The organism is Streptomyces sp. NBC_00316 (genome assembly GCF_036158715.1).
Lineage (GTDB): Bacteria > Actinomycetota > Actinomycetes > Streptomycetales > Streptomycetaceae > Streptomyces.
Window position 1 is genome coordinate 4989231 of the sequence record NZ_CP108023.1, and the last position, 114681, is coordinate 5103911.

General features: G+C 69.9%; 103 protein-coding genes and 3 rRNA genes (1 of these 106 cut by a window edge). 66 read left to right on the forward strand and 40 right to left on the reverse strand.

Going from position 1 to position 114681, the window contains the following annotated elements; genetic code table 11:
- Positions 1-1045, reverse strand: the 5' portion of a protein-coding gene (locus OG878_RS22195) for a bifunctional 3'-5' exonuclease/DNA polymerase (RefSeq protein WP_328888396.1). 650 nt of this gene lie to the left of the window's left edge; 1045 of the gene's 1695 nt are visible here — the first part of the coding sequence; the start codon lies at positions 1043-1045; its stop codon lies off the left edge, out of view.
- Positions 1046-1531: 486 nt separating this feature from the next.
- Between OG878_RS22195 and OG878_RS22200 the strand changes: the two genes are divergently transcribed.
- Together OG878_RS22200 and OG878_RS22205 are read left to right on the forward strand one after the other, a co-directional pair.
- Positions 1532-2695, forward strand: a complete 1164-nt coding sequence (locus OG878_RS22200; protein WP_328888397.1) for a DUF2786 domain-containing protein — start codon at positions 1532-1534, stop codon at positions 2693-2695.
- A 74-nt stretch (positions 2696-2769) separates the two neighbouring features.
- Positions 2770-4899 (forward strand): FUSC family protein, encoded by a 2130-nt coding sequence (locus OG878_RS22205; protein WP_328888398.1) that lies wholly within the window; start codon positions 2770-2772, stop codon positions 4897-4899.
- Between the two features lie 8 nt (positions 4900-4907).
- Here the strand turns inward: OG878_RS22205 and OG878_RS22210 are convergent, their stop codons facing one another.
- Positions 4908-5402, reverse strand: a complete 495-nt coding sequence (locus OG878_RS22210) for a hypothetical protein (protein ID WP_328888399.1) — start codon at positions 5400-5402, stop codon at positions 4908-4910.
- A 281-nt stretch (positions 5403-5683) separates the two neighbouring features.
- Here OG878_RS22210 and OG878_RS22215 point away from each other — a divergent pair, with 281 nt between their 5' ends.
- Positions 5684-5926 (forward strand): DUF397 domain-containing protein, encoded by a 243-nt coding sequence (locus tag OG878_RS22215; protein ID WP_037690973.1) that lies wholly within the window; start codon positions 5684-5686, stop codon positions 5924-5926.
- 88 nt (positions 5927-6014) lie between these two features.
- Here OG878_RS22215 and OG878_RS22220 read toward each other — a convergent pair whose 3' ends face one another.
- Complete coding sequence (locus OG878_RS22220; RefSeq protein ID WP_328888400.1) at positions 6015-6518, reverse strand: ATP-binding protein; 504 nt, start codon at positions 6516-6518, stop codon at positions 6015-6017.
- Positions 6519-6849: 331 nt separating this feature from the next.
- Between OG878_RS22220 and OG878_RS22225 the strand changes: the two genes are divergently transcribed.
- From OG878_RS22225 to OG878_RS22240, 4 genes are all read left to right on the forward strand, one after another.
- Complete coding sequence (locus OG878_RS22225) at positions 6850-7731, forward strand: helix-turn-helix domain-containing protein (RefSeq protein WP_277326860.1); 882 nt, start codon at positions 6850-6852, stop codon at positions 7729-7731.
- A gap of 54 nt (positions 7732-7785) precedes the next feature.
- The gene (locus OG878_RS22230; RefSeq protein WP_328888401.1) at positions 7786-9243 is read left to right on the forward strand and encodes an aldehyde dehydrogenase family protein; all 1458 of its coding nucleotides are present in this window, start codon (positions 7786-7788) and stop codon (positions 9241-9243) included.
- 103 nt (positions 9244-9346) lie between these two features.
- Positions 9347-9898 carry a DinB family protein gene (locus tag OG878_RS22235; RefSeq protein WP_328888402.1) on the forward strand — a complete coding sequence of 184 codons (552 nt, stop codon included), beginning with the start codon at positions 9347-9349 and terminating at the stop codon, positions 9896-9898.
- A 17-nt stretch (positions 9899-9915) separates the two neighbouring features.
- Positions 9916-10557, forward strand: coding sequence for a PadR family transcriptional regulator (locus OG878_RS22240; RefSeq protein WP_328888403.1), 642 nt, complete (start codon positions 9916-9918; stop codon positions 10555-10557).
- 21 nt (positions 10558-10578) lie between these two features.
- Here OG878_RS22240 and OG878_RS22245 read toward each other — a convergent pair whose 3' ends face one another.
- The 3 genes from OG878_RS22245 to OG878_RS22255 all read right to left on the reverse strand — a co-directional run bounded on the left by OG878_RS22245 (position 10579) and on the right by OG878_RS22255 (position 13713).
- Positions 10579-12003, reverse strand: a complete 1425-nt coding sequence (locus OG878_RS22245) for a glutamate decarboxylase (RefSeq protein WP_328888404.1) — start codon at positions 12001-12003, stop codon at positions 10579-10581.
- Between the two features lie 16 nt (positions 12004-12019).
- Positions 12020-12283: a hypothetical protein gene (locus OG878_RS22250; protein WP_328888405.1), complete on the reverse strand. Its 264-nt coding sequence runs from the start codon at positions 12281-12283 to the stop codon at positions 12020-12022.
- Positions 12284-12435: 152 nt separating this feature from the next.
- Positions 12436-13713 (reverse strand): ion channel protein, encoded by a 1278-nt coding sequence (locus OG878_RS22255; protein WP_328888406.1) that lies wholly within the window; start codon positions 13711-13713, stop codon positions 12436-12438.
- Positions 13714-13882: 169 nt separating this feature from the next.
- On the opposite strand from OG878_RS22255, the gene OG878_RS22260 reads away from it, so the two are divergent.
- A complete protein-coding gene (locus OG878_RS22260) occupies positions 13883-14641 on the forward strand; it encodes a MerR family transcriptional regulator (protein WP_328888407.1) in 759 nt (252 codons plus the stop codon).
- Positions 14642-14709: 68 nt separating this feature from the next.
- Here OG878_RS22260 and OG878_RS22265 read toward each other — a convergent pair whose 3' ends face one another.
- Positions 14710-15075, reverse strand: a complete 366-nt coding sequence (locus OG878_RS22265) for a YbjQ family protein (protein WP_328888408.1) — start codon at positions 15073-15075, stop codon at positions 14710-14712.
- A gap of 146 nt (positions 15076-15221) precedes the next feature.
- Between OG878_RS22265 and OG878_RS22270 the strand changes: the two genes are divergently transcribed.
- The gene (locus OG878_RS22270; protein WP_328888409.1) at positions 15222-15941 is read left to right on the forward strand and encodes a DedA family protein; all 720 of its coding nucleotides are present in this window, start codon (positions 15222-15224) and stop codon (positions 15939-15941) included.
- Between the two features lie 29 nt (positions 15942-15970).
- On the opposite strand, the gene OG878_RS22275 is transcribed toward OG878_RS22270, so the two are convergent.
- Entirely contained in the window at positions 15971-17683 is a 1713-nt protein-coding gene (locus tag OG878_RS22275) for a threonine/serine ThrE exporter family protein (RefSeq protein WP_328888410.1), read from the reverse strand.
- 168 nt (positions 17684-17851) lie between these two features.
- A complete protein-coding gene (locus OG878_RS22280) occupies positions 17852-18346 on the reverse strand; it encodes an inorganic diphosphatase (protein WP_003968257.1) in 495 nt (164 codons plus the stop codon).
- 86 nt (positions 18347-18432) lie between these two features.
- Here OG878_RS22280 and dacB point away from each other — a divergent pair, with 86 nt between their 5' ends.
- From dacB to folE, 6 genes are all read left to right on the forward strand, one after another.
- Complete coding sequence (gene dacB, locus OG878_RS22285; RefSeq protein ID WP_328888411.1) at positions 18433-19938, forward strand: D-alanyl-D-alanine carboxypeptidase/D-alanyl-D-alanine endopeptidase; 1506 nt, start codon at positions 18433-18435, stop codon at positions 19936-19938.
- A 49-nt stretch (positions 19939-19987) separates the two neighbouring features.
- Positions 19988-21124 carry a zinc-dependent metalloprotease gene (locus tag OG878_RS22290; RefSeq protein ID WP_328888412.1) on the forward strand — a complete coding sequence of 379 codons (1137 nt, stop codon included), beginning with the start codon at positions 19988-19990 and terminating at the stop codon, positions 21122-21124.
- 198 nt (positions 21125-21322) lie between these two features.
- Positions 21323-22426, forward strand: a complete 1104-nt coding sequence (gene tilS, locus OG878_RS22295; RefSeq protein WP_328888413.1) for a tRNA lysidine(34) synthetase TilS — start codon at positions 21323-21325, stop codon at positions 22424-22426.
- A 98-nt stretch (positions 22427-22524) separates the two neighbouring features.
- The gene (gene hpt, locus OG878_RS22300; RefSeq protein ID WP_030972308.1) at positions 22525-23064 is read left to right on the forward strand and encodes a hypoxanthine phosphoribosyltransferase; all 540 of its coding nucleotides are present in this window, start codon (positions 22525-22527) and stop codon (positions 23062-23064) included.
- Between the two features lie 218 nt (positions 23065-23282).
- Complete coding sequence (gene ftsH / locus OG878_RS22305; RefSeq protein ID WP_328888414.1) at positions 23283-25310, forward strand: ATP-dependent zinc metalloprotease FtsH; 2028 nt, start codon at positions 23283-23285, stop codon at positions 25308-25310.
- A gap of 154 nt (positions 25311-25464) precedes the next feature.
- Positions 25465-26070 carry a GTP cyclohydrolase I FolE gene (gene folE, locus OG878_RS22310; protein ID WP_328888415.1) on the forward strand — a complete coding sequence of 202 codons (606 nt, stop codon included), beginning with the start codon at positions 25465-25467 and terminating at the stop codon, positions 26068-26070.
- A gap of 64 nt (positions 26071-26134) precedes the next feature.
- Here the strand turns inward: folE and OG878_RS22315 are convergent, their stop codons facing one another.
- The 6 genes from OG878_RS22315 to OG878_RS22340 form a co-directional block, all read right to left on the reverse strand.
- Positions 26135-26617 (reverse strand): DUF3180 domain-containing protein, encoded by a 483-nt coding sequence (locus OG878_RS22315; protein ID WP_328891329.1) that lies wholly within the window; start codon positions 26615-26617, stop codon positions 26135-26137.
- 112 nt (positions 26618-26729) lie between these two features.
- Positions 26730-27341, reverse strand: a complete 612-nt coding sequence (gene folK, locus OG878_RS22320) for a 2-amino-4-hydroxy-6-hydroxymethyldihydropteridine diphosphokinase (protein WP_328888416.1) — start codon at positions 27339-27341, stop codon at positions 26730-26732.
- Positions 27338-27697 (reverse strand): dihydroneopterin aldolase, encoded by a 360-nt coding sequence (gene folB, locus OG878_RS22325; protein WP_328888417.1) that lies wholly within the window; start codon positions 27695-27697, stop codon positions 27338-27340. The genes folK and folB overlap by 4 nt, the downstream gene beginning before the upstream one ends.
- Positions 27698-27892: 195 nt before the next feature.
- Positions 27893-28375: a nuclear transport factor 2 family protein gene (locus OG878_RS22330; RefSeq protein ID WP_328888418.1), complete on the reverse strand. Its 483-nt coding sequence runs from the start codon at positions 28373-28375 to the stop codon at positions 27893-27895.
- On the reverse strand, positions 28372-29232 hold the full coding sequence (folP, locus tag OG878_RS22335) for a dihydropteroate synthase (protein WP_443049145.1): 861 nt from the start codon (positions 29230-29232) through the stop codon (positions 28372-28374). The genes OG878_RS22330 and folP overlap by 4 nt, the downstream gene beginning before the upstream one ends.
- 30 nt (positions 29233-29262) lie before the next feature.
- A complete protein-coding gene (locus tag OG878_RS22340; RefSeq protein WP_328888419.1) occupies positions 29263-31104 on the reverse strand; it encodes a phosphatidylglycerol lysyltransferase domain-containing protein in 1842 nt (613 codons plus the stop codon).
- 138 nt (positions 31105-31242) lie between these two features.
- On the opposite strand from OG878_RS22340, the gene OG878_RS22345 reads away from it, so the two are divergent.
- On the forward strand, positions 31243-32358 hold the full coding sequence (locus OG878_RS22345; protein WP_328888420.1) for an alpha/beta hydrolase: 1116 nt from the start codon (positions 31243-31245) through the stop codon (positions 32356-32358).
- Here OG878_RS22345 and OG878_RS22350 read toward each other — a convergent pair.
- Positions 32345-33523: an ABC transporter ATP-binding protein gene (locus OG878_RS22350; protein ID WP_328888421.1), complete on the reverse strand. Its 1179-nt coding sequence runs from the start codon at positions 33521-33523 to the stop codon at positions 32345-32347. The genes OG878_RS22345 and OG878_RS22350 overlap by 14 nt on opposite strands.
- 130 nt (positions 33524-33653) lie before the next feature.
- On the opposite strand from OG878_RS22350, the gene OG878_RS22355 reads away from it, so the two are divergent.
- From OG878_RS22355 to OG878_RS22370, 4 genes are all read left to right on the forward strand, one after another.
- Positions 33654-34367 (forward strand): ABC transporter permease, encoded by a 714-nt coding sequence (locus tag OG878_RS22355; protein ID WP_328888422.1) that lies wholly within the window; start codon positions 33654-33656, stop codon positions 34365-34367.
- A gap of 3 nt (positions 34368-34370) precedes the next feature.
- Entirely contained in the window at positions 34371-35045 is a 675-nt protein-coding gene (locus OG878_RS22360; protein ID WP_328888423.1) for an ABC transporter permease, read from the forward strand.
- Between the two features lie 88 nt (positions 35046-35133).
- Entirely contained in the window at positions 35134-36111 is a 978-nt protein-coding gene (locus OG878_RS22365) for an ABC transporter substrate-binding protein (RefSeq protein WP_328888424.1), read from the forward strand.
- Between the two features lie 106 nt (positions 36112-36217).
- Entirely contained in the window at positions 36218-37231 is a 1014-nt protein-coding gene (locus OG878_RS22370; RefSeq protein WP_328888425.1) for a hypothetical protein, read from the forward strand.
- Between the two features lie 20 nt (positions 37232-37251).
- Here the strand turns inward: OG878_RS22370 and OG878_RS22375 are convergent, their stop codons facing one another.
- Positions 37252-38394, reverse strand: coding sequence for an NADH-quinone oxidoreductase subunit D (locus tag OG878_RS22375; protein ID WP_328888426.1), 1143 nt, complete (start codon positions 38392-38394; stop codon positions 37252-37254).
- A gap of 115 nt (positions 38395-38509) precedes the next feature.
- Positions 38510-39538, reverse strand: coding sequence for an SAM-dependent methyltransferase (locus OG878_RS22380; protein ID WP_328888427.1), 1029 nt, complete (start codon positions 39536-39538; stop codon positions 38510-38512).
- Between the two features lie 96 nt (positions 39539-39634).
- Between OG878_RS22380 and OG878_RS22385 the strand changes: the two genes are divergently transcribed.
- Together OG878_RS22385 and OG878_RS22390 are read left to right on the forward strand one after the other, a co-directional pair.
- On the forward strand, positions 39635-40834 hold the full coding sequence (locus tag OG878_RS22385; protein ID WP_328888428.1) for a sensor histidine kinase: 1200 nt from the start codon (positions 39635-39637) through the stop codon (positions 40832-40834).
- A gap of 37 nt (positions 40835-40871) precedes the next feature.
- Positions 40872-41549, forward strand: a complete 678-nt coding sequence (locus OG878_RS22390) for a response regulator transcription factor (RefSeq protein WP_328888429.1) — start codon at positions 40872-40874, stop codon at positions 41547-41549.
- 23 nt (positions 41550-41572) lie between these two features.
- On the opposite strand, the gene OG878_RS22395 is transcribed toward OG878_RS22390, so the two are convergent.
- Entirely contained in the window at positions 41573-42685 is a 1113-nt protein-coding gene (locus OG878_RS22395; RefSeq protein WP_328891331.1) for a DUF5937 family protein, read from the reverse strand.
- Positions 42686-42788: 103 nt separating this feature from the next.
- Between OG878_RS22395 and OG878_RS22400 the strand changes: the two genes are divergently transcribed.
- Positions 42789-42995, forward strand: a complete 207-nt coding sequence (locus tag OG878_RS22400; RefSeq protein ID WP_328888430.1) for a hypothetical protein — start codon at positions 42789-42791, stop codon at positions 42993-42995.
- 238 nt (positions 42996-43233) lie between these two features.
- On the opposite strand, the gene OG878_RS22405 is transcribed toward OG878_RS22400, so the two are convergent.
- The gene (locus tag OG878_RS22405) at positions 43234-44439 is read right to left on the reverse strand and encodes a threonine aldolase family protein (RefSeq protein WP_328888431.1); all 1206 of its coding nucleotides are present in this window, start codon (positions 44437-44439) and stop codon (positions 43234-43236) included.
- 181 nt (positions 44440-44620) lie between these two features.
- On the opposite strand from OG878_RS22405, the gene OG878_RS22410 reads away from it, so the two are divergent.
- From OG878_RS22410 to OG878_RS22455, 10 genes are all read left to right on the forward strand, one after another.
- Positions 44621-45580: a Rossmann-like and DUF2520 domain-containing protein gene (locus OG878_RS22410; protein ID WP_328888432.1), complete on the forward strand. Its 960-nt coding sequence runs from the start codon at positions 44621-44623 to the stop codon at positions 45578-45580.
- Positions 45577-46587 (forward strand): pantoate--beta-alanine ligase, encoded by a 1011-nt coding sequence (panC, locus tag OG878_RS22415; RefSeq protein ID WP_328888433.1) that lies wholly within the window; start codon positions 45577-45579, stop codon positions 46585-46587. The genes OG878_RS22410 and panC overlap by 4 nt, the downstream gene beginning before the upstream one ends.
- Positions 46584-48335 carry an L-aspartate oxidase gene (locus OG878_RS22420; protein WP_328888434.1) on the forward strand — a complete coding sequence of 584 codons (1752 nt, stop codon included), beginning with the start codon at positions 46584-46586 and terminating at the stop codon, positions 48333-48335. The genes panC and OG878_RS22420 overlap by 4 nt, the downstream gene beginning before the upstream one ends.
- 2 nt (positions 48336-48337) lie before the next feature.
- On the forward strand, positions 48338-49381 hold the full coding sequence (nadC, locus tag OG878_RS22425; protein ID WP_328888435.1) for a carboxylating nicotinate-nucleotide diphosphorylase: 1044 nt from the start codon (positions 48338-48340) through the stop codon (positions 49379-49381).
- The gene (locus OG878_RS22430; RefSeq protein ID WP_277326824.1) at positions 49381-50178 is read left to right on the forward strand and encodes a type III pantothenate kinase; all 798 of its coding nucleotides are present in this window, start codon (positions 49381-49383) and stop codon (positions 50176-50178) included. Before nadC ends, OG878_RS22430 begins: the two co-directional genes overlap by 1 nt.
- 138 nt (positions 50179-50316) lie before the next feature.
- On the forward strand, positions 50317-50898 hold the full coding sequence (locus OG878_RS22435; RefSeq protein ID WP_328891332.1) for a hypothetical protein: 582 nt from the start codon (positions 50317-50319) through the stop codon (positions 50896-50898).
- A 60-nt stretch (positions 50899-50958) separates the two neighbouring features.
- Positions 50959-51138, forward strand: coding sequence for a hypothetical protein (locus OG878_RS22440; protein WP_328888436.1), 180 nt, complete (start codon positions 50959-50961; stop codon positions 51136-51138).
- Positions 51139-51316: 178 nt separating this feature from the next.
- Complete coding sequence (locus OG878_RS22445) at positions 51317-51733, forward strand: BlaI/MecI/CopY family transcriptional regulator (protein ID WP_328888437.1); 417 nt, start codon at positions 51317-51319, stop codon at positions 51731-51733.
- 9 nt (positions 51734-51742) lie between these two features.
- Positions 51743-52300, forward strand: a complete 558-nt coding sequence (locus tag OG878_RS22450; protein WP_328888438.1) for an amino-acid N-acetyltransferase — start codon at positions 51743-51745, stop codon at positions 52298-52300.
- 145 nt (positions 52301-52445) lie between these two features.
- Positions 52446-52781: a histone-like nucleoid-structuring protein Lsr2 gene (locus OG878_RS22455; RefSeq protein WP_328888439.1), complete on the forward strand. Its 336-nt coding sequence runs from the start codon at positions 52446-52448 to the stop codon at positions 52779-52781.
- Here the strand turns inward: OG878_RS22455 and OG878_RS22460 are convergent.
- Positions 52760-53380: an SCO3374 family protein gene (locus tag OG878_RS22460; RefSeq protein ID WP_328888440.1), complete on the reverse strand. Its 621-nt coding sequence runs from the start codon at positions 53378-53380 to the stop codon at positions 52760-52762. The genes OG878_RS22455 and OG878_RS22460 overlap by 22 nt on opposite strands.
- A 429-nt stretch (positions 53381-53809) precedes the next feature.
- Here OG878_RS22460 and OG878_RS22465 point away from each other — a divergent pair, with 429 nt between their 5' ends.
- Together OG878_RS22465 and OG878_RS22470 are read left to right on the forward strand one after the other, a co-directional pair.
- Entirely contained in the window at positions 53810-56338 is a 2529-nt protein-coding gene (locus OG878_RS22465) for an ATP-dependent Clp protease ATP-binding subunit (protein ID WP_277326818.1), read from the forward strand.
- A 666-nt stretch (positions 56339-57004) separates the two neighbouring features.
- Positions 57005-57712: a M23 family metallopeptidase gene (locus OG878_RS22470; protein WP_328888441.1), complete on the forward strand. Its 708-nt coding sequence runs from the start codon at positions 57005-57007 to the stop codon at positions 57710-57712.
- A gap of 35 nt (positions 57713-57747) precedes the next feature.
- On the opposite strand, the gene OG878_RS22475 is transcribed toward OG878_RS22470, so the two are convergent.
- Entirely contained in the window at positions 57748-58332 is a 585-nt protein-coding gene (locus OG878_RS22475) for a TetR/AcrR family transcriptional regulator (protein ID WP_328888442.1), read from the reverse strand.
- Positions 58333-58450: 118 nt separating this feature from the next.
- Between OG878_RS22475 and OG878_RS22480 the strand changes: the two genes are divergently transcribed.
- The gene (locus tag OG878_RS22480; RefSeq protein ID WP_328888443.1) at positions 58451-60079 is read left to right on the forward strand and encodes an MDR family MFS transporter; all 1629 of its coding nucleotides are present in this window, start codon (positions 58451-58453) and stop codon (positions 60077-60079) included.
- Between the two features lie 91 nt (positions 60080-60170).
- On the opposite strand, the gene cseC is transcribed toward OG878_RS22480, so the two are convergent.
- The 5 genes from cseC to OG878_RS22505 all read right to left on the reverse strand — a co-directional run bounded on the left by cseC (position 60171) and on the right by OG878_RS22505 (position 64751).
- Entirely contained in the window at positions 60171-61574 is a 1404-nt protein-coding gene (cseC, locus tag OG878_RS22485; protein WP_328888444.1) for a two-component system sensor histidine kinase CseC, read from the reverse strand.
- Positions 61571-62275 (reverse strand): two-component system response regulator CseB, encoded by a 705-nt coding sequence (gene cseB, locus OG878_RS22490; RefSeq protein ID WP_328888445.1) that lies wholly within the window; start codon positions 62273-62275, stop codon positions 61571-61573. Before cseB ends, cseC begins: the two co-directional genes overlap by 4 nt.
- 54 nt (positions 62276-62329) lie before the next feature.
- Positions 62330-63022: a hypothetical protein gene (locus OG878_RS22495; protein ID WP_443049146.1), complete on the reverse strand. Its 693-nt coding sequence runs from the start codon at positions 63020-63022 to the stop codon at positions 62330-62332.
- Complete coding sequence (locus tag OG878_RS22500; protein WP_328888446.1) at positions 63010-63660, reverse strand: SigE family RNA polymerase sigma factor; 651 nt, start codon at positions 63658-63660, stop codon at positions 63010-63012. The genes OG878_RS22495 and OG878_RS22500 overlap by 13 nt, the downstream gene beginning before the upstream one ends.
- A 188-nt stretch (positions 63661-63848) precedes the next feature.
- Positions 63849-64751, reverse strand: coding sequence for an A/G-specific adenine glycosylase (locus OG878_RS22505; protein ID WP_328888447.1), 903 nt, complete (start codon positions 64749-64751; stop codon positions 63849-63851).
- 347 nt (positions 64752-65098) lie between these two features.
- Between OG878_RS22505 and OG878_RS22510 the strand changes: the two genes are divergently transcribed.
- Positions 65099-65899, forward strand: a complete 801-nt coding sequence (locus OG878_RS22510) for a hypothetical protein (RefSeq protein ID WP_328888448.1) — start codon at positions 65099-65101, stop codon at positions 65897-65899.
- Between the two features lie 117 nt (positions 65900-66016).
- Here OG878_RS22510 and disA read toward each other — a convergent pair whose 3' ends face one another.
- On the reverse strand, positions 66017-67141 hold the full coding sequence (disA, locus tag OG878_RS22515) for a DNA integrity scanning diadenylate cyclase DisA (protein ID WP_277326809.1): 1125 nt from the start codon (positions 67139-67141) through the stop codon (positions 66017-66019).
- 79 nt (positions 67142-67220) lie between these two features.
- A complete protein-coding gene (radA, locus tag OG878_RS22520; RefSeq protein WP_277326808.1) occupies positions 67221-68633 on the reverse strand; it encodes a DNA repair protein RadA in 1413 nt (470 codons plus the stop codon).
- 219 nt (positions 68634-68852) lie between these two features.
- Here radA and OG878_RS22525 point away from each other — a divergent pair, with 219 nt between their 5' ends.
- A complete protein-coding gene (locus OG878_RS22525; protein WP_443049147.1) occupies positions 68853-70625 on the forward strand; it encodes a BACON domain-containing protein in 1773 nt (590 codons plus the stop codon).
- A 43-nt stretch (positions 70626-70668) separates the two neighbouring features.
- Here OG878_RS22525 and OG878_RS22530 read toward each other — a convergent pair whose 3' ends face one another.
- Positions 70669-71517 (reverse strand): hypothetical protein, encoded by an 849-nt coding sequence (locus OG878_RS22530; protein WP_328888450.1) that lies wholly within the window; start codon positions 71515-71517, stop codon positions 70669-70671.
- A gap of 40 nt (positions 71518-71557) precedes the next feature.
- On the opposite strand from OG878_RS22530, the gene OG878_RS22535 reads away from it, so the two are divergent.
- The 9 genes from OG878_RS22535 (at position 71558) to proC (ending at position 81010) form a co-directional block, all read left to right on the forward strand.
- Entirely contained in the window at positions 71558-72505 is a 948-nt protein-coding gene (locus tag OG878_RS22535; protein WP_328888451.1) for a Ppx/GppA phosphatase family protein, read from the forward strand.
- 182 nt (positions 72506-72687) lie between these two features.
- Positions 72688-73515 carry a sugar phosphate isomerase/epimerase family protein gene (locus OG878_RS22540; protein ID WP_328888452.1) on the forward strand — a complete coding sequence of 276 codons (828 nt, stop codon included), beginning with the start codon at positions 72688-72690 and terminating at the stop codon, positions 73513-73515.
- The gene (locus tag OG878_RS22545) at positions 73512-74153 is read left to right on the forward strand and encodes a TetR/AcrR family transcriptional regulator (RefSeq protein ID WP_328888453.1); all 642 of its coding nucleotides are present in this window, start codon (positions 73512-73514) and stop codon (positions 74151-74153) included. Before OG878_RS22540 ends, OG878_RS22545 begins: the two co-directional genes overlap by 4 nt.
- Before the next feature lie 217 nt (positions 74154-74370).
- Entirely contained in the window at positions 74371-76221 is a 1851-nt protein-coding gene (gene ilvD, locus OG878_RS22550; protein WP_328888454.1) for a dihydroxy-acid dehydratase, read from the forward strand.
- A 97-nt stretch (positions 76222-76318) separates the two neighbouring features.
- Positions 76319-76855, forward strand: coding sequence for a hypothetical protein (locus OG878_RS22555; RefSeq protein ID WP_328888455.1), 537 nt, complete (start codon positions 76319-76321; stop codon positions 76853-76855).
- 24 nt (positions 76856-76879) lie between these two features.
- Positions 76880-77677, forward strand: coding sequence for a class I SAM-dependent methyltransferase (locus OG878_RS22560; RefSeq protein WP_328888456.1), 798 nt, complete (start codon positions 76880-76882; stop codon positions 77675-77677).
- Positions 77678-77870: 193 nt separating this feature from the next.
- Positions 77871-78638 (forward strand): ABC transporter ATP-binding protein, encoded by a 768-nt coding sequence (locus tag OG878_RS22565; protein WP_328888457.1) that lies wholly within the window; start codon positions 77871-77873, stop codon positions 78636-78638.
- The gene (locus OG878_RS22570) at positions 78635-79456 is read left to right on the forward strand and encodes an ABC transporter permease (RefSeq protein ID WP_328888458.1); all 822 of its coding nucleotides are present in this window, start codon (positions 78635-78637) and stop codon (positions 79454-79456) included. The genes OG878_RS22565 and OG878_RS22570 overlap by 4 nt, the downstream gene beginning before the upstream one ends.
- A 744-nt stretch (positions 79457-80200) precedes the next feature.
- Positions 80201-81010 (forward strand): pyrroline-5-carboxylate reductase, encoded by an 810-nt coding sequence (gene proC, locus OG878_RS22575; RefSeq protein ID WP_328888459.1) that lies wholly within the window; start codon positions 80201-80203, stop codon positions 81008-81010.
- A gap of 3 nt (positions 81011-81013) precedes the next feature.
- On the opposite strand, the gene OG878_RS22580 is transcribed toward proC, so the two are convergent.
- The gene (locus OG878_RS22580; protein ID WP_328888460.1) at positions 81014-81601 is read right to left on the reverse strand and encodes a cysteine hydrolase family protein; all 588 of its coding nucleotides are present in this window, start codon (positions 81599-81601) and stop codon (positions 81014-81016) included.
- A gap of 74 nt (positions 81602-81675) precedes the next feature.
- Between OG878_RS22580 and OG878_RS22585 the strand changes: the two genes are divergently transcribed.
- The 12 genes from OG878_RS22585 to OG878_RS22640 all read left to right on the forward strand — a co-directional run bounded on the left by OG878_RS22585 (position 81676) and on the right by OG878_RS22640 (position 95416).
- Positions 81676-82692, forward strand: a complete 1017-nt coding sequence (locus tag OG878_RS22585; protein ID WP_328888461.1) for a GlxA family transcriptional regulator — start codon at positions 81676-81678, stop codon at positions 82690-82692.
- A gap of 632 nt (positions 82693-83324) precedes the next feature.
- Positions 83325-84850: ribosomal RNA gene (locus OG878_RS22590) — 16S ribosomal RNA — on the forward strand.
- A gap of 304 nt (positions 84851-85154) precedes the next feature.
- Positions 85155-88277 (forward strand): 23S ribosomal RNA (locus tag OG878_RS22595).
- Positions 88278-88356: 79 nt separating this feature from the next.
- Positions 88357-88473, forward strand: a 5S ribosomal RNA gene (gene rrf, locus OG878_RS22600).
- The 16S, 23S and 5S rRNA genes sit together here, the layout of an rRNA operon.
- Positions 88474-88545: 72 nt before the next feature.
- Complete coding sequence (locus OG878_RS22605) at positions 88546-89190, forward strand: HAD family hydrolase (RefSeq protein WP_328888462.1); 645 nt, start codon at positions 88546-88548, stop codon at positions 89188-89190.
- Between the two features lie 43 nt (positions 89191-89233).
- Positions 89234-90433, forward strand: coding sequence for an MFS transporter (locus OG878_RS22610; protein ID WP_328888463.1), 1200 nt, complete (start codon positions 89234-89236; stop codon positions 90431-90433).
- Positions 90402-91574: an acetoin utilization protein AcuC gene (locus tag OG878_RS22615; protein ID WP_328888464.1), complete on the forward strand. Its 1173-nt coding sequence runs from the start codon at positions 90402-90404 to the stop codon at positions 91572-91574. Before OG878_RS22610 ends, OG878_RS22615 begins: the two co-directional genes overlap by 32 nt.
- A 121-nt stretch (positions 91575-91695) precedes the next feature.
- Complete coding sequence (locus tag OG878_RS22620; RefSeq protein WP_328888465.1) at positions 91696-92511, forward strand: phosphatase; 816 nt, start codon at positions 91696-91698, stop codon at positions 92509-92511.
- Between the two features lie 128 nt (positions 92512-92639).
- Positions 92640-92852 (forward strand): helix-turn-helix domain-containing protein, encoded by a 213-nt coding sequence (locus tag OG878_RS22625; RefSeq protein ID WP_277326791.1) that lies wholly within the window; start codon positions 92640-92642, stop codon positions 92850-92852.
- 109 nt (positions 92853-92961) lie between these two features.
- A complete protein-coding gene (locus OG878_RS22630) occupies positions 92962-93060 on the forward strand; it encodes a 30S ribosomal protein bS22 (protein ID WP_003948845.1) in 99 nt (32 codons plus the stop codon).
- 208 nt (positions 93061-93268) lie between these two features.
- Entirely contained in the window at positions 93269-94351 is a 1083-nt protein-coding gene (locus OG878_RS22635) for an NAD-dependent epimerase/dehydratase family protein (protein WP_328888466.1), read from the forward strand.
- 15 nt (positions 94352-94366) lie between these two features.
- Positions 94367-95416, forward strand: a complete 1050-nt coding sequence (locus OG878_RS22640) for a lysophospholipid acyltransferase family protein (RefSeq protein ID WP_277326789.1) — start codon at positions 94367-94369, stop codon at positions 95414-95416.
- Between the two features lie 125 nt (positions 95417-95541).
- Here OG878_RS22640 and OG878_RS22645 read toward each other — a convergent pair whose 3' ends face one another.
- From OG878_RS22645 to OG878_RS22655, 3 genes are all read right to left on the reverse strand, one after another.
- Positions 95542-96738, reverse strand: coding sequence for a DUF5667 domain-containing protein (locus OG878_RS22645; protein WP_328888467.1), 1197 nt, complete (start codon positions 96736-96738; stop codon positions 95542-95544).
- 210 nt (positions 96739-96948) lie between these two features.
- Complete coding sequence (locus tag OG878_RS22650) at positions 96949-97725, reverse strand: ECF subfamily RNA polymerase sigma factor, BldN family (protein ID WP_266417839.1); 777 nt, start codon at positions 97723-97725, stop codon at positions 96949-96951.
- A gap of 381 nt (positions 97726-98106) precedes the next feature.
- Positions 98107-99060, reverse strand: coding sequence for an HAD family hydrolase (locus OG878_RS22655; RefSeq protein ID WP_328888468.1), 954 nt, complete (start codon positions 99058-99060; stop codon positions 98107-98109).
- Positions 99061-99241: 181 nt separating this feature from the next.
- Here OG878_RS22655 and OG878_RS22660 point away from each other — a divergent pair, with 181 nt between their 5' ends.
- From OG878_RS22660 to hemB, 6 genes are all read left to right on the forward strand, one after another.
- Complete coding sequence (locus OG878_RS22660; protein ID WP_328888469.1) at positions 99242-99517, forward strand: glutaredoxin family protein; 276 nt, start codon at positions 99242-99244, stop codon at positions 99515-99517.
- Positions 99518-99789: 272 nt separating this feature from the next.
- On the forward strand, positions 99790-100560 hold the full coding sequence (locus OG878_RS22665) for a redox-sensing transcriptional repressor Rex (protein ID WP_328888470.1): 771 nt from the start codon (positions 99790-99792) through the stop codon (positions 100558-100560).
- Complete coding sequence (locus OG878_RS22670) at positions 100557-102053, forward strand: glutamyl-tRNA reductase (RefSeq protein WP_328888471.1); 1497 nt, start codon at positions 100557-100559, stop codon at positions 102051-102053. Before OG878_RS22665 ends, OG878_RS22670 begins: the two co-directional genes overlap by 4 nt.
- Positions 102050-103036: a hydroxymethylbilane synthase gene (hemC, locus tag OG878_RS22675; RefSeq protein WP_328888472.1), complete on the forward strand. Its 987-nt coding sequence runs from the start codon at positions 102050-102052 to the stop codon at positions 103034-103036. The genes OG878_RS22670 and hemC overlap by 4 nt, the downstream gene beginning before the upstream one ends.
- Positions 103033-104700, forward strand: a complete 1668-nt coding sequence (locus tag OG878_RS22680) for a bifunctional uroporphyrinogen-III C-methyltransferase/uroporphyrinogen-III synthase (protein ID WP_328888473.1) — start codon at positions 103033-103035, stop codon at positions 104698-104700. Before hemC ends, OG878_RS22680 begins: the two co-directional genes overlap by 4 nt.
- Positions 104701-104838: 138 nt before the next feature.
- On the forward strand, positions 104839-105837 hold the full coding sequence (hemB, locus tag OG878_RS22685) for a porphobilinogen synthase (protein ID WP_328888474.1): 999 nt from the start codon (positions 104839-104841) through the stop codon (positions 105835-105837).
- Between the two features lie 27 nt (positions 105838-105864).
- On the opposite strand, the gene OG878_RS22690 is transcribed toward hemB, so the two are convergent.
- From OG878_RS22690 to argS, 3 genes are all read right to left on the reverse strand, one after another.
- Positions 105865-106407: a HEAT repeat domain-containing protein gene (locus OG878_RS22690; RefSeq protein WP_328888475.1), complete on the reverse strand. Its 543-nt coding sequence runs from the start codon at positions 106405-106407 to the stop codon at positions 105865-105867.
- A gap of 94 nt (positions 106408-106501) precedes the next feature.
- Positions 106502-107308, reverse strand: coding sequence for a DUF4253 domain-containing protein (locus OG878_RS22695; RefSeq protein WP_328888476.1), 807 nt, complete (start codon positions 107306-107308; stop codon positions 106502-106504).
- Between the two features lie 127 nt (positions 107309-107435).
- Positions 107436-109211, reverse strand: a complete 1776-nt coding sequence (argS, locus tag OG878_RS22700; RefSeq protein WP_328888477.1) for an arginine--tRNA ligase — start codon at positions 109209-109211, stop codon at positions 107436-107438.
- 134 nt (positions 109212-109345) lie between these two features.
- On the opposite strand from argS, the gene lysS reads away from it, so the two are divergent.
- Positions 109346-111106 (forward strand): lysine--tRNA ligase, encoded by a 1761-nt coding sequence (gene lysS, locus OG878_RS22705; protein ID WP_328888478.1) that lies wholly within the window; start codon positions 109346-109348, stop codon positions 111104-111106.
- A gap of 120 nt (positions 111107-111226) precedes the next feature.
- Here lysS and OG878_RS22710 read toward each other — a convergent pair whose 3' ends face one another.
- The 3 genes from OG878_RS22710 to OG878_RS22720 form a co-directional block, all read right to left on the reverse strand.
- The gene (locus OG878_RS22710) at positions 111227-112573 is read right to left on the reverse strand and encodes a DUF2637 domain-containing protein (RefSeq protein ID WP_443049148.1); all 1347 of its coding nucleotides are present in this window, start codon (positions 112571-112573) and stop codon (positions 111227-111229) included.
- Positions 112574-112771: 198 nt separating this feature from the next.
- Complete coding sequence (locus tag OG878_RS22715) at positions 112772-113548, reverse strand: DUF3558 domain-containing protein (protein ID WP_328888480.1); 777 nt, start codon at positions 113546-113548, stop codon at positions 112772-112774.
- 179 nt (positions 113549-113727) lie between these two features.
- A complete protein-coding gene (locus OG878_RS22720) occupies positions 113728-114528 on the reverse strand; it encodes a DUF3558 domain-containing protein (protein WP_328888481.1) in 801 nt (266 codons plus the stop codon).
- Positions 114529-114681: the final 153 nt, after the last annotated feature.

Consider the following 114681-nt stretch of genomic DNA (forward strand, 5'->3'; position numbering starts at 1 on the left):
GGCCGGCGTCGCGGGAGATCGCGGCCAGGACTCTCGGCTCCATCTGGTCGGCGTCCGCGACGACCAGCCGCCACCCGTCATCGGCGACAACCGACTGCCGTATCACCTTGGGGATCTGCAGCGCCCCGCCGCCGTTGGTCGTCCAGCGGCCGCTGACCGTGCCGCCCGGCTGGTACTCGGGGCGGAACCGGCCGTCGCGCACCCAGTCCTGGAGCCAGCTCCAGCCGTGCGCCGTCCAGATCCGGTACAGCTTCTTGTACTGGATCAGCGGCTGCACGGCGGGGTGGTCCAGCTCCTCCAGCTCCCAGCGGCGGGTCGACTTCACCTTGATGCCGGCCTGCGCGAATGCCTTCACCACGTCCGCGGGAAGGTCCGGGCGGACGCGGCGGCCGAACGCCGCGGACACCTCGTCCGCGAGCTCGGCCAGTCTGCGGGGCTCACCGCCGCCCGCGTAGCGCTCGCCCAGCAGCTCGTGCAGGACGTCTCGGTGCACATCGGCCCGCCAGGGCAGGCCCGACCGGTTCATCTCCGCGGCGATCAGCATGCCGGCCGACTCGGCGGCCGTCAGGAGGCGCATTCTGCCGGGGTGGGCGGTGGCGTCGTGGCGGCGCAGCTGTTCCGCGTACACCTGGAGGAGCGCCTCGAACGGGATGTCCGTGCCGGACGGCGGCTCGAAGAGGGAGGACTGCGAGCCGGGCTCCGCGGCGCGGGACGGGGGGTCCGGGGGGACGGGGGCGTTGTGGAGGCGGGCGTAGGCGGCCGCGGCGGAGCGGGGTTCGCCGAGCCGGCCCTCATGGGCGAGGAGGAGTGATTCGGCAGCCTCGATGTCGTAGCAGCGGCTGACCCGGACGCCCGCTGCGAGCAGGCGTGGGTAGATCTCGGCGGTCGACCGCCACACCCAGCGCGTGACGTGCGGGCGGGAACGGACGGCCTCCACCAGGTCGGGTTCGGTGAGGGCCGGGGCGGTGGGCGTGCCGATGGGGGCCAGCGGGGCGAGGTGGGCTCCGCCGGCCTCTGTGGCGGTCAGAGCCCAGCGCTCGGTCATGTGGTGAGTCTGGCAGGTGGGACTGACAGCGGGCGCGCTGCGCGCGGGGCGGTGGGGTGGGGATGGGCCGGGCTGCGGGACCACGGGGGACTCGCGGCATCCCGCCGCTTCCCGAAGCCGGGGCTCCGCCCCGGACCCCGGTCCTCGATCTCCCCCATGGCCTCAAAGGTGCCTCGAAGGCAGGCGAGGCCCCCGCGACGGGCTGGGGGTGTCCGGCCGTCTGTGAATCGGTGGGCCGGAAGCGCTGGTTCGCAGGTGAGGTGCGGCCATCGCGATCCGGCCGGGACGGCGCTCGTCGTGCTCGTGCCGGTTGCCGTGGTCGTCGGGATGTCGTGCCGTTCCACGCACGGGCCCGCGCCGGCGCACCGGACGCCGGTGCCCGTTTGGATATCCACAGGGTGTGGATGAATGTCGCGCATGGCCGCCGGCGTCGCGACCGGGGAGGGCCAGGCCTCCCCGCCGTCCGGTCCTGCCTACCCTGACCTCATGGAATCGGTGATCGACCAGGCATTCGCGGCAGCCCTCTACTCGGACGGCGACACCGGGCTCGACACCGGCGCTTCCCGCCTCGCCGCCGATCCCTCGGCCGACGCGGAACTGTTCCGGCGCGGCGAGGAGTTCGTCCGCCGGGCCTGGGAACGCGGCTGGCAGCCCGCCGATGTCGTACGGATCGTCCGCCGCGAACTCGACGAGACCGCGGTCGGCCTGGCCGCTGACCTGATCGCCACGGAGACCGGGCGGTACGAGCAGCTGCCGTACCGCTGGCGGTCCCAGCTCGCCGAGCTTCCCGCGCCGCCGCCCCGGAACCGGCCCGACCGGTTCTCGTACGCCTCCGCTCTGCTCGGTCTCTACAGGCTGCTGCTCCGGCTTCCCGCGATCGAGCCGGTCAGTCCGCCGCCCGGCGCCCCCGGTGACCGGCTGCACCTGCCGCCCGCGCACGACGAACCACGCATGCTGACCCGGATCCGCGCCCTGCTCGCGAAGGCGGAGGCGACCGGCTTCCCGGAGGAGGCGGAGGCCCTCACCACCAAAGCGCAGGAACTGATGGCCCGGCACTCCATCGACGAGGCCCTCCTCGCCGCCCGTACGCACAGCAAGGAGGCGCCGGGCGCCTGCCGGATCGGGGTCGATGCCCCGTACGAGACGGCAAAGGCGATCCTGCTCGACGCCGTCGCCTCGGCAAACCGCTGCCGCGCCGTGTGGAACAGCGATTTCGGCTTCTCGACGGTCGTCGGCTTCGAGCCGGACCTGGAGGCCGTGGAACTGCTCCACACCTCCCTGCTGGTCCAGGGCACGGCGGCGATGACGAAGGCCGAGGCGGGCCAGCGGGCCGGCGGCCGCAAGCGGACCAAGACGTTCCGCCAGTCCTTCCTGATGGCGTACGTCCAGCGGCTGGGTGCCCGCCTCGCGGCCGACACCGCCCGGGTGACGGCAGCCTCGGTGGTGGAGGGGGCGGCGGCCGAAGGGGATCTGCTCCCGGTCCTGGCGGCGCGGGACGTGGCGGTCGCGGATGCCGCGGACCGGATGTTCCCGAGGACGACGAGCACCCGGGTGCGCGGAGCGACGGACGGCGAGGGCTGGGCGCACGGCACGGCCGCCGCCGATCGCGCCCGGATGGGCGAGCGAAGGCCCGGCATCGACCGCTCCTGACCGTTCGATATCAGCCGTATCGGTAGGAATACCAGATAGATCCGAATTGCGGTCATTCCGGCTAGGCTCTGGGCATGAGCTGGCTCCGGGCGCTGAAGGAGACCGCCCGCTCGGGGCTGAAGATCGAGCGGCGGCGCCTCGAACCGCTCATCGCGATCCGTGGTGCGGCCGGGCTCGCCCTGGTCATCGGGGTCGGTCTCGCCGTGTTCGGGCCGCTGGTCGCCGCCAGCTCCGCCTTCGGCGCCTTCCAGGCGGCCATCGCCACGTTCCAGCGCAGTTGGCGCCCCAGGCCCGTTCTCGCCCTGGTCTCCGGCGCGAGTCTCGCCGTATCGACGTTCCTCGGCTACGTCACCGGTCCCCGCCTCCTGCTGTTCATGGCCCTGCTGGTGCTCTGGACCTTCGCGGCCGGACTTGCCTGGGCGGCGGGGCCGACGGGCGGCATCATCGCGTCGTCCAACGTCGCGATCATGCTGGTCACGATCACCCTCCCCACCTCGGTCGCGGAGGCGGCCGTGCACAGCGCGATGATCGCGTTCGGCGGGGTGGTCCAGGCGGCGCTGATCGTCCTCTTCCCGGTACGCAGGTGGGGTGCCCAGCGCGACGCCCTCGCCGACGCGCTGGCGGCCGAGGCCGACTACGCCCGCAGACTGCGCCACGACCCGGCCGCGGAGTTCGATCCGGTCCCGCTGATGACGGCCCGCAGCGCCGCCGCCGTCACCCCGCGCCAGGCCCGTCACCGCCCGGCCGAACTGCGCGGCTCCCGCGGCGTCGCCGAACGGATCAGGCCGGTGCTCGCCTCCCTCGCGGACCCGGCGATGGGTGTCCCGGACGAGGGCCCCGAACGAGACAGGGTCCGCGAACTCCTGGCCGCCGCCGGATCCGTACTGGACGCGGCGGCCCGCGCGATCCGCCACGGTGACCCGGTACGCCTCGCCCCTCCCGCCGTCGCCACCCTGAAGACCCCCGACACGGCTGTGCTCCTGACCGGCCCCGCCCGCCGGGCCGCAGCCCGCCTCGGCGCGCTGCTCGCCGACGTCATCGAGACGGCCGAGGGCGAGGGCACGAAGGAGGAGCAGGCGGAGGCCACCGAAACCGCCGACGCCCTTGCCCCGCACCGTCGCCGTCCCACCCTGCTGCGGCTGGTCCCCGTCGTCGTGGGAGCGATGCGGGCCGAGCTGCGCTCCGGTTCACCGATTCTCCGGCACGCCCTCCGGGTCTCCGTCGTCGTCGGCGTCGGCTATCTCATCGGCACCGCGCTGCCGTTCGGCCACGGCTACTGGGCGCCGATGGCGGCCGTCATGGCGATGCGTCCCGAGTTCTCCCAGACGTACGCACGTTCCGTGGCCCGGTTCGGCGGGACGATCGTCGGGGTCGCCCTCGCCACCGCGGTCGTCCAGGCCGCCCACCCCGGTGTGCGTCTCTCCGCCGTCCTCGCCGTGCTGTGCGCCCTGCTGATGTACCTGCTGATGCGCACCGGTTACGCGGTCGCCCAGGCCTGCGTCTCCGCGTACGTCGTCTTTCTGCTCGGCATGGCGGGCGGTGACTGGTCGCAGACCGTACTCGAGCGCGTCGTCCTGACCCTTGCGGGCGGCCTGCTCGCGATGGTCTCGTACGCCGTCTATCCGGCCTGGGAGACGCCACGGCTCCGCCACCGGCTCGGCGACTGGCTGGCCTCGGACGGGCGCTACGCCGCCGCCGTCGTCGACCAGTACGCCGCCCCGGCGGAAGAGGGCCGGGACGACGTCCGGGCCGCGCTCCTCGCCACCCGTGAGTGCCGCGTGGCCTATCAGGAGGCGGTGGCGACCGCCCAGCACGAACCGGTGCGCAACCGCGGCCTCTCCCGCACCGCCGCCGACGACGCCCAGCACGCCCTCGCCCAGTTCGGCCGCGCCGCGATGCTGCTGGAGGCCCACCTTCCGATGGTCGGCGCCACCCCCGTACCCGCCGCCGCGTTCCTTGCCGACGCGCTGCGCCGCGACACCGAGAAGGGTGCGAAGGACGTGCGGGAGCGGCGCGCACCGCGCTGGGATGCGGTCCGTGCGGCGCTCGCGCGGTGGGACGAGGAGACCCGTCCGCACGGGCAGGTGCCCACCCCGGTCGTGCGGAGCGGGGGCGACCTGCTGCTCGAAACCCTGGAGGAGTTCTCGCGGGGCCTGGACGACGGCTCGGCCGGCCCGGAAGGATCCGGCCGAGCCGTCCCGTAGAAGGGCACTCAGGGAGTGGGCAGGCCCGGCAGTGCCGTCGGCAGCGAACCCGGCTTGGTCTTGGCCAGGGTGTCCTTCCCGCCGGCGTCCCACGACACGGTGATCGTCTTGCCGTCGTTGGACTCGATGGATCCCATGGTCCGGTCGGTGTTGCCGTCGGTGCACTTCAGCACCAGCATCACCTTGCCCATCTCCTTCACCTCGCCCGAGCAGACGTGTGCGTCTGCGACGAGAGCGGCCTTCCCGGAGGCGACGGACAGGGCGACTGCCTTGCCGTCGGTCAACCCGGCCCAGGTGCCTTCCAGTGCCGATGCGTCGCCGGCGGAACCGCTGTCCCCGGAGTCGCTGCCGCCGGAGCCGCTGCCACCGGTGGCCGAGGCCTGTCCGCCGGTGCTGCCCTTGCCCGAATCGTTCTTCCCGCCGTCACTGCCACAACCGGTCAGTGCGACAGCGGCGACCAGACCCGCTGTGACGACGGCTCCGGTGCGTACGAGTTTGTGCACGTGAATTTCCCCCTTGTCGACGAAAGACCGCGCAAAACTACCAGGGTGCACGGATCGGCTCACGGGGGAACGGCAGGGCGGAACCGCAGCAACTCCCGGGAACGGGAGCCAAATAGACGCTCCGTTCGTCTATCTCCTGGGGGGCGGGGCGGACGGGGACGGCAAAGCTGTAATCAAAGGACCACCGCGCGTGCACGTGCATCTGCTCATGCATGCGCATATGAACAGAGCTATGATCCGAGACAGTTGACACTTGCACCTTGCAACTCGGGGAGCGTCCTGTGCACCACGTGTACAACGGCATGGCGGCCACAGAGCTTCGCGGAGTCGTCTGGCAGAAGAGCAGGCACAGCAACTCCCAGGGATCTTGTGTGGAGTTCGCCAAACTGCCCGACGGTGATGTGGCGATGCGGAATTCACGCCACCCCGACGGGCCGGCCCTGGTCTATACGCCGGCCGAGATAGAGGCGTTGCTGCTCGGTGTGAAGGACGGGGAGTTCGATCACCTGATAGCGGGCGGCTGACACACGCGCGCCCGTGAACGGTCGCGCGTGGGCGCCCGCGGCCGGTCCTGCTCGAGGTGCATGCGTACAGGTCGCAGGCCCGTACGTGTCACACGTCGTCGGACAGCCGGAACAGTGCCCAGACGACCTTGCCGCGTGGAGCCGGCGCCTCCGTCGGCAGGTTCTCCGTACCCAGTACAGGGGATGTGTGCCAGCCCCAGGAGTCGCTGAACGACTCCACCAGGAACAAGCCACGGCCCGATTCCGCCGACTCGGCCGCCTCGGCCGCGACCGGGCTCTCCTGGCTGGGGTCGCGCACCGCGCACACCAGCCGCGAGGTCCAGCGCATGAGGTGCAGCCGCACAGGGGCGTCCTGGGGGTCCCTCGGGGCGTCCGCCGGCAGTGCGTGCCGCAGTGCGTTGGTCACGAGTTCGGACACGACCAGTGCGACATCGTCGAAGCGGTCGCTCAGCTCCCACCGGTTCAGCGTCGCCCTGGTGAACTGCCTGGCCCCGCCGACGGCTTCGTAGCGGGCCGGAAGAGTGCAGGTGGCCGACCCGGAGACGGCTGAGGGATCGATGGGGGGAAGCCCCTGCCGTAACGGCTCGAGCATCGTCGATCCATTCGTCCCCATGCGAGGCACTCCCGTCCCGGGATTCGCGGCTGTAGCAGTACTGCGGTGGTACAGCGGCACAACACGAACGAGCACGCAGGTGCGCGGGGTCCATGGTTCCGAATGCGCTGGGCAGATGCAAGGGCAGATGCACGTGCACGCGCCTGACCTGTCCGATCCCGTACCGGTTCTTGCTCATTTCTTCCTGCAGGCAGTTCCGCAGCTTTCTGAAAGTCTTCCATTTCCGTAATCGAATGAGTACGGGCTGAAGCGTTTTGATGGCAGAATCCGGCTCTTGGGGTTCAGGGGGAGCCCCGATGCCCAGGAAGCGATGGGGAGGGTTGGACCGGTGGCGGCAGGCGAGTCGAGTGGATCCGTGGTGCGGCGCATCCTGCTGGGGTCTCAGCTCAGGCGGCTGCGCGACTCGCGCGGCATCACCCGCGAGGCGGCCGGCTACTCCATCCGGGCTTCCGAGTCGAAGATCAGCCGCATGGAGTTGGGACGGGTGAGCTTCAAGGCAAGGGACGTCGAGGACCTGCTCACGCTCTACGGTGTCACGGACGAGGTGGAGCGCGACTCCTTGCTCGGTCTGGCCCGTGAGGCGAACGTGGCGGGTTGGTGGCACAGTTACGGAGACGTGCTGCCCGGCTGGTTCCAGACGTACATCGGTCTGGAGGGGGCTGCCTCACTCATCCGGATCTACGAAGTCCAGTTCGTCCATGGGCTGTTGCAGACCGAGGCCTACGCCCACGCCGTCGTCTCCCGAGGCATGCGCGGCGCCCCCGCCGCCGAGATCGACCGCAGGGTCGCGCTCCGGCTGGAGCGGCAGAAGGTGCTGGTATCCGAGCGGGCGCCGCGCTTCCACGCCGTACTGGACGAGGCGGCGCTGCGCCGTCCCTACGGTGAACGCGAAGTGATGCGCGCACAATTGCGGCATCTGATCGAAATGTCGGAGCAGCCGAACATCACGCTCCAAGTGATGCCCTTCAGTTTTGGCGGGCACGCGGGCGAGAGCGGTTCCTTTACGATGCTGAGTTTCCCGGAATCCGATCTGTCGGACATTGTCTATTTGGAGCAGCTGACAAGTGCGCTCTATCTGGACAAGCGCGAGGAAGTCGCCCAGTACGAAAAGGCCATGGTGCGGCTCCATCACGACAGTCCGGGCCCCGAGGAGAGCCGCGATCTGCTTCGCGGCCTGCTCCAACTGTCCTGATACATCAGTACGATGACGTCTCAACGGGAGTCTGCACCTGCAGTAAGGGATCGCATGTCCTTCTTCAATGAGCTGGCCAACCAGTACATCGACGGTGAGTGGCGGACCGGTACCGGCTCCTGGGACATCATCGATTTCAATCCGTACAATGGCGAAAAGCTCGCGGCGATCACCGTCGCCACCGCGCACGAGGTCGACGAGGCATATCGCGCGGCCGAGCGCGCCCAGCGCATCTGGGCCGGCACCAATCCGTACGATCGCCGCCTCGTCCTCGAACGCGCCCTGCGCATCACGGACGAACTCACCGAGGACATCATCGGCGCGATCACCGACGAGCTGGGCGGCACCCGGCCCAAGGCGGAGTACGAGGTCGCCTGCGCCAAGGACTTCCTGCGCGAGGCGATCCAGCAGGCGCTGCGCCCCGAGGGCAGGATCCTGCCGTCCCCGGTGGAGGGCAAGGAGAACCGCGTCTACCGGGTGCCCGTCGGCGTCATAGGCGTGATCAGCCCTTTCAACTTCCCCTTCCTGGTGACGATGAAGTCGGTCGCGCCGGCCCTGGCGCTCGGCAACGCGGTCGTCATCAAGCCCAACCAGAACGCGCCCGTCGTCGGCGGCGGACTGATCGCCAGGATCTTCGAGGAGGCCGGGCTGCCCGCCGGGCTGCTCAACGTCCTGGTCACCGACATCGCCGAGATCGGCGACGCGCTCATAGCGCACCCCGTACCCAAGGTGATCTCCTTCGCCGGCTCGGACCGGGTGGGCCGCCATGTCGGCGCGACCGCCGGTGGACTCTTCAAGCGGGCCGTCCTCGAACTCAGCGGCAACAGCGCTCTGGTGGTGCTGGACGACGCGGACATCGACTACGCGGTCGACGCGGCGGTGTTCAGCCGCTTCGTCTACCAGGGGCAGGTCTGCATGGCCGCCAACCGCATCCTGGTGGACCGCTCCATCGCGCCGGAGTTCACCGAGAAGTTCACCGCCAAGGTGGCCGCACTCAGGACCGGCGACCCGCGGGATCCGGCCACCCAGATCGGCCCCGTCATCAACACCTTCCAGGCCGATGCGCTGACCGCCCTGGTCGACCAGGCGGTCGCGGAAGGCGCCACGGCGCTCGTACGGGGCCGCACCCGCGGCAATCTCGTCGAGCCGACCGTGCTCGCCGGGCTGCCGGAGGACTCCCCGCTGCTGGCCCAGGAGATCTTCGGCCCGGTGGCGCTGCTGATGACGTTCGACGGCGAGGAGGACGCCGTACGGATCGCCAACGACTCCCCGTACGGGCTGAGCGGCGCCGTGCACACGGCCGACGCCGAACGCGGGGTGCGGTTCGCGCAGCGCATCGTCACCGGGATGTTCCACGTGAACGACTCCACCATCCAGGACGACCCGCTGGTGGCCTTCGGCGGCGAGAAGTTCTCCGGATCGGGGCGGCTGAACGGCGATGCCACCGTGGAGGCGTTCACCACCCAGAAGTGGATCTCGATCCAGCACGGCCGGACCGAATTCTCGCTCTGATGCCCGCCTGTTGAGGACTGAAGCTGTCCGCAAGGGTCCGTAGCTTGGTCGGTGTCAGGAAGACACCGGGCGCAAGCCCGAACGGTTCCGAAAGGCGGACACCATGGTCACTCACGTTCCCGCAGAGGCCCACGGAGACGAGCGCGGGGCGCTCCTCTCCTTCGTCGAGGCGCAGCGCGGCGCGATCCGGCGCTCGCTGATCGGGCTGACCGAGGAGCAGGCGGCGAGCCGGCCGAGCGCCGGCGAGCTCTCTCTTTCCGGGCTGCTCAAGCATGTCGCGGAGACCGAGCTGAACTGGCTGCGCCTCGCCCAGCAGCGTCCCAACGAGCAGGCCCGCACCGAGGAGACCTGGGCGGACAGCTTCCGGCTCGTCGGGGACGAGACCGTCCCGCAGATGCTGGAGCTCTGGGCGAAGGTCGCCGCGGAGACCGAGGAGTTCATCCACGCGGTGGGCAGCATGAACGACACGTTCCCGCTGCCCGAGGCGCCCTGGTTCCCGAAGGACGAGAAATGCTCGATGCGCTGGCTGCTGGTCCATCTCGTCGAGGAGATCGCCCGGCACGCCGGGCATGCGGACATCATCCGGGAGTCTCTGGACGGCCGTACCGCGTTCGAGCTGATCGCGCAGGAGGCGGACTACCCTAGTCAAAGTTGAATAGGAAGGGTGAGTGGATGTCCGCGATCCGGCTGCTGGTCCTCGGCGCCGTGCGGCAGCACGGCCGGGCGCACGGCTATCAGGTCCGCAACGACCTGGAGTACTGGGGCGCCCACGAGTGGTCCAACGCCAAGCCGGGCTCGGTCTACCACGCCCTGAAACAGATGGCGAAGCAGGGGCTGCTGGTCGCCCATGAGATCGCTCCGAGTACCGCAGGGGGGCCGCCCCGCACCGAGTACGAGATCACGGGGCGGGGCACCGAGGAGTACTTTGCGCTGCTGCGCGCGGCGCTGACCTCGTACGACCAGAAGATGGACGTGCTGTCGGCGGGCATCGGCTTCATCGTCGACCTGGAGAGGTCCGAGGCGGTCGCGCTGCTGAAGGAGCGGGTGGCGGGGCTGGCGGCCTGGCGGGCCTCGGTCACCGAGTACTACACGCCGGAGGAGGGGCCCGAGTCGCTGGGCCACATCGGCGAGATCATGAACATGTGGGTCCATTCGGCGGACGCGGGGGCCGCGTGGACGCGGGGGCTGATCGCGCGGATCGAGGGCGGTGCGTACACCTTCGCGGGTGAGGGTGATCCGTTCGTCGGTGTACTCGCCGAGGGTGAGGAGAACCCGTACGCGACCGGTGCCCCGGCTCCCCGGCCGGGGCGGTAGAGCGCAGGCGTCGCCATCCGCTCAGTGGTGGAAGGCCGTCGCGACGTCCCTGTCATGACTCAACGGATGCCGCTGGCCGCGCAGTTCGGGCAGCAGCTGACGCAGGTCCTCCAGGAGCAGTTCCGCGAGGTCCGAGGAGAAGCCATTGCGGCACACCACCCGGAGCACCGACAGATCCTGCCGGTTGGCGGGGAAGGTGTACGCGGGCACCAGCCAGCCGTGCTCACGCAGCCGCCGCGACACGTCGAAGACGTCGTACGCCTGCACTTCGGGGGTGGTCGTCAGGGCGAAGACGGGCAACTCATCACCCCGGGTGAGGAGGTGGAAGTCGCCCAGCTCCTCGATCTGGGTGGCGAGCCCGCTCGCCACGTCGCGGGCGGCCTGCTGAACGGCGCGATAGCCGTCGCGGCCCAGCCGCAGGAAGGTGTAGTACTGCGCCACCACCTGCGCACCGGGGCGGGAGAAGTTCAGCGCGAAGGTCGGCATGTCGCCGCCCAGGTAGTTGACCCGGAAGACGAGCTCCTCGGGGAGATCCGAGGGCGAGCGCCACAGGACCCAGCCGACGCCCGGGTAGACCAGTCCGTATTTGTGCCCGGAGGTGTTGATGGACGACACCCGGGGGAGCCGGAAGTCCCACACCAGGTCCTCGTCCAGGAACGGTGCCACCATCCCGCCGGACGCGCCGTCGACATGGACGGGGATGTTGAGGCCGGTGTGCTCCTGGAGATTGTCCAGGGCTGCGCAGAGGTCGGCGATGGGCTCGTACGAGCCGTCGAAGGTGGAGCCGAGGATCCCGACCACGCCGATGGTGTTCTCGTCGCAGAGCTCTGCGGCGGCCTGCGGGTCGAGATGGAATCGGCCGCCCTCCATCGGGACCTGCCGGGCCTCGACCTCCCAGAAATTGCAGAACTTCTCCCAGCAGACCTGCACATTGATGCCCATGACCAGATTGGGCTTGGCGGTCGCCGGGTAGCGGTCGGCGTTCCTGGTCGCCCAGCGGCGTTTGAGCGCCAGGCCGGCGAGCATGCAGGCCTCGCTGGAGCCGGTGGTCGAACAGCCCACAGTCGTTGCGGGGTCGGGGGCGTTCCACAGGTCGGCGAGCATCGCCACGCAGCGGCGTTCCAGCTCGGCGGTGCGCGGGTACTCGTCCTTGTCGATCATGTTCTTGTCCCGGCACTCGCCCATCAGCACCCCGGCCTCGGGCTCCATCCAGGTGGTGACGAAGGTGGCGAGATTGAGCCGGGAGTTTCCGTCGAGCATCAGCTCGTCATGGACCAGGCCGTATGCGGTCGAGGGCGGCAGCGGTCCGTCGGGCAGCCGGTGCCGCGGCGGCGCGGACGTCATCCCGGCCGTCGGATCCGCCTCGCCGAAGAACGGGTTCAAGGCGCGCCTGCGCCGCTCTTTGGACGGTTCCTTGTCGCGATTCGAACCTTTGTGGAGAGGCATCGGCGGACAGCCCTTCTCAGTTCTCGGCGGCGAAGCCGGTCTTGGCCGCCCGGGTGGACTTCACGGCCCGCTCGGCCTGCACCCGGGCGGCTGTCGCCCTCGTGCTCGCGGCCCGGCCCGGGTGGGAGCCGATGACCGTCTGCGGCGCGTGTCCGGCCGCCTTGCGCAGCCGTACCTCCGCACCTGCCTTCCCGGTGCTCTCGGCGATGACCTCGGCCGTGGTGGCAACGGTGCCGGCGGGGGAGCAGTGAAGGACGGCGACGTCGACAGACGTGGGCATTGCGGGAAACCTCCGACGGGCATACCGGGATGTGATCGTTCGAATGCGACGATACGGATAAGTGGCGCAACCGGCTCGTCGGACGGGGCGGTTGCGGGACCCCGACGGGTCGCCCCGGCAGATCACCCCGGCGGATCCTGACGGGCTCCGGTTCACCGCAGTGGTGTGCCGTCCTCGTGGAGCTGCATCTGCGGCCGCCCGGTCACCAGCAGCCAGCCCGGCAGCGAGGCGACGCACAGCAGCGGCAGTACGGTCGCGTCGCCGACCAGCACCGCCGCCGTGAACAGGCTCAGCCAGCCCTGCCGGGTGATGGCCAGCAGTACCCCCAGCACCCCGCACGGGACCGCCAGCGCCAGAGGTACCGCGCCGACCAGGGCATGGGCACACATCCCGAGCGCGACCCCGGCGAACACGGCCGGGAAGATCCGGCCGCCCCGGAAGCCGCAGGTTGCGGCGATCACCAGAGCGGCCGTCTTCACCACCGCCATGACGGCGAACTGCCCGGCCGACCAGCCGCCCGGGTCGGCGCTGAGCTGCTTCACCTCGTCCAGCCCCTTGAAGAGGGTGAGATGCCCGCCGAGCGCGCCGAGCAGACCGAGCAGCAGGCCGCCGCAGGTCAGCATCAGGACGGGGTGGCGGAGCGTGCGGAAGGCGCGGTGCGCCCGCGGGAACGCGTACACCGCCGCGAGTCCCAGCAACGCCCCCGCGGATGTGATCACGACCGAGGAGAGCAGATCGCCCCAGTGCGGGCCGGGGTACGGCGGAAGCGACAGGTCGAAGCTGGGGTGGGCCAGCAGGGTCATGGTGAGAGCCCCCGCGGTGCCCGCCGCGAGCGGGCCGAAGAGCCGGTCCCAGAGGGCGCCCGGCTCACCCCTGCCGGTCGCGAGCAACTCGGAGAGGATCAGGGCCGCGGCGACGGGGGTGCCGAACAGTGCGCCGATGGTGCCGGCCGAGGCGAAGGCGATCCAGAGGGTGGCCGGAGTCCGCGGGGCGGCCCGGCGGCCCAGCCAGAAGGCGAGCGCGATATTGGCAGCGGTGATCGGGTTCTCGGGCCCCAGGCTGACCCCGCCCGCCAGCGCCAGGACGGTCACGGCCAGCAGTCCGGGGATGACGTCCGGCGGCAGGGGTGCGTCGACCAGTCCGGTGGTGGCCGGATCGGGTCCGGCGTGACCGTGCACCGTACGGACGGCCAGGCCGACGGCAAGCCCGGTCGCGGTCAGCATGATGATCATCCACAGCGAGGAGTACCTGCCGAGGGAGAGCGCGTCGGGAAGCGTCTCCCAGAGCACGTCCTGCAGCTCTTCCGCGAGCAGGCTGATGCCGAGCAGGACGAGTGCCGAGGCCACGCCGACGATCAGGGCGGGCACGATGAGATGCAGCAGCCGGCGCGCGGACGCGGGCTCGACGAGCGCGGGCGAGTCGGAGGCCATCGGCTCACGATAGCCATGCAAAAGCGGCATAACGCCCCTATTGCCGGCGGGTGTGAGGCAATTCGGGCTTGCACCTCACGTCACGTCAGGGCTCAGGCTCGGACACGTACCGACGCACCGACGCGCAGAGCGAAGAGAGGGAAGGGGGCGGGTGGCGGTGGATCACGCCGTGGATCACTCCGTGGGACAGGTCGCCGGTTTCGCCGGGGTCACGGTGCGCACCCTGCACCACTACGACGCCATCGGCCTGCTCTCGCCCAGCGGGCGCAGCCACGCGGGTCACCGGCGCTACGACGACGGCGACCTCGACCGGCTGCAGCAGATCCTGTTCTACCGGGAGCTGGGCTTCCCGCTCGAAGAGATCGCGGTGCTGCTCGACGACCCGGACGCGGATCCGCAGGACCATCTGCGCCGCCAGCACGCCTTGCTGTCCGGCCGGATCGCCGAGCTCCAGAAGATGGCCGCCGCCGTCGAGACAGCCATGGAGGCACGGAAGATGGGCATCAATCTCACGCCCGAGGAGAAATTCGAGGTCTTCGGGGCCAAGGACCCGGAGCAGCACGCGGAGGAGGTCGAGCGCCGCTGGGGCGGGACGGCCACGTACGCCGAGTCGCAGCGCCGGGTGGCCCGCTACACCAAGGACGACTGGAAGCGGATGCAGGCCGAGGTCGCCGAGTGGAGCGAGGCGTACACCGCAGTGATGGAAGCGGGCGAACCGGCCACCGGCGAGGCTGCGACGGAGCTGGCCGAGGCGCACCGGCTCCACATCACCAAGTGGTTCTACGACTGCACCTACGAGATCCACCGCGGGCTCGGCGAGATGTATGTGAGCGACCCGCAGTTCCACGCGTACTACGCCTCGATCAGGCCCGGCCTGGCCGAGCATCTGCGGGACGCGATCAACGCCAATGCCGAGCGCCGGGCGTAACCGGCTGCAGGGGTGCGGTACGGGGCCGAGGGCGCGAGTCCGCGGCCCCGTACCGGCGTATGCGCATGTCAGGCCTTGTTGATCACGGCTGCCGTGCCGTAGGCGCAGACCTCCGTACCCACGTCCGCCGCTTCCGTCACATCGAAGCGCATCATCAGCACCGCATTGGCGCCGCGGGCCATGGCCTGCTCGACGAGCCGCTCCATGGCCTGGTTGCGGGTTGCGACGAGGGTCTTGGTCAGCCCCTTCAGCTCACCGCCGATCATCGACTTCAGCCCGGCACCGATCTGGCTGCCGAGGTGACGTGAGCGCACCGTCAGACCGAACACCTCACCGATCACCTGGGTCACCTGGTACCCGGGGACGTCATTGGTGGTGACGACCAGAACCTCGGAATGTGCGGTCTGGCCGCCGCCGTAATCTTCCATGCCCATCGTGTGGCACCTCCTGGAGACAGCTTTGTCCCGGTTCACCCCCTGTGCATCCGCGCGTGGGCCACTGGAACCCGGAGGCGCCCCGTGGCGTTGATAGCTTTGGGCGGCCACGCAGCCGCCATCGACCGATCCTGGAGCCCGGACCCTTGAATACGCTTGCGCTCGGACCGAGCTGGCTGGACCCGGACTACCTCATCGGGCAGTTCGGGCTGCTCGGCGTTCTGGTCATCGTCTTCGCCGAGTCGGGACTGCTGATCGGTTTCTTTCTGCCCGGCGATTCGCTGCTGTTCACCACGGGTCTGCTGGTGACGACGGGCAAGCTGCACACCCCGCTGTGGCTGGTCTGCATCCTGGTGGCGCTGGCGGCGGTCATCGGCGACCAGGTGGGCTATCTCTTCGGCCGCAAGGTCGGCCCGTCGCTGTTCAAGCGGCCGGACTCCCGCCTCTTCAAGCAGGAGAACGTCGAGAAGGCGCACGACTTCTTCGAGAAGTACGGTCCGAAGTCGCTGATCCTGGCCCGCTTCGTGCCCGTCGTGCGTACGTTCACGCCGATCATCGCCGGTGTGAGCCGGATGAACTACCGCTCGTTCATCACGTACAACATCATCGGCGGCGTGCTCTGGGGAGTCGGCGTCACGCTGCTCGGCGCCGGGCTCGGCCGGATCGAATTCGTCCACGAGAACATCGAGGCGATGCTGGTCCTGATCGTGCTGATCTCGGTGGTGCCGATCGCGATCGAGTTCCTGCGCGCCCGCAGCAAGTCGAAGAAGGAAGCGGCCGCGCAGGGCGGCGAGGGGCAGGGGCACGGCCCGGTCGCCGGAGGCGGCAGCTCGCCCGCGGGCCGCGGCCGACACGCCAAGCGCTGATCACGGGGCGATCGGGTCCGTACCCGCCGTCAGAAGCCGCGCGTCCGCTTGGCCGCGCGGCGGTTCGCCCCGCCGACCGCCCCCGGCACCCGCATGAACAGCCGCGAGATCTCGCTCCCCAGGTTCACCCCGATCGCGATGGCCAGCGCCGTCGCCACCGCGGTCGACAGAGCGGCGAGTCCCCGGTCCAGCTCGTTCTGTGCGATACCGAGCAGGGCGAAATACGTGGCCGAACCCGGCAGCAGCGGACCGATCGCCGCCGTGACGAACGGCAGCGACGAGGTGTGCCGGTACCGCGAGAACAGCTGCCCGAACAGCCCCACCAGGCCCGCCGCCACCGCCGTGGCCGCCACCGGCGAGATACCCGCGGTCCGGGCCATCGCCCCGTAGATCACCCAGGCCACGCCGCCGTTGAGGGTCACCGCGAGCACCGTGGACCGCTCCTGCTGAAGCAGGATCGCGAAGGCGAAACAGAGCGCCATCGACGCCAGGATCTGCACCACGGGCCGGTCGTGGAGCACGAATCCCGCTTCCGGATTCAGCTGGGCACCCAGCTGCAGCCCCAGATACAGGACCAGCAGCACACCGGTGATGATGCCGATGAACAGGTACATGACTTCGAGGAGCCGGGCCGCCGCGGTGATGTAGAAGCCGGTCAGGCCGTCCTGGACGCCCGCCACCAGAGCCCGCCCCGGCAGCAGGGCGAACAGCCCACCGGTGATGACGGCGGACGGCGGGATGTCCGTCGGGTGGGCCAGGGTCAGCAGGACGCCCATCGCTGCCGGGGGCATCGCCGCCGCCACGAACTGGTAGAACTCCGGCAGCCCGCGCCCCGCGAAGAGCCAGGCGAGCCGGTCGCCGAGCATCGCGCCGACCGCCGCCACCACGAAGACCAGCGCGTTGCCGCCGACCAGCACCGACGCCGCCCCGGCCAGTCCGCCGCCGGCCAGCGTCAGCACCCAGCCGGGGTACGGGTGCCGGTTGCGCCGGATCTCGGCGAGCCGCCGGTACGCCTCCTCCAGGGAGACCTCGACGTCCTCGGTGGTGATGTCGTCGACGAGCCGGAAGACGGCCGCCAGCCGGGTGTAGTCGGTGCCGCGGCGGCGTACGGTGCGGCTCGCCGTCACCGGGTCGTCGACCAGCGACGGCTGGTGCGAGATCGACAGCAGCGTGAAGGTGACGGTCGGCTCGCTGCGGTCGAGACCGTAGCTGCGGGTCACCGCGAACATCGCGGCCTCGACGTCCTCCGCGCCCTCGCCGCCCGCGAGCAGCAACTCCCCGATACGCAGGGTCAGGTCGAGCACGCGCGGCACCGCGGGCCCCGCTTCGTCCGGCTTCTGCACCGGCTCGGGCGCCGGCCGCTCGGCGACCGGCATCCGCAGCATCGTGCGCATCCGGTCCTGCCAGGGGGCCTCCTTGGTCAGCAGGACCATGGGAATGCCGTGCGCCGGGGTGAAGGCGGGCAGCGGCTCCTTGGCGCCGCGGGTGCGCGGCGGGGCGAACGCCGAACCCGCCGTCTCCGATCCGGAGCCCGAAGCGGAATCGGACCCGGAGGCCGGTGCCGGGCCGGAGCCGGGCCCCGGCAGCTCGGCCAGGGAGGCCGGGACGGCAAACTCCGAACTGGGATGGTCGTCCTCCGGCGCGGCTGCGGGCCTGCCCACCCCGGCCGGCGGGACGAAGGCGCTGTGCGCCTCGTCGGACTGGGGCTTCTGGTCCTCCGGACCACCCGGTTCCGCCACCACTCGACCCTGCTCCTTCTCGGCTGCGCGTCTTCGGCTGCGCCTGTGCCCAGTATGGGCGCCCATACGAAACGGGCGGCACACCGGTGAGGGTGTACCGCCCGTTCCCTGGCCGGAACCGCAAGCGGAACCGGAATCAAGCCTGTCCTGCGACTGCGGGGACCGCAGACGTCAGTGCGCGCCGCCCTGCGCCTCGAGGCGCTTGTAGGAGGCCTCGATCTCGGCCTCGGCCTCGGCGCGGCCGACCCAGTCGGCGCCCTCGACGGACTTGCCGGGCTCCAGGTCCTTGTAGACCTCGAAGAAGTGCTGGATCTCCAGGCGGTCGAACTCCGACACGTGGTGGATGTCGCGCAGGTGCTCCACCCGGGGGTCGGAGGCCGGGACGCACAGCAGCTTGTCGTCGCCGCCGGCCTCGTCCGTCATGCGGAACATGCCGATGGCGCGGCACTTGATGAGGCAGCCGGGGAAGGTCGGCTCGTCCAGGATGACCAGCGCGTCCAGCGGGTCACCGTCCTCGCCGAGAGTGTTCTCGACGAAGCCGTAGTCCGCCGGGTAGCTGGTCGAGGTGAAGAGTCGACGGTCCAGGCGGATCCGACCGGTCTCGTGGTCCACCTCGTACTTGTTCCGCGAACCCTTCGGGATCTCGATGGTGACGTCGAACTCCACGGGTGGCTCCTCCATGATCAACACATACGACTGGTGATTAAGTGTCCCCCACGGAGATGTGTGCTCGCGAAAGGGGCTGGTCAACGGTGGCCGAGCCGGTGAAAAGACCATCGATCAATCCGTTGAAGAAGCTCGGCGGGCGTGCCGGAGCAAGCCGGCCGAGCACATGGAACGGACTGAGCAACTGGCAGTTCACGGCAGGCTCCGCCGTCCTCGGCCTGGCGCTCGCAGCCGGCGCCGTCCTCGCCGCCGGCCCCTGGGACTCGGGTCAGCGTAAGGCCGAGCAGGAGTGGGCCGCCGCGCAGGACCGCACAGGTGTCGCACATCACGAGCCCGCCGCACCGTCCGGACCGGCCCCCGCCCCCAGTGCCCCGGCGGTCCTCGCGGGCCTGAGCAGCGGGATCAACAAGTCCGCACCGGACGTACCCGGCACCCCGGACGGGGCAACGGCCGACCTTCGCGCGACCCTCACCCCGCTGCTGAACTCCTCCGCGCTCGGCACCGTCCGCAGCGCCGTCGTCATCGACACCGCCACCGGCAAGCGGCTGTACGGCAAGCGCGCCGACACGGCCATGACGCCCGCCTCCACCGTCAAGATCGCCACCACCGTTGCCGCGCTCTCCGCCCTCGGCCCCGGACACCGCATCGCCACGACGGTCCAGGCGTCCCCGGACTCCCGCGCGCTCACCCTCGTCGGCGGCGGCGACCCCACGCTCGACAAGGCGGCGCTGCGTGAGCTGGCCGCCGACACCGTGCGCGTGCTGCGCGACCGCGGGATCGACACCGTCCGGCTCGCGTACGACACGTCCCGGTACTCCGGCCCCGCACTGCACCCGATCGGCCCCAATGAGAACATTGCCCCGGTCAGTGCCCTGATGGTGGATGAGGGGCGGCTCGACCGTTCGGACAGCGGCCCCGCCCCGCGCAGCGGCGACCCGGCCGGTGACGCCGCCCGCGCCTTCGCCGGACTGCTCCACGACGCGGGCATCGGCACCGGGTCCGGCCCGGCGCCCGGCCGCCCCGCCGCGAAGTCCCGTCCCGTCGCCGAGCACCTCTCCATCCCGCTGTCCGGCCTCGTCGAACGGGCCCTGACCAACAGCGACAACGACATCGCCGAGGCGCTGGCCCGGCAGACCGCCCTGGCCTCGGGCGAACCGGCCGACTTCGCGGGCGGCCGACGGGCCGTCACCGCCCAGCTGAAGAAACTGCATCTGCCGCTGGCCGGCGCCGAGTTCGCCGACGGCAGCGGACTGAACCGGCAGGACAAGGTCACCGCCGGGCTGCTGGCCGGTCTGCTGGCGCGAGCCGCCGACCCGGCCCACCCCGAACTGCGCCCCGTCCTCACCGGCCTCCCGGTGGCCGGCTTCAGCGGCACGCTCAAGAGCCGGTACGCGCCGAAATCGACCGGCACCGGCCTGATCCGCGCCAAGACGGGCACACTCACCGGGGTGAACACCCTCGCCGGAACGGTCGTCGACAGTCAGGGGCGGCTGCTCGCCTTCGCCTTCCTGGCGTCCGGTACGACCTCACCGGCCGAGGCCCAGTCCGCTCTCGACGCCCTCGCCGCGAGCCTCGCCGGCCGCACCCGATGAGCCGGTCAACAGCTCACCGCGGAGCGATCCGAACACGTACGGTTGACGCATGACGAGCATCGGTGGTGCCGAGATGGTCGACTGGAATCTGGCGGTCGCGACCGCGACCCGGCTTGTGCGGCCGGGTCCCGAGATCAGCCGTGAGGAGGCCCGCGAAGTCGTCGCGGAGCTCCGCCGGCATGCCAAGTCCGCGGAGGAGCACGTCCGCTCGTTCACCCGGATGATCCCCGAGGGGACCGAACCGGAGGACACCCCTGTTCTGGTCGTCGACCGGTCCGGCTGGATCAAGGCGAACGTCGCGGGCTTCCGCGAACTGCTCCGACCCCTCCTGGAGAAGATGCAGGACCGGCGCGGCAGCAGCCCGGGCGGCGCGGTGCTCGGCGCGGTCGGCGGCAAGGTCACCGGCGTCGAACTGGGGATGCTGCTGTCGTTCCTGGCGTCCCGGGTGCTCGGCCAGTACGAGACGTTCGCCCCGGCCGGCCGCGACCTCCCGGCCTCCGCCGGCGGCGGAGGAGGCAGGCTGCTGCTCGTCGCCCCGAACATCGTCCACGTCGAGCGTGAACTGGAGGTCGACCCGCACGACTTCCGGCTCTGGGTGGCGCTCCACGAGGAGACCCACCGCACCCAGTTCACCGGGGTGCCATGGCTCCGCGACCATCTGCAGGGCGAGATCCAGTCGTTCCTCGACGAGACCGACATCGACCCGATGACCGTGCTGGAGCGGCTCCGTGAGGCCGCCCAGTCGCTCGCCGGAGGCCGGCCCGAGGGCGAGGAGGGCGAGGACGACGGCCGCAGCCTCGTCGAGATCGTCCAGACCCCGGCCCAGCGCGAGATCCTCGGCCGGCTCACCGCGGTGATGTCCCTGCTCGAAGGGCACGCCGACTACGTGATGGACGGTGTCGGCCCCGAGGTCGTGTCCTCCGTCGGAGAGATCCGGGAGAAGTTCCAGCAGCGCAGGGCGCGCGGGGCGTCCCGTCTCGACCAGGCGCTGCGCAAGCTCCTGGGTCTCGATGCCAAACTGCGCCAGTACCGGGACGGCGAACGGTTCGTGCGCGCGGTGGTCGAGGAGGTCGGCATGGACGGCTTCAACCGGGTCTGGACGTCGCCGAACACCCTCCCCACCAAGGCCGAGATCGCTTCCCCCGCGGACTGGATCGCGAGGGTGCACCGTAAGGCAGAGTCGTGATCATGGCGCGGCCGACGGAGGAAGACGACAGAAGTACGCGCCGGTAATCACCCATCCGAGGGACCGTTGTGGCATGGAAAGGCGTGCAATGCTCGATGGACGGCCTGGCTCTGTCACCATCGACGCACTCTGAGTGACGGCACTCCTCCGTCCCGACGCTCCGAGGCACCTCCCGAAACTTCACGAAGGGCACCGGACATGGGTCCCCATCCTGCGGTCGCGGCGATACGCCTGGCGGTCCGCCGCGTACTCCACGACGTACTCAACGAACATGCCGAACACGCCGGGCGCATCCAGCGCCGCGCCGCGCGCCCCGAGCTCGCCGAAGCCGGCTCCGGCAGGCGGAGCGCCACACTCCCCGATCGCCCCGCACGCCTCGACCGGCCCGGCACCCCGCTGGTGCTGGTCGCCTGCTCGGGCGGCGCCGACTCCATGGCACTCGCCTCCGCCCTCGCCTTCGAGGCCCGCAAACTCGCCGTCCGGGCCGGCGGCATCACCGTCGACCACAACCTTCAGCACGGGTCCGACGTCCGCGCCGCCGAGGTCGTCGCCCGGCTCAGGTCCATGCACCTCGACCCGGTCGAGGCCGTAGCCGTGCACGTCGGCCGCGACGGCGGGCCCGAAGCGGCCGCCCGGGATGCCCGCTACGCCGCCCTGGACGCGGCGGCGGAACGGCACGGCGCCGCCGCCGTGCTGCTCGGGCACACCCGCGACGACCAGGCGGAGACGGTCCTGCTCGGCCTCGCCCGCGGCTCCGGCATCCGCTCGCTCTCCGGCATGGCCGCCGCATCCGGCCCGGCCGGCCGCTACCGCCGTCCCTTCCTCCAGCTCGACCGGCAGACCGCCCGCAAGGCCTGCCTCGTCCAGTCCCTGCCCGTCTGGGACGACCCGCACAACATCGACCCCGCCTACACCCGTTCCCGGCTGCGCCACGAGGGCCTGCCCGCCCTCGAGAAGGCCCTCGGCAAGGGCGTCGTCGAGGCCCTGGCCCGTACCGCGCAGCTCTCTCGCGACGACGCCGACGCCCTGGACACCTGGGCCGCCGAGGCGGACTCCGCCGTACGTGACGACGCCGGGCAGTTGGAGTGCGCCAAGCTGTACGCGCTGCCGCCCGCCGTCCGTCGCCGGGTGCTGCGCCGGGCGGCCGTGGAGGCCGGCGCTCCGGCAGGTTCGCTGTTCGCCCGGCACATCGAAGAAGTCGACCGGTTGATCACCGGCTGGCGCGGCCAGCAGGCCATCAACCTCCCCGGCCGAGTCGAAGCCCGGCGCCAGGGTGGCAGACTGGTGATTCGGCAGAGCTGACGCACAGCGGCTGACATGCAGGCGAGCAGCCGCGCAGGTCCGGGGCACCACCCCGGACCGGGCAGGCAGAGAAAGAGACGCGGGTGAACGAGAAGGACATGGGCACCGACCTTCAGGCGGTGCTCCTCACCAAGGAAGAGATCGACGCGAAGCTCGTCGAGTTGGCCGCGAAGATCGACGCGGAGTACGCGGGCAAGGACCTGCTCATCGTCGGTGTCCTCAAGGGCGCAGTGATGGTGATGGCGGACCTGGCGCGCGCGCTGTCCACCCCCGTCACCATGGACTGGATGGCCGTCTCGTCGTACGGCGCGGGCACCCAGTCCTCCGGTGTCGTCCGGATCCTCAAGGACCTGGACACCGACATCAAGGGCAAGCACGTCCTGATCGTCGAGGACATCATTGACTCGGGCCTGACGCTGTCCTGGCTGATGTCGAACCTTGGCTCGCGTGAGCCGGCCAGCCTGGAGATCTGCACCCTGCTGCGCAAGCCGGATGCGGCGAAGGTCGCGCTCGACTGCAAGTGGGTCGGTTTCGACATCCCCAACGAGTTCGTCGTCGGATACGGGCTGGACTACGCGGAGAAGTACCGCAACCTGCCCTTCGTCGGGACGCTCGCCCCGCACGTCTACGGCGGCTGACCGGCCCGCACCCCCGTCCCCGGCGCCTGCCCGACCTGGGTGGGTCCCGTGGGGAACCCTTGACCGTCGCCCGCCGTTGGACCATTCGAAGGCGGGTTTGACAGACGTCCCCGGCGGTCGCGGGTGACAATGCTGGGGTACCGTCCGAAGAACAGTCTTTATCTCACAGCAGCATTTACCTACGGGCAGGAGGGACGGGGCGACTTCGCTCCGTATGGATGGACGTGAAGCGATACTTCCGTGGGCCGGTCATGTGGATCGTGCTGGCCGTCCTCGCCGTGGTCGTGTTGATGCAGGTCGTCGGCTCGTCGGGCGGCTACAAGACGGTGGACACCGGCAAGGTGATCCAGGCGATCAGCAAGGACCAGGTGGAGCAGGCCAAGCTGACCACCGGTGACGAACAGATTCTCAAGATTGAGCTGAAGGACGGCCAGAAACTCTCGGGCGAGTCCGGCAGCAAGTTCCAGGCGAGCTACATCGGTGACCAGGGCGTCCAGCTCGCCGACACGCTGCAGAAGAAGTTCGAGAGCGGTGACATCGAGAAGGGTTACACCGTCTCGCCGTCGAAGCAGTCCCCGTTCATCTCGATCCTCCTCTCGCTGCTGCCCTTCGTCCTGATCGTGGTCGTCTTCCTGTTCCTGATGAATCAGATGCAGGGCGGCGGCTCCAAGGTCATGCAGTTCGGCAAGTCCAAGGCAAAGCTGATCACCAAGGACACCCCGAAGACGACCTTCGCCGATGTGGCGGGGTCCGACGAGGCCGTCGAGGAACTCCACGAGATCAAGGAGTTCCTCCAGGAGCCGGCGAAGTTCCAGGCCGTCGGCGCCAAGATCCCCAAGGGTGTCCTGCTGTACGGGCCTCCCGGTACGGGCAAGACGCTGCTCGCGCGTGCCGTCGCCGGTGAGGCGGGCGTCCCGTTCTACTCGATCTCCGGTTCCGACTTCGTCGAGATGTTCGTCGGTGTCGGTGCCTCCCGGGTCCGTGACCTGTTCGAGCAAGCCAAGGCGAACGCCCCGGCGATCGTCTTCGTCGACGAGATCGACGCCGTCGGCCGGCACCGCGGTGCGGGTCTCGGCGGTGGTCACGACGAGCGCGAGCAGACCCTGAACCAGCTGCTCGTCGAGATGGACGGCTTCGACGTGAAGGGCGGCGTCATCCTGATCGCCGCCACGAACCGGCCGGACATCCTCGACCCGGCGCTGCTGCGCCCGGGCCGCTTCGACCGGCAGATCGCGGTCGACCGGCCGGACATGCAGGGCCGCCTCGAGATCCTCAAGGTGCACCAGAAGGGCAAGCCGGTCGCCCCGGACGTCGATCTCGGCGCCGTGGCCCGTCGGACCCCGGGCTTCACCGGTGCCGACCTGTCGAACGTGCTGAACGAAGCGGCGCTCCTCACGGCGCGCAGCAACCAGAAGCTGATCGACAACGTGATGCTGGACGAGGCGATCGACCGTGTCGTGGCGGGCCCGCAGAAGCGGACCCGGATCATGTCCGACAAGGAGAAGAAGATCACCGCGTACCACGAGGGCGGACACGCCCTGGTCGCGGCGGCTTCGCCCAACTCCGACCCGGTCCACAAGATCACGATCCTCTCCCGCGGCCGCGCCCTCGGTTACACGATGGTGCTGCCCGAGGAGGACAAGTACTCCACGACGCGCAACGAGATGCTCGACCAGCTGGCGTACATGCTGGGTGGGCGCGCGGCCGAGGAGCTGGTCTTCCACGACCCGACCACCGGCGCTGCGAACGACATCGAGAAGGCCAGTGCCACGGCCCGCGCGATGGTCACGCAGTACGGCATGACGGAGCGGCTCGGCGCGATCAAGTTCGGCGGTGACAACACCGAGCCCTTCCTGGGCCGTGAGATGGGTCACCAGCGCGACTACTCGGAAGAGGTCGCGGCGCTCGTCGACGAAGAGGTCAAGAAGCTCATCGAGACCGCGCACAACGAGGCCTGGGAGATCCTCGTCGAGAACCGCGACGTTCTCGACAACCTGGTCCTCCAGCTGCTGGAGAAGGAGACCCTCGGCAAGGAGGAGATCGCCGAGATCTTCGCCGGAATCGTGAAGCGTCCGGCCCGTCCGGCGTGGACCGGCTCCGCACGGCGTACGCCGTCGACGAGGCCTCCGGTGCTCTCGCCGAAGGAGCTGGCTCTGACCAACGGTGTCACCACCGCCAACGGCTCGACGCAGACGGACACCGCGCCGGCCACCGAGGCGGTCCCGGAAGACCGTCCCGAGAGCTAGTACCGACGCCGGTGTGACCCCCGCCACGGGGGTCGGACCGACCCGGAATGGATGCCGCGTCCCCCAGGTTTTAGCCTGTGGGGGCGCGGCTTTCTGTTATGTCTGCGCGAGGTCCGCGCAGGTGACAGTTGAGGGAACAAGGAACGAGGCACAGATGACCGACCCGGTGACGCTGGACGGCCAGAGTTCGATCGGTGAGTTCGACGAGAAGCGGGCCGAGGCCGCGGTGCGCGAGCTGCTCCTGGCCGTCGGGGAGGACCCGGACCGGGAAGGGCTGCGCGAGACCCCTGGACGGGTGGCGCGGGCGTACAAGGAGATATTCGCGGGCCTGTCCCAGGAGCCCGAGGACGTCCTGACGACGACGTTCGACCTGGGCCACGACGAGATGGTGCTGGTCAAGGACATCGAGGTGTTCTCGACCTGCGAGCACCACCTGGTGCCGTTCCGGGGGGTCGCGCACGTCGGGTACATCCCGGCGACCAGTGGAAAGATCACCGGTCTGTCGAAGCTGGCACGCCTGGTCGACGTGTACGCCCGGCGGCCTCAGGTCCAGGAGCGGCTGACCACGCAGATCGCCGATTCGCTGATGAGGATCCTGGAGCCGCGTGGGGCCATCGTCGTCGTCGAGTGCGAGCACATGTGCATGTCGATGCGCGGGATCCGCAAGCCGGGGGCGAAGACGCTGACCTCGGCGGTACGCGGTCAGCTCCGTGACCCGGCGACGCGCGCCGAGGCGATGAGCCTGATCATGGCGAGCTGACGCCGGAGTCTGCGCCGGAAGCGGTGCCGGTGCCGAAGGCCGGGGCGGTGCCGGAGCCCGTCCGTCAGGCGGAGGTGGCGCTCTTGTCGTCGTCCTTGTCGTCCGGGAGCTTGCAGACCCGCTCCAGGAACAGGGCGGCGGCAATCACCCCTGCGCCGGCCAGCACCGCGAGGCCGGCGTAGATCGCCTGGTCGCGACGGGCCGGGATGTCGAGCGAGCCGAGCAGGAAGACCCCCGTGCCGCCGTACATGCCGGCGACCAGCGCGACGACGAGGGCGCTGGCCTGGCCGAACACCACCGCGCGGGCGGCCATCAGTGGCTCGACGCCCTTCGCGCCCGGCCGGCGCTCACGCTGGGCGCGCAGCCGGGAACGGATGGAGAGCGCCGTCGCCAGCAGGATGACGGCGATCACCGCGAGCACGACGGGTGCGGCGAGTGGCACGCTCGGCAAGGTGGCGAGCGAGTCCCAGAGGCGGGCGCCGCCCCAGGACAGCACGCCGGCCGCGAGGAAGAGTCCGGCCAGTACCCCGAGCCGTAGTTGCTTCACCGCGAGAGCCGCCCTTCGCAGACGGTCCACGGGACCCTCTGCCCTGTCCGTCCGTCTGTTGTGTCTGTCCGTTGCGAACCGTGCCGTTTCCGGCCCGCCCTGAGCCTAACGACTACTCGGGCAGGCGGAGTTCCAGATCGACGCGCGGCTGTATGCCGTCGCGGCCGACGCCGGCCAGCAGGTCGGCGACCCGGCCGCGGCCGGCCAGCTTGGCCTCGGGATCGATGTCGTACCACGGGGCGAGGACGAAGGCGCGCTCATGGGCCCGGGGGTGGGGGAGGGTGAGAGCCGGGTCGTCGGAGACGACGTCCGCGTACGCCACGATGTCGACGTCGAGGGTGCGCGGTCCCCAGCGCTCCTCACGGACCCGCTCGAAGGCCTCCTCCACGGCCTGGCCGCGCTCCAGCAGGGAGGACGGCGGGAGCGTCGTCTTCACGACGATCACCGCGTTGAAGTACGACGGCTGGGAGCCGGGCGCGACGCCCCAGGGCTCCGTCTCGTACACCGGGGAGACCGCCTTGACCCGGAGGCCGGGCGTGTCCTCCAGGGCGTCGATGGCGCCCTGCAGGGTCTCCATGCGGTTGCCGAGGTTGGAGCCGAGGGAGATGACGGCTTGCTTGGGGTTGGACAGCGTGACGTCCGCGGCGTCCACCTGCTCGACCACGGAGGCGGGAACCGGCTGTACGGTCGGGTCGCTCTGCCCTTCGACGGAAAATGCAGTCATGCTCGGCTCCGGGTGATGGTGACGGTCACATCGTCGAACGGAACGGTGATCGGCGCATCAGGCTTGTGGACGACGACCTCCACTTCCTCGACGCCTTCGTGCCCCAGGCACTTCTGCGCGATGCGTTCGGCGAGCGTTTCGATCAGATCGACCGGGTCTCCCTGCACGATCTCGACGACTTCCTCCGCGACCACGCCGTAGTGCACGGTCTTCGTCAGGTCGTCGGAGGCTGCCGCGGGGCGGGTGTCGAGGCCGAGAACCAGATCCACGATGAAGGTCTGGCCCTCTTCCCGCTCCCGGGGAAAGACGCCATGGTTCCCACGGGCCCTGAGGCCGCGCAGCGCGACACGATCCACGCGAATCACTCCTGCTGTCGTTGGTCGTAGGGCACAGGGCCGCGTGCGGGCGGCGAGGTGTCCTCATTCGAATCTACCTGCGAGCACCGACAGTGCTCGCCTGCGGGGCCGGGGAACAGGACCGTGGCAGGGGCCGGTAGCCGCCTCACCTACCCCGCGCCCCGGAGTCCAATCGCTCCTCGCGGAGATACCTGCTCAGGAGGACGCGTCGTCCTCGTCCTCGTCGTCGGAATCGCCGAGTACCGGTGACCCGTGGTGGGACCAGAGCTTCCAGCCGTCCGAGGTGCGGCGGAACACATTGGTGGCGACGACGAGCTGGCCGACCAGCGGTCCGAGCTCGCCGCCGTCCTCCGCGGGGCCGCCACTGAGAATGTTTTCGGTGCAGGTCACAAGGGCCGTGTCGCCGGTCATCGAGACACCGACATCGGTCAGGAAGAACTGGATGTACTCGGTGTTCGCCATGATCAGCGCATAGCTGCGCAGCACCTCGCCGCGGCCGCTGAGCACCGGCCAGCCGGGGTGGACGCAGGAGACGGTGAGGTCCTCGCCCGGCAGCCACACCGCGGAGAGCGCGTCGAAGTCGCCGCGTTCCATCGCCTCGTAGAAGGCCGTGTTCGCCTGCTCGACCGCCGCGATGTCGGCGGCGATCTCCGCCTGGTCGTCGGGGGGCTCGCTCACGCGGCTCCCTCGACCGCGCGGGCGACCCGTACGGCATCGGCGGTGGCCCGGACCTCGTGGACCCGGACCGCCCAGGCGCCCGCCCGGGCGGACAGGGCGGAGATCGCGGCGGTGGCCGCGTCACGCTCGCGGGCGGGCGGCGGGGCGGAGCCCTCGCGGGCCAGCACATGGCCGAGGAACCGCTTGCGGGAGGCGGCGACCAGCAGCGGGCGGCCCAGGGCGCGCAACTCGTCGAGGTGGGCGACGAGAGCGAGGTCGTGGGTGGCTTCCTTGGCGAAGCCGAGGCCGGGGTCGACCACGATCCGTTCGGGGTCGACCCCGCCCGCGACCACGGCGTCCATCCGCATCCGCAGCTCCGCGACGACCTCGGTGACGACGTCCTCGTACACCGCGCGGCTGTTCATGGACTCGCTGAAGCCGCGCCAGTGCATGACGACGAACGGTGCGTCGGACGCGGCGACGACCGGGATCATGTCCGGATCGGCGAGCCCGCCGCTCACGTCGTTCACGAGGGCCGCGCCGGCCGCGACGGCCTGTTCGGCGACGCGGGCCCGCATGGTGTCCACGGAGATCGTGATGCCCTCCTGGGCCAGCCCCCGGACGACCGGGACCACGCGGCGCAACTCCTCGGCCTCGTCCACCCGGCTGGCGCCGGGGCGGGTCGACTCGCCGCCGACATCGATCAGGTCGGCGCCCTCGGCGACCAGCTCGAGGCCGTGCTTGATCGCGGCCGTGGTGTCGAACCAGCGGCCCCCGTCCGAGAAGGAGTCCGGGGTCACATTGACGACACCCATGACCGCGCAGCGGTCCCACTCCGGAAGGCCTCGGACCGTGCCTCGTCCACGCAACGTACTCATGCGACCAGCGTAGGCCCGTACGGAGCCGTGCTACGCCGGGTGTGCACCGTGCTCCTGGCCGCGGACCGCCGCGTGGGCGCAGGGGCGGGGCCCGGCGGCCGGGAACCGGCGGGCGAACGGACGCGGCAGACCGACGTTGACGAAGCCCTCGGCCTGCATTGCGGCGAACGAGATCCGGGGCAGGTCGCGGCTGGTGCGGTAGACGACGAAGCGGGGCTCCCAGCGGGGCCGGAACTTGGCGTTGAACTTGTACAGCGACTCGATCTGGAACCAGCGCGACAGGAAGATCAGCAGGCCGCGCCAGACCCGCAGCACCGGGCCGGCGCCCAGTTTCTCGCCGCGGGCGAGTGCCGAGCGGAACATCGCGAAGTTCAGCGAGACGCGCTCGATGCCGAGCCGTGGCGATTCCTGGAGGGAGGCGACGATCAGCAGCTCGTTCATGCCGGGGTCGGCGGAGCGGTCGCGGCGCATGAGCTCCAGGGACATGCCGTCCGTGCCCCACGGGACGAAGTGGATGACGGCCTTCAGGTCGCCGTACGGGGAGTCGGCGGTGTGCTCGCCGGACCTGTGGGCGGTGGCGATGACGCAGTCGCCGTCGGCCGCGTCGCCGATCCGGCCGAGCGCCATGGAGAAGCCGCGCTCGGTGTCGGTACCGCGCCAGTCGGCGGCTGCCCGCCGGATGCGGTCCAATTCGGCCCCGTCGAGGTCGCGGACGCGCCGGACGCGGGTCTCGTAACCGCCCCGCTCAATGCGCTTCACCATCTGGCGCACGTTGCGCATCGCGCGTCCGGCGAGCGAGAAATCCGCGACGTCGACCACCGCCTCGTCGCCGAGCTCCAGCGCGTCGAGTCCGGTCTCGCGGGTCCAGACCTCGCCGCCGGTCTCGCTGCAGCCCATCACCGCGGGCGTCCAGGAGTGCGCCTTGGCCTCGTCCATGAAGCGTTCGATGGCGCCCGGCCAGGCCTCCACGTCGCCGATCGGGTCGCCGCTGGCCAGCATCACCCCGGACACCACGCGGTAGCAGACGGCGGCCTTGCCGCTGGGGGAGAAGACGACACCCTTGTCGCGGCGGAGCGCGAAGTGGCCGAGGGAGTCGCGGCCGCCGTGCCTGCCGAGGAGGGCGCGCAGCCTGACCTCGTCCTCCTCGGTGAGACGTGCGGCCGGGTGTTCGGGGCGCAGCGCGAAGTAGATGGTGGTGACGGCGGTCAGCAGTCCGAGTGCGCCGAGCGAGTACGCCACGGTCCACGAGGTCACTCCGGCGTACTCGACGGGGCCCTCGAAGCCGAGCATCCCGTACAGGACGTGCTGGAGCCGGTCGGCGATGGAGGGGTTCCCGACGACGTGGCCGGGGTGGACGGAGACGATGACCAGCCCCAGACCGAGCGAACCCGCCCCGAGCAGCACGAAGTTGGCCAGGGCCCGCCAGCGGCTCCGCGGGTCGGGGAGTGCGGCGAATTCACTCCGATGGTGTATCAGCAGGTGGCACAGCGTCAGCGAGACGACGGCGCCGATGACCGAGTGGCGGTAGACGAACTGCGCTGCCGCACCGGCCGGCAGCAGGACCACAGCGGCGCGCCAGGCCCGCCGCTTGTGCCGCTTGAGGCCGTGGGCGAGGAGGAGCAGCAGGACTCCGGCGCTCAGCGACAGTGCGGCGGCGAAGGGGCCGAGGGCTCCGGGGAGAACCTCGGCGAGGGTGTGCATCCTGCTGTGCCTGAAGCGGGGGAACACGCCCGCGGCGATGTCGATCAGCCCGACGACGGCGCAGGCGGTACCGACGAGCGCCGGTACGGCCTCCGGACGCGGCCCGCGCACGACCCTGCGCACCGCATGCGGAACCGATCCTGACTTATCCCCATCTTGCGTGACAGACATCGCTTCCCGTGGTTCCGCGAGAGATTGTTGAGTCCGTCGGCCGAAGCGCTCCGGACGATGTGCGCTCTCTAGGACGGGGCTTCCGGGCGGCAGGTTCACCCGTCCTGCGGAAAATTCCCGACAGAAAGCACACCCATCATGGGGCTCACCAGCAAGACAGTTCTGGCCCTGGCCATGGCGTCGGCCGTCATTCTGTTCGCCGCCACGGTCCGGCTCTGGCCGCGGCTGGCGCGACCCGGCGTGGCCGCGGTGTCCGGCCGGGGCGGTCTGCTGCTGGCGACCCAGGTGACGCTCCTCGCCGCGGTCGGCCTGATGGCCAACAACTCCTTCCTGTTCTACGGCTCCTGGGCCGATCTCCTGGGCCGGGAGCAGGCGCCGGGTGTGGTGACGGACCATGTGGCCGGGGCGGCGGCTTCCCGGCATGTGGTCCGGGTCGGGACGGAACATGTCCCGGGCGGATCCCGGTCCACGGTGGGCGGCCGGATCGACAAGGTCGTCGTCGCGGGACGGCGGTCGGGAATCAGGAGTCCGGCGTACGTGTACCTGCCGCCGGAGTACTTCCGGCCCGCGTACGCCCGCCGGAAGTTTCCCGCGGTCGTCGTCCTCACCGGCTATCCGGGCACGGCGGAAAACCTTCTGACGGGCCTTCAGTACCCGCGCACGGCACTCGGCCAAGTGGAAGCCGGACGGGCGCAGCCGATGATCCTGGTGATGCTGAGGCCCACGGTCGCGCCGCCGCGGGACACCGAGTGCGTGGACATAAAGGGCGGCCCGCAGACGGAGACGTTCCTCTCCGAGGACCTGCCGCAGGCGGTGTCGGAGGCGTACCGGGTCGGGAAGCGGGCGCGCAACTGGGGCATCATCGGGAATTCGACCGGTGGCTACTGCGCACTGAAGATCGGACTGCACCACCCCGGCAGGTTCGCGGCGAGCGCGGGGCTGTCCGCGTACTACAGGGCGGCCGAGGACCTGACGACCGGCGATCTCTTCCACGGGAGCAGGCGGGCCCGCGAGCGCGCCGATCTGCTGTGGAGCCTGGACCATCTGCCGCAGCCCGGCTCGTCCTTCCTGGTGACCACATCGCGGGAGGGGGAGGGGAACTACTGGGGTACGCGCCAGTTCGTGGGCAAGGTGAAGGCGCCCGCGCAGGTGTCGTCGATCGTGCTGGACAGCGGCGGGCACAACTTCAACACGTGGCGGCGGGAGATCCCTTCGGCGCTGGTATGGATGAGCACCCGGCTCAGCGAGAGCTGAAGGTCTCCACGGTCTCGACGGCGACTTCGGCGCGCGGCACGTCCTGGGCGTCCGCGTCGATCGAGCGGCGCAGCGCCTCATGGAGGCGGGCCGGGGTGAGCACCCCGAGGAACCGGCCGGTGCTCTCCTTGTCGATCACCGCGATCCAGCCCGCGTCGTGCTGGAGCATGGTGGCGAACGCCTGCTTGAGCGGGGCGCCGACGGGGAGCCAGGCGTCCATGCGGCGGGCGTGCTCCCGGACCGTGCCCGTGGCCCCGTCAAGGGCGATGGCGGCCGGGATCCAGCCGTGCAGACGGTCGTCGCGGTCCAGGACGACGGCCCAGCGCGCTCCTTCGGCGCGCAGCCGGCCGGTCGCGACGGAGAGCGGGTCGTCCAGGTGGACGACGGGCGGCTGGTCGAGGTCGCTCTCCTCGATGGGGGTGACGGAGAGCCGCTTGAGACCGCGGTCGGCGCCGACGAAGTCCGCGACGTACGGGGTGGCGGGTGCGCCGAGCACGGTCGCCGGGGAGTCGAACTGCTCGATGGAGCCCTGCCCGTAGACGGCGATACGGTCGCCGAGCCGGACGGCCTCCTCGATGTCATGGGTGACGAACAGCACCGTCTTGCGGACCTGTTCCTGGAGTCTGAGGAATTCGTTCTGCAGGCGTTCCCGGACGACCGGGTCGACCGCGCCGAAGGGCTCATCCATCAGCAGCACCGGCGGATCCGCCGCCAATGCCCGGGCCACCCCGACACGTTGGCGCTGGCCGCCGGAGAGCTGCTCCGGATAGCGGTCGCCGTAAACGGACGGATCGAGCCCGACGAGGTCGAGAAGTTCGGCGGCGCGCTCGCGGCCCTTTTGCTTTTTCCAGCCCAGGAGATGGGGAACGGTCGCGGTGTTCTCCATCACCGTCCGGTGCGGGAAGAGACCGACCTGCTGGATCACGTAGCCGATTCGGCGGCGCAACCGGACGGGGTCGATGGCGGATATGTCGTCCCCGTCGAGGAATATCCGGCCCTCGGTCGGTTCGATCAGCCGGTTCACCATCTTCATGGTGGTCGTCTTGCCGCAGCCCGACGGGCCGACGAGCGTGACCAGTTCACCCTCGGCCACGTCGAAGGAGAGATCGTCGACGGCGGTCGTGCCGTCCGCGTACCGCTTGGTGACGTGCTCGAAACGGATCATGGTTCCCCATTGTGGCGGGTGTTCTGTGAAGGACATGTTGCTGGAATACAACGGCCCCGGCGATTGTCAGTGGTCGAGGATATGGTCACCGGACATCGGTGCGACACGGTGATCGGGAGGTGGGGGACGGGTGGCCGGACAGAACTGCCTGGTGGCGAACGACTGGATCTGCGGGGAGTATCTGCGGTCCCGCAGCCAGGAGTTGACCGATGCGACCGTCCAGCACATCTGGATCACCGCGGTCTCGGTGGCGATCGGTCTCCTGGTGGCATTTCCGCTGGCGCTCCTCGCGCGCCGCAGCCGGCGGCTGGCGGGACCGGTGCTCGGACTGACGACGGTGCTGTACACCGTGCCGTCGCTGGCGATGTTCTCGCTCCTGCTTCCGCTGTTCGGACTTTCCGCCGCGCTGGTGGTCACCGGCCTTGTGCTGTATTCGCTGACCATTCTCGTACGGAACATCCTGGCCGGGCTCGAAGCGGTGCCGCAGGAGGCCAAGGACGCTGCGAGAGGCATGGGATACGGACCGGGCAGGCTGCTGTGGGAGGTCGAACTCCCGCTGGCGCTGCCCGCGGTGATGGCCGGGATCCGGATCGCCACGGTCTCCACGATCGCCCTGACGACCGTCGGCTCGATCGTCGGCCGGGGAGGTCTCGGCAACCTCATCGAGGACGCCCTGCCGAGCTTCTTCAAAGCGCAGGTGCTCACCGCTTCGGTGCTCTGCGTACTGCTCGCGACAGTCGCCGACGTGCTGCTGCTCGGGGTGCAGCGGCTGCTGACGCCCTGGACCCGCATCCGCGCGACCCACGACGCCGTGGGCACGGCCGCCACGGCAGAGGGGGCCTGACCCATGGGAGTTCTCGGAGAGGCCTGGACCTGGCTGACGACCGGGGCCAACTGGTCGGGGGAGAGCGGGGCGGGCCACCGGCTCGCCGAGCATCTGTACGTCAGCGGGGTGTCACTCGCGCTGGCCTGCGTCATCGCGCTGCCGGTGGCCCTGTATCTGGGGCACATCGGGAAGGGGGGCGCGCTGGCCGTCAACATCTCCAATGCGGGGCGGGCGATTCCGGTCTTCGCGGTGCTGGCCCTGTTCATGGTGTCGCCGTTGCGCAACGCCGGATACGTGCCGACGGTCATTGCGCTGGTGCTGTTCGCCGTGCCGCCGCTGCTGACCAACGCCCATGTCGGGATGACGGAGGTGGACTCGTCGGTGGCGGAGGCGGCGCGGGGCATGGGGATGTCCGGCGCTCAGCTCTTCGTCCGGGTCGAACTCCCGCTGGCCTACCCGATGATCATGACCGGTCTGCGCTCGGCGGCGGTCCAGGTGATCGCCACGGCCACGATCGCCGCGATGGTCGGTCAGGGTGGTCTCGGCCGGATCATCACCGCCGGGTTCAACACGTACAACACGCCCCAGGTGGTGGCGGGCGCGCTGCTCGTCGCCGTGCTCGCACTGCTGGTGGAGGCGGTGCTGGTGGGTGTGGACCGGGCCCTGTCGCCGCTGCGCCGCCGCCGGGCGGCGTGACCGGCATCCACCACCCCATCGCCCCGCCACTCGCCCCATTGCCCATCTCGCCTTGTGAACAGCCCTGTTGCTGTGGACGGAGAACAACATGAGCAAGACCTCGCGCATAGCGGGCGCGGTCATCGGCATGATCGCGCTGGCCGGCTCGCTCGCCGCCTGCGGCGGCGACAGCCTCGAAAAGGACAAGGGAGGCTCCGCCGCGCCCGGCGACTCCGGGAAGAAGGGCTCGCTCGTCGTCGGCGCCGCCGCCTTCACCGAGTCCAAGGTGCTCGCCGAGCTGTACGCGCAGATTCTCGCCGACGCCGGATACAGCACCTCGGTCACCACGGTGAAGAACCGGGAACTGTACGAACCGTCCTTGGAGAAGGGCGAGATCGACGTCGTACCGGAATATGCCGCGACGATCACCGAATTCCTCAATGCCAAGGTGAACGGGGCCAAGGCGGCCGAGGAGAAGCCGGTCGCCTCCGGGGATGCGACGGCCACCGTCGCCGCTCTGGAGAAGCTCGCCACCCCGCGTGGACTGAAGGTGCTTCCGGCCGGTGACGCCGTCGATCAGAACGCCTTCGCGGTCACCAAGGAATTCGCCGACAAGAACAAGCTCACGAGCCTTTCGGATCTCGGCGCGTCCAAGCTGAAGGTGAAGATCGCGGCGGGTGACGAGTGCGAGGTGCGGCCCTTCTGCGCACCGGGGCTGAAGAAGACGTACGGCATTGATGTCACCGGGATCGACCCCAAGGGAGTCGGCACCCCGCAGTCCAAGCAGGCCGTGAAGGACGGCAAGGACCAGCTGGTCCTGACCACCACCACGGACGCGGTGCTGGACAGCTACGGCCTGGTGTTCCTGGACGACGACAAGAAGCTCCAGAACGCGGACAACGTCCTTCCGGTTCTCAATGCCAAGGACGCCGGCGCACCGGACATTGCCGAGGCACTCGGCAAGCTCACCCAGGCCCTCACCACGGAGGACCTCGCGGAACTGAACCGCAAGGTCGACGCCGAGCGTGCCAAGCCCGCCGATGTGGCCAAGGCCTATCTGCAGTCGAAAGGCCTGATCAAGAAGTAGCAGGTGACGGCTTGGGAGGCCGCCGGTAAGCCCGTCAGGTAACTGCCGGGGAACAGATTGCCGGGCGGCCTCCCAAGAGACCCCTACGCACGGTAAATTTCAGGCCATGCCACGTGGACGTCATCGCCATTCGCCACCTCTGCACAGAATCCTTCCTCCTTCGGTCGTCGCCGGAGCGGCAGTCGTCTGTGCGGCGGGCGCCTGGCTGCTCTCCGAACCTCTGGTCCTGCGCGGACTGGTCGCCGCCACGGCGGCCGCCGCTGTCACCGGCGCGTATCTGATGCGCGCCTGGGACCGGGAAGCGGGCCTCCGCGTCGCGGAGCTGATGCGCGCCCGCGCCAGCGACGAATGGAAGACCGAGGAGCGCGTAGCGGAGCTCGAGGCCGACCTCGACGAGTCGCGCGCGCTGCGCGTCCGGCTGGAGACGAAGCTGCGCCGCAAGCGCGTGGAGCTCGCCGGCCTGCGCGGTGAGCACGCCGCACTGCTGCGCCGGTACGCCAACGCCGAGACCGAGCGGGCCAGCGCACTGGAGGGCCGCAGGCAGCTCGCGATCGAAGCGGCCGCGGCTCCCAAGGAGCTGCCCACCGCCCGTTCCACGCCGACACCGGCCGCGTATCTGCGCGCCGCCCAGGCCCTGCAGGACCTGACCCGCAACGCCGCGCTCCAGGAGGCCCGCCGCACCGCCGAGCAGGCCAGGAAGCGTGATCTCGAGGAGCGCGCCCGGGAGGCCGAGGAGCCGCAGGGGAAGCACGCGGCGGCCGTGGAACAGGGCGCGGAGCAGCACCGCCGCCCGCAGGCCGCCCTGCCCCCGGTCCGCCCCTCGACGGTGCTTCCCGCGCCGCGCACGGTCCCGGTCGCCAGCGCGGTCGCCCCGTACAGCGCGTCCCGCCGGCACACGGTGCCGCAGGGCAGCTTCGACTTCTTCGGTACGCAGAAGGCGCACGCCTCGATCGAGTCCGTCCAGAACGAGGACCTCGCGGACGTGGTGGGGGAGGAGGCGCTGGCCGCGCACCGTACGGGAACCGTCGAGAACCGTGCCGTCGGCAAGGTCATCGACCTGACCGTGCACGACGAGACCGAGCAGCTGGACGTAGCCGAGCTGCGCAGCGCGATCTCGTAGCGGTCCGGGCGCCCTGCGGGCTACTTGTCGATGTCGCCGACGACGAAGAACAGCGAGCCCAGGATCGCCACCATGTCGGCGACGAGCGTGCCCGGCAGCAGCTCGGTGAGCGCCTGGATGTTGTTGTACGAGGCGGAGCGGAGCTTCAGCCGGTACGGAGTCTTCTCGCCCTTGGAGACCAGGTAGTAGCCGTTGATGCCGAGCGGGTTCTCGGTCCAGGCGTAGGTGTGGCCCTCGGGGGCCTTGAGCACCTTCGGTAGCCGCTGGTTGATCGGCCCGGGCGCCAGCGCGGCCATCCGGTCCAGGCAGGCGTCCGCCAGGTCCAGTGCGTTGTGGGTCTGCTCCAGCAGGCACTCGAACCGGGCCAGGCAGTCGCCCTCGGTGCGGGTGACGACCTTGAGCGTGTCCTGCAGCTCCCCGTACGCGAGGTACGGCTCGTCGCGCCGCAGATCGAAGTCGACCCCGGAGGCGCGCGCGATCGGACCGGACACCCCGTAGGCGTGCACGGTCTCGGCGGACAGCACGCCGACACCGCGGGTACGGCCCCGGAAGATCTCGTTGCCGAGCACCAGCCTGTCGTAGACGTCCATCCGCGAGCGGACCGACGCGACGGCGTCCCGGGCGCGGCCGAGCCAGCCCGCCGGGAGGTCCTCCTTGAGGCCGCCGACCCGGTTGAACATGTAGTGCATCCGGCCGCCGGAGACCTCCTCCATCACGGCCTGGAGCTCCTCGCGCTCCCGGAAGGCGTAGAACACCGGGGTGATACCGCCCAGTTCGAGCGGGTACGAGCCGAGGAACATCAGATGGTTGAGCACCCGGTTCAGCTCGGCGAGCAGCGTCCGGGTCCAGACCGCGCGCTCCGGGACCTCCATGCCGAGCATCCGCTCGACGGCCATCACGACACCCAGCTCGTTGGAGAACGCCGACAGCCAGTCGTGGCGGTTGGCGAGCATCACGATCTGCCGGTAGTCACGGGCCTCGAAGAGCTTCTCCGCGCCGCGGTGCATATAGCCGATGACCGGTTCGGCGTGCTGGATCCGCTCACCGTCGAGGACGATCCGCAGACGGAGCACGCCGTGGGTCGAGGGGTGCTGCGGCCCGATATTGAGCACCATGTCGGTGCTCTCCGCCGCGCCGCCGATGCCGACTGTCGTCTCCGTCATACGGCCAGTATTCCCTGCGTGCCGTCCGGCGTGCTCCGGGCCCCGGGCTTTCGGGCCCGTCCGCCCGGCACCCCGGGCCGGGTTCCTTCCGGGGCGTCGCCCCGGAACCCGCTCCTCAATCGCCGGAGGGACTCGAGAGGCCGCCGGACGGGCCCGGTGCGTCCGTGTCCACCCTCTGCATCAGCCAGCCGAAGTCGCCCAGCCCGCCCCGCGCGGTCAGCTCCGCCGCCTCTCCCGCCCCGGCCAGCGCCCGGACGTACCCCGCCGGGTCGGTCGAGGCCAGGGCGAGCGGCGGCCGCTCCCCGCTGACCCCCAGCCCTCGCAATGCCTCCCGCTGATCCACCACCCCGGGCACCGCACCGCCCCCAGCCCCGGCCGCCGCACACGCGTCCAGCGCCACATGCGAGGTGAGGTCGCAGCTGCCGTCCGGCACCGGCCGCACCTCGCGCCCTGCCCGGAAGCCGGTCAGCGTGCCGAACGGCGGCCGTGCCTCCCGTACGTGGGCGTAGTCGACGGCCACCGCGAGCCCCGCGGACAGGGTGGAGACCGCCCGTGTCCACGCCTCGTCGCGCGGCCGGCCGATCTCCGCGCGGCTGCCCGGCCCGGCCGACGGCCACCAGCGCCGCAGCCACGCGGCGTCCGCCCCGGTCACGGGTGCACCCAGCCGTTCCGAACCGTCCGCCGTCCGGACCAGGACGTACCGTTCGACGCCGTCCGCGTCGGTCTCCGCCACCGGCGTCGGTACGTTGTCCAGCCACTCGTTGGCGAACAGCAGCCCGCGCACCTCCTGCGGGGGCTCGGAGCACCACTCGATCCGGGGGTCCAGACGCTCCGGCCGGCCGGAGATCTCCACCGCGTACGCCCGTACCGAGAGCCCTGCCGGGGCGATGCCCGGCAGCGCCGCAAGCACCCCGGTCACCAGCTCGCCCCGCCCGGCCCCCACATCCACCAGGTCGACCGTGTCCGTCCCCAGCTCCCGGGCCGTCCTGACCAGCAGCCGGGCCACGGCGGCGGCGAACAGCGGGGAGGCGTGCACGGACGTACGGAAATGCCCGGCCGGCCCTTCGGGGCTCCGGTAGAACCCCCCGTCCCCGTACAAAGCGGTCTCGGCCGCCTCCTGCCACCCACGCCACTCATCCGTCACGGGGCCAAGTCTCCACCTTGGGGAGTACGGTCCCAGGAACCGGATCGCCCCTCCGGCTGACCCCTGCACCTTCCGGCTGTCCCTACGCTGGGTCACGTGCAGCGTCTCTACGACTTCATCCGCAGACACCCGACGGGCGTCGACATCTTCTGGGCTGTCGTCCTCCTCGGGCTCTCCGGCGTGTCTGTCGTGGCCGACCAGAGCCGTGGTCCGCACCGGCTCGCCGACGTGCCGGTCATCATCTGCCTCTGCCTGGTCGTGGCACTGCGCCGGAGGGCGCCGGAGAAGATGCTGCTGCTCGCCGTCGCGACGGGCGTTGCACAGCTGGTGCTCGGCGTCAGGCCGAGCGTGGCGAACTTCGCCCTGCTGGTGATCACCTACACGGTGGCGACGGTCGGCGAGCGCTGGGCCTCACGGCTCGCACTGGTCTGCAGTCTCGGCGCGGCCGGTCTCTCGCAGCTGCGCTGGCCGGAGGAGCCGACGGGCGGCTGGGCGCAGCGCGTCTTCGTCGTCGTCGTCATGACCGTGCCGTTCGTGCTCGCCTGGGTGCTCGGCGACTCGCTGCGGACCCGGCGGGCGTACTTCGACCAGCTGGAGGAGCGGGCCGCCCGGCTGGAGCGGGAACGCGAGGCGCAGTCGAAGGTCGCGGTCGCCGCGGAGCGGGCCCGTATCGCCCGCGAACTGCACGATGTCGTCGCGCACAACGTCTCGGTGATGGTGGTGCAGGCCGACGGTGCGGCGTACGTGATGGATGCGGCACCCGACCAGGCCCGGCAGGCCCTGGAGACCATCTCCAGCACCGGCAGGCAGGCCCTCGCCGAGATGCGCCGGCTGCTCGGCGTGCTGCGGACCGGCGACGGCCGGGACAGCGGGGAGTACGTCCCGCAGCCTGATGTGCAGCAGATCGAGGACCTGATCGAGCAGGTCAGGCAGACCGGCCTGGCGGTCGACTTCAAGATCGAGGGCACCCCGCGCCCGCTGCCCAGCGGGGTCGAGCTGACCGCGTACCGCATCGTGCAGGAGGCCCTGACCAACACGCGCAAGCACGGCGGCCCGGACGCCGGGGCCAGCGTGCGGCTCGTCTACTTCGACGACGGGCTCGGGCTGCTGGTCGAGGACGACGGCCGGGGCGCCGCGCACGAGCTGTACGAGGACGGCGGGGCCGACGGCGCGGGCCACGGGATGATCGGTATGCGCGAGCGGGTCGGCATGGTCGGCGGCACGCTGGACGCCGGGCCGCGGCCCGGCGGCGGGTTCCGGATCAGCGCCTTGCTGCCGCTCAAACCCGCCCACTAGCCCCCCGCTGGACAGGAAACAGGAGACAAGGACCCTCATGGCGATCCGCGTGATGCTCGTCGACGACCAGGTGCTGTTGCGCACCGGCTTCCGGATGGTGCTCGCAGCCCAGCCGGACATGGAGGTCGTCGCCGAGGCCGGCGACGGCGCGGAGGCGATCGAGAACCTTCGCTCCACCGCCGTCGACGTGGTGCTGATGGACGTACGCATGCCGAGACTGGACGGCGTCGAGGCGACCCGGCGCATCTGCGCCCGGCCGGATGCGCCCAAGGTGCTCATCCTGACCACGTTCGACCTCGACGAGTACGCCTTCTCCGGTCTGAAGGCGGGGGCGAGCGGCTTCATGCTCAAGGACGTGCCGCCGGGCGAACTGCTCGGTGCGATCCGCTCGGTGCACAGCGGCGACGCGGTCGTCGCCCCGTCCACCACCCGGCGGCTGCTCGACCGCTTCTCGTCGATGCTGCCGAGCACCGCCGACGAACCCCAGCACAAGGACATCGGCAAGCTCACCGACCGCGAACGCGAAGTGATGCTGCTGGTCGCCCAGGGCCTGTCGAACGGCGAGATCGCGGCGCGGCTGGTGCTCTCCGAGGCGACGGTGAAGACGCACGTCGGCCGCATCCTCACCAAGCTGAACCTGCGCGACCGGGTGCAGGTCGTCGTGCTGGCGTACGAGACGGGGCTGGTGCGGGCCGGCGGGGGCGCGGCGGGCTGACGCGGGCGGGCGCACCGGTCACCTCACCGCAGCACGCCCTCCAGGAAGTCGCTGCCGAGCCGCGCCACCACCGTCAGGTCCAGCTGGTGGAGTACGTACCTGCCGCGCCGCCGCGTGGTGACCAGACCGGCCTTCTTCAGTACCGAAAGGTGCCGGGAGACCTCGGGTGCCGTAATGCTGTGCGAGTCGGCGAGTTCACCGGTCGTGTACGGGGAACGGGCGAGATTGCGGCACAGGCGCATGCGCATGGGGTGGGCGAGCGCCTCCATCCGCAGCCGGAGCAGTTCGACCGGGGCGGGGGAGGGCACCTCCGGCCGGTGCACCGGGTAGTGGATCACCGGGCGCCAGCCCGGTGCGTGCAGCACCATCAGATGCGGCCAGCCGAAGCTGGTCGGTATGAGCGTGAGCCCGGCGCCGACGGCCGGATCGGTCGCGGTGGTCGACCCCTCCGTCATCTTGTCGGCGCTGATCCTGCTCGTGTCCTCGTCGAGCGAGAGCGCGGCGGACACCGCGCCCAGTGCCTCACCGGCCCCCTTGCGGCGCAGCAGATCGGTCTTGTGCCGGGCGTCGGCGACCAGCTGGACCTGCACCCGGCGCCAGGTGTCCGCGAAGAACGCCTGGTCGCAGTCCTCGAAAAGCCGCCGGACCCAGCGGCGTACGGGGGCGGGGTCGCCCAGCAGCTGCCGGGTGAACTCCAGCTGCCGCGGGCCGCGCGCCGCCGCCATGTCCAGGGCGCGGGCGCGCATCGTCGGATCGCTGAGCGGGGAGGGTGCGCCGATCCCGTACAGGCTGGCGCAGGTGAACTCCAGGGCGGAGGCTACGAACCGTTCGTCGTCCAGCCGGTCGAGGATGTCCAGATCCTCGGCGAGCGTCGCCCCGGTCCGGCCGTCACCGCCGCGCACCCCGGCGAACGGCATGAAGACGTCGGAGAACGTGTTGCGCCACAGGAAGTCGGCCTCGTGCAGCCGGTCCGCCAGATCGGCCTCCAGCGAGGCGGCGGTGGCCGTCGCCCAGCCGTGCAGGCCGGGATGGTGCCCCGGCTCGGAAAGCGCATGCAGGGCCAGCCCCAGCTCGGCGAGGGGCGAGGTCTCGAAGACGATGCGCTCGGGCGGCAGCCCCGCGATGTCGATGTTCACGCTCACCCCTCCATAGTGCGGGGTGCGGGGAAAGTGACATCGCCATTTGACGGTGGCCGTCAATCGGCGCGCGGGACCGTCGGGACCGGCTCACGCTGAGGTCATGGACGCCATTCAGCAGCACATGATCGACAGCAGTCGCGCGGCCCGGCACGGGGAACCGCCACCGCCGCTGCCGGGGCGGTACGACTGGGCGGTGGTGCGGGAGGCGCGCGACCGGCGCCGCTTCGACGCGGTGACGGCGGGCCGCCCGGCCAAGCGCCGCTGGCGCGCGGCACTACGGGAACGTTTCACCCGCGAAAGCGCGTGACACGGCACGCTGCCGCAGCGGCAGCGTGCCCGGGAGACCCTCCGTGGGTTCGGCTCGGGCGGGCGGGCGCGCTGCGGGCGGTGCGGTGGCCGAGGACGGACCGGTGATCGGACGGGCCCGGTGTGCTCGCGTCGCCGCGAGGGCGCCCGTGCCCGGGCACGGCCCCGGTCGGCGGCCGCCCGCCGGTCCGGCGCTTGAGGACGGTGCGGGCACCGGACGGCCGGTGCCCGCACCCCCGCTACGCCAACCGCTGCACGAACTCCTCCACGGCAGCCCGCACATCCCGGGCCGTCCACTCCAGCCCCGCCTCCGACACCGTGACCTCCGTGTACGAGAGCCCGGGCGGCCCCGCCGAAGCCGGGTGCCACCTGCGGAAGAGCGCCACGCCCGTCTCCTCCGCCTGCCGCACCGCCGCCTCCGTCAGGACGTCCGCCCCGTACGGCAGCCACACCTGGAACTGGTGCGTGTGCGGCGGCTCGGGATGCACCCGGAACCACGGAACGGCCGACTCGGTGAAGCCCTCGGCCAGCGCCCCGGCCACCACCTTCGCCTGCGCCACGTACGACGACAGCTTCGGCAGCTCCCGGTCCAGGCCGATGAGCGCGGCGAGCGCCGCCGGGAACTGCTGGAAGAGCAGGCCGCCGTACCGGTGGCGCCAGGTGCGGGCCTCCTCGATCAAGGACTCCGGACCGGCGAGCGCGGCCCCGGAAAGCCCGCCCAGGGTCTTGTAGAACGACACGTAGACGCTGTCCGCGAGCGCCGCGATCTCCGGCAGGCCGCGCCCGAAGCGGGGGGCGCACTCCCACAGCCGTGCGCCGTCGAGGTGCACCACTGCATCGCGTTCACGGGCGGCCGCCACGACGGACTCCAGCTCCTCCCACTCCGGCAGCACGAACCCCGCGTCCCGCAGCGGCAGTTCCAGCATCAGCGTGCCGAACGGTTCGGCGAAGTCTCGGATCTCCTGCGCGGTGGGCAGCCGTGGTTCGGACGTCGGGTGGACGGTACGCAGCCCGCTCACCGACCCCAGCGCCCCGCGCTCGTGCACCTCCGGGTGGGCGAGCGGGTGCAGCGCCACGGTCGCGTTGCCGGTGCGCCCCGCCCAGCAGCGCAGGGCGACCTGCTGCGCCATCGTTCCGGTCGGGAAGAAGGCCGCGGCCTCCATGCCGAGCAGACCGGCGATCCGCTCCTCCAGTACGCCGACGATCCCGTCGCCGTAGATGTCCGCGGGCTGTTCCAGATCGGCGACGGAACCGGCGTACGCGGTCAGGTCGGCCAGCTGCTCGCCGAGGGTGCGGTCGACGGGCGGCCGCGCCAGAATGCGCTCGGCCCGGCGCCAGGCCGCGATCCGCCTCAGGCGCTCGGCCTGCTCGTCGTCCGGGGCTCCGCCCCGTACTCCGTACTGCGCCCGCACCTGCGGCTGTACCTGATCGTCCGTGTCCGTCATGGGACGATCATTACTCAGAAGGCGGCCGCCGCCCACATCGCGGCCCGGTCCCCGCCCCGGCGGCCCTCCACGCGTTCGTCCACAGCCTGTGGACGGCCCGGGGTCCGGACGAAACGCTGGCGTAGCATGCAGAGAAATCGTCCGGTACCCCCCGCGGACTGGAACGGAAGGCCATCGCCGCGTGAACGCATCACCATTCAAGGAGCCCCTCGACGCGAGGGACCGCCCCGCCCGTCTGACCGTGGGCGTCGTGGGCGCGGGCAGGGTCGGCCCTGCCCTCGCCGCGTCTCTGCAGCTCGCAGGGCACCGCCCGGTCGCCGTGTCGGGTGTCTCCGACGCGTCGGTGCGCCGCGCGGCCGCGCTCCTGCCCGACGTGCCCCTCGTGCCGCCCGCCGAGGTCCTCGCGCGGGCCGAGCTGGTCCTGCTGACCGTGCCCGACGACGCCCTGCCCGGTCTCGTCGAGGGCCTTGCCGGGACGGGTGCGGTCCGCCCGGGACAGCTGATCGTGCATACCTCGGGGAGGTACGGGACACGGGTCCTGGACCCCGCCCTGCGAGCCGGCGCCCTCCCGCTCGCCCTGCACCCCGCGATGACGTTCACCGGCACCGCCGTCGATGTCCAGCGGCTGGCCGGCTGCTCCTTCGGCGTCACCGCCCCGGACGAGCTGCGGCTCGCCGCCGAGGCGCTCGTCATCGAGATGGGCGGCGAGCCCGAATGGATCGCGGAGGAGTCCCGTCCGCTGTACCACGCGGCGCTCGCCCTCGGCGCGAACCACCTGGTCACGCTGGTCGCCGAGTCGATGGACCTGCTGCGTACGGCAGGGGTCGCGGCCCCCGACCGGATGCTCGGTCCGCTCCTCGGCGCCGCGCTCGACAACGCCCTGCGTTCCGGTGACGGCGCGCTGACCGGTCCGGTCGCCCGCGGCGACGCGGGCACGGTCGCCGCGCACATCGGCGAGCTGCGCAAGCACGCCCCGCAGACCGTGCCCGGCTACCTCGCGATGGCCCGCGCCACCGCCGACCGCGCGCTCGCCCACGGCCTGCTCAAGCCGGAGCTGGCGGAGGACCTGCTGGGCGTCCTGGCCGACGGGGCCGCGGGCACGGGCACGACAGGCAGCACAGGACCGGGAGAGACCCGATGACCGAGACCTCCAGCACGCTGCTCCGTACGGCCGCCGAGCTCGCCGCGTTCGGCGCGGGCAAGGGACCGCGGGCCGTCGTCATGACCATGGGCGCCCTGCACGAGGGCCACGCCGGCTTGATCCGGGCGGCCCGCGCCGCCGCCGGCCCGGACGGACAGGTCGTCGTCACCGTCTTCGTCAACCCGCTGCAGTTCGGGGAGGCGGCGGACCTCGAGCGCTACCCGCGCACGCTCGACGCCGATCTCGCCGTGGCGGGCGCGGCAGGCGCCGACGCGGTCTTCGCCCCGTCCGTCGACGAGGTCTACCCCGGCGGCGAACCGCAGGTCAGGATTTCCGCGGGCCCGATGGGCGAGCGACTGGAAGGGGCGTTCCGCCCGGGGCACTTCGACGGGATGCTGACCGTCGTCGCCAAGATGCTGCACCTCACCCGGCCCGATACCGCGTTCTTCGGGCAGAAGGACGCTCAGCAGCTGGCGCTGATCCACCGCATGGTGCGCGACCTGAACTTCCCGGTGGAGATCGTCGGCGTGGAGACGGTCCGCGAGCCGGACGGCCTCGCGCTCTCCAGCCGCAACCGGTTCCTCGACGCCGAGGAGCGCCGCACCGCCCTCGCGCTGTCCCGAGCGCTGTTCGCGGCCCGTGACAGGCTCGCCGCCCAGCAGGCGCTGCACGCCCGTGCGCAGACCACCCCGGCGACGGTGGGCCGGGCCGCGGCCCTCACCCGGCTCGGCGAGGCGCGGGCGGCCGCCGACACCCAGGCGGTGGCCCGGGCCAGGCCGGACGACGGACCCGCGGCGGTACGCGCCGCCGCGCGCATGATCCTGGACGATGCGGCTGCCGAGCAGCCCCCGCTCGCGCTCGACTACCTGGCGCTCGTGGACCCGGCGGACTTCACCGAGATCCCCGACGACCGGACCACCGGTGACGCGATCCTCGCCGTCGCCGCCCGGGTGGGTGCCACCCGCCTGATCGACAACATCCCGCTGACCTTCGGAGCCGACACGTGACCGGAATACGGCTGACCGCCCCCGCCCCCGGCTGGGCCATCGACGCGGATGTCGTCGTGGTCGGCTCCGGCGTCGCCGGCCTCACCACCGCGCTGCGCTGCGCGGCCGCGGGTCTCGCCACCGTCGTCGTCACCAAGGCCCGCCTCGACGACGGCTCCACCCGCTGGGCGCAGGGCGGTATCGCGGCGGCCCTCGGCGAGGGCGACACCCCCGAACAGCATCTGGCCGACACCCTCGTCGCGGGCGCGGGCCTGTGCGACGAGTCGGCGGTACGGACCCTGGTCACCGAGGGCCCGGACGCCGTACGCCGCCTGATCGAGACCGGCGCGCAGTTCGACACCACCGCGGCCGGCGACATCGCGCTCACCCGCGAGGGCGGCCATCACCGCCGTCGTATCGCGCACGCGGGCGGGGACGCGACAGGAGCCGAGATCTCCCGGGCCCTGGTCGAGGCAGTCCGTGCCGCCGCCCTCCACACCGTGGAGAACGCCCTGGTCCTCGACCTGCTGACGGACGCCGAAGGCCGGACCGCGGGCGTCACCCTGCACGTCATGGGCGAGGGCCAGCACGACGGCGTCGGCGCCGTCCGGGCCCCCGCGGTGGTCCTCGCCACCGGCGGCATGGGCCAGGTCTTCTCCGCCACCACCAACCCGGCGGTCTCCACCGGCGACGGTGTCGCTCTCGCGCTGCGGGCCGGCGCGGAGGTCTCGGACCTCGAGTTCGTCCAGTTCCACCCGACGGTCCTGTTCCTCGGCGCCGACTCCGAGGGCCAGCAGCCCCTCGTCTCGGAAGCGGTGCGGGGTGAGGGCGCCCATCTCGTCGATGCGTCCGGTACCCGCTTCATGCTCGGGCAGCACGAACTGGCCGAGCTCGCCCCGCGCGACATCGTCGCCAAGGCCATCACCCGCCAGATGCAGCTGCACGGCACCGAGCACATGTACCTCGACGCCCGGCACTTCGGCGCCGAGATGTGGGAGAAGCGCTTCCCCACGATCCTGGCGGCCTGCCGCGCCCACGGCATCGACCCGATCACCGAGCCGATCCCGGTCGCCCCCGCCGCGCACTACGCCTCCGGCGGCATCCGTACGGATCTGCGCGGACGGACGACGGTCCCGGGGCTGTACGCGTGCGGCGAGGTCGCCTGCACGGGCGTGCACGGGGCGAACCGGCTGGCGTCCAACTCGCTCCTGGAAGGCCTGGTCTTCGCCGAACGCATCGCGGCCGACATCGTCGAGGACCGCCCGCTCCCGACGGCCGTGGTCCCCGAAACGGACCGCGCCGCCGGTCTCCCCGCCCCCTCGCCGCTGCTCGCGCCCGAGGTGCGGACCACGATCCAGCGGATCATGACCCAGGGCGCCGGAGTCCTGCGCTCCGCCACCAGCCTCGCCACCGCCGCCGACCGGCTGGAGGCCCTGCACGACAGTGCGGCTGCCGACGCCCGGGCGGCCGAGCCGAAGGTCGCCGTGCCCGGCGTCGAGTCGTGGGAGGCCACCAACCTGCTCCTCGTCTCGCGCGTCCTGGTCGCCGCCGCCCGGCAGCGCGAGGAGACCCGCGGCTGCCACTGGCGCGAGGACCGGCCCGAGCGCGACGACGAGACCTGGCGCTGCCACCTCGTCGTCCGGCTCACCCCGGACCGCCGGCTGGTCCTCAGCCGGACGGAGTCCGAGGGATTTCCTCCCGTACGCCCGTCAGGGGCACCAGACTGCGCAGCAGCACCCATGAACCACCCCACCCCCGAGGAGCCGTAACCGTGAGCACGCCCGAAGAGAATCCGCGCCCCACACCCGTGGACGTACCGCTGATCCAGATCGGCGCGCCCGCACCGTCCGCGGGCGGCTGCGGGGACGCCTGCGGCTGCGGCGGGGAGGACGGCTACGAGCTGGACCCCCTGGAGTGCGGCCTCGACCCCGACCTCGCCCAGCTCCTCGCCGACGCGGGCCTCGACCCGGTCCAGGTCGAGGACGTCGCGCACGTCGCCATCGAGGAGGACCTCGACAACGGCGTGGACGTCACGACCGTCGCGACGGTCTCCGAGGAGGCCATGGCCATCGGTGACTTCACCGCCCGTGAGGCCGGTGTCGTCGCCGGCCTGCGCGTCGCCGAGGCCGTCCTGTCCATCGTCTGCACGGCCGAGTTCGAGGTGGAGCGCCATGTCGAGGACGGCGACCGCGTCGCCCCCGGCCAGAAGCTGCTGACCGTCACCACCCGCACCCGCGACCTGCTCACCGGCGAGCGCAGCGCGCTCAACCTGCTCTGCAGGCTCTCCGGTATCGCGACCGCGACCCGTGCCTGGGCCGACGTGCTCGAAGGCACGAAGACCAAGGTGCGCGACACCCGCAAGACCACCCCGGGGCTGCGCGCCCTGGAGAAGTACGCGGTGCGCTGCGGCGGCGGCGTCAACCACCGGATGTCGCTCTCCGACGCCGCGCTCGTCAAGGACAACCACGTCATCGCGGCGGGCGGCGTCGCCCAGGCGTTCAAGCGGGTCCGCGACGAGTTCCCGGACGTACCCATCGAGGTCGAGGTCGACACCCTGGACCAGGTCCACGAGGTGCTGGCAGCGGGCGCCGACCTGATCCTGCTGGACAACTTCACGCCGACGCAGACCGAGGAGGCCGTCGCGGTCGTCGGCGGCCGCGCGGTCCTGGAGTCGTCCGGCCGTCTCACCCTCGACACCGCCCGTGCCTACGCCGAGACGGGCGTCGACTACCTCGCCGTCGGCGCGCTCACGCACTCCTCGCCGATCCTCGACATCGGCCTGGACTTCCGCGACACCCATGGAGCCGGCGTCTGATGCTGCTCACCATCGATGTCGGCAACACCCACACCGTCCTGGGCCTGTTCGACGGTGAGGAGATCGTCGAGCACTGGCGGATCTCCACCGACGCCCGGCGTACCGCGGACGAGCTCGCCGTGCTGCTCAACGGCCTGATGGGCATGCACCCGCTGCTCGGCATGGAGCTGGGCGACGGCATCGAGGGCATCGCGATCTGTGCCACCGTCCCGGCGGTGCTCCACGAGCTGCGCGAGGTCACCCGCCGCTACTACGGCGACGTTCCCGCCGTGCTCGTGGAGCCCGGCATCAAGACGGGTGTGCCGATCCTGGTGGACAACCCTAAGGAGGTCGGCGCGGACCGCATCATCAATTCGGTCGCCGCAGTTGATCTCTACGGCGGCCCGGCGATCGTCGTCGACTTCGGCACGGCCACCACCTTCGACGCGGTCTCCGCCCGTGGTGAGTACGTGGGCGGGGTCATCGCCCCCGGCATCGAGATCTCGGTCGAGGCGCTCGGCGTCAAGGGCGCCCAGCTCCGCAAGATCGAGCTGGCCCGGCCGCGCAGCGTGATCGGCAAGAACACGGTCGAGGCCATGCAGGCGGGCATCGTGTACGGCTTCGCGGGCCAGGTCGACGGCGTCGTCGAGCGCATGAAGCGGGAGCTGGCGGCCGATCCGGACGATGTCACCGTCATCGCGACCGGCGGTCTTGCTCCGATGGTGTTGGGCGAGTCCTCGGCGATCGACGAGCACGAGCCCTGGCTCACGCTCATCGGACTGCGCCTGGTGTACGAGCGCAACGTGGCCCGGATGTAGGGAGAACGCCCGGCACCTGCGGGAACGGCGCGGCGGCGCGACCCCGGCCGCCGCGCCGCCATCGGCCAGCTAAGCCGATTTTGTCCCTTTAGCACGTATTGTCGCGTCATGCCCACGCCTTACGGATCACGCGGCGGTATGGCGTTCAGCGCGGACGAGCTGCGTGTGCTCCGACGCGCCCTCGCCAACGCCCTCCACCCTGCTCCCCTGCCCGACGAGGATGTCCAGGACTGCCTGCGGCTTGCGGGCTCCGTCGACGAGGCGGCCGGCGAGGCGGGACGTCTGCGCGCGTTCCTCCTCGCCGACCTCGCCCGCTACCGAGACACCCTCCCCGGCTCCGCCACCAGCTATCTGGAGCTGCTCCAGGACGCCCTGGCCGCCGGCTACGACCCCCTCCCCGAGGACCTGGCCGCACTGCGCGCCCAACGCCGCAGACCGGTCGCAGCAGCGCTTCTGGAGCGCTGCCAGGTGCTCGCGGAACGGTCGGTGCGGGCGAGGCTCGCCGGCCGGGCCGTCCCCGCGACGACCCCCGCACCGCGCAGCCGGCTGCTCGCGCTGCCCGGCGGCAGGGCGGCGGCCGCCGAACCCGAACGGCCGAAGACCCCGGCCGCCCCGGCCCGCCCCGTGCCACCGTCCGAGCGCCCGGCGCCGAAGCCCTCGGAGGTCTTCCCCCCGCGGCGCCGTCCGGCCCCGCCGCCGCAGCAGCGCTTCGCGGGATAGCCGCGCGGCCCGCGGAGGGGGCGCGCGGAAGTCCGTACTCCGCTCGCTACTCTGGACGCCATGGACTACGTATCCGCGCTCGTACCCCCCGTGGTGATGGCCGCCTTCTTCATCGGCCTCGTCGTGACGATCGTCAAGAGCCAGGGCGGCCCCAACAAGGCCAAGGAGGACGCGGCCGTGGATTCGGCGATCAGCCGCGCCGAGCTGGCGAAGCAGGCCGCGCGGACCGACGGCGTCTGACCCGCACGCGCGGTACCGGACCGGAGCCGCGGCGCACCACGCACTGTGCCCGGCGCCGCGGCGCCTCGCGCGCTGCATCTCGCACTGCCGAAGGGTGTGCGGCTCACCAGGAGCCGCACGCCCTTTTTTATTGTGCGAATAACCTGCCATTTCGGACATCTGGCACTAAGGTGACGCTGTGCCCCGCCAATTGGGAGAGCTGGAAGACGCCGTGATGACACGGGTCTGGCAATGGAACCGTCCGGTCACCGTGCGGGAAGTCCTTGAGGACCTTCAGCAGGAACGGTCCATCGCATACACGACCGTCATGACGGTATTGGATAATCTCCATCAGAAGGGCTGGGTGCGCAGGGAAGTCGAGGGCCGCGCATATCGATATACGGCGGTCTCGACCCGTGCCGCCTACTCGGCCGCACTGATGAACGAAGCCTGGTCCCACAGCGACAACCCGGCCGCGGCCCTTGTCGCGTTCTTCGGCATGATGTCCGCCGAGCAGCGTGACGCTCTGCGCGATGCGATGCGGATCGTCAGGCCGGACCTCCAGGCGACCGGTGATCGCCCGGCCGATGACACGGACGCGGACGGCGAGCGATAGCGTCGGGACATGTCATCAGAGCTTCCGGATACCGATTTTCATACCGAACCGTCGGTTATAAACGCAGCCATCACCGTCCGGCGTGCCAGGACGAGCGATGTGCCCGCGGTCCGGCGTCTCCTCGACGGGTACGTGCGCGAAGGCATCCTGCTCGACAAAGCGACGGTGACCCTTTACGAGGACATCCAGGAGTTCTGGATCGCGGAACGCGACACCGATGCCAGGATCATCGGTTGCGGTGCACTCCATGTGATGTGGGAAGACCTCGCCGAAGTCCGTACTCTCGCGGTCGATCACAGCACCAAAGGTGCCGGAGTGGGGCATCAAGTACTGGACAAGCTGTTGCAGACCGCCCGCTGGCTGGGCGTGCGCCGGGTTTTCTGTCTCACCTTCGAAGTCGACTTCTTCGCCAAGCACGGCTTCGTGGAGATCGGAGAGACGCCGGTCGACACCGATGTCTACAGCGAGCTGCTGCGTTCCTATGACGAGGGTGTAGCGGAGTTCCTCGGTCTCGAACGAGTCAAGCCGAACACCTTGGGCAACAGCCGGATGCTTCTGCACCTGTGACCGGCGGAAGAAGCCGGAACCCCTATGTCCGAATCGCGCATGTTTCCCGTGTTCTCGCGCTCCTGAACCTCTGCCAGGGGTTTGTGTTTTCCGGAGAAAAGCGGTTTCCTTTCCGCGTACTGCATTTTCGATGAAAGGAAATCCGGTGGCACAGAAGGTTCAGGTCCTTCTTGTCGATGACCTCGACGGTGGCGAGGCGGACGAGACGGTGACGTTCGCTCTGGATGGCAAGACGTACGAGATTGACCTCACGACGACCAACGCGGACAAGCTCCGTGGTCTTCTCGAGCCGTACACCAAGGGTGGCCGGCGCACCGGTGGCCGCGCTGCCGGCAGCCGTGGCAAGGGCCGCGCCGTTCCCGGTGGCAACAAGGACACCGCCGAGATCCGTAAGTGGGCGCGCGAGAACGGTCACAATGTGAATGACCGCGGTCGTGTTCCGGCAGAGATTCGCGAAGCTTACGAGAAGGCCAACGGCTGAGCTGGCGACTGATCGGCCGAGTACCCCGTTGTCGGCCGTCCTGTCGTGGCATGCATCAAACGGGCCCGGTGGCATTCCGTCGCCACCGCGTCCACGAGCCGTACGAGATCGGGAGTATCCCCACCCCTGCTCCCGAGGCCGGCGAGGGCCGGAAGCCTCGACTCCCCCTCGTGGCACATCTCGGGGGGCCGCAGCCATACGGCGGCCCCCGGCAGGCCGGAAGCCCATCCGGGCGGTTCCGGCGCGACGATCCGCCCGCCCGTGCCGAGGGCGGTCAGCGTGAGGGCCACCCCGCCCCACTCCAGCCAGTCGAGCAGCCCCGGCAGCTCGTCGGCGCTTCCCGGGGCCACCAGCAGCCCCATGGTCCGTCCTGCCAGTGCCACCGGCCCGGTGCACCCCACTCGCCGCAGTGCCGCGTGACCCGCGGCCGCAGGAAGTTCCAGGACGTCGAACCGCAGCCCCGTGAGCAGGCGCACCGGAGCTGTCCCCTCCGTCGCCCAGCCGAGTTCGTGCTCGTACCACCGCCGTGCGCGGTCGCCGCGGCTGACCCGCTCGTCGTCGACGAGCGGTGAGCGCGGAGGCGGGACGGTGAGTGCCATGCCGGAAGAACTGCCGAGCGACCCCAATGGTTACGCAGAGTTCACGACTGCGTGCACAACGTGTCCGTATTGGGGGCGTACGGGCGCGTGAAGGAGCGCGAGGATGTTCGCCCATAGCGGAGGGAACCGGCGTGCGCCGCATGGACTGTCTGTAATTGCGGGTAAGACATCCCTAGTGGGGAGGGGCGACACGCAGGTCTGGACGTCTCACGTTCGCCATCGGCGTACTGGTGATAGGGGTATCTGCCTGGCCTGCGGGAACATCGTCTCGCACCATCGGGTTGGAGCAGTTGTCGGCGTTCGGGGCAGGAGGCCAAGGACGGGTGTCGGCAGTTGGAATGAGCGGTCCCCGCTTGCGGGACTAAGCTGCGGAAGGACAGGGAGGGGACCGACCCCTTACTGCCTGACCGCTCTGAGGAGCGATTAACGATGTTCGAGAGGTTCACCGACCGCGCGCGGCGGGTTGTCGTCCTGGCTCAGGAAGAAGCCCGGATGCTCAACCACAACTACATCGGCACCGAGCACATCCTCCTGGGCCTTATCCACGAGGGTGAGGGTGTCGCCGCTAAGGCCCTGGAGAGCCTCGGGATTTCGCTCGAGGCGGTCCGCCAGCAGGTGGAGGAGATCATCGGCCAGGGCCAGCAGGCCCCGTCCGGGCACATCCCCTTCACTCCCCGAGCCAAGAAGGTCCTGGAGCTGTCGCTCCGCGAGGCCCTCCAGCTCGGCCACAACTACATCGGCACGGAGCACATCCTGCTCGGCCTGATTCGCGAGGGCGAGGGCGTCGCCGCCCAGGTCCTCGTGAAGCTGGGTGCCGACCTGAACCGCGTGCGGCAGCAGGTCATCCAGCTGCTCTCCGGGTACTCGGGAGGCAAGGAGGCGGCCACTGCGGGCGGCCCCGCGGAGGGCACGCCCTCCACGTCCCTGGTGCTCGACCAGTTCGGCCGGAATCTCACCCAGGCCGCTCGTGAGTCCAAGCTCGACCCGGTCATCGGGCGCGAGAAGGAGATCGAGCGGGTCATGCAGGTGCTGTCCCGCCGTACCAAGAACAACCCGGTTCTCATCGGCGAGCCCGGCGTCGGCAAGACGGCGGTCGTCGAAGGCCTGGCGCAGGCCATCGTCAAGGGCGAGGTGCCCGAGACCCTCAAGGACAAGCACCTCTACACCCTCGACCTCGGTGCGCTGGTCGCCGGTTCCCGCTACCGCGGTGACTTCGAGGAGCGCCTGAAGAAGGTCCTCAAGGAGATCCGCACCCGCGGCGACATCATCCTGTTCATCGACGAGCTCCACACCCTGGTGGGTGCGGGTGCCGCCGAGGGCGCGATCGACGCGGCGAGCATCCTCAAGCCCATGCTGGCGCGAGGCGAGCTCCAGACGATCGGTGCGACGACGCTCGACGAGTACCGCAAGCACCTGGAGAAGGACGCGGCCCTCGAGCGCCGCTTCCAGCCCATCCAGGTCGCGGAGCCGTCGCTGCCGCACACCATCGAGATCCTCAAGGGTCTGCGCGACCGCTACGAGGCCCACCACCGCGTCTCCATCACGGACGAGGCGCTGGTTCAGGCCGCGACGCTGGCCGACCGCTACATCTCGGACCGCTTCCTGCCGGACAAGGCGATCGACCTGATCGACGAGGCCGGTTCCCGGATGCGAATCCGCCGGATGACCGCGCCGCCGGACCTCCGTGAGTTCGACGAGAAGATCGCGGCCGTCCGCCGTGACAAGGAGTCGGCCATCGACTCCCAGGACTTCGAGAAGGCGGCGTCTCTCCGTGACAAGGAGAAGCAGCTGCTGGCGGCGAAGACCAAGCGGGAGAAGGAGTGGAAGGCCGGCGACATGGATGTCGTCGCCGAGGTCGACGGTGATCTCATCGCCGAAGTCCTGGCCACGGCCACCGGCATTCCGGTCTTCAAGCTGACGGAAGAGGAGTCCTCCCGTCTGCTGCGCATGGAGGACGAGCTCCACAAGCGTGTCATCGGCCAGAAGGACGCCATCAAGGCCCTCTCGCAGGCGATCCGCCGTACGCGAGCCGGTCTGAAGGACCCGAAGCGCCCCGGTGGCTCGTTCATCTTCGCCGGTCCGTCCGGTGTCGGTAAGACCGAGCTCTCCAAGACGCTCGCCGAATTCCTCTTCGGCGACGAGGACGCGCTGATCTCCCTCGACATGTCGGAGTTCAGCGAGAAGCACACGGTTTCCCGCCTCTTCGGTTCTCCCCCCGGTTACGTGGGTTACGAAGAGGGCGGCCAGCTCACCGAGAAGGTGCGCCGCAAGCCGTTCTCCGTCGTCCTCTTCGACGAGGTGGAGAAGGCCCACCCCGATATCTTCAATTCCCTGCTCCAGATCCTGGAAGACGGTCGCCTGACCGACTCCCAGGGCCGGGTCGTGGACTTCAAGAACACGGTCATCATCATGACGACCAACCTCGGGACCCGGGACATCTCCAAGGGCTTCAACCTGGGCTTCGCCGCCCAGGGCGACGTCAAGACCGGCTACGAGCGCATGAAGAACAAGGTCAACGAAGAGCTCAAGCAGCACTTCCGGCCCGAGTTCCTCAACCGTGTGGACGACACGGTCGTCTTCCACCAGCTCACCGAGACGGACATCATCCAGATCGTCGACCTCATGATCGCCAAGGTGGACGAGCGCCTGAAGGACCGCGACATGGGCATCGAGCTCAGCGCGGAGGCCAAGTCCCTCCTGGCGAAGAAGGGCTACGACCCTGTGATGGGCGCCCGGCCGCTGCGCCGGACGATCCAGCGCGAGATCGAGGACATCCTCTCCGAGAAGATCCTCTTCGGTGAGCTGCGCCCCGGTCACATCGTGGTCGTGGGCACCGAGGGTGAGGGCGAGGCCAAGAAGTTCACCTTCCGCGGTGAGGAGAAGTCGGCACTGCCCGACGTCCCGCCGATCGAGCAGGCGGCAGGCGGCGCCGGCCCGAACCTGACGAAGGACGCGTAAGGGCGCGCTGAGCGTCTGAGCAGCTGAAGGGGGTGCCCCGGACCGTTTCGTACGGTTCCGGGGCACTCCCTTTTGCCGTGCCGTCTTTGCCGTGCCGTCCTGCTGGGTCCGACCGGGCCCGGTGGGCGACGCGGAGGCCGCCGGGGGCCCGAGGGGGCGGACGCCGGGCTTCCCGGGCACCCCTCGCCGCGGCCGCACCGCGTCGGCCGCGGCTGTCCCCCGGGAGCCGGATGCGCTTCGTTCCGGCGCAATCGGGCTGCAGGCCGAAGGTCCCGAAACGGACGGCCTTTGGGCCCACCGGCGGTGACAAGGCACACAGGCCTTTTGGGGTCTACTACGCGCCCTAGGGGATGCGGCGGTGGCTGCGGGAGGGCCCTTCGCCCCGGTGGGGGCCGGGGCTTTCGGGACGATGGCCGGAGATGCTCCGAACACCAGTAAATGTCCGTTTGGGGCGGTTTGGAGCTGGGGTTAAACCCACCCTGGCCGAAGAGATTCGGCGAGGTGGAGCGCGAGTGGCGCGGGACCTGTGGCGGTGAACTTCCGGGGATCCAACTACGGCTTTTGTTCGTAGATGGGGTGTTTGGGCATCCCTGGGGGTCCGGGTTACCAAGGTATGGCCAGCCCGGCAGACACGCCGGGTCCACTCACCTCCGGAGGATCTCGCTTATGTCGAAGCGCGCTACGTTCCAGCACATCCGCCGCCCGTCCGTCTCCCGTGTCCGTGGCGTCGTGGTCGCAGCCGGTCTGGGGACGTCGATGGTTCTCGGCGCGGGTGCTGCGTTCGCGGCCGGTCCGGCGAGCGCCCCCGACGCGGCGAACCTGGTCAACATGACGGCCGAGTCGGTCGCCCAGCAGGCGGTTGCGCAGAGCAAGGCGGCTGCGGTCAAGAAGGAGGCCGCGCTCGAGAAGGCGGCTGCGGTCAAGAAGGAGGCCGCGAAGGCGGCTCAGTCCGCCTCCGCCTGGATGGCACCGGTTCACCAGTACGAGCTGAGCGCCAGCTTCGGCAACGACGGCTCCCGCTGGGCCCACAAGCACTCCGGCCAGGACTTCGCCGTGCCGATCGGTACCAAGGTCGAGGCCGTGCACAGCGGTGTGGTCGTGAAGGCCGGCCCGAACGGTGGCGGCGACGGTCCCGCGTACGGCAACGCCATCGTGATCAAGCACGGCGACGGCATGTACTCGCAGTACGCCCACCTGTCGAAGATCGACGTGCACATCGGCCAGGCGGTGGAGAAGGGGCAGAAGATCGCCCTGTCCGGCAACACCGGCAACTCCAGTGGCCCGCACCTGCACTTCGAGATCCGGAACACCGCCAACTACGGTTCCGCGGTCAACCCGGTCACCTTCCTGTACAAGGAAGGCGTCAAGGTCTGACCCGACCGGACGCGCTCACCGCAGCCCGGGCCCCGCTACTTCGCGGGGTCCGGGCTGTGGGCTTGGGTGACCAGGCCGACGGCGACGTCGAGGACGGCCTCGCGCTTGTCCTCGACGTCGCCGTCGACGTCCTTGAGGAAGAACATCCCGGCGTGCATCGAGATGAGCGCGCTGACGCAGCGGACCTGGTCGGCGAGGGCGGCGTCGGGGTCCTTGAGCAGATCGAGCAGCTCCATGACCCGCTTCTTCGAGGTCTCCCCGACGCTGAGATCGCGCATGGCCGCCTGGTTCTCCTGCATGAAGCGGAACAAGGGGGCGGCGCCGATCAGTGCGTCGCTGTAACGGAACAGGAGCTCCTTCTTCGTCTCCAGGGTCCGCGGCTGCTCCTTGCCCCAGGCGATCAGCTCCTCGACGGGCCGGTTGAGGTCGTCGAAGATGCTGATGAGGATGTCTTCCTTGGTCTTGAAGTGGTAGTAGAGCGCGGCCTTGGTGACGTCCAGCTTCTCGGAGATCTCCCGCAGCGAGGTCTTCTCGTAACCCTGCTCGGCGAAGAGATCCAGGGCGACGTCCTGGATGCGCTGGCGCGTATTGCCGCGGCGTGGCTGCGATGTGCTGCCCATGGTGCTCTCCCAAAACTTACTTGACGCCCGGCTAGTTACGGGTCTACTTTCCCAGTGTAGTCAACTAGCCGGGCGGCAAGTAAGTGCCCGACGAGCAGGAGATCGGGGAAAAGGGATCATGGCGGATCTGAAGAAGGCGGCGGACGGGAAGGCGGACGGCAGACCGGCCGACGAGGCTGCTGCCGAGGAGACCGCGGCACCCGGGCCGCGGCAGCGCAGCGTCCAGGTGGTGATGCTCGCTCTGATGATCACGATGCTGCTGGCCATGCTCGACAACCTGATCGTCGGTACCGCGATGCCGACCATCGTCGGCGACCTCGGCGGTCTGGAGCATCTGTCCTGGGTCGTCACCGCTTACACCCTGGCCACCGCGGCCTCCACCCCCATCTGGGGCAAGCTCGGCGACATGTACGGCCGCAAGGGCATCTTCCTCACGTCCATCGTGGTCTTCCTGATCGGCTCCGTACTGAGCGGAATGGCCCAGGACATGGGCCAGCTGATCGGCTTCCGGGCCATCCAGGGTCTCGGCGCCGGCGGCCTGATGGTCGGCGTCATGGCGATCATCGGCGACCTGGTGCCGCCCCGCGAGCGCGGCAAGTACCAGGGCATGATGGCCGGTGTGATGGCCATCGCCATGATCGGCGGACCGCTGGTCGGCGGCACCATCACCGACCACCTCGGCTGGCGCTGGAGCTTCTACATCAACCTCCCGCTGGGCGCGGTCGCACTCGCCATGGTCACCGCCGTGCTGCACCTGCCGGACAAGGAGCGCCCCAAGGCGAAGGTCGACTACCTCGGCGCCGGGCTGCTGACCCTCGGCATCACCGCGATCGTGCTGGTCACCACCTGGGGCGGTTCGGAGTACGCCTGGGGCTCCGCCATGATCATGGAGCTCACCGCGATCGGTGTCGTCTCGCTCGTCGGCTTCCTCTTCGTCGAGACCAAGGCCGCAGAGCCGATCATGCCGCTCCACATCTTCCGCAACCGGAACTTCACCCTGATGTCGGTGATCGGCTTCATGTCCGGCTTCGTGATGTTCGGTGCGGTGCTCTTCCTGCCGCTGTACCAGCAGTCCGTCCAGGGTGCGTCCGCGACCAACTCCGGTCTGCTGCTCCTGCCGATGCTGCTGTCGATGATGGTCGTCTCGCTGTTCGCCGGACGGGTCACCACCACCAGCGGCAAGTACAAGATCTTCCCCATCATCGGCTCCGTCCTGATGGTGGGCGGCCTGTTCCTGCTCTCGCTGATGGACACCGGCACCACCCGCTTCACCTCCGGCGTCTACATGGCGGTGCTCGGTGCGGGCATGGGCTTCCTGATGCAGATCACGATGCTGGTCGCGCAGAACAGCGTCGAGCTGAAGGACATGGGCGTCGCCTCCTCCGCGACCACCCTCTTCCGTACGCTCGGCAGCTCCTTCGGTGTCGCCATCATGGGTGCGCTGTTCACCGGACGGGTGCAGGACGAGATGATGGCCCGCGGCGGCGGAGGAGCCACCGCGAGGTCCGCGCAGCTGGACGCGGCGAGCCTGGCGAAGCTTCCGGACGCGGTGCGTGAGGCGTACCAGTTCGCGGTGTCGTCCGGTACGCACATCGCCTTCCTGGTCGGCGCCTGCGTCGGTGTGATCCCGCTGGTGGCGGCGTTGTTCGTCAAGGAGGTGCCGCTGCGGGGGGCGGGTCCGGAGGCCAAGGCGGAGCCCAGCGATCAGGCACCGGCGGCCGACGCCATGCAGACCGAGACCGTCTGACCGGCCTGACCTGGTCGACCACAGAACGGGCGGGGCCCCTGGGGTGCGCGGACCGTGCACCTCAGGGGCCCTGCCCGTTCCGTACGCCTGATCAGCTGCCGTCCGGGGAGGCGTTCGGCCCCGTGCTCCATGTGCTCCCCGTGCCGCGCGGCTCCGCCCCGCCGTCCGCCTTGCGCTGTTCGGCGAGCTGGAGGACCGGGAAGCTGCCCGTGTTCGTCGGGGCGTGCTCCGGCAGCCACAGCACGGCGACCGCGCCGCCGGCACCCTCCGCCGCGCCCTGCGGTGCCGCGTTCCGGAAGGTAAGCCGGGCGCCGAGGACTCGTGCCTGTCCGGCCGCGATGGTCAGCCCCAGGCCGTGACCGTGCCCGGCACGGTCACTGCTTCCGGTACGGAACCTGCTCGGGCCCTCCCGCAGCAGCGCCTCCGGGAAACCGGGCCCGTGATCGCGTACGCGCACCACCCGGCCCTCGACCGTGACCTCCACCGGAGTCGAACCGTGTTTGGCGGCGTTGCCCAGCAGGTTGCCGAGGATGCGCTCGAGCCGGCGCGGATCGGTGTTGACCCACGACTCGTGCACCACCTGGACCCGCACATCCGGGTCCAGCAGCGCGACCCGCCGGCTGACGAACTCGCCGAGCGCGATCTCCTGCAGCTCGGCCCGCTCCGACGCGCTGTCCAGCCTGGCCACCTCCAGCACGTCCTCGACGAGCGTGCGCATCGCCTGCGCCCGGTCCCGTACGAGCTCGGTGGGGCGGCCCGGCGGCAGCAGTTCGGCCGCCGTCAGCAGCCCGGTCACCGGTGTGCGCAGCTCGTGCGCGATGTCCGCGGTGACCCGGCGCTCGGCCTCGATCCGTTCACCCAGCGCGTCCGTGAGGGCGTCCACCGCACGGGCCAGCTCATCGGTCTCGTCCCGGATGACTCCGCCGATGGCCTCCCTGACCCGTACCTCCGTATTGCCCTGCGCGACCTTCCCGGCCGCGGCCGCCGCCTTGCGCAGCCGCCGCGACAGCTGTCCGCCTATCAGTACGCCCAGTGCGCAGCCGCCGAAGACCACCGAGACGGAGCCGATGATCAGCGCCCGGTCGAGATCGCCCATGATCGTGGCACTGCGGTTGGCGAAACGGGTGTGCAGCGACAGCACGTCGCCGTTGGCCAGCGGTACGGCCGCCCACACATCGGGCACCCCGTTCGCGTACTCGTCGACATGCGTGGCGCGCCGGTTCCTGCTGGTCTCCGCCCGCAGGCTCTGCGGCATCGTCGGGTCGTTGAGCTTGGCACCGAACTTGGGGTCGGCGTTCTTCGTCTTCGTCGCCTCGTACAGCAGCTGCGCATACGTCAGCCGCTCCAGCTGGACCTCGCGGGCGTTCTCCAGCATCGAGACGCGTGCGGCGTTGTGTACGACGAGGCTCAGCGCGACCGCGATCAGCGCGCCGACCGCCGCGATCGCGATACTGATCTTCCAGCGGACCCCTGTCCGCAGAGCCACCCGGTTCATGCCTTGAGCTTGTAGCCGAAGCCGCGGACCGTCTCGATCCTGTCCTGCCCGATCTTGGTGCGCAGCCGCTGCACATGGACGTCCACGACCCGGGTGTCACCGCCCCAGCCGTAGTCCCAGACCCGTTCGAGGAGCTTGTCGCGGGAGAGCACCGTGCCGGGCGCGGACGAGAACTCCAGCAGCAGCCGCATCTCGGTCGGGGTGAGCGCCACCTGCTCGCCGCTCTTGCGCACCTCCATGCCCTCGGTGTCGACCTCCAGATCGCCGAAGACCAGCACCCCGCCGACCGGCTGCGACTCTGTCTCCGTGCCGCCCGGCTGCCCGCCCGACGCATGACCGAAGCGGCGCAGCACGGCGCGGATCCTGGCGACCAGCACGGCGCCGTCGAAGGGCTTGGTGACGTAGTCGTCGGCGCCGGCCTCCAGGCCGAGCACCACATCGATCGAATCGGCGCGGGCCGACAGCATGATCACGGGCACCGTCGACTCGTCCCGGATGCGGCGGCACAGGCTGACCCCGTCCAGGCCCGGCACCATCACGTCGAGCAGCGCGATGTCCGGGCGGTCGGTCCGGAACGCCTCCAGACCGGAGAGGCCGTCAGGCATCGCGGTGACCGTGAAACCGTCCCGCTCCAGCGCCAGCTGGGTGGCCTCACGGATGACATCGTCGTCCTCGACGAACAGGACGTGGGTCTCGGCCATCGACTGCTCTCAGCTCTCGGTTCTCGGCTCGTGCCGTGCTCTGCTCCGGCGGTCTCAGCTCTTCGCCGGCTCCGCGGCCCCGGGGAGATCCCCTTCTCCGTTGCCGACGGCCCTGTTGAAGTCGTTGTGCACCCGGTCGTGCTCGTTGAACCGGTTGCCGGCCCAGTGGTACGTGACCACTTCCTCGCCGGACGGGTACGCGACGGCGTCCTTCTTCTCGTACACCTGTGTCGTCACCACCAGGTCACCGCGGTCGATGGTCCCGTAGATCGCGGGCTGTTCCATGGTGAAGACGTTCTCGTACGTGCCGTTGCTCCGCGGGCGGTACACATACGTACCGACCCCCACCGAGTCGCCGCAGGTCATCACATTCACCACGACGTCCGCCGATGATCCGCCGGTCAGCGTGCCGTACGAGCTGTCGACCGGATACTCGTTCCCCGTGCACGGCTTCAGGTCCGTCCTGACCCGCTCGCTCACCCGGGGGTCCTGCTTGACCAGCTGGACGGCATCGACGCGCCGGTCGGCCTTTCCGGTGGGAGGGGCGGCGACCGACGGTGTGACCTGGGCGACCGGCTGGGTGCCGGCCGGCCCCTCGTCGCGGGTACCCGTACCCCCGGTGGAGCAGCCGACGGCGAGCAGGCCGAGGGCGGCGAGTCCGGCCATGGCCGTACTGCCCGCCGCCCAGCCGGTGAGCCGGCTCCCGCCCCTGCCGGACGCCCCGCCACTGTCTGTCAGGCCGCGCACCGCTCCCGCCCCCGTTCGTCATGCCGCCGGTCCGCCTGTTCGCGCACCTGCGCCCGTACCCGTGCACGTTCCGGAGTGCGGGCGGCCGGAACGCGGTCGCCGGCCGTGCGGCCCTGGGCCTCACGGGCCCTGGCTTCCCTGCTCATGGCCTCGCGGCTCTCCAGCTCCTGGCGCAGCCGCGCCAGCGCCCGGTGCAGTGTGCTCTTCACCGTACCGGCCGACATACCGAGCGCCGCAGCCGTCTCCTCCGTGCTCATCTGCTCCCAGTGTCGCAGCACGACCACGCTGCGCTGCTTGGGAGCCAGCACGCCCAGGACGTCCATCAGCAGAGCACGGTCGGCGCGCTGCTCGGTGCCGTCCTCGATGCTGGCGTCGGGCAGCTGCTCGGTGGGAACCTCCTCCAGCCTGCGGGCCCGCCACCACTCCGTACGCGTATTGATCATGACGCGGCGCAGGTAGGCGTCGGCGAGGGACTTGTCCGCGATGCCGTCCCAGCGGCCGAACGTCCGTGCCAGGGCGGTCTGCAGCAGGTCCTGCGCGTCCACCGGGTCGGGGACCAGACGGCGCGCGCTGCGCAGCAGGGCCTCCTGCCGGGTGCGTACGTACTCTTCGAATTCGAGCACCTCGCCATGCGCCATTCCAACCGCCTCCGTCCCCGTGGATCCCCGTGTGACCTCTGCCAGCCGCTGATCGCGCGAGCTGACGGTCGGAGACGTTACGGAGCGGTTGTCACGGCGCTGTCCGGAGCAGCCATAGGCCGATGCACGGCTGTCCATCGGTTGTGTAACAGCGGGCGGGAGCCCACCTGACCCGCAAGCGGGAGGATCTAACTGAGCGGCAGCCGGTACTGCCCGCCCGGAAGCGGTTCGACCAGGCCGTCGGCGACCAGGCCGTCCAGCGCGCGGGCCCGTTGCACCGGCTCCTCCCATACGGCGTCCAGCGCCGCCTGCGGCACCGGGGTCACCGCCTCACGCAGCACGGCGAGCAGCCGGCCGCGCACCTGCCGGTCCGTACCCGCATAGCTCTGACCGCGACGTGGGGGCCCCTGGTGCTCGGGCTTCCCGGCCAGCCGCCAGGCGCACTGCGTGGCGATGGGGCAGCGCGTGCAGTCCTCGTTCTTCGCGGTGCAGACCAGCGCCCCGAGCTCCATCGTCGCGGCTGCCCAGCGGGCCGCGCGTTCGTCCTCGTCGGGAAGGAGCGCGCGGGCGAGCTTCCGTTCGGCGGCGGTGGTCGCGTTCGGCGGGTACTGAATGCCGGTCGCGGCCCGGGCGAACACCCGGCGGACGTTCGTATCGAGGACGGCATGGCGCTGCCCGTAGGCGAACGAGGCCACGGCTGCTGCCGTGTACTCACCGATCCCGGGCAGTGCGAGCAGCTGACTGTGCTCGCTCGGTACGTCGCCCCCGTGCCGTTCAGTTATTGCCTGCGCGGCCCCGTGGAGGCGCAGGGCTCGCCGCGGGTAGCCGAGCCGGCCCCAGGCGCGGACCGCTTCGCCGGGCGGCTCGGCCGCCAGGTCGGCGGGGCGGGGCCAGCGGGCCAGCCACTGTTCGTACACCGGGAGAACCCGGTTGACGGGGGTCTGCTGCAGCATGAACTCGCTCACCATCACACCCCAGGCGCCCGCTTCGGGGCGGCGCCAGGGCAGATCGCGGGCGTGCTGGTCGAACCACCCGATGACGGGAGTGTGGAGGGAAGTGGGGGGCGTCTGTGTCGCAGTCATGGCAGTCATCGCTCGTCGATCCTGGCACGGAAGGGCGGACAACGGTCATGGCAGCGGGGGTGTCGCCCCTCTTGAGGGCTCTTGGGGTGATATTGCCACCCGTCTGTCCCCACAGCGAGCCCGCCGGTGGCCCTGCATGCGGGCTCCGGCTCCTCCTCCGGGACGGCGGCCCGGCAGGCTCGGCGACAGACTGTAGCCGCCCTTGCATGGTTGTCACAGTGGGTGATTGTCAGGCGTCTCACCTGCGGAAAGGCGGCGGCGGAACACGCCGTTCCATGATGATGATCCGCAAAACTTGAGGATCGGAGCGGCGGGTGGGGCGGGAGTTGGCGCAGAACTCTCGTACAGTTTGGGCCGTGGGATCTCTGCGTAATCCGATCGGGCCGCTTCCCTCCTCCATCTACTGGCGACGGAGGGCCGTGGCGGCTGCTCTGATCGTGCTGCTCGCGCTGCTGATCGCATGGGCCGTCATGTCCGGTGGCGGCGGGAAGACCATGGACGACTCCCGGCCCAAGGGGTCGGGCCCCGCACAGTCGATCACCCCCGGACCTTCTGGTTCCGGTCCGGCCATCAGCCAACGGCCGGGCGGGCGCGACGAGTCGGGCGACTCCGGCGGGAGCGGCGACAACGGCAGCGGTACGGACGAGAGTTCCGGCGGGACCGGCGGCGGCAACGACGCGGGATCCGGACCGGGTTCGGGCAGTACGTCCGGCGGCGGCAGCGAGGGCCAGCAGATTCCGGCCGGGTCGTCGATCCCCTACTGCTCTTCCTCCGCACTGCAGTTGACCCTGCGCACCGATCTCAACTACGGCCCCGGCGAGAAGCCCAAGTTCGAACTGGTCGCCAAGAACACCTCGTCCCTCAGCTGCAAGGCCGACCTCGGGCCGAAGAGCGCGGTGCTGACCATCACCGAAGCCGGTGGCGACGACGACGAGGTGTGGTCCTCCAGGGACTGCCCGCGCAACGCGGGCCGCGTGCTGCTGAAGGTCCCGGCGGGCGAGACCGTCGTCCACACCGTGGAGTGGGACCGTAAGAAGAGCTCGCCGAACTGCGCGACGCCGCCCGCGGGGAACGCGGGACCCGGTACGTATCTCGTCGAGGCGAAGGCCCCTGGCGAGCCGGTGCAGCGCGCCTCGTTCGTCCTCGCGAAGGACTGAGCGGCCACAGCGGGCGAGCAGTGGAGCGACCGGACCCCGATCGAGGTCCGCGACGCACAGCGGGGCCCGGTCCACCGACCGGGCCCCGTGACGTCTCGCAACCGCTGGACGCGACCGCTACACGTACCGCTCAAGGATCGACGACTCGGCCAGTCGCGACAGCCCCTCGCGCACGCTGCGCGCCCGCGCCTCGCCGACCCCGTCCACCGTCTGGAGGTCGTCGACGCTCGCCGCCAGCAGCTTCTGCAGGCCGCCGAAGTGCTCCACCAGCCGGTCGATGATCGCCCCGGGCAGCCGCGGCACCTTCGCCAGCAGCCGGAAGCCGCGCGGCGAGACCGCCGAATCGAGGGTCTCGGGCGAGCCGCTGTACCCCAGGGCCCGTGCCACGACCGGGAGTTCGAGCAGCTCGGTGTGGGAGAGCCCGTCCAGCTCGGTCAGCGCCTCCGTGACCGTGCGGGACCGCTTGGCGGTCGGCTCCGGCACGTAATCGCGCACGACGAGCTCGCGCTCCGGCTCGACGCCGGCGATCAACTCGTCGAGCTGGAGGGAGAGAAGACGGCCGTCGGTGCCCAGCTCCACCACGTACTCGGCGATCTCGGTCGCGATCCGCCGGACCATTTCCAGGCGCTGTGCGACCGCCGTCACGTCCCGCACCGTCACGAGGTCCTCGATCTCCAGCGCGGAGAGCGTGCCCGCGACCTCGTCGAGGCGGAGCTTGTACCGCTCCAGGGTGGCGAGGGCCTGGTTGGCGCGCGAGAGGATCGCGGCGGACTCCTCCAGGACGCGGCGCTCCCCGTCCACGTACAGCGCGATCAGACGCATCGACTGCGAGACCGAGACGACCGGGAAGTTGCACTGCTTGGAGACCCGGTCCGCCGTGCGGTGGCGGGTACCTGTCTCCTCGGTGGGGATGGAGGCGTCCGGGACCAGCTGCACGCCGGCCCGGAGGATCTTCGTCATGTCCTTGTCGAGGATCAGCGCCCCGTCGAGCTTGGCGAGCTCGCGCAGCCGCGTCGCGGTGAACTCCACGTCCAGCACGAAGCCGCCGGTGCACATCGACTCGACGGTCTTGTCCATGCCGAGCACGATCAGCCCGCCGGTGTTGCCACGGAGAATGCGCTCCAGGCCGTCCCGCAGGGCCATCCCGGGCGCGACGGCGCTCAACGAGGCGCGCATCAGCGCCTCATTACCGGTGCCTTGGCCGGACTTTCCGGGCGATGATGCCCGGTCGTTGGCTGCCACTGCACTCCTCCGGTCACAGGTTTGCGGTGCCCTACGTCACTCATACCGTTCGTACGGACGGGCGAGACCAGGGCAAAGTCTACCGGCGCGCGTTGTCCTCCCGTGGGGCCTCCGGCCGAGACCGGCGCGGGAGCACTCTGAGCGCGTCTCCCACGTTGGCGACTTCCGTGACCTTCATACCGGGCGGGACCTTTCCGGGATCGGTCGGAACCAGCGCGTGCGTGAAGCCCAGACGGTGTGCTTCGGCCAGCCTGCGCTGCACCCCCGTAACCCTTCTGACCTCGCCCGCGAGGCCCACCTCGCCGATCGCCACCAGGTTCTTGGGCAGGGGTGTGTCGCTTGCCGCGCTGGCCAGCGCGAGCGCCACCGCGAGGTCCGCGGCGGGCTCGGAGAGCTTCACGCCACCGACCGTCGCGCTGTAGATGTCCCGCTTGCCGAGCGCGCTGATCCTGCCGCGCTGCTCCAGAACGGCCAGCATCATCGAGACCCGGGACGTCTCCAGACCGGAGGTCGTGCGCCGGGGCGAAGGGATCTGCGAATCGACCGTCAGCGCCTGCACCTCGGCGACGAGCGGGCGCCGCCCCTCGAGCGTGACCGTCAGACAGGTGCCCGGCACGGGCTCGTCACGCCGGGTGAGGAAGAGGCCGGAAGGATCGGCGAGGCCCGTGATGCCCTCGTCGTGCAGTTCGAAGCAGCCGACCTCGTCGGTCGCTCCGTACCGGTTCTTCACGCCCCGGACGAGCCGGAGGCGCGCATGGCGGTCGCCCTCGAAGGACAGCACCACATCGACGAGATGCTCCAGCAGCCGGGGCCCGGCGATCGCACCGTCCTTGGTCACATGGCCGACCAGCAGCGTGGACATGCCGCGCTCCTTGGATGCGCGGATGAGCGCTCCGGCGACCTCCCGGACCTGCGCCATGCCGCCGGGCGCGCCCTCGATCTCCGGCGAGGCGACCGTCTGTACGGAGTCGAGGACGAGCAGAGACGGCTTGACCGCGTCCAGATGGCCGAGGACCGCGGAGAGATCGGTCTCGGCGGCGAGGTAGAGGTGGTCGTTGATCGCCCGGATCCGGTCGGCGCGCAGCCGCACCTGGCTCGCGGACTCCTCCGCGGTGACATAGAGGGTGCGGTGCTCGTCACTGGCGGCCTTGGCGGCCACGTCCAGCAGCAGCGTCGACTTGCCGACGCCCGGCTCGCCCGCGAGCAGCACCACGGCCCCGGGGACCAGCCCGCCGCCGAGTACCCGGTCCAGCTCGTCGACCCCGGTCGACCGGGCGGTGGCCTGCCGGCTGTCGACCTGGCCGATGGGCAGTGCGGCCGAGCTGACGCGGCCGGCCGCCGTCGTCCGTACGGCGGGGGCGCCGCCGAACTCCTCGACCGTCCCCCACGCCTGGCATTCGGGGCATCGGCCGAGCCACTTGGCGGTCGTCCAGCCGCATTCGGTGCAGCGGTAGGACGGCCGGTCCTTCGCGGATTTCGTACGGGCAGCCATGGCGCCACCGTATAGGTGAGGTCTGACAACGCCGCCCGGCGCGGGTGCGCAGGTGGCTCGCGGCGGCGGGTGCGGGGCGTGCGCGCAGGGCGCGGCCGTCCGGAAAGCCCTGCCGGAGTCGAATATTCCTGTCCCCTTTCGAGGCATACGTTCATCCGTAAGGGTTAAATGTGCGCAAGGGGTGCCAAGCGCATGCCCGGCCCTGCCTACGGTCGCCAGGTGACGAGCAGCAGGCTGGAGATCCACACGCACACCACCGGCGCACACCGGGCCCAGCACCGTGCGCCCCGGTCGTCGCCGAAGCGAACGCCCGCCCGTTACGAGGCGTATCTCGACGGTCTGTTCACCTACTGCCTCTCCGTGCTCTGCGATCACGACGCAGCCGTCGAGGCGCTGGGCACCGTGCTCGCGCTCGCGGAACGGCAGGACGGGCGGTGCCCGAAGGGTGAGGAGGAACGTAAAACCTGGCTGTATGCGCTGGCCAGGTGGACGTGCCTGCGCAAGCTCGCCGAGCAGAAGCAGAAACGGGGCCGCCAGGCGCACCGCCATCAGCCGGCCGAGCAGCCGGGCAGGCCGACCACGGCCGCCCACGGGGCGCGTGCGAAATCCCGTAGGCCCCCCGCGCCCGTCCCCGCCCGCGCAGCCGCTGCGAACGCCCCCGAGACCGATGCGGCCGCCGAGGCCCACCGCCGCGAACTCGCCCAGCTCGCCTGGCCCGAGGCCGCGGGCACCACCCCCGAACAGCGCGAGGCGCTCGAACTGGCGGTCCGCCACCACCTCGCCCCGCGCGCCGTTGCCGCCGTCCTCGGGCTCGACCCCGCGACCGCCCGCGAGCTGCTCGCCACCGCGGCCTGCGAGGTGGAACGCACCCGGGCCGCCCTCGCCGTCGTGGAGACCGGCAACTGCCCCAGCGTCGCCCGGCTCACCGGCGACCACCGTGTCCTGCTCTCCGTCCCCCTGCGCCGCGAGCTCGTCCGCCACGTCGACGACTGCCCCCGCTGTCGCCGCGTCGCCGAGCGGGCGGGCGCCGAAGGCCCCTGGCCGGGTGCGACCGTCAGCCCGGGCGCCGCACTGCCGGTCGTGGAGGCCCCGCGGCCGTCCGCGTACGTGGCGATGATCCACGCCCAGAGGAATCGGTCCGGCACTCCGCGCTTCGACCGGACGGGCTTCCCGCTGGACCCGAAGGACCACGCCGCCCGCCGGGACCGGCTGCGGGCGAGAGTCGTGACGACGACGCTGGTGGCCACGGTCGTCGCCGCCCCTGTGATCGCGCTGTGGTCCGCCTACCGGGGCGCGCCGCTGACCGGCGAGGGGCATGACGGCTCATCGGTCGCCGCGACGGGGACGGACGACCGGAGCGACCTCGACGGCAACCCGTACGACCGCTACGAGAACGCGGGCAACGCCAGTCCCCAGCCCGGCTCCCGCTTCAAGGACGGCAGCGGCACGCCGGACGTGTCCGCCGAGGTGATCAGTTCCGGAACGGGGCAGCACGGCCCCGGCAGATTCGCGGTCACGGCCCGCTCGGCCGGCGACACGACGCTGATCACGCTGACCGCCTCGGGCGGTGCGCCCGTGGCCTGGTCGGCACGGGCGGACGCCCCCTGGCTGCGCCTCAGCAGGCCGTCCGGCACCATTGCCGCGGGGGAGAGCGTCACGATCCGGGTCTCTGTGGACCATGCGAGGGAACCGGCCGGGGCCTGGAGCGCGCACATCCGTCTGGCGCCGTCGGGCTCGACCGTGATGATCAGCGGACACCGGGCGGTGGCGGCAGCGTCCCTACCGGCCAGGCCCACCCGGCCGTCCCATCCGTCGACTCGGCCTCCGACGTCGCCCGGCCCCTCGGAGACGACCGAGCCGTCGCCCGGCCCCACATCGCCCCCGGCGGACCCGTCGCCTTCCCCGGACCCGTCGGGCTCGTCGAACCCGCCCGCTCCGTCCGATCCCGCCGATCCGGGGACAAGCCCGAGCCACCCGGCACGGACGGACTGAAGGACGCCTTCAGCCCGCCCCGGGCTGATCCGGTCGAAAGACCCTAGGGCTGCACCGGGTCCGCCGGGTGCGGCGCCATGGGCAGCAGCGAGGAGAGCCGCTCCTCGCACAGTTCGACCAGCCGCTCGTAGGCCTCCTTGCCCATCAGCTCGGTGAGCTCGGGCCGGTACGACACATAGACCGGCTCCCCGGCCCCGTGCGCCGAGGTCGCCGACGTGCACCACCAGTGCAGATCGTGCCCGCCCGGACCCCAGCCGCGGCGGTCGTACTCGCCGATGGAGACCTGGAGCACGCGCGTGTCGTCGGGCCGGTCGATCCAGTCGTACGTACGCCGGATCGGCAGCTGCCAGCACACGTCCGGCTTGGTCTCCAGGGGCTCCTTGCCCTCGCGGAGCGCCAGAATGTGCAGCGAACAGCCGGCCCCGCCCGCGAACCCGGGCCGGTTCTGGAAGATGCAGGATCCGTTCCAGCGACGCGTCTGGCGTTCTCCGTCGTCGTCGAGCTGGACCCAGCCCGTCTCCGTGCCGACATCGTGGAACTGCCACAGATCCGGGGTCAGCCGGGAGACGTGTTCCGCCACCCGCTTCTCGTCGTCCTCGTCGGAGAAGTGCGCGCCCAGCGTGCAGCACCCGTCGTCCGCACGGCCCGCCTGGATGCCCTGGCAGCCGCTGCCGAAGATGCAGGTCCACCTGGAGGTCAGCCAGGTCAGGTCGCAGCGGAAGATCTGTTCGTCGTCCGCGGGGTCGGGGAACTCGACCCAGGCGCGTGCGAAGTCGATCCCCTTCTCGTCCTCGGACCGGTCCGGCCCGTTCACTTCCGGCTGCTGCATCTCCTGCTTCGTTTTCTGCTTCTTCGTGACTTTGCCCGGCTTCGCCTTTTTCGTCTTTGGCACGGGCCAAGAGTAAGTCCGCGAGGGCAGTAGCGTTCCGGCTATGAGACTCGGAGTCCTCGACGTGGGGTCGAACACGGTTCATCTGCTGGTGGTGGACGCGCATCCCGGCGCCCGCCCGCTGCCCGCTCATTCGCACAAGGCGGAGCTGCGCCTGGCCGAACTCCTCGACGCGGACGGGGCCATCGGCCCCGAGGGTGTGGACCGGCTCGTCACGACGATCGCGGATGCCCTGCAGGCCGCCGAGGACAAGGGCTGCGAGGACGTGCTGCCGTTCGCCACGTCCGCGGTGCGGGAAGCGAGCAACGCCGACCAGGTGCTGGCCCGGGTACGGGAGGAGACCGGCATCGACCTCGTCGTCCTCAGCGGTGCGGAGGAGGCCCGGCTCACCTTCCTCGCCGCCCGCCGCTGGTTCGGCTGGTCGGCGGGGAAACTGCTGGTCCTGGACATCGGTGGCGGCTCGCTGGAGATCGCGTTCGGCATCGACGAGGGGCCCGACGCCGCGGTGTCGCTGCCGCTCGGGGCCGGACGCCTCACCTCCGGCTGGCTGCCGGGCGATCCGCCGGACCCGGCCGAGGTGAAGGCGCTGCGCCGCCATGTGCGGACGAGCATCGCCCGTACGGTCGGCGAGTTCAGCCGCTTCGGCCGCCCCGACCATGTCGTCGCGACCTCCAAGACGTTCAGGCAGCTCGCCAGGATCGCGGGTGCCGCACGGTCCACGGAGGGCCTGTACGTGCAGCGTGCGCTCACCCGCAAGGCGCTGGAGGAGTGGGTGCCGAAGCTGGCGGCGATGACCGCCGACCAGCGGGGCCGGCTGCCCGGGGTCTCCGAGGGGCGGGCCGCGCAGCTGCTGGCGGGGGCGCTGGTCGCGGAGGGGGCGATGGACCTTTTCGGGGTGGAGGAGCTGGAGATCTGCCCGTGGGCGCTGCGCGAGGGAGTGATCCTGCGCCGCCTGGACCACCTCCCGGCAGCGGCCGCCGCTCTGAACTGACCCGCACCACCCGCCCGGCGGACCCCGGCGAGAAGGGAGCCGTCGGGTGGTGGCCGGCTTCCGCGCCCGGGGCCGTCGGGGCCCCGCGAGCCCGTCCGGGCGCGCCCGGCGCCGACCATGGTCCTGCTCACTTTCCGCCCCGCTCCTCGGTGGCGCGCACAGCCTCCCCGTACCCTGTCCCCGTGGCAGAACCAGTGGTGCGCATCCCGGATGCGAAGGTCGCCCTGTCGACGGCTTCGGTGTATCCGGAGTCGACGGCGACGGCCTTCGAGATCGCCGCGCGTCTGGGCTACGACGGTGTCGAGGTCATGGTCTGGACCGACCCCGTGAGCCAGGACATCGAGGCGCTGCGACGGCTCTCGGACTACCACCAGGTGCCGATCCTCGCCGTTCACGCGCCCTGCCTGCTGATCACGCAGCGGGTCTGGTCCACCGATCCATGGGTGAAGCTCCAGCGGGCCCGTACGGCCGCGGAGAAGCTCGGCGCGTCGACGGTCGTCGTCCACCCGCCGTTCCGCTGGCAGCGGCAGTACGCGCGCGACTTCGTCACCGGCATCTGGCGCATGGCGGACGAGACGGATGTCCGGTTCGCCGTCGAGAACATGTACCCGTGGCGGTACCGGGACCGCGAGATGCTTGCGTACGCCCCCGACTGGGACGTCACCAACGACGACTACCGGCACTTCACCGTGGACCTCTCGCACACCGCGACCGCCCGCACCGACGGCATGGCCATGGTCGAGCGGATGGGCGACCGCCTCGCACACATCCATCTGGCCGACGGCAAGGGCTCGAACAAGGACGAGCACCTGGTGCCCGGCCGCGGTGACCAGCCCTGCGCCGAACTGCTGGAGCAGCTGGCCCGCACCGGTTTCGACGGCCATGTCGTCATCGAGGTCAACACCCGCCGCGCCATGTCCGCCGCCGAACGCGAGGCCGACCTGGCGGAGGCGCTCGCCTTCACCCGGCTCCACCTGGCGTCCGCGACGGCGCAGGTGCCGCGCCCATGACCAGCCACGGGGACAGCGACTCGCGCGGCCCCGCCGAACGCCCCAGACGCCGCGGCCGCCCCGCCCGTACGGCCGAGGCCACCGGCCCCGGGGCCCGCGAACGCATCCTCGAGGCGGCCCGTACCGAGTTCGCCGAACGGGGCTACGACAAGACGTCGATCCGCGGCATCGCCAAGGCGGCAGGCGTCGACGCCGCACTCGTCCACCACTACTTCGGTACGAAGGACGACGTCTTCGCGGCGGCGATCGAGGTCTCCTTCGAACCCGCACTGGTGCTGCCGGCCATCATCGGCAACGGCACGGACGGCCTGGGGGAGCGCCTGGTCCGCTACTTCATCGGCGTCTGGGAGAACCCGGTGTCCAGAGCGCCGCTGCTGGCGATCATGCGGTCCGCGCTGACGCACGAGGCGGCGGCGAAGGTGCTGCGCGGTTTCGTGCTGCGGCGGCTGCTGGAACGGATCGCGGAGACACTGGACGTACCGGACGCGACGTTCCGCGCGGAACTGGCCGCCTCGCACATGGTCGGGATCGCGATGCTGCGGTACGTGATCCGGGCGGAGCCGCTGGCGTCGGCGGAACCGGAGAAGATCGTGGCGATGGTGGCACCGACCCTGCAGCGCTACCTGACAGAGGCCTGACCGGCCCTCCCGGAACGTCTTCGGCCGTCCGCGCAGCCGCTCGACGTGCCAGGGTGGCGATCCGGCCACCCTGGCACGCGAGGACCGGAGAGGCGGCGAGCACCCCCACCCGCCCACACAGCGAGCACTCCGTCCCGCATTCCGGACACCGTGTCCAGATCTTGGAGCCAAGGCGTAACCTCGAAGACAGTCTTTTCTGTCGAAGGAGCGAGAGACGATGCCCCAGCTGAGGTCCCGCACTGTCACCCACGGCCGCAACATGGCGGGCGCCCGCGCCCTTATGCGGGCCTCGGGCGTAGCGAGCGAGGACATCGGCAAGCCGATCATCGCGGTCGCCAACTCCTTCACCGAGTTCGTCCCCGGTCACACGCACCTCGCCCCGGTGGGCAGGATCGTCTCCGACGCCATCAAGGCGGCAGGCGCCGTGCCGCGCGAGTTCAACACCATCGCCGTCGACGACGGCATCGCGATGGGCCACGCCGGGATGCTCTACAGCCTCCCGTCCCGCGACCTGATCGCCGACTCGGTCGAGTACATGGTCGAGGCGCACTGCGCGGACGCGCTGATCTGCATCTCCAACTGCGACAAGATCACCCCCGGCATGCTGATGGCCGCGATGCGCCTGAACATCCCGACGGTCTTCGTCTCCGGCGGCCCGATGGAGGCCGGCAGGGCCACTCTCGTCGACGGCACGGTCCGCAAGCTCGACCTGATCAACGCGATCAGCGACGCCGTCAACGAGAACGTCTCTGACGAGGACATCCTCCGCATCGAGGAGAACGCCTGCCCCACCTGCGGCAGCTGTTCCGGCATGTTCACCGCCAACTCGATGAACTGCCTGACCGAGGTCCTCGGCCTCTCCCTCCCCGGGAACGGCTCCGTCCTCGCCACGCACACCGCCCGCAAGGCGCTGTACGAGGAGGCCGGCCGTACGGTCGTCGAGATCACCAAGCGCTATTACGAGCAGGACGACGCGACGGTCCTGCCGCGCTCCATCGGCACCCGCGCCGCGTTCGACAACGCGATGGCGCTGGACATCGCCATGGGCGGCTCCACCAACACGATCCTGCACCTGCTCGCCGCAGCCCAGGAGGCCGAGCTGGCCTACGACCTCGACGACATCAACGAGGTCTCGCGCCGCGTCCCCTGCCTGTCGAAGGTCGCGCCCAACGTGGCCCCCGGCGGCACGTACTACATGGAGGACGTCCACCGGGCCGGGGGCATCCCCGCCATCCTCGGTGAGCTCCACCGCGCCGGCCTGCTCAACGAGGACGTGCACTCGGTGCACTCCGCCACCCTCGCCGAGTGGCTGAAGAACTGGGACGTCCGCGGCGGCTCCCCGTCCCCCGAGGCCGTCGAACTGTGGCACGCGGCCCCCGGATGCGTCCGTTCCGCGACGGCCTTCTCGCAGTCCGAGCGCTGGGACACGCTCGACCTGGACGCGGCGGGCGGCTGCATCCGCGACCTGGAGCACGCCTACTCCAAGGACGGCGGTCTCGCGGTCCTGAAGGGGAATCTCGCCGAGGACGGCTGTGTCGTGAAGACGGCCGGCGTCGACGAGTCGATCTGGACCTTCGAGGGCCCGGCGGTCGTCTGCGAGTCGCAGGAGGAGGCCGTCGACAAGATCCTCCGCAAGGAGATCAAGGAGGGCGACGTCGTCGTCATCCGTTACGAGGGCCCGCGCGGCGGCCCCGGCATGCAGGAGATGCTCTACCCCACGTCCTTCCTCAAGGGCCGCGGTCTCGGCAAGAGCTGCGCCCTGGTGACCGACGGCCGGTTCTCCGGCGGTACGTCGGGCCTGTCGATCGGCCACGCTTCGCCGGAGGCCGCATCGGGCGGCACGATCGCGCTCGTCGAGGACGGCGACCGGATCAGGATCGACATCCCGGACCGGTCGATCGAGCTCCTCGTCCCCGAGGCCGAACTGACCGCCCGCCGCGAGGCGCTGAACGGCGTGTATGCGCCGAAGAACCGCGAGCGCAAGGTCTCGGCGGCGCTGCGGGCGTACGCGGCGATGGCGACGAGTGCGGACCGCGGCGCGGTCCGTGACGTCTCCAAGCTCGGCTGACACACGCACGCACACGGCCCGTCCGGCCCCCGGTGACCAGCGGTCGCCGGGGGCCGGACCGCATCCGTACCCCCGCCGCCCTGGGATAATCGACCTCGTGAGCGAGAACCCCGAAGCCCCCGACTCCACCGAGCCCGGATCCACCGCCCCCGGTCCGCAGCCCGAGCCCATCCGTTTCTTCGGCACGACCTGGGTCGAGCACGACGGCCGTTACGGACTCCGCCGTGCCGGTGTCGCTCTCGGCTCCCTCGCCGCGGCCGTCGCCTCCTGCTTCGTGCTCCGCTTCGCCTACCAGGGCCTGGAGATCGCCGACGTCGGCAGCTTCGTCGGGATCCTGGTCGTCCTGATGTTCGCCGTCTGCAGCGCCGTCGCCTTCCGCAAGACCTGGGAGGGGTTCAGCCACCGCCCCGCCGACCAGGCCCGCGAGGACAATCTGCGCGGTCTGAAGACGATCGGTTTCATCGGCTCGCTGCTCGCGTACTTCTTCCGGTCGTTCCTGGAGGCGCCGGGCGAGAAGCTGCGGCGCACGGAGTACGAGACGGCTGTTGCGCGGTACGCGAAGCGCCGCTCGGCGCGGACCGGGAACCCGGCGGGACGCAGGACGACCAAGCCCGGAAAACCTCGGCGCAAGTAGCCCCACCCGGGCGACGATGCCCCCATGTCTCACACGGACCCCACCACCCCCACCGCCCCCGGCGAGTCCACGCCCCACCACGGTCAGTCCCGCGCCCTCTCCTTCGACCGGGCCGCCGCGCAGTACTCCGCGGCCCGCCCCGGCTACCCGCCCGCCCTCTTCACCGCGATCGAGGAGCTCACAAGCCGTCCCCTGCGCGGCGCCCGCACCCTCGACGTCGGCGCCGGCACCGGCATCTCCACCCGCCTCCTCCACGACCGCGGCGCCCGCGTCACGGCCGTCGAGCCGGGCCCCGGCATGGCGGCAGAACTGCACCGGACGCTCCCGCAGGTGCCGCTGGTGCGTGGCGACGGCAACCGCCTCCCCTTCGCCACCGCCTCGGCCGACCTGATCACGTACGCCCAGTCCTGGCACTGGACCGACCAGGCCCTCTCCGCCCCCGAGGCCGTCCGCGTCCTGCGCACGGGCGGCGCCCTCGCGCTCTGGTGGAACGTCTCCGACCACTCGGTCCTCTGGATCGCCGAGCAGGACGCCCGCCTCCGCCGTTTCTTCGGCGTGGACGAAAGCGCCCACGGTTCGTCCATCCGCCCCCGCGACCTGCCGGCCGAGCTCGACTTCGTCAACCGCAAGGTGTCCTGGACCCGTCAGGTGTCGCTCGACACCCATCTCGCCAACCTCGGCAGCCACTCCGCCTTCCTCGTCCGTGGCGAGGTAGGCGCACGCCGGTTCCTCACGGAGGAGCGCGAGATTCTCGCAGAGCTCTTTCCGGACGGCACGGTCGAAGAGAGTTACGTGGTCGACCTCAGCGTGGCGACGCGCTGACGGTCACACCGGAGCGGCACGCGGCGGCGGCAGGGCACCGCCGCCGCGTCACCGTGCCGCCCCGTTCCCGCGGCCTCTTCGCGACGCTCGTGCCGTAGCAGCCGCGGCACCGTGCCGAGCGCCCCGGCCCCGGACTGCATCCAGCGCCGCCGGTCCCTTGACGCGGGGCGCCGTCGAACCCAATATTCATCACATGATGAATTCTTCGGGCTTCGCCATCGAGGCCCGCGGCCTCACCGTCGTACGAGGCGACCGAACCGTCCTGCGCGGCATCGACTTCACCGTCGAACCCGGCAGGATCACCGGCCTCCTCGGCCCCTCGGGCTGCGGCAAATCCACCCTGATGCGAGCCGTCGTCGGCACCCAGGCCAAGGTCACCGGCACCCTCGACGTCCTCGGAACCCCCGCGGGCCACCCCACCCTCCGCCCGCGTATCGGGTACGTCACCCAGGCCCCGTCGGTCTACACCGACCTCAGCGTCCGGCAGAACCTCGACTACTTCGCGGCCGTCCTCCAACCGGGCCGCAGCCACCGGGACAGCCGCCGGGCCGCCGTCACCCAGGCCATCACCGATGTGGACCTGGCCGACCATGCGGACGCCCTCGCCGGCACCCTGTCCGGCGGCCAGCTCACCCGGGTCTCCCTCGCCGTGGCCCTGCTCGGCACCCCCGAACTCCTGGTCCTCGACGAACCGACCGTGGGGCTCGACCCGGTGCTCCGCCGCGACCTGTGGGCCCTCTTCCACAGCCTGGCCGCCGACCACGGCACCACGCTGCTCGTCTCGTCCCACGTCATGGACGAGGCCGAGCGGTGCCACCGACTGCTCCTCATGCGTGAGGGCGAGATCCTCGCCGACGGCACGCCCGAGGCGCTGCGCACCGATGCCCGCACCGCCACCGTCGAAGAAGCCTTCCTCCATCTGGTCGACGAGGCCGCCAGCCGTCAGGAGAACGCCCGATGAGCACGACCAACACGGACAACGCGACCGACGCGAGGACCACCCCCCGGGCCACCGGCCGCCCGGCCCCCAAGCCCCGGGCCCTCAGCCCGGCCCGGACCCTCGCCACCGCCGCCAGGGTCCTGCGTCAGTTGGCGCACGACCCGCGCACCGTTGCCCTGCTGCTCCTGATCCCGGTCGTGATGATCACGCTGCTGCGGTTCGTCTTCGATGGCAGTCCACATACGTTCGACGCCATCGGAGCCTCGCTCCTCGGCATCTTCCCGCTGATCACGATGTTCCTGGTGACATCGATCGCCACGCTCCGCGAACGGACCTCGGGCACCCTGGAACGCCTCCTGGCCATGCCGATGGGCAAGGGCGACCTGATCGCCGGTTACGCCCTCGCGTTCGGCGCCGTCGCGATCCTCCAGTCCCTCCTGGCCACCGCACTCTCGGTCTGGGCGCTCGGCCTCGACGTGATCGGGTCGCCCTGGTTGCTGCTCCTCGTCGCCCTCCTCGACGCGCTGCTCGGCACGGCGCTCGGGCTGTTCGTCTCCGCCTTCGCCGCGTCCGAGTTCCAGGCCGTCCAGTTCATGCCGGCCGTGATCTTCCCGCAGCTCCTGCTCTGCGGACTGTTCATCGCACGCGACCGGATGGCGCCCGTCCTCGAAGCGATCTCGAACATCCTGCCCATGTCCTACGCGGTCGACGGCATGAACGAAGTCCTCCACCACACCGACGTGACCGGCGACTTCGTCCGCGACGTCCTGATCGTCGCCGGCTGCGCCCTCCTCGTCCTCACCCTCGGCGCGGCCACCCTCCGGCGCCGCACCGCCTAGCTAGGGCCTCTCGTTCGGATCATGTTGGGCTCGCGGGGTCGGGCACGCACATCTGCCGCGTTGTCGTCAGTCCCCGACGCTCCGCGTCGGCTCCTTCCTCCGCCTTGCAGCTGCACGCACCCGACCCCGCTCCCTGATCCAGCCTGATCCGAACGAAAGACCCCAGGGGCCCTCTCGTTCGGATCATGTTGGGCTCGCGGGGTCGGGCACGCACATCTGCCGCGTTGTCGTCAGTCCCCGACGCTCCGCGTCGGCTCCTTCCTCCGCCTTGCAGCTGCACGCACCCGACCCCGCTCCCTGATCCAGCCTGATCCGAACGAAAGACCCCAGGGGCCCTCTCGTTCGGATCATGTTGGGCTCGCGGGGTCGGGCACGCACATCTGCCGCGTTGTCGTCAGTCCCCGACGCTCCGCGTCGGCTCCTTCCTCCGCCTTGCAGCTGCACGCACCCGACCCCGCTCCCTGATCCAGCCTGATCCGAACGAAAGACCCCAGGGGCCCTCTCGTTCGGATCATGTTGGGCTCGCGGGGTCGGGCACGCACATCTGCCGCGTTGTCGTCAGTCCCCGACGCTCCGCGTCGGCTCCTTCCTCCGCCTTGCAGCTGCACGCACCCGACCCCGCTCCCTGATCCAGCCTGATCCGAACGAAAGACCCTGGATGGCCTCTCCGTCCCGGTGCGAGGATGGCGGCGACGACGCAGCACCAGAACCACGAACCACCGCACCGTCCGGAGGGTGAACCGCATGACCCAGACAGTCGCAGTCCTCGGCACCGGCAAGATCGGCGAGGCACTGCTCAGCGGCATGATCCGGGCGGGCTGGCGCCCCGCCGACCTGCTGGTCACCGCCCGTCGCTCCGAGCGCGCCGAGGAACTCCACACCCGCTACGGCGTCGAGTCGGTCACCAACGCGGAAGCCGCCAAGCGCGCCGACATCCTGATCCTTGCGGTCAAGCCCCAGGACATGGGGCGGCTCCTCGACGAGCTCTCCCCCCACGTCACCGCCGACCGCCTGGTCATCAGCGCCGCCGCCGGCATCACGACCGGCTTCATCGAGGACCGCCTCGCCGCGAGGACCCCGGTCGTACGTGTCATGCCGAACACCCCCGTCCTGGTGGACGAGGGCATGTCCGTCATCTCCGCAGGCAGCCATGCCACCGTCGACCACCTCTCCACCACCGAGGCGATCTTCGGCGGGGTAGGCAAGACCCTCCGCGTTCCCGAGTCCCAGCAGGACGCGGCGACCGCGCTGTCGGGCTCGGGACCCGCGTACTTCTACTTCCTCGTCGAGGCGATGACCGACGCGGGCATCCTGCTCGGCCTGCCCCGTGCCCAGGCCCACGACCTGATCGTGCAGGCCGCCATCGGCGCCGCGGTGATGCTTCGCGACAGCGGCGAACACCCGGTCAAGCTCCGCGAGGCCGTGACCAGCCCGGCCGGAACCACCATCAGTGCCATCCGCGAGCTGGAGAACCACGGCGTACGCGCCGCCCTCATCGCCGCCCTCGAAGCGGCCCGTGACCGCAGCCGCGAGCTGGCCTCGGGCAACGGCTGACCCTCACTTCCCCGCGGCAGCCACCAGCTCCGCACTGGTCACGACCTTCGCGAAGCCACCACTGTGCAGCGACACAGCGGTGGCCCGCGCCAGCTCGTCCGCACTCAGTGCCCACCCCCACGGCCCGACCCCGTCGAACGTGTGCGTGGCATCGAGCGCGAAGAACACCTCGTACCCGAGATTCCCGCCCATGCGTGCTGTCGTCTCCGCGCACATATTGGTCTGGATTCCGGCCACCACGATCTGCCGCACCCCGCCCTCGCTCAGCCACGCCCCCAGATCGGGTGTCCCGTAGAAGGCGGAATTCACGGTCTTCGTCAGAAACAGCTCGGGTCCGCTGCCCTTCCCCCGCCGCTCCTCCACGTACGCCTTGAAGTCGTTCCCCGGGTACCCCGGCCGCAGCGGCGAATCCGGCTTCGGCGAGTCATGCCGTACGAACACGACGGGCCGGCCGCTCGCCTGCCACGCGTCGATGAGCTCGGCGATGTTCCGATCCGCATCGGGATTGTTCCGCGGCCCCCAGTGCGCCTCCTCCTCGAAGCCCTCCTGAACGTCCACCACGACCAGCGCTGCGTTCTCTGCGATCTCCATGACCACGATGCTGCCGCCTCGCCGCCCCGTCGCCCAGAGGTCGGAAAGTCATCGATCGATGCTTTACTGCCAGCATGGCGACCACGCAGGCCCCTGCCCCCACCCGCATCGCCCTCGTCTCGTTCCCGGGCGTCCGGGCCTTCGACGTCTCGGTGATCACCGAGGTCTGGGGCGTGGACCGCACCGACCGCGGGGTTCCACTATTCGACCTGCACCGCGCCGCCGCCGATCCGGCCTCCATCCCGCTGCGCGGGGGCCTCTCCCTCACCCCGGACCGCACCCTCGCCTGGCTGGCCCGCGCCGACCTGATCGTCGTTCCCGGCCTCGACGACCACCTGACACCCGCGCCCGCCCCGGTCCTCGAAGCCCTGCGCCGCGCCCACGCCCGCTCCGTCCCCATCGCCGCGCTCTGCGGTGGCGCCTTCACCCTTGCCCAGGCAGGCCTCCTCGACGGCCGACGGGCCGTCACCCACTGGAACCTCACCGAGCTCCTGCGCACCCACCACCCCGAGGTGACGGTCGTCCCGGACGCCCTTTTCCTTCACGAGGACAACATCTGGACGTCGGCAGGGACCGCGGCCGGCATCGACCTCTGCCTCCACCTCGTCCGTACGACCCATGGCGCCGAAGCCGCAGCGGCGATCGCCCGTTCGATGGTCACGGCCCCGTTCCGGACCGGAACCCAGGCCCAGTTCATCGAGCACCCCACCCCGCACACCGAGCGGGACGCCGACACCCTCGCCTCGGTACGGAACTTCGCCCTGACCCATTTGGCCGAACCGCACACGGTGGCCGACCTCGCCGCCCGCGCCGGCATGTCCGCCCGCACCTTCGCTCGCCACTTCCAGGCGACCACCGGCACGACGCCCGTGCGCTGGCTGATCACGCAACGCATCGCCGCAGCTCAGCAGCTTCTGGAACGCACCGACCTGCCCCTGCCAGAGGTGGCCCGCCGCACGGGCTTCGGCAGCGAGATCACGATGCGTCAGCACTTCGCAGCCCACCTGGCCACCAGTCCCCGCGACTACCGCCTGGCCTTCCGCCACACCCAGGGACCACCCATGGTTGACACGGCCCGCCTGCATCCGTAATGTACTCCGAGTTGTCCGACGTGAGCGCCGACCCCGGTCGGTCCCCGGACAGCCATTCCGCAGTAACCACAACGAGCCATCGACACCTGTCGTGCGGCTTTCCGTGCGCATTCGCGAAATGAAGAATCCACGTTCGAAGGAGCGTGACCCCGATTAGCGTCGGGGCCAGGGGTTCGCTAAGGTCTCACTCGTCCGAACGGCCCAACAGCCAGTAGGACAAACCCCGCTGACTGGGAATCAGGCCCGAGAGGATCTGATAGAGTCGGACTCGCCGGAAAGGGAAACGCGAAAGCGGAAACCTGGAAAGCGAAACCCGCTGACTGGGAATCGGACACGAAAGAGTCTGATAGAGTCGGAAACGCAAGACCGAAGGGAAAAGCCCGGAGGAAAGCCCGCGAGGGTGAGTACGAAGGAAGCGTCCGTTCCTTGAGAACTCAACAGCGTGCCAAAAGTCAACGCCAGATATGTTGATACCCCGGCCTGTTTCGGCAGGTTGGTGGTTCCTTTGAAAGTCCTGCCGGGCCCTTGTGGTTCCGGTGGGCAATTTACACAGCGAGGACGCTGTGAACGACCGGTCCTATTCCGACCGGTTGTTCCGCTCTCGTGTGTGTCGTCCCGATTACGGGAAAACATTCACGGAGAGTTTGATCCTGGCTCAGGACGAACGCTGGCGGCGTGCTTAACACATGCAAGTCGAACGATGAAGCCTTTCGGGGTGGATTAGTGGCGAACGGGTGAGTAACACGTGGGCAATCTGCCCTTCACTCTGGGACAAGCCCTGGAAACGGGGTCTAATACCGGATAACACTCTGTCCCGCATGGGACGGGGTTGAAAGCTCCGGCGGTGAAGGATGAGCCCGCGGCCTATCAGCTTGTTGGTGGGGTGATGGCCTACCAAGGCGACGACGGGTAGCCGGCCTGAGAGGGCGACCGGCCACACTGGGACTGAGACACGGCCCAGACTCCTACGGGAGGCAGCAGTGGGGAATATTGCACAATGGGCGAAAGCCTGATGCAGCGACGCCGCGTGAGGGATGACGGCCTTCGGGTTGTAAACCTCTTTCAGCAGGGAAGAAGCGAGAGTGACGGTACCTGCAGAAGAAGCGCCGGCTAACTACGTGCCAGCAGCCGCGGTAATACGTAGGGCGCAAGCGTTGTCCGGAATTATTGGGCGTAAAGAGCTCGTAGGCGGCTTGTTGCGTCGGTTGTGAAAGCCCGGGGCTTAACCCCGGGTCTGCAGTCGATACGGGCAGGCTAGAGTGTGGTAGGGGAGATCGGAATTCCTGGTGTAGCGGTGAAATGCGCAGATATCAGGAGGAACACCGGTGGCGAAGGCGGATCTCTGGGCCATTACTGACGCTGAGGAGCGAAAGCGTGGGGAGCGAACAGGATTAGATACCCTGGTAGTCCACGCCGTAAACGTTGGGAACTAGGTGTTGGCGACATTCCACGTCGTCGGTGCCGCAGCTAACGCATTAAGTTCCCCGCCTGGGGAGTACGGCCGCAAGGCTAAAACTCAAAGGAATTGACGGGGGCCCGCACAAGCAGCGGAGCATGTGGCTTAATTCGACGCAACGCGAAGAACCTTACCAAGGCTTGACATATACCGGAAAGCATCAGAGATGGTGCCCCCCTTGTGGTCGGTATACAGGTGGTGCATGGCTGTCGTCAGCTCGTGTCGTGAGATGTTGGGTTAAGTCCCGCAACGAGCGCAACCCTTGTTCTGTGTTGCCAGCATGCCCTTCGGGGTGATGGGGACTCACAGGAGACTGCCGGGGTCAACTCGGAGGAAGGTGGGGACGACGTCAAGTCATCATGCCCCTTATGTCTTGGGCTGCACACGTGCTACAATGGCCGGTACAATGAGCTGCGATGCCGCGAGGCGGAGCGAATCTCAAAAAGCCGGTCTCAGTTCGGATTGGGGTCTGCAACTCGACCCCATGAAGTCGGAGTTGCTAGTAATCGCAGATCAGCATTGCTGCGGTGAATACGTTCCCGGGCCTTGTACACACCGCCCGTCACGTCACGAAAGTCGGTAACACCCGAAGCCGGTGGCCCAACCCCTTGTGGGAGGGAGCTGTCGAAGGTGGGACTGGCGATTGGGACGAAGTCGTAACAAGGTAGCCGTACCGGAAGGTGCGGCTGGATCACCTCCTTTCTAAGGAGCACTTCTTACCAAGCTTGCTTGGTCAGAGGCCACTACGTCGGCAAATGTTCGACGGTGGTTAGCTCATGGGTGGAACGTTGACTATTCGGCACGGTTCTTCGGGATCACTAGTACTGCTTCGGCGTGGAACGTGAATCGTGAGGGGTCGTGTCGGGCACGTTGTTGGGTATCTGAGGGTACGGGCTCGTTTGAGTCTGTTCCTTCGGTTGCCGGCCCCAGTGAACTCACCTGTAAGGGTGGGGTGATGGGTGGTTGGTCGTTGTTTGAGAACTGCACAGTGGACGCGAGCATCTGTGGCCAAGTTTTTAAGGGCGCACGGTGGATGCCTTGGCACCAGGAACCGATGAAGGACGTGGGAGGCCACGATAGGCCCCGGGGAGCTGTCAACCGAGCTTTGATCCGGGGGTGTCCGAATGGGGAAACCCGGCAGTCGTCATGGGCTGTCACCCGCTGCTGAACACATAGGCAGTGTGGAGGGAACGAGGGGAAGTGAAACATCTCAGTACCCTCAGGAAGAGAAAACAACCGTGATTCCGGGAGTAGTGGCGAGCGAAACTGGATGAGGCCAAACCGTATGCGTGTGATACCCGGCAGGGGTTGCGCATGCGGGGTTGTGGGATCTCTCTTTTGCGGTCTGCCGGCCGTGAGACGAGTCAGAAACCGTTGATGTAGGCGAAGGACATGCGAAAGGTCCGGCGTAGAGGGTAAGACCCCCGTAGCTGAAACATTGACGGCTCGTTTGAGAGACACCCAAGTAGCACGGGGCCCGAGAAATCCCGTGTGAATCTGGCGGGACCACCCGCTAAGCCTAAATATTCCCTGGTGACCGATAGCGGATAGTACCGTGAGGGAATGGTGAAAAGTACCGCGGGAGCGGAGTGAAATAGTACCTGAAACCGTGTGCCTACAAGCCGTGGGAGCGTCGCGCATCGAGCTTGCTCGGTGCGTCGTGACTGCGTGCCTTTTGAAGAATGAGCCTGCGAGTTTGCGGTGTGTTGCGAGGTTAACCCGTGTGGGGAAGCCGTAGCGAAAGCGAGTCCGAATAGGGCGTTTTAGTAGCACGCTCAAGACCCGAAGCGGAGTGATCTAGCCATGGGCAGGTTGAAGCGGAGGTAAGACTTCGTGGAGGACCGAACCCACCAGGGTTGAAAACCTGGGGGATGACCTGTGGTTAGGGGTGAAAGGCCAATCAAACTCCGTGATAGCTGGTTCTCCCCGAAATGCATTTAGGTGCAGCGTCGTGTGTTTCTTGCCGGAGGTAGAGCACTGGATAGGCGATGGGCCCTACCGGGTTACTGACCTTAGCCAAACTCCGAATGCCGGTAAGTGAGAGCACGGCAGTGAGACTGTGGGGGATAAGCTCCATGGTCGAGAGGGAAACAGCCCAGAGCATCGACTAAGGCCCCTAAGCGTACGCTAAGTGGGAAAGGATGTGGAGTCGCAGAGACAACCAGGAGGTTGGCTTAGAAGCAGCCACCCTTGAAAGAGTGCGTAATAGCTCACTGGTCAAGTGATTCCGCGCCGACAATGTAGCGGGGCTCAAGCGTACCGCCGAAGTCGTGTCATTCGTACATATATCCCCAACGGGAGTACGGATGGGTAGGGGAGCGTCGTGTGCCGGGTGAAGCAGCCGCGGAAGCGAGTTGTGGACGGTTCACGAGTGAGAATGCAGGCATGAGTAGCGATACACACGTGAGAAACGTGTGCGCCGATTGACTAAGGGTTCCTGGGTCAAGCTGATCTGCCCAGGGTAAGTCGGGACCTAAGGCGAGGCCGACAGGCGTAGTCGATGGACAACCGGTTGATATTCCGGTACCCGCTTTGAAACGCCCAATACTGAGCCCATTAATGCTAAGGCCGTGAAGCCGTTCCGGACCCTTCGGGGAAAGGAAAGTGGTGGAGCCGCTGAACCAAGGTGGTAGTAGGTAAGCGATGGGGTGACGCAGGAAGGTAGTCCAGCCCGGGCGGTGGTAGTCCCGGGGTAAGGGTGTAGGGCGTGTGGTAGGTAAATCCGTCACACATGAGTCTGAGACCTGATGCCGAGCCGATTGTGGCGAAGTGGATGATCCTATGCTGTCGAGAAAAGCCTCTAGCGAGTTTCATGGCGGCCCGTACCCTAAACCGACTCAGGTGGTCAGGTAGAGAATACCGAGGCGTTCGGGTGAACTATGGTTAAGGAACTCGGCAAAATGCCCCCGTAACTTCGGGAGAAGGGGGCCATCACTGGTGATTGGATTTACTCCATGAGCTGGGGGTGGCCGCAGAGACCAGCGAGAAGCGACTGTTTACTAAAAACACAGGTCCGTGCGAAGCCGTAAGGCGATGTATACGGACTGACGCCTGCCCGGTGCTGGAACGTTAAGGGGACCGGTTAGCTGACTTTCGGGTCGGCGAAGCTGAGAACTTAAGCGCCAGTAAACGGCGGTGGTAACTATAACCATCCTAAGGTAGCGAAATTCCTTGTCGGGTAAGTTCCGACCTGCACGAATGGCGTAACGACTTCTCGACTGTCTCAACCATAGGCCCGGTGAAATTGCACTACGAGTAAAGATGCTCGTTTCGCGCAGCAGGACGGAAAGACCCCGGGACCTTTACTACAGTTTGATATTGGTGTTCGGTTCGGCTTGTGTAGGATAGGTGGGAGACTTTGAAGCAGCCACGCCAGTGGTTGTGGAGTCGCCGTTGAAATACCACTCTGGTCGTGCTGGATGTCTAACCTGGGTCCGTGATCCGGATCAGGGACAGTGTCTGATGGGTAGTTTAACTGGGGCGGTTGCCTCCTAAAGAGTAACGGAGGCGCCCAAAGGTTCCCTCAGCCTGGTTGGCAATCAGGTGTTGAGTGTAAGTGCACAAGGGAGCTTGACTGTGAGACCGACGGGTCGAGCAGGGACGAAAGTCGGGACTAGTGATCCGGCAGTGGCTTGTGGAAGCGCTGTCGCTCAACGGATAAAAGGTACCCCGGGGATAACAGGCTGATCTTCCCCAAGAGTCCATATCGACGGGATGGTTTGGCACCTCGATGTCGGCTCGTCGCATCCTGGGGCTGGAGTCGGTCCCAAGGGTTGGGCTGTTCGCCCATTAAAGCGGTACGCGAGCTGGGTTTAGAACGTCGTGAGACAGTTCGGTCCCTATCCGCTGCGCGCGTAGGAATATTGAGAAGGGCTGTCCCTAGTACGAGAGGACCGGGACGGACGAACCTCTGGTGTGCCAGTTGTCCTGCCAAGGGCATGGCTGGTTGGCTACGTTCGGAAAGGATAACCGCTGAAAGCATCTAAGCGGGAAGCCTGCTTCGAGATGAGTATTCCCACCCCCTTTGAGGGGTTAAGGCTCCCAGTAGACGACTGGGTTGATAGGCCAGATGTGGAAGCCCGGTAACGGGTGGAGCTGACTGGTACTAATAGGCCGAGGGCTTGTCCTCAGTTGCTCGCGTCCACTGTGTTAGTTCTGAAATAACGAACGGCCGTGTTGTTGTCCGGTGTTGGTTAATTTCATAGTGTTTCGGTGGTCATTGCGTTAGGGAAACGCCCGGTTACATTCCGAACCCGGAAGCTAAGCCTTTCAGCGCCGATGGTACTGCAGGGGGGACCCTGTGGGAGAGTAGGACGCCGCCGAACAATTATTCCGGGAAAGCCCCGTGCCCTTGTGGCACGGGGCTTTTCTGCGTTCCGAGCGTCTAGGCTCGAACCATGCGCTACGAACTGGTCATCTTCGACAACGATGGTGTGCTCGTCGACAGTGAGCCGATCTCCAACACCATCCTCTCCGGCTACCTGACCGAGCTCGGTCACCCCACCTCGTACGAGGAATCGCTCCGTGACTACATGGGCGCCGCCGTGCACCGTGTGCACGACCTCGTCGAGGAGAGGACCGGGGACAAGCTGCCCGCGGACTTCGACGACACGCTCCACTCCCGGATCTTCGCCGCGTTCCAGGAGGAACTGGAGCCGGTCGACGGGATCGGCGACGTGCTGGGGAAGCTCGTCGCCGACGGAGTGCCGTACTGCGTCGCCTCGTCCGGGAGCCACGAACGGATCCGGGTCGGGCACCACAAGACCGGGCTCGACCAGTGGTTCGAGGAGGAGTGGATCTTCAGTGCGGAGGACGTGAACCGCGGCAAGCCGGCGCCCGACCTGTTCCTCCATGCCGCCGAACGGATGGGTGTGCCGCCCGACAGGTGTGTCGTCATCGAGGACAGCCCGCTCGGCGTGGAGGCGGCCCGGGCGGCGGGGATGGATGTGTACGGGTTCACGTCGATGATGCCCGCCGATCGGCTCGCGGGGGTGACCGGGCACTTCTCCGACATGACCCAACTGAGGGAATTGCTCGCCTGATTCATCTACCCATGGGTAGGCCAGGGCCCTACGCTGTGCGGCCATGACAGATGCGCGGTTGCGGCACGGTAGGGCCTCCCTGGCGTTGAGTTTTTTCGTGCAAGGGGTCACCTTTGCTCTGCTCGTGACGCGGATTCCCGCCATTCAGGACCGGTACGGGATATCCGACGGGTTGCTTCCCGCGTTCCTTGCCGCCGTGCCGATCCTGGCCGGTGTGGGCAGTGTGGCCACCGAGAAGGTGGTCGCGCGGGTACGGCCCGGCTCCGTGCTGAGGTGGGCGCAGCCCGTCGTGCTGCTGACGTTGCTCGCTGTCGGGGCCGGCAGCGAGCTGTGGCAGGCGGCCGTGGCGCTCGGTGTGTTCGGGCTCGCCGTCGGAGCGCTCGACGCCTCCATGAACATGATGGGTGTCAGCCTTCAGCGGGCGTACGGGCGCAGCATCATGCTCGGGTTCCATGCCGCGTACAGCCTGGGCGGGATCGCCGGGGCGTCGATGGCGTGGGCCGGGGCGCACTGGGATCTGACGCTGCTGGTCTCGTACCTTCCCGCGGTTGTCCTGCTGCTGCCGGCCGCGCTGGTCGGAAGCCGGTGGTATGCGGAGGGGAAGGCGGAGGAGGACGGGCAGCGGAAGGAGCCGCAGGGAACTTCGGTCACGTTCAGGCTGTTGATGCCGCTCTGCCTGGTGATGAGTTTCGCTTACATCGGGGACTCGACGGTCTCCAACTGGAGTGCGAAGTATCTGCAGGACGTGCTGGGCAGCTCGGAGCAGCTGGCGACCGTTCCGTACAACGTCTACATGGTGACGACCCTGCTGGGGCGGGCCGTGGGGGACTTCGGGGTGCGGCGGTTCGGGGCCGTGGCCGTGGTGCGGTTCGGGAGTGTGCTGGCCGCTGCCGGGTTCGGGGTGGTGGCCGTGGCGTCCGGGGCGTGGATCGGGATGCTCGGGTTCACCATGCTGGGGCTCGGGCTCTGTGTGATCGTGCCGCAGACGTTCGCGGCGGCGGGGCGGATGTTCCCCGGGGCGAGCGATACGGCGGTCGCCCGGCTGAACGTCTTCAACTACGTGGGGTTCCTGGTGGGGTCGCCGTTGGTGGGGGCGCTCGGGGACGCGTGGAGCTACCGGGGCGCGATGCTCGTACCGATGGTGCTGGTGCTCGCGACGCTCGTGTACGCCAAGTCGTTCGGCGCGGAGCCTGCCCGATACGGTGGCGGGCATGAGCGGCCGCGCACAGTTGATGTGGGATGACGCAGTAACGGGCTACGACTTCGGGGGCGGTCATCCGATGGACCCCGTCAGGCTGGCCCTGACGATGGGGCTGGTGCGGGCGTTCGGGCTCGACGCCGCGGTGGATGTGGTGGCTGCCAAGCCGGCCGGGGATTCCACGCTGCGGCTGGTGCACCGTGAGGACTATGTGGCCGCTGTGCGTGCGGCCTCTGCGCACCCCAGGGCGGCCGATCAGAACTACGGCCTCGGAACGGTGGACGATCCGGCGTTCACGGGGATGCACGAGGTGTCGGCGCTGATCGCCGGGCAGTCGGTGGCGGCGGCCGAGGCGGTGTGGCGCGGGGCCACGTCGCACGCGGTGAACTTCGCGGGCGGGCTGCACCATGCGATGCCGGGCGCCGCGTCCGGTTTCTGTGTCTACAACGACCCGGCGCTGGCCATCGCCCGGCTGCTGGAGCTGGGTGTGGAGCGGGTCGCGTACATCGACGTGGATGTGCACCACGGGGACGGGGTGCAGGCCGCGTTCTGGGAGGACCCGCGGGTTCTGACGGTGTCGCTGCACGAGCATCCGCGGACGCTCTTTCCGCAGACCGGCTGGCCGGAGGAGACCGGTGCCGGTGCGGGGGAGGGGGCTGCGGTGAATGTGGCGCTGCCCGCCGGTACGGGGGACGCGGGATGGCTGCGGGCCTTCCACGCGGTGGTCCCGGAGCTGCTGGCGGACTTCCGGCCGCAGGTGCTGGTGACCCAGCACGGGGCCGATACGCACTTCGAGGATCCGCTCGCGCATCTGGCGGTGTCACTGGACGCCCAGCGGGCGGTCATGGAGTCGTGTCACGAGCTCGCCCATGAGCACGTGGAGGGCGGGCGGTGGGTGGCGCTCGGCGGCGGGGGGTATGCGGTCGTCGACGTGGTGCCGCGGTCCTGGACGCATCTGGTGGGGATCGCCGCGCATGCGCCGGTGGATCCGGAGGCAGTGATCCCTGCTTCGTGGCGGGACGAGGTCTATGCCCGGACACGGCAGCTGGGGCCGGCCCGGATGACGGACGGGCGTACGCCTTCGTGGCAGCCGTGGGAAGGCGGGTACGACCCGGCGGACCGGCTGGACCAGGCGGTGCTCGCGACCCGGCGGGCGGCGTTCCCGTTGCGCGGGCTGCTGACCTGAGTCGGGCGTAGACGGTCCGGTGCGGCCGTTTCCGCGCAGCGGTGCGGAATGGTTACGCCAACTGTGGGGCGTAACCGGGCTTCTGGCCCTCCGTCCGGGTGGTTGGGGGAGCATCGGCAGGGTGTTGAGCACCGGAGCGCTGCGTGCGCATCTGCTGGCGTCCCGGCTGGCCGGGTCCGTGGCCACCTCGCGGGACGTGAGCCTGCGGAGCTATCGGCTGTTCGCGGCGAGGGATCCGCGGGTGCTGCTCGGGCTCGATCCGGCATGGGGGTGGGAGGAGTCCGATCTGCTTCGGCTGATGGCAGACAAGTGCGGGGTCTCGGCCGATCCTGGTCATGTTTCGGGCCCTGATGTGATCGATCCGGAGCGGACTCTGGCCGGTCTGGATGCGTTTGCCGAGCGGTTGTCCAGTGTCGCGGTCCGGCGGGCGCCCGTGCTGCTCGGGACGGGGCATCCCCACCGGCTGCTCGGGTTCTACGCCGCGCTGGCAGACGCTTTGTCGGCGGCCGGGTGCCCCGTACTCACCCCCGCGCAGGGGCGATGTATCGACATAACGACCCGGTTCGGCGTACGCACGTACCACCTTGATTACGTACGGGGTGTCGCGCTGGTGCGCGAAACCGGCGTGCGGGCCCCGGGCGGTGAGCCGGGCGCACATACCCACTCCCCGCTGCCGGTTCGGGTGGCGCTGGAGGCCGCCGTGGCTGCCCACGGATGGCTGCCCGAGCTGGTCGTCGGGGACCACGGATGGGTCTGCGGGGCAGGTCAGCTGGGCATCGAGGCGATCGGTCTCGCGGACACGGACGACCCGGCGCTGTTCGTGGGGGAGGCCGAGGGTCAGGTTGCGGTCGCCGTTCCGCTCGACGACGCCGTGCGGTCCGCTTACTACCGGCCGCTTACTCGCTATGTACTCAATCGGGCGTGTCTGTCACAGTAGGCGGCCGATGGTCCCTCCTCTTCCCCACTCGCATCACCCGCCCCTAATCTGGGGAGTGAGCGCACAACGACGAAGAGTCACCGGAGGGGAAGCCGGTGCGCGTCTCGTGCGGAAGGTACAGGTGGGTCATGGCTGCTGGCAGCGAGAGGCCTCTCAACGAGGTCAAGTTTCTGACCGTGGCGGAAGTCGCCTCGGTCATGCGAGTGTCGAAGATGACCGTGTACCGCTTGGTGCACAGCGGTCATCTGCCGGCGATCCGGGTGGGCAGGTCCTTCCGGGTGCCGGAGCAAGCGGTTCACGAGTATCTCCGCGAGTCCCTGGTGGGGGTGGAGTCCGCCTGAGGTTCGCCTCGGATTACGCCCCTCACGCGGTGGCGGGTAGGCTAGGCCGACGTAGGTCGTGTGGGCCCAGACGCCCCGCACCAGTGAAGAGAAGTGAGCGAGGGTAGTCGTGGGCTCTGTTATCAAGAAGCGGCGCAAGCGGATGGCCAAGAAGAAGCACCGCAAGCTGCTCAAGCGCACGCGCGTTCAGCGTCGCAACAAGAAGTAGGCGAACGCAGTTCGTGAATCCGCAGCCCTCCCGCCGACTCGGCGGGAGGGCTGCGGTGCTTTGTGCGGGCGACGTGAGCGGGTGCGGGCGGCCATACACATATTTGGGCCAAAGACTCGGCAGAACGCCGTCGTGCAGTCATCACAGGGCAACATCCACCCGCTACGGTGACGGCCAGGGGAAACCTCTTCGACGGAAGGCGCTGATCTTGGGGAAGGTCGTGCTCGTCACGGGAGCGGCCCGGCAGCTGGGTGGCCGGTTCGTGCGGCGTATCCAGCGTGATCCCGACGTGGACCGGGTGATCGCCGTCGACGCGATCTCGCCGCGGCACCAACTGGGTGACGCCGACTTCGTCCGCGCGGACATCCGGCAGCCCGCAATCGCCAGAGTCCTGGCCGAGCGCGCCGTCGACACGGTCGTGCATCTGGACGTCAGCGGCAAGGCGCTCGGGGCCGGTGGCCGCACCACGGTCAAGGAGACCAATGTCATCGGCACCATGCAGCTGCTCGGTGCCTGCCAGAAGTCGCCGACGGTCCGGCGGCTGGTGATCAAGTCGAGTACGAGTGTGTACGGCTCCGCGCCGCGCGATCCGGCGGTCTTCACCGAGACCACCCCGCCCAAGTCCCTGCCGAGCGGGGGTTTCGCGAAGGACGCCGTGGAGGTCGAGGGGTACGTACGGGGCTTTGCGCGCCGCCGGCCGGACGTGGCCGTGTGCGTGCTGCGGTTCGCGAACATCCTGGGGCCCGACGCGGACTCGCCGCTCGCCGACTATCTGTCGCTGCCCGTCCTGCCGACGGTGTTCGGTTACGACCCGCGGCTCCAGTTCGTCCACGAGGACGACGTCATCGACGTACTGAGGATCGCCTCGCACGAACCGCGGCGCGGGACGCTGAACAGCGGCACGTTCAATATCGCGGGCGACGGGGTGTTGCTGCTGTCGCAGTGCTCGCGTCGGCTCGGGCGGCCGACGGTGCCGGTGCTGCTGCCGGCCGTCACCTGGGTGGGCCAGGCGCTCCGTACCGTCGGCATGACGGACTTCTCACCGGAGCAGATCCGGCTGCTCACGCACGGCAGGGTGGTCTCCACCGTGCAGATGCGCGAGACGCTGGGGTTCCACCCGGTATTCACCACCGCGGGGACGTTCGCGGAGTTCGCACGGAGTCAGGCACCCGGACTGCTGCCGCCCGAGGTGATCGGCAGGGCCGTCGACCGGCTGGCGGCGATGCCGTTCGCCGGCGGGACCGGCGTCACCGGGGCCGACGCCACACAACCGACCCACAGCGCGAGATAGAGGAGCGCACCGACGATGGCGGATGCCAAGGTCATTCCGTTCGACGACGACCGTTCACGGTCGGGCGGCGCGCCGCGGTCGGCGCGGCGGCGGTCCGGAGCGGGCCCTGCGGTGGGCACTGCGGCCCTGAGCGCCCTGCCCGGGCAGCTGGACACCGCGCCGGTCCAGGAGGCGGTGCAGGGGGACGGGGAGCCCGTGGAGGGTACGCAGGACGAGGTCCGGCGAGGCGGCTGGGACCGGCGGATCGCGGGCGGGCTCGCGTTCCTCCGGCGGCGGGTCACCGGTGACTACGAGGTCGACGAGTTCGGGTACGACAAGGAACTCACCGACCAGGTCCTGATGTCGATGCTGCGGCCGTTGTACGAGAAGTACTTCCGGGTCGAGGTGAAGGGCATCGAGAACATCCCGTCGGACGGCGGGGCGCTCGTCGTGGCCAACCACTCGGGGACGTTGCCGCTGGACGGGCTGATGCTCCAGGTCGCCGTGCACGACAACCATCCGGCGGGCCGTCATCTGCGGCTGCTCGCCGCGGATCTGGTCTTCATGCTGCCGGTGGTGAATGAACTGGCCAGGAAGGCGGGGCACACGCTGGCCTGCGCGGAGGACGCGGAGCGGCTGCTCAGGCAGGGGCAGGTCGTCGGTGTGATGCCGGAGGGCTTCAAGGGCATCGGGAAGCCGTTCGGTGAGCGGTACAAGCTGCAGCGGTTCGGGCGCGGCGGTTTCGTGTCGACGGCGCTGCGGGCCGGGGTGCCGATTGTGCCGTGCTCGATCGTGGGGGCGGAGGAGATCTACCCGATGATCGGCAACGCGAAGACGCTGGCGCGGGTGCTGGGGGTTCCGTACTTCCCGATCACGCCGACGTTTCCCTGGCTGGGGCCGTTGGGGGCGCTGCCGTTGCCGACGAAGTGGACGATTCAGTTCGGTGAGCCGATTCCCACGGAGGGATATCCGGTGGAGGCGGCGGAGGATCCGATGCTGATGTTCAACCTGACGGATCAGGTGCGGGAGCAGATTCAGCACACGCTGTACAAGCTGTTGGTGCAGCGGAGGTCGGTGTTCTTCTGACGGCGCGTGTCGGTGGGCGGGCGCGTCCGGTGGGCGCTCCGTCCTCCATCGCCGAACGGACCCCGATCGCCGGACAAGCGCGTGGAGCTGGTCGCGCTGTGGCCGGCGATCGGGGTCCGTGGGTGTCAGTAGTCGTCCGTGTCGTCGTCGCTGTGGATGCCCAGGCCCGGGAGCAGACCGGGGAGCAGCGGCGGCAGCGTGACGTCCGGTGTGGGCGGGGCGCTGTCCCTGCCCGTGGTGGACGGGCTGGCGCCCGGGGACGGTGGGTCCAGGAGGCCGTCCGTGCCGCCTGCGACCAGGTCGTCCTCCGAGGTGGACGCGGAGTCGGACGGGTCCGGGGTGCCTCTGCTGCCCGTCTGGCCCTCTGAGGCTTCGGGGAAGGCGGGGGCAGGGTCGTCCGTGCCCGGCGAGTCTCCGGTCGGCTGCGAGGAGCCGGGCTCCTGGATGTCGGTGCTCCGGTCCGGGGTGCGGGGGAGCAGGGACTGCAGCGGGGCGACCTCTTCGTCTATGGCCTCGAATACCGAGCTGACCTCGTCCCCGACGTCCGTCAGCTGGACCGGCAGCCGGTCGCGCAGGCTGCTCCACGTCTCGCGGTGGGAGCGGGAGAAGGAGTCCAGGGTCTGGATCGGGGCGAGCGCCCCGTCGCGCTGGTACACGGCGTGGAGCAGGCGGTGGCCCTCGCTGGCGTCGTGCGTCATGCCGTTGAGCGTGCGCCTGATCTCGCCGAGTGATTCGTGGTCCAGATCGCCCGTTCGGCCGCGCTCCATCAGCCGGCGGGCCTCGCTCAGCCGGGTCGACGCCTGGTCGAGGTAGACCTCGCCGCGGTCGGCGTCGCCGTCGGCCATGCCGAGGTGGATGTCCTCCATGCCGCGCTTCAGCCCGTAGAGCGAATCACCCGGCAGGGCGTCGGAACTGGCAGCGGCCACTCCGCCGAAGGCTCCCGCGGCCACACCGACGGTGAGTCCGCCGGCGGCGAGGCCCTTCGTCCAGCGGGAGCGGGGGCGCAGTTTCCGGAGCGGGGAGGCCCGGTGGGCCCCCCTGCCCCGTTGTTCGGGCACGGTAGGGCCCGTGGACGCGCCGCCCTCGGCAAACATGGCTTCCATGGCGGCGACGAGCTGGGCTCGCTGCACCATTTTGACCTGGGGATCCAACTCGGGCCTCGGCAGCTCACCGAGGCCGTTCGCCAGGGCCAACAGCGGTCCGTGGTCGGCCTGTTCGGCCGGGTCCTCGGGCTGTACGGCCGCCGCACCCGGGAGCTCCTGCTCCTCCAGGGCCTGGGCGAAGGCGTTCGCCCGCCGGTGTGCCGAAACGTTTGCGATCACTGGCGGCACCTCCTCTCGTCATGACGGTCGACTCCCCTGGGGGTCCGGAAGGTTGCACACCTTGAGCGTTTCCACACGAAAGAGTGAGTGTCGGCGGGCAAGGAGTGACGACAGGGGGCCTGCAACCGGCACAACGAGCGGCTCGGCACTCGGGTTACGCGCAAAAGATGATCGGAACAGTGCGTGACGCGCATGTCGCCGAGCGTGTTCTCAGCGGGCATCGTCCGGCAGCAGCCGGGCGAGGGTGCGGACGGCGCGGTACTGCAAAGTTTTGATCGCGCCTTCGTTCTTGCCCATCACGCGGGCCGTCTCGGCGACCGAGAGGCCCTGCAGGAAGCGCAGGGTCACGCACTCCTGCTGCTGGGGGTTGAGCCGCCGCACGGCCTGCAGCAGTGCGGCGTTGGAGAGGGACTCCAGCACGGAGTCCTCGGGGCTGCGCTCGACCTCGTTGGCGTCGAGCATCTCGCCGGTGGTCACTTCCAGCCGGAAGCGGCTGGACTTGAAGTGGTCGGCCACCAGGTTGCGGGCGATCGTGACCAGCCAGGCGCCGAAGTCGCGGCCCTGCCAGGTGAAGGTGGAGATGCGGCGCAGGGCGCGCAGGAAGGTCTCGCTGGTGAGGTCCTCCGCCGTCGCCTTGCCGCCGACGCGGTAGTAGATGTACCGGTACACCGTGTCGCTGTACTGGTCGTAGAGGCGGCCGAAGGCGTCGGCCTCACCGGCCTGTGCGCGCTCGACGAGATCCATCATGCGCGCGCTGTCGCTGTCGGCGGTCGGCCGACGAACGGTGGACGTGGTCGTTGCGCCGCGGTTGCTGCGTCTTCCGACCGCCGCACCGCGCTCGGCCAGGGCATAGCAAGGGCCGACAGGTGCAGGGGTGGCAAAGGCGGGTACGGCGTACGCGGTGGGGACGAAGCCGCGCAAGCGGTCGGCGACCGTTGCGCGCAGCGTAGCCAGGCCCGAGGTGTCAACCCCGACGTGTGGGTACACGGGACTCCCAGAGGCAGAGCTTCCATCACGTGCAGTGCGAAACCGTCACTCGTCGTAGTGAGTGGTGGGTTCCGGAATGCGTCTGAGGAGAATAACGCTTCGTACAGGCAGTGCTACACCCAGTTGCTCAAATCATCGGTTCCGTCGCTTCTGTAGCGACTATGAGGCGCATCAAGTAGCACATCGTGACCGGTTATTGATCGGATTACTTCGTGATCTGCCTGCGGCCGCAACGGGTTGTGGTCGGGTGCGCGCAATCCGACTGGCGGGAGCGGTTCGTGGGTATGGGGCCCCGATTGGTGGCGGGGGGCCGGGCGTGGCTCGGCCCCCTGGACGGGGGCCGAGCACGCGTGCGGCAGACGGCCGGCCGTGTATGTGCGGTCAGCGGCGGCGGCGGTGCAGGGCGACCGCGGCCGCGGTGCCGCCCGCGAGGGCGCCGACGCCGGCCGCCGGGATGCCGACCTTGGCCGCCTTGCGGCCCGTGCGGTAGTCGCGCAGCCGCCAGTCGAGGGCCCGGGCGTGCTTGCGGAGCTTGGTGTCCGGGTTGATCGCGTAGGGGTGACCGACCAGCGACAGCATCGGGATGTCGTTGTGCGAGTCGCTGTACGCCGCGCAGCGCGCCAGGTCGAGGTCCTCGGCGGCGGCCAGGGCGCGTACCGCCTCGGCCTTCGCGGGTCCGTGCAGCGGCTCGCCGACCAGGCGCCCGGTGTAGACGCCGTCGACGGACTCGGCGACGGTGCCGAGCGCGCCGGTCAGACCGAGGCGCCGGGCGATGATCGTGGCGGTCTCCACCGGGGCGGCGGTGACCAGCCAGACCTTCTGCCCGGCGTCGAGGTGGGCCTGGGCGAGGGCGCGGGTGCCGGGCCAGATGCGGTCGGCCATGTACTCGTCGTAGATCTCCTCGCCGATGGACATCAGCTCGGAGACGCGGTGACCCTTGACGATGGACAGGGCGCTGTCGCGGGCGTCCTGCATGTGTTCGGGGTCCTCGACGCCGGCCAGCCTGAACCAGGCCTGCTGCCAGGCGAACCGGGTCAGTTCGCGGCGCTGGAAGAACTTCCGCTTGTACAGGCCGCGGCCGAAGTGGAAGATCGCCGCGCCCTGCATGACGGTGTTGTCCAGGTCGAAGAAGGCGGCGGCCCGTTCGTCGCCGACGACAGGGAAGGCCGGTTCCGGCTCCGCGGTCGTGGAGGGGGTCGTGTCGGTGGATCGTTCGGGGGACTGTTCGGCGTGGAGCGACGACTTCCGCGCTGCTTCGGCTGCTGCCTCGCCTGCCAGCACGCTCCGTGCTGTCGCGGAACGTCTACGGGGTGTGAGCCATCCAAGAGCGGCCATGTCGTGAGCATAGCCAGTCCGTTCGGCCCTTCCCGGCCTGCCGGGATGCGGTGGCGTGAACTCTCGGGGGCCGAATTGTTAAACGGGCGATTCCGGGCGTACCGGTTCCATGCCGTGTCCGTACCGGATGTGTGCCGGGCGCGTTTCCGGAAGGAGCGGGCGGGCGGCGCAGAATGAAGGCATGAGTGCTTTGCTGCGTCGTACGAAGAAGAAGCCCGCGGACCGGTTGGTGACCCTGGTCGGGAAGCCGGGATGTCACCTCTGTGACGACGCGCGGCTGGTGGTGCGGGAGGTGTGCGAGGAGACCGGTGCGTCCTGGGAGGAGAAGGACATCACCCAGGACGAGGAGCTGCACCGGGAGTACTGGGAGCAGATTCCGGTGGTTCTCATTGATAACGAACAGCACACGTTCTGGCGGGTGGACCCGGTGCGGCTGCGCAGCGCACTGCTTTCGTGAGCGAAACCCGGTTACCATCATGGGCGTTTTGAGTGGTCTCGGGGGCGTAGTCGTGAGGAGTGTGTGCTGCTTTGCCCCCTTCGGGCCTGCAACGGGCTGATGCGATCCAAGGTTCCGGGATCGCGCAACGAATGCGCGTGACCCCGGTCACTTTGACCGGACAAAACGGACACCATCTTTGTGCACGCGTTCACAAAGACATAGCCTGCATTCGACGGGGCGGTCTTGGAACATATGGCCGCCTGCAGCCCCGCTCATCCCGCAGGAGCACCGTGGCAACTGGCCGAACTCACCGACCGGCGACCCGTAGCCGAGGAATTCCCGAGGCCACCGTCGCCCGGCTTCCGCTGTATCTGCGCGCACTGACCGCGCTCTCCGAGCGCTCGGTCCCCACGGTCTCGTCCGAGGAACTCGCCGCCGCGGCAGGGGTCAACTCCGCCAAGCTGCGCAAGGACTTCAGCTACCTGGGGTCCTACGGAACGCGCGGTGTCGGGTACGACGTCGAGTACCTCGTCTACCAGATCTCCCGCGAGCTCGGGCTCACCCAGGACTGGCCGGTCGTCATCGTCGGCATCGGTAACCTCGGCGCCGCGCTCGCCAACTACGGCGGCTTCGCCTCCCGCGGTTTCCGCGTCGCCGCGCTGATCGACGCCGACCCGGCGATGGCCGGTACGCCCGTCGCCGGGATCCCCGTCCAGCACGCCGACGAACTGGAGAAGATCGTCGGCGACAACGGCGTGTCGATCGGTGTCATCTCGACCCCGGCCGGTGCCGCGCAGCAGGTCTGCGACCGGCTCGTCGCCGCCGGCGTCACCTCCATCCTGAACTTCGCGCCGACGGTGCTCTCCGTGCCCGACGGCGTCGACGTCCGCAAGGTCGACCTCTCGATCGAACTCCAGATCCTCGCCTTCCACGAGCAGCGCAAGGCCGGTGAGGAAGGCGCCGCGGGCGGCATCGACCAGGCCGCGCCGCCCGTGCGAGCCGCCGCGAGCAGCAACCGGAAGGGACCCGACGGGGACATGCCCGCCGTGATGCCGGCATGAGTCTCCTTGTCGTAGGGCTGAGCCACCGCAGCGCCCCGGTCTCCGTACTGGAGCGGGCGTCGCTGGCTGCCGAGACGCAGGCCAAGCTGCTGCAGGACACCCTCGCCGCGGAGCCCGCGGCCGAGGCCGCCGTCCTCGCCACCTGCAACCGCATCGAGCTGTACGCCGACGTGGACAAGTTCCACGCGGGCGTCGCCGAGCTGTCCACGCTCCTCGCCCAGCACAGCGGGGTCGGACTGGACGAGCTCACTCCGTATCTCTATGTGCACTACGAGGACCGGGCCGTCCACCACCTCTTCTCGGTGGCGTGCGGGCTGGACTCGATGGTCGTCGGCGAGGGCCAGATCCTCGGCCAGATCAAGGACGCGCTGGCGCTGGGGCAGGAGATCCACACGGCCGGCCGGCTGTTGAACGACCTCTTCCAGCAGGCCCTGCGGGTCGGCAAGCGCGCCCACAGCGAGACCGGGATCGACCGGGCCGGGCAGTCGCTCGTCACCTTCGGTCTGCAGCAGCTCGCCGACGGCGCGGACACCGCCGACTGGGCCGGCGGCAAGCGTGCCCTGGTGATCGGCGCCGGCTCGATGTCGTCGCTGGCCGCCGCCACGCTGGCCCGTACCGGTGTCGCCGAGATCGTCGTCGCCAACCGGACCCGGGCCCGCGCCGACCGGCTCGTCGAGATCCTCAACCAGCCCTGCGGTACGGGTGTGGTCGCCCGGGCCGTGGAGATGGCCGCGGTCTCCGACGAACTGACACGTGCCGATGTCGTCGTGTCCTGCACCGGCGCGACGGGTCTCGTGCTGACCGGTGAGGCCGTCGCCGATGCGCTCGGCCTGCCGTTCGACGCGGCCGTCGGCACCGTCGAGGCGCCCGCCGCCCCCGCCGCCGATCTCGACCAGCACGCGGCATGGGTGGAGAACGGCTCCGGACCCGCGACCGCACAGGCGCAGGCCGTCCGCCGGGCCACCGTGCCCGCGCAGTCCACCGGGCCGGTCCGGCTCGCCCTGCTCGACCTCGCCATGCCGCGCGACATCGACGGAGCGGCCGCCCGGCTCGCCGGTGTGCGCCTCGTCGACATCGAGTCGCTCGCGGAAGCGTCCGCGGACGCCCCGATGGCCGCCGACGTCGACCTGGTCCGCACCATCGTCGCCGACGAGGTCGCGGCGTTCGGCGCCGCCCAGCGCGCCGCCCACATCACCCCGACCGTCGTCGCCCTGCGCACCATGGCCGCCGATGTGGTGGCCGGCGAGATCGCACGGCTCGACGGACGCCTCCCCGACCTGGACGAGAAGCAGCGCGCCGAGATCACCCAGACCGTGCGCCGCGTCGTCGACAAGCTCCTGCACGCGCCCACCGTGCGGGTCAAGCAGCTCGCCAGCGAGCCCGGCGGCGCCGGGTACGCCGACGCGCTGCGGGAACTCTTCGACCTCGACCCGCAGACGGTCGCGGCCGTCTCCCGGGCAGACCTGAACGACCCGAATCGAGGGCGGTCATGACCGACAACTCACCCCTGCGCGCGCAGGCCGGCGCGCCGCTCCGGCTGGGCACCCGGCGCAGCAAGCTCGCCATGGCCCAGTCCGGCCACGTCGCCGACGCGGTCAGCGAGGTGACCGGGCGTGCCGTCGAGCTCGTCGAGGTCACCACGTACGGAGACACCTCGAAGGAGCATCTCGCGCAGATCGGCGGCACGGGTGTGTTCGTCGCCGCGCTGCGCGAGGCGCTGCTGCGCGGCGAGGTGGACTTCGCCGTCCACTCGCTCAAGGACCTGCCGACCGCCCAGCCCGAGGGCCTCGTGCTGGCCGCCGTGCCCGTGCGCGAGGATCCGCGCGACGTGCTGGTGGCGCGGGACGGGCTGACCTTCGAGCAGCTGCCGCCCGGTGCCCGCATAGGCACCGGCTCGCCGCGCCGCATGGCGCAGCTCAACGCGTACGCCCGCAGTCATGGCCTCGACATCGAGACCGTACCGATCCGGGGCAACGTCGATACGCGGATCGGATTTGTACGAAGCGGCGAACTGGACGCGGTGGTTCTCGCCGCGGCCGGACTCAGCCGTCTCGGCCGGACCGGTGAGGTGACCGACTTCCTGCCGGTCGACACCGTTCTGCCCGCTCCCGGCCAGGGAGCACTGGCGATCGAATGTGCTGCAACCAGCGCGGACCTCGCCGCCGCGCTCGCCGAGCTCGACGACCCGTACACCCGGGTCGCCGTGACCGCCGAGCGTTCCCTGCTCGCCGCCCTGGAGGCCGGCTGCTCCGCACCTGTGGGTGCGCTGGCCGACCTCCTGGCCGACGGTCAGGCTGTCAATGAACTGCGCCTGCGCGGTGTCGTCGGTTCCACCGACGGCGCCTCGCTGGTACAGATGTCCATCACCGGTCCCGTCCCCACGTCGCACGACGACGCGGCGGCCCTCGGTCGCGAGCTCGCGGCCGAGATGCTTGCCAAGGGTGCGGCCGGTCTTATGGGGGAGCGAGCACTTTGAGCCCCACCGGCCCCGCCGCATCCGACTTTCCGGTCCTGTCCGCAGGGCACGTCACCTTCCTCGGCGCCGGTCCCGGCGATCCGGGACTGCTGACTCTGCGCGCCGTCGAGGCGCTCGCGAGCGCGGACGTTCTTGTCGCCGAGCCGGACGTGCTCGGCGTCGTCCGCGGCCACGCGCGGGCAGGCGTAAGCACGCCTGAGCTGACGGTTGTTGACGTCTCGTCAACAGCCGCCGACGTTCCCGTTCTCAGGGACGCGGCCAATCTTGTCATGGAGGCCGCGAAGGGCGGCAGGCGGGTCGTCCGTGCCGTCTCCGGGGACCCGGGACTCGACGGGAACGCGGGCACCGAGATGCTCGCCTGCGCCGCCGCAGGCATCCCCTTCGAGGTCGTGCCGGGTGTGGCGAACGGCGTGGGTGTACCCGCGTACGCCGGCGTGCCGCTGCGTGACGCGCAGGGCGCCGACGTCCGGTTCGTCGACGCCCGTACCGCCTCGGACCGCTGCTGGACCGAGCTCGGCGCGAGCGACGCCACGGCCGTCGTCTCGACGACGCTGGACTCGGTCGCGGCCGCCGCGGGCGAGCTGGTCTCGGCCGGCCGCAAGCCCGACACCCCGCTGACCGTCACGGTCGCCGGTACGACGACCCGGCAGCGCACCTGGACGGCGACCCTCGGGACGATCGCCCAGGTCCTGAAGCAGGCCAAGGTGCTGCCGTCGCCGGACGGGCACCAGCCGGTCATAGCCGTGGTCGGGGAGCGCAGCTCCGCCGCCCAGCGCGACCAGCTCGCGTGGTTCGAGTCCAAGCCGCTGTTCGGCTGGAAGGTGCTCGTGCCGCGCACGAAGGAGCAGGCGGCGTCGCTCTCCGACCAGCTGCGTTCGTACGGCGCCGTGCCGCACGAGGTCCCGACGATCGCCGTCGAGCCGCCGCGTACGCCCCAGCAGATGGAGCGGGCGGTCAAGGGTCTCGTCACGGGCCGCTACGAGTGGATCGCCTTCACCAGCGTCAACGCGGTCAAGGCCGTCCGGGAGAAATTCGAGGAGTACGGGCTCGACGCCCGCGCCTTCGCCGGGATCAAGGTCGCCGCGGTCGGCGAGCAGACCGCGGCCGCGCTGATCGACTTCGGCGTGAAGCCTGACCTGGTGCCGTCGGGTGAGCAGTCCGCCGCCGGTCTGCTGGAGGACTGGCCGCCGTACGACCCGGTCTTCGACCCGATCGACCGTGTCTTCCTGCCGCGCGCCGACATCGCCACGGAGACGCTGGTCGCCGGGCTCATCGAGCTGGGCTGGGAGGTCGACGACGTCACTGCGTACCGCACGGTCCGCGCCTCGCCGCCGCCGTCCGACACCCGTGAGGCCATCAAGGGCGGCGGTTTCGACGCGGTGCTCTTCACCTCGTCGTCGACCGTCCGTAACCTGGTCGGCATCGCGGGCAAGCCGCACAACGTGACCGTCATCGCGTGTATCGGCCCCGCCACCGCGAAGACCGCCGAGGAGCACGGCCTGCGGGTCGACGTCCTGTCGCCGGAGCCGTCGGTGCACAAGCTGGCCGAGGCGCTCGCCGAGTTCGGCGCGCAGCGCCGGGAGGCGGCGAAGGAGGCCGGTGACCCGGTGACGCGGCCGAGCGAGCGGCGTCCCGGGGCGCGCAGGCGTCGCACGACGACCTGACCGGCCCGTTCGGGAGTGTTCAGGGGCCCGGTTGCTTCGGCAGCCGGGCCTCTGCCTGTTCGCCGGCCCGTTCTCCCGTTCGTTTTTCCGGCACGGGTGTCGGTAAGACGGTGATGTGTACGGGTCTATCGTCGAAGGATGACTGTGTACGGAAACTTCCCCGGCTCCCGCCCCCGGCGGCTGCGGACGACCCCGACGATGCGGCGGATGGTCGCCGAGACACGGCTCGACCCGGCGAACCTGATCCTGCCCGCGTTCGTACGCGAGGGCATCACCGCGCCCGTCGCCATCTCGGCCATGCCCGGTGTCCAGCAGCACACCCTGGACACCCTCCGGAAGGCCGCCGTAGACGCGGTCTCGGCCGGGGTCTCCGGGCTCATGCTCTTCGGCGTTCCGGCGGACGAGAAGAAGGATGCCCGGGGGACCGCGGGAACCGACCCGGACGGCATCCTCCAGGTCGGTCTGCGCGCGGTGCGCGAGGAGGTCGGTGACGATCTCGTCGTCATGTCGGACCTGTGCCTCGACGAGTACACGGACCACGGTCACTGCGGTGTCCTGACCGCCGACGGCCGCGTCGACAACGACGCCACGCTCGAGCGGTACGCCGAAATGGCCCAGGTCCAGGCCGACGCGGGCGCCCATGTGGTCGGTCCCAGCGGCATGATGGACGGCCAGGTCGGCGTCATCCGCGACGCGCTCGACCAGACGGGCCACGAGGACGTGTCGATCCTCGCCTACACGGTGAAGTACTCCTCGGCGTTCTACGGACCGTTCCGTGAGGCCGTCGGCTCCTCGCTCAAGGGCGACCGCAAGACGTACCAGCAGGACCCGGCGAACACCCGGGAGTCCCTGCGCGAGCTGGCGCTCGACCTCGAAGAGGGCGCCGACATGGTCATGGTCAAGCCGGCCGGGCCGTACCTGGACGTTCTTGCGAAGGTCGCCGACGCGGTGGACGTGCCGGTCGCCGCGTACCAGATCAGTGGCGAGTACGCGATGATCGAGGCCGCCGCCGAGAAGGGCTGGATCGACCGGGACGCGGCGATCATGGAGAGCCTGACCGGGATCCGGCGCGCGGGTGCGCAGATGATCCTGACGTACTGGGCGACGGAGGTCGCCGAGCGGCTGCGCCGTTCGTAGCAGCGGACACCTGGAGCCCGCGCCGAATCAGGCCGCGGGTTCCAGGCCCCAGGACGTGAGGATGCGGACCGCCTCGTGGCCCAGCGCGGCGTCCTCGGACAGCCGGTGCAGCACCTCGATCCGCTTGTCGCTGGGGCCCGCCTCGTCGAGTGCGGCCAGGGCGTTGTCCCGTACGAGCCGGTCGAAGTCGTCCATGATGGCGGCTGCCAGCACCTCGTGGACCTCGGGATCGTCGGCGTAGGGCCCGAGCGCCATGGCCGCGTACTGGCGGACCAGGTTCTCGTCGGGGCCGCGCAGCACCGCCAGCAGCGCCCGGCCCGCGCGGAGCCGGGATTCGGCCTCGGTCGGCGGCCGCAGGCGCAGTGCCTTGGTGGCCTCGACCCTGGCGACGTCGTACTCCTCGGTGTCGGCGGTCAGCGAGGTGAGGAACGGAACGATCACCGGATGGTCGGGCCGGTCCGAGAGTAAGTCGCCCATGTCGGCGACGAGTTCACGTTTCTTGTCGCTTTCGGCAGGCAGCGCACGGAACTGTTCGACGAGGCTGTCTGTGAGGCTGTCTGTCCGGTCCATGATGTGTGTGCTTCCCCGAGCGCGGTGTCGTATTCCTCGGCGGAAGCGGCCGGTCCCCGGCGGGAGTTTGCCGGGGACCGGGCGAGGTGCGTCCTCAGTCCCACCAGAACGACCACGACTCCTGGCCCAGCAGGTGCTGGTCGGCGTAGGCCTGCAAGGTGTCCGGAGTGTTGTGGGCGATGTTGTCCGGGCAGAACGCGAAGTGCTCGGCGGCCAGCGCCACGGCCTCTTCGGACGAGGTGGGCGGGGCTGCCACCGAGACGGTCAGATGGTCGAAGCCGAGCGCCACGACCCGTATGCCGAACCGGTCCTCCCAGGAGCGGAGCACCGCGCAGAGCCGCGCCACGTCGTTCTCGTGGTTCAGCGGTCCCGTCCAGCCGATCGCCGCGGGTATGTCCGCGCTGCGCCGCGCGGGGACCAGCGCCGCCCGGGCTCCCGGCATCCGGCCGTCCGTGTCGGTGAGCCGGGCGGCGATCCCGGCGGCCCGCTCCTCCGCGTCGACGGGGTCGCTCACGGCCCGGGCGGGAGCGAGGCCCGGCCACTCCGGGCCGAACGGCTCGATCGCCGTCTCTTCCAGCTCGTCCTCCGCATACTCCTCCCAGAACTCGCCCAGCACGTCCTCCGCGTGGTGGTCACCCGGGTACGACGTCATGGAGGGGCTGAGCTCCCACTTCTCGGGCCACTCGCCGCGTGTTCCGCCGTCCAGGAGGACGGGGAGCAGCCCGACCGTCCTGCCCTCGGCGAGCAGCCGGGGCCAGGTGTCCGGGGCGGCGGGCCCGTCCGCGTACCAGAGCAGCGGTTCGTGCCACGGGCCGTCGTGTGTCGCGTCGACCAGGGTGCCGGGCGGGAGCCGGAGTCCGGAAGCGGCCAGTGACGGCAGGGGGTTCGGGAGTGTCGCCATGCCGGTGACCTTAGAGGTCGCCACCGACGACCGACGGTCCGGCCCCCGGCGTGACCGGGCCTGCCCGGTCTGCGAGTTGGCCCGGCACCGATCGGTGCCGGGCCCCATCGCCGTGTGCGGGGTGATGTCAGAGGCGCTCGGGCGTCCGGATGCCGAGCAGCGCCATGCCCCGGTGCAGAGTGCGGGCCGTGAGGTCGCAGAGGAAGAGCCGGTTCTCCACGACCTCGGTGGGGTTGTCGTCGCTCAGCACGTGGCACTGGTCGTAGAACGTCGTGTAGTGCGAGGCCAGCTGGTAGAGGTACGCGGCCAGCTTGTGCGGCTCGTACGTCGACGCCACCTCGGCGAGGTTCTCGCCGAACTGGTCCAGGTGCAGGCCCAGTGCCCGCTCGGCCGGGGCCAGCGCCAGCTCCGGGTGGGCGACCGGCCGGATCTCGCCCGCCTTGCGCAGGATGGACTTGATCCGGGCGTACGCGTACTGGAGGTACACGGACGTGTCGCCGTTCAGCGACACCATCTGGTCCAGGTCGAACTTGTAGTCCCGCACCGCGGACGTGGAGAGGTCGGCGTACTTCACCGCGCCGATGCCGACGTACTCGCCGTTCTCGACGATCTCCTGCTCGGTCAGGCCGACCTTCTCGGCCTTCTCGCGCACGACGGCCGTCGCCCGGTCGATCGCCTCGTCCAGCAGGTCGACCAGCCGCACCGTCTCGCCCTCACGGGTCTTGAACGGCTTGCCGTCCTTGCCGAGGACCGTGCCGAACGCCAGCTGGACGGCCTTGACCTCGTCGTTCAGCCAGCCGGCCCGCCGGGCCGTCTCGAAGACCATCTTGAAGTGGAGCGACTGCCGGGCGTCCACCACGTACAGCAGGGTGCTCGCCTTGAGGTTCTGGACCCGGTCACGGATCGCGGAGAGGTCCGTCGCCGCGTAGCCGTAGCCGCCGTTCGTCTTCTTGACGATGAGCGGCGTCGGGTTGCCGTCCGGGCCCTTCACATCGTCGAAGAACACGCACAGCGCACCCTCGGAGCGGACGGCGACGCCCGTCTCCTCCAGGATCCGGCAGGTCTCCTCGAGCATGTCGTTGTAACCGGACTCGCCGACGATGTCGGGGTCACGGATCTCCATGTCGAGCTTGTTGAAGACCGAGTAGAAGTAGATCTTCGACTCGTCGACGAACCGCTGCCACAGCGCGACCGTCTCCTCGTCACCGGCCTGGAGCGCGACCACCCGGTCCCGGGAGCGGGCCTTGAACTCCTCGTCGGAGTCGAACAGCGCCCTCGACGCCTTGTAGAGCCGGTTGAGGGAGGACATGGCGGCCTCGCCGTCCGCCTCGTCGGCGTCCTTGTGGTCCAGCTCGTGCGGGTGCTCGATCAGGTACTGGATGAGCATGCCGAACTGGGTGCCCCAGTCGCCGATGTGGTGGCGCCGGACCACGCTCTCGCCCGTGAACTCCAGGACCTCCACCATCGCGGCACCGATCACCGCGGAGCGGAGGTGCCCGACGTGCATCTCCTTCGCCACGTTCGGCTGCGCGTAGTCGACGACCGTCGTGCCCGCGGTCTGCGCGTAGGGCACACCGAGCCGGCCCTCGTCGTCCGCGGCGCGCGCGGCCAGGGTCTCGAGGATCGCCTTGTCGCTGAGGGTGATGTTCAGGAAGCCGGGACCCGAGACCTCGATCTCCTGGATCAGGTCGCCCGCCGGGATCGCGGCCGTCACCTGGGACGCCAGCTCCCGCGGGTTGCCCTTCAGCTTCTTGGCGAGCGCCAGGATCCCGTTGGCCTGGAAGTCGGCCCGGTCGCTTCGGCGCAGCAGCGGGTCCGCGGTGCCGGCATCCGGCAGAGCTGCCGTCAGGGCGTCCGCCAGCTGCTGCTGGAGCGTGGAAGCGAGGGAATTGACCGAGGCCATGGGACGGCTGCCGTTTCCGTAGGGGTACAAGGGATCACGCCCAGTATCCCACGCACTGTAAAGCCGTTTTCGCACTGTCGGGTGGACCTGGGAGAATGGGTGCTGCCCCTACGAGCCCTACCAGAGAGAAGGACGTGCCGACCGTGGCTCAGAGTCAGAGCAGCACCGAGGCCGACTGGGTCTCCCGCTTCGCGGACGAGGTCATCGCCGAATCGGAGCGTCGTGCGCCTGGCAAACCGGTCGTCGTCGCGTCCGGTCTTTCGCCGTCGGGCCCCATCCACCTCGGCAACCTCCGCGAGGTCATGACCCCGCACCTGGTCGCGGACGAGATCCGCCGCCGGGGGTACGAGGTCCGCCACCTGATTTCCTGGGACGACTACGACCGCTACCGGAAGGTCCCGGCCGGCGTCCCCGGTATCGACGAGTCGTGGGCCGAGCACATCGGCAAGCCGCTGACGTCCGTGCCCGCACCGGCCGGGTCCGCGTACCCGAACTGGGCCGAGCACTTCAAGGCCGCGATGACGGCCGCGCTGGACGAGCTGGGTGTCGTGTACGACGGCATCAGCCAGACGGAGCAGTACACGGCGGGGACGTACCGCGCGCAGATCCTGCACGCGATGAAGCACCGCGCCGACATCGACGCCGTCCTCGACCGGTACCGGACGAAGAAGGACCCGGCGGCCGCGGGCAAGGGCAAGAAGCCGCAGCAGCAGAAGAAGGTCGACGAGGCCGAGCTGGAGGCCGAGGCGGGCTCCGGCGCGGCGAGCGAGGACGACGGCAGCGGCGGCTCCGCCGGCTACTTCCCGTACAAGCCCTACTGCGGCAACTGCGAGAAGGACCTCACCACCGTCACGTCGTACGACGACGAGACGACCGAGCTGAACTACACGTGCAACGCGTGCGGTTTCGCCGAGACCGTCCGGCTCAGCGAGTTCAACCGCGGCAAGCTGGTCTGGAAGGTCGACTGGCCGATGCGCTGGGCGTACGAAGGCGTGATCTTCGAGCCCAGCGGTGTCGACCACTCGTCGCCCGGCTCGTCGTTCGTCGTCGGCGGCCAGATCGTCCGCGAGGTCTTCGACGGTGTGCAGCCGATCGGCCCCATGTACGCCTTCGTCGGCATCTCCGGCATGGCGAAGATGTCCTCCAGCAAGGGCGGCGTGCCGACGCCGGCCGACGCGCTGAAGATCATGGAGGCGCCGCTGCTGCGCTGGCTGTACGCGCGCCGCAGGCCCAACCAGTCCTTCAAGATCGCCTTCGACCAGGAGATCCAGCGGCTGTACGACGAGTGGGACTCGCTGGCCCGCAAGGTCGCCGACGGCTCGGTGCTGCCCGCCGACGCCGCCGCGTACGCACGGGCCGTCGGCACGGCCGCCGGTGAGCTGCCGAGCACGCCGCGCCCGCTGCCGTACCGCACACTCGCCTCCGTCGTCGACATCACGGCCGGGCACGACGAGCAGACGCTCCGGATCCTCAGCGAGCTGGACCCGGAGAACCCGCTGACCTCGCTCGACGAGGCACGGCCGCGGCTCGACCGCGCGGAGAACTGGATCACCAGCCAGGTCCCGGCCGAAGCCCGCACCGTCGTCCGCGACGAGCCGGACAAGGAGCTCCTCGGTTCGCTGGACGACCAGGGGCGCCAGTCGCTGCGGCTGCTCCTGGAAGGGCTGGACTCGCACTGGTCGCTCGACGGGCTGACGACGCTCGTCTACGGCGTGCCGAAGGTCCTGGCGGGGCTGGAGCCGGACGCCAAGCCGACGCCCGAGTTGAAGACCGCGCAGCGGTCGTTCTTCGCCCTGCTCTACCGGCTGCTCGTCAGCCGGGACACGGGACCGCGGCTGCCCACGCTGCTGCTCGCCGTGGGGGCGGACCGGGTGCGGAGGCTGCTGGGCGCGTAGCCGCCTGCTGCTGTTGCACGGAGGGCCGTCACCCGGTGATGCGGGTGACGGCCCTCCGTGCTGCGCGTTCCGTCCTGGGCGTTCCGTCCTCGAGCGCCGGGCGGTCCGGGTGGTGCCGGTCTAAGCGATGTGATCCGCTTCCAGCTCCGAGTGGTACCGGTTCTTGAACTCCGGCATCAGACGGCGGATCAGGGCGGCGCTGCGGGGGTGCCTGACGTTGTGGCCGTCCGAGACATGTATGTCCAGGGCCTCGACGCTCGGGTAGTCGTTGTGGTTGTTCACGTACGCCGCGAACACCTCGTACGCGATCTCGCCGAACTCCGCGTCCTCCTGCGCCCACTCGGCCGGGTCCGCCTCGGGCTGCTGCTGCGGCTGCTGCGGCTGCTGCGGCTGTTCCGGCAGGGGTTCCTCGCTGCGGGGGTGCGGGACCGCGCCGATCGTGCCCACGTTGCCCAGGGGGCGGGTGCGGCCGCCCGGACCCGACGGGATCATGACGGGGGTGGGCTCCAGGCCCTCGACGTACGTCGGGTTGTACGTGCCCTCGTACGCACCCTCCGAGACCTGCTGAGCCGCGAACCACGGGCTGTCGTGCGAGCCGGGGCCCTCCTGCGGCCACGCCTCGGCGGCCGGGTCGGAGGGGTGGGCGTGCTGCTGCTGGTGCGCTGGCTGGTGCTGCTGGGGGTCGGCGTACTGCGCCTGCTGTTGTTGCTGCTGCGGGGCGTACGGCAGTTCGGCCTGGGGTTGTGCCGTCTCGACGGCCGGGGCGGGGGCCGGGGGCAGCAGCGCGGGTTCGATGCCCGCGGCCGCCAGCCCGGCCGGGCCGGTGTCGGCCAGCGGGACGCCGAACTTCGCCAGTCTGAGCGGCATCAGGGACTCGACCGGGGCCTTGCGGCGCCAGTTGCGGCCGAAGCGGGCCTGGAGCCGGGCCTGATAGATCAGCCGGTCCTGTTCGAGCTTGATGACCTGCTCGTACGAACGCAGCTCCCACAGCTTCATCCGGCGCCACAGCTTGAACGTGGGGACCGGGGAGAGCAGCCAGCGGGTGAGGCGGACGCCCTCCATGTGCTTGTCGGCCGTGAGGTCGGCTATCCGGCCGACCGCGTGCCGGGCGGCCTCGACCGCGACCACGAACAGCACCGGGATCACCGCGTGCATGCCGACGCCCAGCGGGTCGGGCCAGGCCGCGGCGCCGTTGAAGGCGATCGTCGCCGCAGTCAGCAGCCAGGCCGTCTGGCGCAGCAGCGGAAACGGGATCCGCATCCAGGTCAGCAACAGGTCCAGCGCCAGCAGCACGCAGATGCCCGCGTCGATGCCGATCGGGAAGACCAGGGAGAAATTCCCGAAGCCCTTCTGTTCTGCGAGCGCGCGCACGGCGGCGTACGAGCCCGCGAAGCCGATCGCGGCGATGACTGCCGCGCCGGCGACGACGACCCCGATCAGTACTCGGTGCGTGCGTGTCAGCTGCATCGCGGCCACCCGCGATCCCCTCCCTGTATCCCCTTCTCCGACCTCTGGCGGGCACAGCCTGGCACATGTGCGGGGGGTGTGTTGCGCGGGGAGGGACGAAGTCCGGTTCCCGGGGGAGCGCCGGACTTCGTGAAACCGCTTCTGTGCAGGGCTGTTGGGACAGCTGCCGGATGCGCCGGTGCCGGGTCCGGCTCTTCGTTACGCCTTGTCCGACGACGACTTGGACGGCGACGGGCTCGACTTCTGCTCGCCGGAACCGGCACCGGCGTCCGTGCCGGCGACCGCCGCGACGGCCTCCCTGACGGCCTTCTCGGCGCCCTTCAGGATGTCGTCCGCGGACGGCGTCTTCGCGCCCGCGTAGCCCGCACCGTTGTAGGTCAGGGTGACCACGACGTTCCCTGTACGGGCCACGATCGTCGCGTACTTGAAGTCCTCACCGGTCTTGCTGAGGTCGTACGTGACCTTGGTGGCCTGGTCGCCGATCCCGTTGACGGGGGACCCGACGACCTTCTTGGCGCCCTCGGTCGCCTTGGTCTTGGCGACCTGGTTCGCGAGGTCCTCCTGGGCGCGCTCGGCGCCACTGCCGAGGGCCTGGTCCGAGTCGTAGCGGGTGAAGCCGACGTCGAGCCAGCGGTACTGCGAGCCCTTGACGCCGTTGTCGTCGAGGCCGTTCCAGGAGCAGCCGGCGCGCGCCGCGGTGTCGCTGGACGTGGCTGCCGTACCGCCCTTGCTCTTGGCCTTCGGCACCAGGGTGGTGATCGTCTTCGAGGAGATCGACTTGCACGGGTCCGGCAGCCCGGCGAACTTCGCCGGCTCCACCTTCGCTTCCGGCTTCTTCGCGCCCGGAGCGGCCGAGGAGGACGAGCCGTCCGACTCCTTGCTGCCGGAGTCCGACGAACAGCCGGCGACGACGAGCATCACCGGGACGGCGGCGCAGGCGAGTATGCGGGTGAGTCGCGGGGCTGATCGGTGCATGGTTCCTTCACTCGGATGGCGCGTGCGGGCGGCGCGGCGGTCGGGGGCGGGGCTGGGCGGGATCGCGGTCGGGCAGGTGTTCCGGAGGGCCACGGTACGACGGACGGCGGCCGGATGCCGCCTCGGCCGGACACTTCGCCGACCGGTTCGGTGCCCGTCCGGGGGCGCCCGGCGCACCGTTATTCGCTGAACCTGTCGACCAGCTTCCGGGCCAGCGACTGGGCCTTGTCCTGCAGTTCCTTGCTGTCCGGGATCGTCGTCGCAAGGGCGGGCTGCTCGGTGTACCGGACGGTCACGAGGACGTTCGATGTGCGGAATACCACGCTCACCGTGCGGTGCTGTGCGGTGGAACCTGTCCGTGTGAGCAGATCGTCCAGAAATGCGGCATCTCCGAGACCGTCGAGGACGCGCGGCTGCAGATCGTCGGCGGTGCCTGTGGTCCCGTTGCTCTTCCCGCTGCCCTGCGCCGGGCCGGAAGGGGTGTTCGAGGGGGAGCCCGAGGGCGAGTCCGAGGGGGAATCGTCCTTCGTTCCGTCCGGTGTGACGGAGCCTGCCGGCAGATGGGCGGCGTCCCGCTTCTTCGCGTACAGCTCGTCGGCGCGGTCGTCGTCGCTCACCGAGGTGTCGTACGAGACGACCCGCTCGAAGTCGAGGGAGAGGCTGCGGGACGAGTCCGGTGCCTCGGACTTCCATGTGCAGCCGACGCGGCGGTCCGTGTCGTAGGTGACGGAGGCCGTGCCCGCGTACGCCTTCTCCTGCTGGTCCTCCGGCAGTTCGGCGATACCCGGCAGGAGGTCCTTCAGTGTGGACTGCCCGATGGAGCGGCAAGGTTCTGGAAGCGTGCGGTACTTGCCTGCCGGCGCCACGGAGGTCATCGGGTCGCCGGGTTTGTCGTCGGCGGCGGAGCCTTCGGTTCCGGTATCGGCGCTACAGCCGACGACGAGCGCTGCAAGGAGCGCGACGCCGGGTACGTACGCCATTTGTCGCACGGTCCTCGGCTCCCTTCGTGCGAAAAACGGTTGCCGCTCGATGGCGGCCGGTGGACACAATGTGTATCGCACGCGCCGCTGTGAATGCCGGTCGGCCGACTTGTTTGCCGACCTTGGCACCGGTTTTGCGCTATCAGACTTTTC

Excerpts from the sequence above, each read along its gene's own strand:
- OG878_RS22200 (WP_328888397.1), top strand. The coding sequence starts at position 1,532 with ATGGAATCGGTGATCGACCAGGCATTCGCGGCAGCCCTCTACTCGGAC.
- OG878_RS22205 (WP_328888398.1), top strand. The coding sequence starts at position 2,770 with ATGAGCTGGCTCCGGGCGCTGAAGGAGACCGCCCGCTCGGGGCTGAAG.
- OG878_RS22220 (WP_328888400.1), bottom strand. The coding sequence starts at position 6,518 with ATGCTCGAGCCGTTACGGCAGGGGCTTCCCCCCATCGATCCCTCAGCC.
- OG878_RS22225 (WP_277326860.1), top strand. The coding sequence starts at position 6,850 with ATGGGGAGGGTTGGACCGGTGGCGGCAGGCGAGTCGAGTGGATCCGTG.
- OG878_RS22230 (WP_328888401.1), top strand. The coding sequence starts at position 7,786 with ATGTCCTTCTTCAATGAGCTGGCCAACCAGTACATCGACGGTGAGTGG.
- OG878_RS22235 (WP_328888402.1), top strand. The coding sequence starts at position 9,347 with ATGGTCACTCACGTTCCCGCAGAGGCCCACGGAGACGAGCGCGGGGCG.
- OG878_RS22240 (WP_328888403.1), top strand. The coding sequence starts at position 9,916 with ATGTCCGCGATCCGGCTGCTGGTCCTCGGCGCCGTGCGGCAGCACGGC.
- OG878_RS22245 (WP_328888404.1), bottom strand. The coding sequence starts at position 12,003 with ATGCCTCTCCACAAAGGTTCGAATCGCGACAAGGAACCGTCCAAAGAG.
- OG878_RS22250 (WP_328888405.1), bottom strand. The coding sequence starts at position 12,283 with ATGCCCACGTCTGTCGACGTCGCCGTCCTTCACTGCTCCCCCGCCGGC.
- OG878_RS22255 (WP_328888406.1), bottom strand. The coding sequence starts at position 13,713 with ATGGCCTCCGACTCGCCCGCGCTCGTCGAGCCCGCGTCCGCGCGCCGG.
- OG878_RS22265 (WP_328888408.1), bottom strand. The coding sequence starts at position 15,075 with ATGGGCATGGAAGATTACGGCGGCGGCCAGACCGCACATTCCGAGGTT.
- OG878_RS22290 (WP_328888412.1), top strand. The coding sequence starts at position 19,988 with ATGACGAGCATCGGTGGTGCCGAGATGGTCGACTGGAATCTGGCGGTC.
- tilS (WP_328888413.1), top strand. The coding sequence starts at position 21,323 with ATGGGTCCCCATCCTGCGGTCGCGGCGATACGCCTGGCGGTCCGCCGC.
- hpt (WP_030972308.1), top strand. The coding sequence starts at position 22,525 with ATGGGCACCGACCTTCAGGCGGTGCTCCTCACCAAGGAAGAGATCGAC.
- ftsH (WP_328888414.1), top strand. The coding sequence starts at position 23,283 with ATGGACGTGAAGCGATACTTCCGTGGGCCGGTCATGTGGATCGTGCTG.
- folE (WP_328888415.1), top strand. The coding sequence starts at position 25,465 with ATGACCGACCCGGTGACGCTGGACGGCCAGAGTTCGATCGGTGAGTTC.
- folK (WP_328888416.1), bottom strand. The coding sequence starts at position 27,341 with ATGACTGCATTTTCCGTCGAAGGGCAGAGCGACCCGACCGTACAGCCG.
- folP (WP_443049145.1), bottom strand. The coding sequence starts at position 29,232 with ATGAGTACGTTGCGTGGACGAGGCACGGTCCGAGGCCTTCCGGAGTGG.
- OG878_RS22340 (WP_328888419.1), bottom strand. The coding sequence starts at position 31,104 with ATGTCTGTCACGCAAGATGGGGATAAGTCAGGATCGGTTCCGCATGCG.
- OG878_RS22345 (WP_328888420.1), top strand. The coding sequence starts at position 31,243 with ATGGGGCTCACCAGCAAGACAGTTCTGGCCCTGGCCATGGCGTCGGCC.
- OG878_RS22350 (WP_328888421.1), bottom strand. The coding sequence starts at position 33,523 with ATGATCCGTTTCGAGCACGTCACCAAGCGGTACGCGGACGGCACGACC.
- OG878_RS22360 (WP_328888423.1), top strand. The coding sequence starts at position 34,371 with ATGGGAGTTCTCGGAGAGGCCTGGACCTGGCTGACGACCGGGGCCAAC.
- OG878_RS22365 (WP_328888424.1), top strand. The coding sequence starts at position 35,134 with ATGAGCAAGACCTCGCGCATAGCGGGCGCGGTCATCGGCATGATCGCG.
- OG878_RS22370 (WP_328888425.1), top strand. The coding sequence starts at position 36,218 with ATGCCACGTGGACGTCATCGCCATTCGCCACCTCTGCACAGAATCCTT.
- OG878_RS22375 (WP_328888426.1), bottom strand. The coding sequence starts at position 38,394 with ATGACGGAGACGACAGTCGGCATCGGCGGCGCGGCGGAGAGCACCGAC.
- OG878_RS22390 (WP_328888429.1), top strand. The coding sequence starts at position 40,872 with ATGGCGATCCGCGTGATGCTCGTCGACGACCAGGTGCTGTTGCGCACC.
- OG878_RS22400 (WP_328888430.1), top strand. The coding sequence starts at position 42,789 with ATGGACGCCATTCAGCAGCACATGATCGACAGCAGTCGCGCGGCCCGG.
- OG878_RS22405 (WP_328888431.1), bottom strand. The coding sequence starts at position 44,439 with ATGACGGACACGGACGATCAGGTACAGCCGCAGGTGCGGGCGCAGTAC.
- panC (WP_328888433.1), top strand. The coding sequence starts at position 45,577 with ATGACCGAGACCTCCAGCACGCTGCTCCGTACGGCCGCCGAGCTCGCC.
- OG878_RS22430 (WP_277326824.1), top strand. The coding sequence starts at position 49,381 with ATGCTGCTCACCATCGATGTCGGCAACACCCACACCGTCCTGGGCCTG.
- OG878_RS22435 (WP_328891332.1), top strand. The coding sequence starts at position 50,317 with ATGGCGTTCAGCGCGGACGAGCTGCGTGTGCTCCGACGCGCCCTCGCC.
- OG878_RS22440 (WP_328888436.1), top strand. The coding sequence starts at position 50,959 with ATGGACTACGTATCCGCGCTCGTACCCCCCGTGGTGATGGCCGCCTTC.
- OG878_RS22450 (WP_328888438.1), top strand. The coding sequence starts at position 51,743 with ATGTCATCAGAGCTTCCGGATACCGATTTTCATACCGAACCGTCGGTT.
- OG878_RS22460 (WP_328888440.1), bottom strand. The coding sequence starts at position 53,380 with ATGGCACTCACCGTCCCGCCTCCGCGCTCACCGCTCGTCGACGACGAG.
- OG878_RS22465 (WP_277326818.1), top strand. The coding sequence starts at position 53,810 with ATGTTCGAGAGGTTCACCGACCGCGCGCGGCGGGTTGTCGTCCTGGCT.
- OG878_RS22470 (WP_328888441.1), top strand. The coding sequence starts at position 57,005 with ATGTCGAAGCGCGCTACGTTCCAGCACATCCGCCGCCCGTCCGTCTCC.
- OG878_RS22475 (WP_328888442.1), bottom strand. The coding sequence starts at position 58,332 with ATGGGCAGCACATCGCAGCCACGCCGCGGCAATACGCGCCAGCGCATC.
- OG878_RS22480 (WP_328888443.1), top strand. The coding sequence starts at position 58,451 with ATGGCGGATCTGAAGAAGGCGGCGGACGGGAAGGCGGACGGCAGACCG.
- cseC (WP_328888444.1), bottom strand. The coding sequence starts at position 61,574 with ATGAACCGGGTGGCTCTGCGGACAGGGGTCCGCTGGAAGATCAGTATC.
- cseB (WP_328888445.1), bottom strand. The coding sequence starts at position 62,275 with ATGGCCGAGACCCACGTCCTGTTCGTCGAGGACGACGATGTCATCCGT.
- OG878_RS22500 (WP_328888446.1), bottom strand. The coding sequence starts at position 63,660 with ATGGCGCATGGCGAGGTGCTCGAATTCGAAGAGTACGTACGCACCCGG.
- OG878_RS22505 (WP_328888447.1), bottom strand. The coding sequence starts at position 64,751 with ATGACTGCCATGACTGCGACACAGACGCCCCCCACTTCCCTCCACACT.
- radA (WP_277326808.1), bottom strand. The coding sequence starts at position 68,633 with ATGGCTGCCCGTACGAAATCCGCGAAGGACCGGCCGTCCTACCGCTGC.
- OG878_RS22535 (WP_328888451.1), top strand. The coding sequence starts at position 71,558 with ATGAGACTCGGAGTCCTCGACGTGGGGTCGAACACGGTTCATCTGCTG.
- OG878_RS22545 (WP_328888453.1), top strand. The coding sequence starts at position 73,512 with ATGACCAGCCACGGGGACAGCGACTCGCGCGGCCCCGCCGAACGCCCC.
- ilvD (WP_328888454.1), top strand. The coding sequence starts at position 74,371 with ATGCCCCAGCTGAGGTCCCGCACTGTCACCCACGGCCGCAACATGGCG.
- OG878_RS22560 (WP_328888456.1), top strand. The coding sequence starts at position 76,880 with ATGTCTCACACGGACCCCACCACCCCCACCGCCCCCGGCGAGTCCACG.
- OG878_RS22565 (WP_328888457.1), top strand. The coding sequence starts at position 77,871 with ATGATGAATTCTTCGGGCTTCGCCATCGAGGCCCGCGGCCTCACCGTC.
- OG878_RS22570 (WP_328888458.1), top strand. The coding sequence starts at position 78,635 with ATGAGCACGACCAACACGGACAACGCGACCGACGCGAGGACCACCCCC.
- proC (WP_328888459.1), top strand. The coding sequence starts at position 80,201 with ATGACCCAGACAGTCGCAGTCCTCGGCACCGGCAAGATCGGCGAGGCA.
- OG878_RS22580 (WP_328888460.1), bottom strand. The coding sequence starts at position 81,601 with ATGGAGATCGCAGAGAACGCAGCGCTGGTCGTGGTGGACGTTCAGGAG.
- OG878_RS22585 (WP_328888461.1), top strand. The coding sequence starts at position 81,676 with ATGGCGACCACGCAGGCCCCTGCCCCCACCCGCATCGCCCTCGTCTCG.
- OG878_RS22605 (WP_328888462.1), top strand. The coding sequence starts at position 88,546 with ATGCGCTACGAACTGGTCATCTTCGACAACGATGGTGTGCTCGTCGAC.
- OG878_RS22610 (WP_328888463.1), top strand. The coding sequence starts at position 89,234 with ATGACAGATGCGCGGTTGCGGCACGGTAGGGCCTCCCTGGCGTTGAGT.
- OG878_RS22615 (WP_328888464.1), top strand. The coding sequence starts at position 90,402 with ATGAGCGGCCGCGCACAGTTGATGTGGGATGACGCAGTAACGGGCTAC.
- OG878_RS22625 (WP_277326791.1), top strand. The coding sequence starts at position 92,640 with ATGGCTGCTGGCAGCGAGAGGCCTCTCAACGAGGTCAAGTTTCTGACC.
- OG878_RS22640 (WP_277326789.1), top strand. The coding sequence starts at position 94,367 with ATGGCGGATGCCAAGGTCATTCCGTTCGACGACGACCGTTCACGGTCG.
- OG878_RS22655 (WP_328888468.1), bottom strand. The coding sequence starts at position 99,060 with ATGGCCGCTCTTGGATGGCTCACACCCCGTAGACGTTCCGCGACAGCA.
- OG878_RS22660 (WP_328888469.1), top strand. The coding sequence starts at position 99,242 with ATGAGTGCTTTGCTGCGTCGTACGAAGAAGAAGCCCGCGGACCGGTTG.
- OG878_RS22670 (WP_328888471.1), top strand. The coding sequence starts at position 100,557 with ATGAGTCTCCTTGTCGTAGGGCTGAGCCACCGCAGCGCCCCGGTCTCC.
- hemC (WP_328888472.1), top strand. The coding sequence starts at position 102,050 with ATGACCGACAACTCACCCCTGCGCGCGCAGGCCGGCGCGCCGCTCCGG.
- hemB (WP_328888474.1), top strand. The coding sequence starts at position 104,839 with ATGACTGTGTACGGAAACTTCCCCGGCTCCCGCCCCCGGCGGCTGCGG.
- OG878_RS22690 (WP_328888475.1), bottom strand. The coding sequence starts at position 106,407 with ATGGACCGGACAGACAGCCTCACAGACAGCCTCGTCGAACAGTTCCGT.
- OG878_RS22695 (WP_328888476.1), bottom strand. The coding sequence starts at position 107,308 with ATGGCGACACTCCCGAACCCCCTGCCGTCACTGGCCGCTTCCGGACTC.
- argS (WP_328888477.1), bottom strand. The coding sequence starts at position 109,211 with ATGGCCTCGGTCAATTCCCTCGCTTCCACGCTCCAGCAGCAGCTGGCG.
- OG878_RS22710 (WP_443049148.1), bottom strand. The coding sequence starts at position 112,573 with ATGCAGCTGACACGCACGCACCGAGTACTGATCGGGGTCGTCGTCGCC.
- OG878_RS22715 (WP_328888480.1), bottom strand. The coding sequence starts at position 113,548 with ATGCACCGATCAGCCCCGCGACTCACCCGCATACTCGCCTGCGCCGCC.
- OG878_RS22720 (WP_328888481.1), bottom strand. The coding sequence starts at position 114,528 with ATGGCGTACGTACCCGGCGTCGCGCTCCTTGCAGCGCTCGTCGTCGGC.